Annotated in this window: 112 protein-coding genes and 3 pseudogenes; 52 read left to right on the top strand and 63 right to left on the bottom strand. The window is 36.7% G+C overall.

What is annotated here, in order from left to right; all coding sequences use genetic code 11:
* Positions 1–7: 7 nt before the first annotated feature.
* Positions 8–511, bottom strand: coding sequence for a pentapeptide repeat-containing protein (locus tag IQ237_RS07865; protein ID WP_194053875.1), 504 nt, complete (start codon positions 509–511; stop codon positions 8–10).
* A 24-nt stretch (positions 512–535) separates the two neighbouring features.
* On the opposite strand from IQ237_RS07865, the gene IQ237_RS07860 reads away from it, so the two are divergent.
* Complete coding sequence (locus tag IQ237_RS07860) at positions 536–1045, top strand: YraN family protein (protein ID WP_194053873.1); 510 nt, start codon at positions 536–538, stop codon at positions 1043–1045.
* 119 nt (positions 1046–1164) lie between these two features.
* Here IQ237_RS07860 and IQ237_RS07855 read toward each other — a convergent pair whose 3' ends face one another.
* Positions 1165–1554, bottom strand: a complete 390-nt coding sequence (locus IQ237_RS07855) for a hypothetical protein (protein ID WP_194053871.1) — start codon at positions 1552–1554, stop codon at positions 1165–1167.
* A 275-nt stretch (positions 1555–1829) separates the two neighbouring features.
* Here IQ237_RS07855 and queA point away from each other — a divergent pair, with 275 nt between their 5' ends.
* The gene (queA, locus tag IQ237_RS07850; protein WP_194053948.1) at positions 1830–2954 is read left to right on the top strand and encodes a tRNA preQ1(34) S-adenosylmethionine ribosyltransferase-isomerase QueA; all 1125 of its coding nucleotides are present in this window, start codon (positions 1830–1832) and stop codon (positions 2952–2954) included.
* Between the two features lie 182 nt (positions 2955–3136).
* Positions 3137–4288, top strand: a complete 1152-nt coding sequence (locus IQ237_RS07845) for a tetratricopeptide repeat protein (RefSeq protein ID WP_194053869.1) — start codon at positions 3137–3139, stop codon at positions 4286–4288.
* Between the two features lie 138 nt (positions 4289–4426).
* Here IQ237_RS07845 and IQ237_RS07840 read toward each other — a convergent pair whose 3' ends face one another.
* Together IQ237_RS07840 and IQ237_RS07835 are read right to left on the bottom strand one after the other, a co-directional pair.
* Positions 4427–5122 carry a TrkA family potassium uptake protein gene (locus IQ237_RS07840; RefSeq protein WP_194053867.1) on the bottom strand — a complete coding sequence of 232 codons (696 nt, stop codon included), beginning with the start codon at positions 5120–5122 and terminating at the stop codon, positions 4427–4429.
* Between the two features lie 156 nt (positions 5123–5278).
* On the bottom strand, positions 5279–6613 hold the full coding sequence (locus tag IQ237_RS07835; protein ID WP_194053866.1) for a TrkH family potassium uptake protein: 1335 nt from the start codon (positions 6611–6613) through the stop codon (positions 5279–5281).
* A gap of 286 nt (positions 6614–6899) precedes the next feature.
* Between IQ237_RS07835 and IQ237_RS07830 the strand changes: the two genes are divergently transcribed.
* The 5 genes and pseudogenes from IQ237_RS07830 (at position 6900) to coaE (ending at position 11879) form a co-directional block, all read left to right on the top strand.
* Positions 6900–7742: a methyltransferase domain-containing protein gene (locus IQ237_RS07830; RefSeq protein ID WP_194053865.1), complete on the top strand. Its 843-nt coding sequence runs from the start codon at positions 6900–6902 to the stop codon at positions 7740–7742.
* 92 nt (positions 7743–7834) lie between these two features.
* Entirely contained in the window at positions 7835–8776 is a 942-nt protein-coding gene (locus IQ237_RS07825) for a homogentisate phytyltransferase (protein WP_194053863.1), read from the top strand.
* Between the two features lie 21 nt (positions 8777–8797).
* Entirely contained in the window at positions 8798–9259 is a 462-nt protein-coding gene (locus IQ237_RS07820) for a M48 family metallopeptidase (protein WP_194053946.1), read from the top strand.
* 128 nt (positions 9260–9387) lie between these two features.
* Positions 9388–10976, top strand: a pseudogene (gene cobA / locus IQ237_RS27010) (uroporphyrinogen-III C-methyltransferase); the annotation flags it as partial.
* A 318-nt stretch (positions 10977–11294) separates the two neighbouring features.
* Positions 11295–11879, top strand: coding sequence for a dephospho-CoA kinase (coaE, locus tag IQ237_RS07805; RefSeq protein WP_194053859.1), 585 nt, complete (start codon positions 11295–11297; stop codon positions 11877–11879).
* A gap of 261 nt (positions 11880–12140) precedes the next feature.
* Here the strand turns inward: coaE and IQ237_RS07800 are convergent, their stop codons facing one another.
* The 6 genes from IQ237_RS07800 to IQ237_RS07775 all read right to left on the bottom strand — a co-directional run bounded on the left by IQ237_RS07800 (position 12141) and on the right by IQ237_RS07775 (position 17078).
* The gene (locus IQ237_RS07800) at positions 12141–13535 is read right to left on the bottom strand and encodes a TldD/PmbA family protein (RefSeq protein WP_194053857.1); all 1395 of its coding nucleotides are present in this window, start codon (positions 13533–13535) and stop codon (positions 12141–12143) included.
* A gap of 166 nt (positions 13536–13701) precedes the next feature.
* Positions 13702–14115 carry a hypothetical protein gene (locus IQ237_RS07795; RefSeq protein ID WP_194053855.1) on the bottom strand — a complete coding sequence of 138 codons (414 nt, stop codon included), beginning with the start codon at positions 14113–14115 and terminating at the stop codon, positions 13702–13704.
* Between the two features lies 1 nt (position 14116).
* Entirely contained in the window at positions 14117–14701 is a 585-nt protein-coding gene (locus IQ237_RS07790) for a protein kinase (protein WP_228019845.1), read from the bottom strand.
* A 594-nt stretch (positions 14702–15295) separates the two neighbouring features.
* A complete protein-coding gene (locus IQ237_RS07785) occupies positions 15296–15715 on the bottom strand; it encodes a type II toxin-antitoxin system VapC family toxin (RefSeq protein WP_194053853.1) in 420 nt (139 codons plus the stop codon).
* Positions 15696–15959, bottom strand: a complete 264-nt coding sequence (locus tag IQ237_RS07780) for a hypothetical protein (RefSeq protein WP_194053851.1) — start codon at positions 15957–15959, stop codon at positions 15696–15698. The genes IQ237_RS07785 and IQ237_RS07780 overlap by 20 nt, the downstream gene beginning before the upstream one ends.
* A gap of 279 nt (positions 15960–16238) precedes the next feature.
* Positions 16239–17078 (bottom strand): FAD-binding domain-containing protein, encoded by an 840-nt coding sequence (locus IQ237_RS07775; protein WP_194053849.1) that lies wholly within the window; start codon positions 17076–17078, stop codon positions 16239–16241.
* A 105-nt stretch (positions 17079–17183) separates the two neighbouring features.
* Between IQ237_RS07775 and IQ237_RS07770 the strand changes: the two genes are divergently transcribed.
* The 4 genes from IQ237_RS07770 to IQ237_RS07755 all read left to right on the top strand — a co-directional run bounded on the left by IQ237_RS07770 (position 17184) and on the right by IQ237_RS07755 (position 21662).
* On the top strand, positions 17184–19106 hold the full coding sequence (locus IQ237_RS07770) for a lipoxygenase family protein (protein WP_194053848.1): 1923 nt from the start codon (positions 17184–17186) through the stop codon (positions 19104–19106).
* 142 nt (positions 19107–19248) lie between these two features.
* Positions 19249–19725: a thioredoxin-dependent thiol peroxidase gene (bcp, locus tag IQ237_RS07765; protein WP_194053847.1), complete on the top strand. Its 477-nt coding sequence runs from the start codon at positions 19249–19251 to the stop codon at positions 19723–19725.
* A 92-nt stretch (positions 19726–19817) separates the two neighbouring features.
* Positions 19818–20474 (top strand): type I restriction endonuclease, encoded by a 657-nt coding sequence (locus IQ237_RS07760; RefSeq protein WP_194053846.1) that lies wholly within the window; start codon positions 19818–19820, stop codon positions 20472–20474.
* Positions 20475–20489: 15 nt separating this feature from the next.
* On the top strand, positions 20490–21662 hold the full coding sequence (locus tag IQ237_RS07755; protein WP_194053845.1) for an IscS subfamily cysteine desulfurase: 1173 nt from the start codon (positions 20490–20492) through the stop codon (positions 21660–21662).
* 184 nt (positions 21663–21846) lie between these two features.
* Here IQ237_RS07755 and IQ237_RS07750 read toward each other — a convergent pair whose 3' ends face one another.
* The 3 genes from IQ237_RS07750 to lepA form a co-directional block, all read right to left on the bottom strand.
* Positions 21847–22905 (bottom strand): cyanophycinase, encoded by a 1059-nt coding sequence (locus tag IQ237_RS07750; RefSeq protein ID WP_194053943.1) that lies wholly within the window; start codon positions 22903–22905, stop codon positions 21847–21849.
* A 164-nt stretch (positions 22906–23069) separates the two neighbouring features.
* Positions 23070–24257, bottom strand: a complete 1188-nt coding sequence (locus IQ237_RS07745; RefSeq protein ID WP_194053844.1) for a glycosyltransferase family 4 protein — start codon at positions 24255–24257, stop codon at positions 23070–23072.
* 439 nt (positions 24258–24696) lie between these two features.
* A complete protein-coding gene (gene lepA / locus IQ237_RS07740) occupies positions 24697–26508 on the bottom strand; it encodes a translation elongation factor 4 (protein WP_194053843.1) in 1812 nt (603 codons plus the stop codon).
* Between the two features lie 345 nt (positions 26509–26853).
* On the opposite strand from lepA, the gene IQ237_RS07735 reads away from it, so the two are divergent.
* From IQ237_RS07735 to IQ237_RS07725, 3 genes are all read left to right on the top strand, one after another.
* Positions 26854–27090, top strand: coding sequence for a hypothetical protein (locus tag IQ237_RS07735; RefSeq protein WP_194053842.1), 237 nt, complete (start codon positions 26854–26856; stop codon positions 27088–27090).
* 204 nt (positions 27091–27294) lie between these two features.
* Positions 27295–27525 carry a NifU family protein gene (locus IQ237_RS07730; protein WP_194053840.1) on the top strand — a complete coding sequence of 77 codons (231 nt, stop codon included), beginning with the start codon at positions 27295–27297 and terminating at the stop codon, positions 27523–27525.
* 171 nt (positions 27526–27696) lie between these two features.
* Positions 27697–29910: a glycoside hydrolase gene (locus IQ237_RS07725; RefSeq protein WP_194053838.1), complete on the top strand. Its 2214-nt coding sequence runs from the start codon at positions 27697–27699 to the stop codon at positions 29908–29910.
* A gap of 154 nt (positions 29911–30064) precedes the next feature.
* Here the strand turns inward: IQ237_RS07725 and IQ237_RS07720 are convergent, their stop codons facing one another.
* From IQ237_RS07720 to IQ237_RS07695, 6 genes are all read right to left on the bottom strand, one after another.
* A complete protein-coding gene (locus IQ237_RS07720; RefSeq protein WP_194053836.1) occupies positions 30065–30640 on the bottom strand; it encodes a Uma2 family endonuclease in 576 nt (191 codons plus the stop codon).
* A gap of 370 nt (positions 30641–31010) precedes the next feature.
* On the bottom strand, positions 31011–32531 hold the full coding sequence (locus tag IQ237_RS07715) for an NAD(P)/FAD-dependent oxidoreductase (RefSeq protein ID WP_194053834.1): 1521 nt from the start codon (positions 32529–32531) through the stop codon (positions 31011–31013).
* A gap of 146 nt (positions 32532–32677) precedes the next feature.
* Positions 32678–33754 (bottom strand): threonine-phosphate decarboxylase CobD, encoded by a 1077-nt coding sequence (gene cobD, locus IQ237_RS07710; protein WP_194053832.1) that lies wholly within the window; start codon positions 33752–33754, stop codon positions 32678–32680.
* Between the two features lie 26 nt (positions 33755–33780).
* Entirely contained in the window at positions 33781–34065 is a 285-nt protein-coding gene (locus tag IQ237_RS07705) for an HU family DNA-binding protein (RefSeq protein WP_096572272.1), read from the bottom strand.
* A 395-nt stretch (positions 34066–34460) separates the two neighbouring features.
* On the bottom strand, positions 34461–34961 hold the full coding sequence (locus tag IQ237_RS07700) for a GNAT family N-acetyltransferase (protein ID WP_194053830.1): 501 nt from the start codon (positions 34959–34961) through the stop codon (positions 34461–34463).
* 2 nt (positions 34962–34963) lie between these two features.
* Positions 34964–35254 (bottom strand): DUF1778 domain-containing protein, encoded by a 291-nt coding sequence (locus IQ237_RS07695; RefSeq protein ID WP_222620581.1) that lies wholly within the window; start codon positions 35252–35254, stop codon positions 34964–34966.
* 201 nt (positions 35255–35455) lie between these two features.
* On the opposite strand from IQ237_RS07695, the gene IQ237_RS07690 reads away from it, so the two are divergent.
* Entirely contained in the window at positions 35456–35713 is a 258-nt protein-coding gene (locus IQ237_RS07690; protein ID WP_194053942.1) for a DUF2281 domain-containing protein, read from the top strand.
* Between the two features lie 40 nt (positions 35714–35753).
* Positions 35754–36041 carry a type II toxin-antitoxin system VapC family toxin gene (locus IQ237_RS07685; RefSeq protein WP_194053950.1) on the top strand — a complete coding sequence of 96 codons (288 nt, stop codon included), beginning with the start codon at positions 35754–35756 and terminating at the stop codon, positions 36039–36041.
* Here IQ237_RS07685 and tnpA read toward each other — a convergent pair.
* A complete protein-coding gene (tnpA, locus tag IQ237_RS07680; RefSeq protein ID WP_194053828.1) occupies positions 35954–36373 on the bottom strand; it encodes an IS200/IS605 family transposase in 420 nt (139 codons plus the stop codon). The genes IQ237_RS07685 and tnpA overlap by 88 nt on opposite strands.
* A 76-nt stretch (positions 36374–36449) precedes the next feature.
* Between tnpA and IQ237_RS07675 the strand changes: the two genes are divergently transcribed.
* A complete protein-coding gene (locus tag IQ237_RS07675) occupies positions 36450–37625 on the top strand; it encodes an RNA-guided endonuclease TnpB family protein (protein ID WP_194053940.1) in 1176 nt (391 codons plus the stop codon).
* 48 nt (positions 37626–37673) lie between these two features.
* Positions 37674–37967, top strand: a complete 294-nt coding sequence (locus tag IQ237_RS07670) for a XisI protein (protein WP_194053826.1) — start codon at positions 37674–37676, stop codon at positions 37965–37967.
* Between the two features lie 110 nt (positions 37968–38077).
* Here IQ237_RS07670 and IQ237_RS07665 read toward each other — a convergent pair whose 3' ends face one another.
* The 4 genes from IQ237_RS07665 to IQ237_RS07650 all read right to left on the bottom strand — a co-directional run bounded on the left by IQ237_RS07665 (position 38078) and on the right by IQ237_RS07650 (position 43089).
* A complete protein-coding gene (locus IQ237_RS07665; protein ID WP_194053824.1) occupies positions 38078–40303 on the bottom strand; it encodes a type IV pilus secretin family protein in 2226 nt (741 codons plus the stop codon).
* 126 nt (positions 40304–40429) lie between these two features.
* Complete coding sequence (locus IQ237_RS07660; protein WP_194053822.1) at positions 40430–41203, bottom strand: pilus assembly protein PilO; 774 nt, start codon at positions 41201–41203, stop codon at positions 40430–40432.
* Positions 41200–41979, bottom strand: coding sequence for a PilN domain-containing protein (locus IQ237_RS07655; protein ID WP_194053820.1), 780 nt, complete (start codon positions 41977–41979; stop codon positions 41200–41202). Before IQ237_RS07655 ends, IQ237_RS07660 begins: the two co-directional genes overlap by 4 nt.
* A 3-nt stretch (positions 41980–41982) precedes the next feature.
* Positions 41983–43089, bottom strand: coding sequence for a pilus assembly protein PilM (locus IQ237_RS07650; RefSeq protein WP_309225715.1), 1107 nt, complete (start codon positions 43087–43089; stop codon positions 41983–41985).
* 270 nt (positions 43090–43359) lie between these two features.
* Between IQ237_RS07650 and IQ237_RS07645 the strand changes: the two genes are divergently transcribed.
* Entirely contained in the window at positions 43360–44658 is a 1299-nt protein-coding gene (locus IQ237_RS07645) for a sugar ABC transporter substrate-binding protein (protein ID WP_194053817.1), read from the top strand.
* Between the two features lie 28 nt (positions 44659–44686).
* Here IQ237_RS07645 and IQ237_RS07640 read toward each other — a convergent pair whose 3' ends face one another.
* The 3 genes from IQ237_RS07640 to IQ237_RS07630 form a co-directional block, all read right to left on the bottom strand.
* Complete coding sequence (locus IQ237_RS07640) at positions 44687–46009, bottom strand: folylpolyglutamate synthase/dihydrofolate synthase family protein (protein ID WP_194053816.1); 1323 nt, start codon at positions 46007–46009, stop codon at positions 44687–44689.
* 97 nt (positions 46010–46106) lie between these two features.
* Positions 46107–46232: a photosystem II protein Y gene (locus IQ237_RS07635; protein WP_194053814.1), complete on the bottom strand. Its 126-nt coding sequence runs from the start codon at positions 46230–46232 to the stop codon at positions 46107–46109.
* Positions 46233–46443: 211 nt separating this feature from the next.
* Complete coding sequence (locus tag IQ237_RS07630; protein ID WP_194053812.1) at positions 46444–46959, bottom strand: gamma carbonic anhydrase family protein; 516 nt, start codon at positions 46957–46959, stop codon at positions 46444–46446.
* A gap of 338 nt (positions 46960–47297) precedes the next feature.
* Here IQ237_RS07630 and IQ237_RS07625 point away from each other — a divergent pair, with 338 nt between their 5' ends.
* The 6 genes from IQ237_RS07625 (at position 47298) to IQ237_RS07600 (ending at position 55055) form a co-directional block, all read left to right on the top strand.
* Complete coding sequence (locus IQ237_RS07625) at positions 47298–47810, top strand: TIGR02652 family protein (RefSeq protein ID WP_194053810.1); 513 nt, start codon at positions 47298–47300, stop codon at positions 47808–47810.
* A gap of 204 nt (positions 47811–48014) precedes the next feature.
* Positions 48015–48527: a VOC family protein gene (locus tag IQ237_RS07620; RefSeq protein WP_194053808.1), complete on the top strand. Its 513-nt coding sequence runs from the start codon at positions 48015–48017 to the stop codon at positions 48525–48527.
* Positions 48528–48798: 271 nt separating this feature from the next.
* Entirely contained in the window at positions 48799–51609 is a 2811-nt protein-coding gene (locus IQ237_RS07615; RefSeq protein ID WP_194053806.1) for a pitrilysin family protein, read from the top strand.
* 117 nt (positions 51610–51726) lie between these two features.
* Positions 51727–52230 carry a cupredoxin domain-containing protein gene (locus tag IQ237_RS07610; protein ID WP_194053804.1) on the top strand — a complete coding sequence of 168 codons (504 nt, stop codon included), beginning with the start codon at positions 51727–51729 and terminating at the stop codon, positions 52228–52230.
* A 513-nt stretch (positions 52231–52743) separates the two neighbouring features.
* Positions 52744–53574, top strand: coding sequence for a type I methionyl aminopeptidase (map, locus tag IQ237_RS07605; protein WP_194053802.1), 831 nt, complete (start codon positions 52744–52746; stop codon positions 53572–53574).
* A 233-nt stretch (positions 53575–53807) separates the two neighbouring features.
* On the top strand, positions 53808–55055 hold the full coding sequence (locus tag IQ237_RS07600) for a ribulose bisphosphate carboxylase small subunit (RefSeq protein WP_194053800.1): 1248 nt from the start codon (positions 53808–53810) through the stop codon (positions 55053–55055).
* A gap of 411 nt (positions 55056–55466) precedes the next feature.
* Here the strand turns inward: IQ237_RS07600 and IQ237_RS07595 are convergent, their stop codons facing one another.
* The 6 genes and pseudogenes from IQ237_RS07595 to IQ237_RS07575 form a co-directional block, all read right to left on the bottom strand.
* Positions 55467–56615, bottom strand: a complete 1149-nt coding sequence (locus tag IQ237_RS07595) for a glycosyltransferase family 4 protein (RefSeq protein ID WP_194053798.1) — start codon at positions 56613–56615, stop codon at positions 55467–55469.
* Between the two features lie 327 nt (positions 56616–56942).
* Positions 56943–58604: an MFS transporter gene (locus IQ237_RS07590; RefSeq protein WP_194053797.1), complete on the bottom strand. Its 1662-nt coding sequence runs from the start codon at positions 58602–58604 to the stop codon at positions 56943–56945.
* Positions 58588–58839 (bottom strand): annotated as a pseudogene (locus tag IQ237_RS27005) (DNA repair protein RecO); the annotation flags it as partial. The pseudogene IQ237_RS27005 and the gene IQ237_RS07590, both read right to left, overlap by 17 nt.
* Positions 58840–58925: 86 nt before the next feature.
* Positions 58926–59541: pseudogene (gene recO, locus IQ237_RS27000) on the bottom strand (DNA repair protein RecO); the annotation flags it as partial.
* Between the two features lie 218 nt (positions 59542–59759).
* Positions 59760–60449: a deoxyribose-phosphate aldolase gene (deoC, locus tag IQ237_RS07580; protein WP_194053795.1), complete on the bottom strand. Its 690-nt coding sequence runs from the start codon at positions 60447–60449 to the stop codon at positions 59760–59762.
* A gap of 81 nt (positions 60450–60530) precedes the next feature.
* The gene (locus IQ237_RS07575) at positions 60531–61661 is read right to left on the bottom strand and encodes a DNA cytosine methyltransferase (protein WP_194053794.1); all 1131 of its coding nucleotides are present in this window, start codon (positions 61659–61661) and stop codon (positions 60531–60533) included.
* A 298-nt stretch (positions 61662–61959) separates the two neighbouring features.
* Between IQ237_RS07575 and IQ237_RS26190 the strand changes: the two genes are divergently transcribed.
* The gene (locus tag IQ237_RS26190; protein WP_228019839.1) at positions 61960–62214 is read left to right on the top strand and encodes a hypothetical protein; all 255 of its coding nucleotides are present in this window, start codon (positions 61960–61962) and stop codon (positions 62212–62214) included.
* 40 nt (positions 62215–62254) lie between these two features.
* Here IQ237_RS26190 and IQ237_RS07565 read toward each other — a convergent pair whose 3' ends face one another.
* Positions 62255–63472, bottom strand: a complete 1218-nt coding sequence (locus IQ237_RS07565) for a type IV toxin-antitoxin system AbiEi family antitoxin (protein ID WP_194053793.1) — start codon at positions 63470–63472, stop codon at positions 62255–62257.
* 92 nt (positions 63473–63564) lie between these two features.
* Between IQ237_RS07565 and IQ237_RS07560 the strand changes: the two genes are divergently transcribed.
* Complete coding sequence (locus IQ237_RS07560; protein WP_228019837.1) at positions 63565–64044, top strand: hypothetical protein; 480 nt, start codon at positions 63565–63567, stop codon at positions 64042–64044.
* A 106-nt stretch (positions 64045–64150) separates the two neighbouring features.
* Here IQ237_RS07560 and IQ237_RS07555 read toward each other — a convergent pair whose 3' ends face one another.
* On the bottom strand, positions 64151–64357 hold the full coding sequence (locus tag IQ237_RS07555) for a hypothetical protein (protein WP_096572883.1): 207 nt from the start codon (positions 64355–64357) through the stop codon (positions 64151–64153).
* A gap of 211 nt (positions 64358–64568) precedes the next feature.
* Positions 64569–65945: a DUF697 domain-containing protein gene (locus IQ237_RS07550; RefSeq protein WP_194053937.1), complete on the bottom strand. Its 1377-nt coding sequence runs from the start codon at positions 65943–65945 to the stop codon at positions 64569–64571.
* 210 nt (positions 65946–66155) lie between these two features.
* Between IQ237_RS07550 and IQ237_RS07545 the strand changes: the two genes are divergently transcribed.
* A complete protein-coding gene (locus IQ237_RS07545; RefSeq protein ID WP_194053791.1) occupies positions 66156–66668 on the top strand; it encodes a DUF29 family protein in 513 nt (170 codons plus the stop codon).
* Positions 66669–66738: 70 nt separating this feature from the next.
* Here IQ237_RS07545 and lpxD read toward each other — a convergent pair whose 3' ends face one another.
* The 4 genes from lpxD to IQ237_RS07525 all read right to left on the bottom strand — a co-directional run bounded on the left by lpxD (position 66739) and on the right by IQ237_RS07525 (position 69616).
* Positions 66739–67785, bottom strand: a complete 1047-nt coding sequence (gene lpxD, locus IQ237_RS07540; RefSeq protein WP_194053789.1) for a UDP-3-O-(3-hydroxymyristoyl)glucosamine N-acyltransferase — start codon at positions 67783–67785, stop codon at positions 66739–66741.
* 69 nt (positions 67786–67854) lie between these two features.
* Positions 67855–69117: an NAD(P)/FAD-dependent oxidoreductase gene (locus IQ237_RS07535; RefSeq protein ID WP_194053787.1), complete on the bottom strand. Its 1263-nt coding sequence runs from the start codon at positions 69115–69117 to the stop codon at positions 67855–67857.
* Between the two features lie 27 nt (positions 69118–69144).
* The gene (gene rd / locus IQ237_RS07530) at positions 69145–69309 is read right to left on the bottom strand and encodes a rubredoxin (RefSeq protein WP_194053785.1); all 165 of its coding nucleotides are present in this window, start codon (positions 69307–69309) and stop codon (positions 69145–69147) included.
* Positions 69310–69421: 112 nt separating this feature from the next.
* On the bottom strand, positions 69422–69616 hold the full coding sequence (locus tag IQ237_RS07525; RefSeq protein ID WP_096572303.1) for a hypothetical protein: 195 nt from the start codon (positions 69614–69616) through the stop codon (positions 69422–69424).
* A 365-nt stretch (positions 69617–69981) separates the two neighbouring features.
* Between IQ237_RS07525 and IQ237_RS07520 the strand changes: the two genes are divergently transcribed.
* Complete coding sequence (locus tag IQ237_RS07520; RefSeq protein WP_194053784.1) at positions 69982–70545, top strand: SRPBCC family protein; 564 nt, start codon at positions 69982–69984, stop codon at positions 70543–70545.
* 425 nt (positions 70546–70970) lie between these two features.
* On the opposite strand, the gene IQ237_RS07515 is transcribed toward IQ237_RS07520, so the two are convergent.
* Complete coding sequence (locus IQ237_RS07515; protein ID WP_194053783.1) at positions 70971–71189, bottom strand: hypothetical protein; 219 nt, start codon at positions 71187–71189, stop codon at positions 70971–70973.
* 298 nt (positions 71190–71487) lie between these two features.
* On the bottom strand, positions 71488–74106 hold the full coding sequence (gene clpB / locus IQ237_RS07510; protein WP_194053782.1) for an ATP-dependent chaperone ClpB: 2619 nt from the start codon (positions 74104–74106) through the stop codon (positions 71488–71490).
* A 591-nt stretch (positions 74107–74697) separates the two neighbouring features.
* Between clpB and IQ237_RS07505 the strand changes: the two genes are divergently transcribed.
* The 10 genes from IQ237_RS07505 (at position 74698) to IQ237_RS07460 (ending at position 81191) form a co-directional block, all read left to right on the top strand.
* On the top strand, positions 74698–74958 hold the full coding sequence (locus IQ237_RS07505) for a TIGR02450 family Trp-rich protein (protein WP_194053781.1): 261 nt from the start codon (positions 74698–74700) through the stop codon (positions 74956–74958).
* 592 nt (positions 74959–75550) lie between these two features.
* Positions 75551–76417 carry a ferredoxin:protochlorophyllide reductase (ATP-dependent) iron-sulfur ATP-binding protein gene (gene bchL / locus IQ237_RS07500; protein ID WP_096572308.1) on the top strand — a complete coding sequence of 289 codons (867 nt, stop codon included), beginning with the start codon at positions 75551–75553 and terminating at the stop codon, positions 76415–76417.
* Between the two features lie 31 nt (positions 76418–76448).
* Complete coding sequence (locus IQ237_RS07495) at positions 76449–77279, top strand: DUF5331 domain-containing protein (RefSeq protein WP_194053780.1); 831 nt, start codon at positions 76449–76451, stop codon at positions 77277–77279.
* Between the two features lie 175 nt (positions 77280–77454).
* Positions 77455–78858, top strand: coding sequence for a ferredoxin:protochlorophyllide reductase (ATP-dependent) subunit N (locus tag IQ237_RS07490; protein WP_194053779.1), 1404 nt, complete (start codon positions 77455–77457; stop codon positions 78856–78858).
* 150 nt (positions 78859–79008) lie between these two features.
* Positions 79009–79230: a hypothetical protein gene (locus tag IQ237_RS07485; protein WP_194053778.1), complete on the top strand. Its 222-nt coding sequence runs from the start codon at positions 79009–79011 to the stop codon at positions 79228–79230.
* A complete protein-coding gene (locus tag IQ237_RS07480) occupies positions 79227–79511 on the top strand; it encodes a type II toxin-antitoxin system mRNA interferase toxin, RelE/StbE family (RefSeq protein WP_194053777.1) in 285 nt (94 codons plus the stop codon). Before IQ237_RS07485 ends, IQ237_RS07480 begins: the two co-directional genes overlap by 4 nt.
* Positions 79512–79533: 22 nt before the next feature.
* The gene (locus IQ237_RS07475) at positions 79534–79824 is read left to right on the top strand and encodes a DUF2442 domain-containing protein (protein WP_194053776.1); all 291 of its coding nucleotides are present in this window, start codon (positions 79534–79536) and stop codon (positions 79822–79824) included.
* Positions 79805–79996 (top strand): hypothetical protein, encoded by a 192-nt coding sequence (locus IQ237_RS07470; protein ID WP_375539900.1) that lies wholly within the window; start codon positions 79805–79807, stop codon positions 79994–79996. The genes IQ237_RS07475 and IQ237_RS07470 overlap by 20 nt, the downstream gene beginning before the upstream one ends.
* 64 nt (positions 79997–80060) lie before the next feature.
* Complete coding sequence (locus IQ237_RS07465; RefSeq protein WP_194053775.1) at positions 80061–80366, top strand: SH3 domain-containing protein; 306 nt, start codon at positions 80061–80063, stop codon at positions 80364–80366.
* Between the two features lie 6 nt (positions 80367–80372).
* The gene (locus IQ237_RS07460) at positions 80373–81191 is read left to right on the top strand and encodes a hypothetical protein (protein ID WP_194053773.1); all 819 of its coding nucleotides are present in this window, start codon (positions 80373–80375) and stop codon (positions 81189–81191) included.
* A gap of 73 nt (positions 81192–81264) precedes the next feature.
* Here the strand turns inward: IQ237_RS07460 and IQ237_RS07455 are convergent, their stop codons facing one another.
* From IQ237_RS07455 to IQ237_RS07440, 3 genes are all read right to left on the bottom strand, one after another.
* A complete protein-coding gene (locus tag IQ237_RS07455; protein WP_194053771.1) occupies positions 81265–81705 on the bottom strand; it encodes a hypothetical protein in 441 nt (146 codons plus the stop codon).
* 5 nt (positions 81706–81710) lie between these two features.
* Positions 81711–83021, bottom strand: a complete 1311-nt coding sequence (locus tag IQ237_RS07450) for an ATP-binding protein (RefSeq protein ID WP_194053769.1) — start codon at positions 83019–83021, stop codon at positions 81711–81713.
* A gap of 366 nt (positions 83022–83387) precedes the next feature.
* Positions 83388–84659, bottom strand: a complete 1272-nt coding sequence (locus tag IQ237_RS07440; protein WP_228019836.1) for a hypothetical protein — start codon at positions 84657–84659, stop codon at positions 83388–83390.
* Positions 84660–85097: 438 nt separating this feature from the next.
* On the opposite strand from IQ237_RS07440, the gene IQ237_RS07435 reads away from it, so the two are divergent.
* From IQ237_RS07435 to IQ237_RS07420, 4 genes are all read left to right on the top strand, one after another.
* Positions 85098–86741: a serine/threonine-protein kinase gene (locus IQ237_RS07435; RefSeq protein ID WP_194053767.1), complete on the top strand. Its 1644-nt coding sequence runs from the start codon at positions 85098–85100 to the stop codon at positions 86739–86741.
* A 228-nt stretch (positions 86742–86969) separates the two neighbouring features.
* Positions 86970–87413: a DUF2267 domain-containing protein gene (locus tag IQ237_RS07430; protein WP_194053765.1), complete on the top strand. Its 444-nt coding sequence runs from the start codon at positions 86970–86972 to the stop codon at positions 87411–87413.
* A gap of 271 nt (positions 87414–87684) precedes the next feature.
* Positions 87685–88566, top strand: a complete 882-nt coding sequence (locus IQ237_RS07425; RefSeq protein WP_194053763.1) for a DUF4922 domain-containing protein — start codon at positions 87685–87687, stop codon at positions 88564–88566.
* Between the two features lie 151 nt (positions 88567–88717).
* Complete coding sequence (locus IQ237_RS07420) at positions 88718–90070, top strand: cysteine desulfurase-like protein (RefSeq protein WP_194053762.1); 1353 nt, start codon at positions 88718–88720, stop codon at positions 90068–90070.
* Between the two features lie 40 nt (positions 90071–90110).
* On the opposite strand, the gene recN is transcribed toward IQ237_RS07420, so the two are convergent.
* From recN to IQ237_RS07390, 6 genes are all read right to left on the bottom strand, one after another.
* Positions 90111–91841 carry a DNA repair protein RecN gene (recN, locus tag IQ237_RS07415; protein ID WP_194053761.1) on the bottom strand — a complete coding sequence of 577 codons (1731 nt, stop codon included), beginning with the start codon at positions 91839–91841 and terminating at the stop codon, positions 90111–90113.
* Positions 91842–92059: 218 nt separating this feature from the next.
* The gene (locus tag IQ237_RS07410) at positions 92060–92494 is read right to left on the bottom strand and encodes a DUF29 domain-containing protein (RefSeq protein ID WP_194053760.1); all 435 of its coding nucleotides are present in this window, start codon (positions 92492–92494) and stop codon (positions 92060–92062) included.
* A 206-nt stretch (positions 92495–92700) separates the two neighbouring features.
* Positions 92701–94557: an alkaline phosphatase family protein gene (locus IQ237_RS07405; RefSeq protein ID WP_228019835.1), complete on the bottom strand. Its 1857-nt coding sequence runs from the start codon at positions 94555–94557 to the stop codon at positions 92701–92703.
* A 302-nt stretch (positions 94558–94859) separates the two neighbouring features.
* Positions 94860–95936: a magnesium-protoporphyrin IX monomethyl ester (oxidative) cyclase gene (acsF, locus tag IQ237_RS07400; protein ID WP_194053759.1), complete on the bottom strand. Its 1077-nt coding sequence runs from the start codon at positions 95934–95936 to the stop codon at positions 94860–94862.
* Positions 95937–96087: 151 nt separating this feature from the next.
* The gene (locus IQ237_RS07395) at positions 96088–96531 is read right to left on the bottom strand and encodes an HNH endonuclease (RefSeq protein WP_194053758.1); all 444 of its coding nucleotides are present in this window, start codon (positions 96529–96531) and stop codon (positions 96088–96090) included.
* Between the two features lies 1 nt (position 96532).
* A complete protein-coding gene (locus IQ237_RS07390; protein WP_194053757.1) occupies positions 96533–96793 on the bottom strand; it encodes a hypothetical protein in 261 nt (86 codons plus the stop codon).
* Between the two features lie 389 nt (positions 96794–97182).
* On the opposite strand from IQ237_RS07390, the gene IQ237_RS07385 reads away from it, so the two are divergent.
* The 5 genes from IQ237_RS07385 (at position 97183) to IQ237_RS07370 (ending at position 100907) form a co-directional block, all read left to right on the top strand.
* Positions 97183–97857 (top strand): heme oxygenase (biliverdin-producing), encoded by a 675-nt coding sequence (locus tag IQ237_RS07385; protein ID WP_194053756.1) that lies wholly within the window; start codon positions 97183–97185, stop codon positions 97855–97857.
* 233 nt (positions 97858–98090) lie between these two features.
* Positions 98091–98222 carry a hypothetical protein gene (locus IQ237_RS26655; RefSeq protein WP_255512631.1) on the top strand — a complete coding sequence of 44 codons (132 nt, stop codon included), beginning with the start codon at positions 98091–98093 and terminating at the stop codon, positions 98220–98222.
* The gene (gene hemN, locus IQ237_RS07380) at positions 98222–99604 is read left to right on the top strand and encodes an oxygen-independent coproporphyrinogen III oxidase (RefSeq protein ID WP_194053755.1); all 1383 of its coding nucleotides are present in this window, start codon (positions 98222–98224) and stop codon (positions 99602–99604) included. The genes IQ237_RS26655 and hemN overlap by 1 nt, the downstream gene beginning before the upstream one ends.
* Before the next feature lie 220 nt (positions 99605–99824).
* Positions 99825–100097, top strand: coding sequence for a GlsB/YeaQ/YmgE family stress response membrane protein (locus IQ237_RS07375; RefSeq protein WP_194053928.1), 273 nt, complete (start codon positions 99825–99827; stop codon positions 100095–100097).
* 117 nt (positions 100098–100214) lie between these two features.
* On the top strand, positions 100215–100907 hold the full coding sequence (locus tag IQ237_RS07370; RefSeq protein WP_194053753.1) for a manganese catalase family protein: 693 nt from the start codon (positions 100215–100217) through the stop codon (positions 100905–100907).
* A 142-nt stretch (positions 100908–101049) separates the two neighbouring features.
* On the opposite strand, the gene IQ237_RS07365 is transcribed toward IQ237_RS07370, so the two are convergent.
* Together IQ237_RS07365 and psaK are read right to left on the bottom strand one after the other, a co-directional pair.
* Positions 101050–102267, bottom strand: a complete 1218-nt coding sequence (locus IQ237_RS07365) for a site-2 protease family protein (protein WP_194053751.1) — start codon at positions 102265–102267, stop codon at positions 101050–101052.
* 308 nt (positions 102268–102575) lie between these two features.
* Positions 102576–102827, bottom strand: coding sequence for a photosystem I reaction center subunit PsaK (gene psaK, locus IQ237_RS07360; protein WP_096572347.1), 252 nt, complete (start codon positions 102825–102827; stop codon positions 102576–102578).
* A gap of 149 nt (positions 102828–102976) precedes the next feature.
* Here psaK and IQ237_RS07355 point away from each other — a divergent pair, with 149 nt between their 5' ends.
* The 3 genes from IQ237_RS07355 to IQ237_RS07345 all read left to right on the top strand — a co-directional run bounded on the left by IQ237_RS07355 (position 102977) and on the right by IQ237_RS07345 (position 104441).
* Complete coding sequence (locus tag IQ237_RS07355) at positions 102977–103612, top strand: phosphoribosylanthranilate isomerase (RefSeq protein ID WP_194053749.1); 636 nt, start codon at positions 102977–102979, stop codon at positions 103610–103612.
* Positions 103613–103782: 170 nt separating this feature from the next.
* Complete coding sequence (locus tag IQ237_RS07350; RefSeq protein ID WP_194053747.1) at positions 103783–104010, top strand: hypothetical protein; 228 nt, start codon at positions 103783–103785, stop codon at positions 104008–104010.
* Positions 104007–104441, top strand: coding sequence for a putative toxin-antitoxin system toxin component, PIN family (locus tag IQ237_RS07345; RefSeq protein ID WP_194053745.1), 435 nt, complete (start codon positions 104007–104009; stop codon positions 104439–104441). Before IQ237_RS07350 ends, IQ237_RS07345 begins: the two co-directional genes overlap by 4 nt.
* A 256-nt stretch (positions 104442–104697) precedes the next feature.
* Here the strand turns inward: IQ237_RS07345 and IQ237_RS07340 are convergent, their stop codons facing one another.
* The 10 genes from IQ237_RS07340 to IQ237_RS26185 all read right to left on the bottom strand — a co-directional run.
* A complete protein-coding gene (locus IQ237_RS07340) occupies positions 104698–106041 on the bottom strand; it encodes a restriction endonuclease subunit S (protein ID WP_194053743.1) in 1344 nt (447 codons plus the stop codon).
* Positions 106034–107488: a class I SAM-dependent DNA methyltransferase gene (locus IQ237_RS07335; RefSeq protein ID WP_194053741.1), complete on the bottom strand. Its 1455-nt coding sequence runs from the start codon at positions 107486–107488 to the stop codon at positions 106034–106036. The genes IQ237_RS07340 and IQ237_RS07335 overlap by 8 nt, the downstream gene beginning before the upstream one ends.
* Positions 107489–107592: 104 nt before the next feature.
* Positions 107593–107892 carry a type II toxin-antitoxin system RelE/ParE family toxin gene (locus IQ237_RS07330; protein ID WP_194053739.1) on the bottom strand — a complete coding sequence of 100 codons (300 nt, stop codon included), beginning with the start codon at positions 107890–107892 and terminating at the stop codon, positions 107593–107595.
* A complete protein-coding gene (locus IQ237_RS07325; RefSeq protein WP_194053737.1) occupies positions 107892–108158 on the bottom strand; it encodes a type II toxin-antitoxin system ParD family antitoxin in 267 nt (88 codons plus the stop codon). Before IQ237_RS07325 ends, IQ237_RS07330 begins: the two co-directional genes overlap by 1 nt.
* Positions 108159–108325: 167 nt before the next feature.
* Positions 108326–110737 (bottom strand): EcoAI/FtnUII family type I restriction enzme subunit R, encoded by a 2412-nt coding sequence (gene hsdR, locus IQ237_RS07320; RefSeq protein WP_194053736.1) that lies wholly within the window; start codon positions 110735–110737, stop codon positions 108326–108328.
* Between the two features lie 341 nt (positions 110738–111078).
* The gene (gene folE, locus IQ237_RS07315) at positions 111079–111786 is read right to left on the bottom strand and encodes a GTP cyclohydrolase I FolE (protein ID WP_194053926.1); all 708 of its coding nucleotides are present in this window, start codon (positions 111784–111786) and stop codon (positions 111079–111081) included.
* Between the two features lie 207 nt (positions 111787–111993).
* Positions 111994–112719, bottom strand: a complete 726-nt coding sequence (locus IQ237_RS07305; protein WP_194053924.1) for an SDR family oxidoreductase — start codon at positions 112717–112719, stop codon at positions 111994–111996.
* Between the two features lie 301 nt (positions 112720–113020).
* Entirely contained in the window at positions 113021–114001 is a 981-nt protein-coding gene (locus IQ237_RS07300; RefSeq protein ID WP_096567293.1) for an acetyl-CoA carboxylase carboxyltransferase subunit alpha, read from the bottom strand.
* 123 nt (positions 114002–114124) lie between these two features.
* Positions 114125–115144 carry a long-chain acyl-[acyl-carrier-protein] reductase gene (locus tag IQ237_RS07295; protein ID WP_194053735.1) on the bottom strand — a complete coding sequence of 340 codons (1020 nt, stop codon included), beginning with the start codon at positions 115142–115144 and terminating at the stop codon, positions 114125–114127.
* Positions 115144–115343: hypothetical protein (locus IQ237_RS26185; protein WP_228019833.1), on the bottom strand; the 200-nt coding region annotated here is incomplete at its 5' end. The genes IQ237_RS07295 and IQ237_RS26185, both read right to left, overlap by 1 nt.

Raw genomic sequence — 115343 nt, 5'->3', positions numbered from 1 at the left:
GTGGTAACTACGGGCAAAATAAAGTATCTCGTGTATCCCTACCCGTTACAGGATTAGTACCTTGAGCCAACTTGCATAATTTTTTTTGCTCATCTGAACGCAGCAGCACATCAGTAAAATCAGCACCATCAATTATTGCACCATCAAATTTGGCACTAGCCGCAAATGCACCTTCTAAAACAGCATTAGTTAAATTAGCTTTAATCAAACGTGCAGAATCTAAGGTAGCATTAGTTAAATCAGCCCCCGTTAAATTTGCTGACTCTAAGTTTGCAGCAAAAAAGCTGACACCACGCAAGTTCGCACCACTAAAATTACTCTGACGAAGGTTAGCCTTAGTGAAGCTAGAATCTGTTAAATCACGTCCAGAAAAATCTGCTTCTATCAAAATTTCTTTGTTGTATTCTAGTGCTAAAGCCGTGGATGCTAAACCCAATAATGCTGTTATGGGAATGATCGCCCAAAGCAGTAAACTGAGGATAAGTGACAAAAAACGATACTGAATATTCATGGTATTTTTTTAGATTATTAATTCATGCCTAAATCTCCTCCATCTAATTATGCTGATATTGGTGACACAGGAGAAGACCTAGTAGCACAGTGGTTAAAATCTACAGGTTGGGAAATTCTGCACCGTCGCTTTTCTTGTCGCTGGGGAGAAATTGATATTATTGCCCAGTACCACGATACAAAAGAAACAGCAAACAAGCAAACCACCAATCATCAAAACTCAATACTGGCATTTGTAGAGGTAAAAACCCGCAGTTCTGGTAGTTGGGATGCTGGAGGTAGAAACGCTATCACCCCACAAAAACAAGCAAAACTCTGTCACACAGCAGGAATATTTTTAGCTCAGTATCCTGAAAAAGCTGATTATTCTTGTCGTTTTGATGTCGCTATTGTCTTTTGTCAACGCTTGCCCAAAAATGTTGTCAAGGATATAGTTACCCCCCAAACCTTAGCTAGTTTATCAATACCTGGTTATGAGTTTAAGCTGCTCGAATACATTCCAGCAGCCTTTGATCTATCAACCATAAATTGGTAATTAGTCATTAGTCATTAGTTATTAGTTATTAGTTATTAGTCATTAGTTATTGGGCATGGGGCTAGTCATCCTCCCAGTCACCAGTCACCAATCACCAATCACCAATCACCTACCTATTTTCAAGCCAAAGTTTCTGGACAATAGCCTAAACCTCGGACAAATTGTTGTCGGAATGCTTCAATTTCCTCTTTTTCTGGACTACCATGCGATACGATAGCTACTTGGTAGCGACGCATTACATCCACCGGATACTGTCCCGTCTCCAAGCTCCAAAGTGCCATTTGTATCCTCATGGGTGGCTCATAACTAATTCCTAATTCATTGAAGAAAGCCCGAAAATCACCATCTTCTTGGGCTGAGATCGCTTCTCTAAGTTTAATCCTCACTACCCAACCATCAATTTGATGAATTACGGTGATAAAAGAAACAGGAGTTTGGGGTCTGTTGTGCAGGTGTTGAACGACCCTGAGCGTTAGACTAGCATTTGCCAGGTAATATAAATATTCCATTATGGTGTTTGGGATCAAATCCAATCCTACATCTATATCTTCCTGGATCAAGGATAGTTCCTGCTAGGGTAAAAGTCCCCGTTTTTATATGGGGAGATTTACCCAATTTTGGTGATTGGTGATTGGTGATTGGTGATTGGTGATTGGTGATTGGTGATTGGGAAAGATGAATAAATAACCCAATGCCCATTACCCATTACCAATTACCCATTACCAATTACCCATTACCAATTACCAATTACCCATTACCTATTACCCGTTTACCTTTTAGAAAAATGTCTAACTTAGAAAATCAAGGTGTGGATTTAGACCGTTCTTTATCTGGCTATGATTATGAACTACCGACGGAATTAATTGCCCAAAACCCGGCTGTTCCTAGAGATAGTTCTCGTTTGTTGGTGATAGATTCCCTGAGTACGGGAGTTGAAAAACCAGCACTTGATTACATTTTCCGAGATTTAGTGGAAATCCTCAAACCAGGGGATTTGTTAGTGATGAATAATACGAAAGTTATTCCAGCCAGGTTATATGGCCGCAAATCTACGGGTGCTGAGGTGGAGGTTTTGCTGTTGGAAGAACGACAGCATAACTGTTGGTTGGCTTTGGTGAAGCCGGGAAAATACTTTAAACCAGGAACTCAGATTATTTTTGATGGGCAAAAATTAGCTGCGGGTAATGAACTAACAGCGACAGTTGTAGCAAGAGATGAAGCTACTGGGGGGCGGTTATTGCAGTTTGATTTACCGGAAAATGTCCCTTTGGTGCAAGTATTGGAGAAGTTCGGGGAAATTCCTTTACCTCCTTATATTAATGCTTCTACTGCGGCTGATGAACAATATCAAACAGTATATGCTCAAGAACAGGGGGCGATCGCCGCACCAACGGCAGGGTTACACTTTACACCAGAACTTTTACAAAAATTGCGCGATATTGGTATTAATCAAGCTTTTTTAACTTTGCACGTAGGAGTCGGTACTTTTCGTCCTGTCGAAGTAGAAGATGTGACAACTCACCAAATGCACGAAGAATGGATTGAGGTGAGCGAAGCTACAGTAGAACAAATTCAGGCTACTAAGGCTGCTGGAGGGCGAATTATTGCTGTTGGTACTACAGTAGTCCGGGCGTTAGAAGGTGCGGCACAATCAGGGGATTTACAACCTTATGTGGGCAAGGTAAATTTATTTATTTATCCTGGTTATCAATGGCGAGTGGTACAAGGTTTAATTACGAATTTTCACTTACCCCGATCTAGTTTATTGATGTTGGTAAGTGCGTTGATTGATAGAGAAAGATTGTTAAAAATTTATGAACAAGCGATCGCATCTCGATATCGTTTTTATTCCTTTGGTGATGCCATGCTGATCTTACCTCAAGCAACTATTAATGCTGGTGATTGGTGATTGGTGATTGGTGATTGGTGATTGGTGATTGGTGATTGGTGATTGGTGATTGGTGACTGGTGATTGGTGATTGGGAATAATATTACCCATTACCTATTTAAGAATTAAATTGTGAATTTTTGATGTAGTTATGGGTACTCTGATTGTGTGAGGATATCAACTATAAATACAAGGCTGGTAAAATGTCTAAAATAATGCAATTAAATCAATGCTTACACAGGCAATTGAAAGGAACATTTGACAAAATTTCTGTCAAGGGATGGGGACTGCTGTTTGCTTCCTCAGCATTTTTAGTAGTGGGTTTACCGACAATTATAGATTTACCAGGTAGTAAGCTGTTGGCGCAGAATGTGGTTTCTCAAGATTTGGATGCAGCTATGTTGTACCAAATGGGAGTGACACGCTATAACCGCAAAGACTTTCAGGGTGCAGAATCAGCTTTTCGTCAAGCTTTGCAGCGAGATCCTAATATTGGGTTAGCGCGGAATTATTTAGGCAATATTTTCATGCAGCAAAATCGCCTAGAGTTGGCGGTACAAGAATATGGGGAAGCGGTAAGACTGATTCCTAATTTTGGCGATGCTTATTACAATTTGGGGTTAGCTTTGCAAAGACAAGGACAAAACGAAGCGGCGATCACTGCTTATCGTCAAGCGTTGGTAGTTAGTCCCACAATGGCCAATGCTCATTATAATCTAGGCTTGGTTTTGTATGAACAGGAACTGCGCCAGGAAGCGATCGCAGCTTACGAACAAGCTATTAATTTAGATAGCAGTAAAGTGGATGCTTATTTAAATTTAGCGATCGCTCTTCAACAAGAAGGTCAGATAGAACAAGCAATTTCTAATTATCGTCAAATTTTAAAGTTAGATCCTCAAAACAACATAGCATACAATAATTTGGGTGCTTTGTTAGTTATTCAAGGTCAACCTTTAGAAGCTATTGCTGTTTACCAACAAGCTATTCGTCAAAATCCCAAAAATGCTGTAGCTTACTATAACTTAGGAGTAACTTTATATAATCAGGGCAATCTCAAAGCAGCTAATCAAGCATTAAAACGCGCCCGTAAAGAATATGTTGAACAGGGTAATACTGAACAAGCTGCAAAAATTGATGAGATGACACAGAAACTTACCGCCTATTTAACACCCAAAAAACCAGAAGTTAATCAAACCACAACTACAACACCCACTCCTGAAAGTGATAATAACGCTGATATTATATTGCCACCACCTGAGCAAGTTGTACCAGTTAATCCCACAGATCAACCTAACATCTTTGAACTACAGTTACCACAGCCAGAACAATTGCCAACAAATTCTCCATCAAATTAGAAGTAATGGGTAATTGGGAATTGGTAATTCAATTTTGGATTTTAGATTTTGGATTTTGGATGGTTTTTGTCAATTCCAATCTAAAATCTAAAATCTAAAATCTAAAATTTTCTTCCCCAGTCACCAGTCCCCAGTCACCTAAATTGGTAAACGATTAATATCTTTATTACAACCAATTACCACCATAGCCGAACCACGTTCTAAACGCTTAGTGGGGTCAGGATTAATCTTAAATTTACCATCCTGACTTACTGCTAACAAATTTAAACCATAACGGTTTCTCAGTTGAATTTCTGCAACAGTTTTACCGTGAAATTCATCAGGGACAATTACTTCAACAATGCTATTATCTGGATCGAGATCAAAGCGATCTAAAATTGATGGTTTAGTTAATGTCCTTGCTAAAGCACAACCAGCTTCATATTCTGGGAAAACTACATGATCTGCTCCCACTCTTTTTAATAGCTTGCGGTGAACTTCACTAGAAGCTTTAGCAACTACATGAGGTACACCAGCTTCTTTGACATTGAGAGTGGTGATAATACTTTCTTGAATATAGTTACCAATAGCTACAATTACTGTATCAAATTCAAAAATACCAGCTTCTTTGAGTGCAGCAGGTTCTGTTGAGTCTAGTTGTACAGCATGACTGACTATTTCATCAGTTAAAGCTTCAGAAACTCGCTTTTCATCAACATCTGTAGCTAGAACTTGATAACCTAAACTGTGCAGTGTTGCACAAACAGAACGACCAAAACGACCTAATCCAATTACAGCAAATTGGTGGTTATCTTGTCGTAAACTGCGAAAAAATTTTAATGATGAAAGGTTCATGGTTTGCTAGGGAATAGGGAATAGGGAATAGGGAACAGAAGGCAAAAGGCAAAAGGCAAAAGTAGGGAATATGGCATAAAAAATAGTGTTTACCGATAATTAACAATTACCAATTACCCAATCACCAATCACCAATCACCAATCACCAATCACCCATTAACCAACAAGTAAATTTTCTTCAGGATAGTGAACTCTACTAGGACGAGGATCACCTAACATAGCTGACATTAATAATAAAACACCGACTCTACCAATATACATTGTGATAATTAAAATTATTTTGGCTGCCATAGAAACAGTACCAGTAATACCTGTAGATAAACCAACTGTAGCAAAAGCTGATACCACTTCAAAAAGAATTTGAATAAACTCTAATTTTGGGTCTGTAATACTAATTAAAATTGTTCCAGCAATCACTGTAGCGAGAGAACCGAAAACTACACCTATAGCTTTTAAAATCAGTGATATTGCTATCTTACGGTCATATAGCAAAACTTCCTCTTTCCCTTGGAGGATTGCTCTTGTACAACTGGTGAGAACTCTTAAAGTCGTGGTTTTTATACCTCCTCCTGTACCACCAGGACTAGCACCAATAAACATCATGGCAATAGTTATAAACAAGCCTGCATCAGTCATTTGTCCAATATCAATGCTGTTAAATCCAGCAGTTCTAGTAGTTACCGATTGAAACCAAGCTAATAATAAATCGTCAGGTAAATTAAAATTACCAAATGTGTTAGTATTTCTGATTTCTATACAGAAAAATGCTATTGTTCCTAAGATTAAAAGAATCAAAGTTGTGCTAGTAGCCACTTTAAAATCAAGAGAAAACACCAAAGCATTTGTTTTTCGTAATAATCTATTACGCAACCAAATATATATATCTAAAATTACTTGATAACCAATGCCGCCAAAAATAATTAATCCGCTGATAGTAAAAACTACTAAACCAGAATTTTGATATCCCATTAAACTATCTTTGAACAAACTAAATCCAGCATTATTCCAAGCACTGATACTATGAAAAATAGCTAACCAAATTCCTTGATTCCAGCCAAAATCTTTAACAAAAGCTGGCAGTAATAAAAATATGCCAGTGATTTCAAAAATCAAGGTGGTAGCAATAATTGAACGGATAATTTGACTACTACCACTCATTCCAGGGCGGTCTAAAGCTTGTTGAATTGCTACTTTGTGCCGCAAGTCAAATCTTCTACCAATTAACAAAATCAAAAAGGTAGTAGTGGTCATATACCCTAAACCACCAATTTGGGCCAACATAAGAATAAATAATTGACCCCAAAAAGAAAAATCAGTACCAGTATCAACCACAGCTAAACCTGTCACACAAACTGCGGATGTTGACGTGAATAGTGCTACAATGGGGTCATTCCAAGTACCATTGCTAGTTGAGAAAGGCATCATTAGTAGGATGGTTCCTGCCAGTATGACAGTCAGAAATCCTAAGCAGATTGTCCGAGCAGCAGTCATAACTAATTTACAATTTTCCTATAAAAGCAAAATCGCCTGATCTAATTAAATACACAGATGGTAGCCTAAAAATATATTTTTTGTCAGAAGTTAGGAGTCAGTCGTAGGGGCAACCCCTTGTGGTTGCCCTCTTGAGTCAAGAGTCAGAATTTTTAATGAGACCGTAGAATATCACTGGCGTGATTTTTGGCGTAACCTTTAAAAAGCTAACAAACTGATTGCTGAACACTGATAGCTGAATGCTGACTATTTTTTTAACTTCGGCTTGGTCTTTATCTGTGGATTCATGAGTACAACACTTTATCAGCAAATTAAAGAATTTTATGATGCTTCCTCTGGTTTGTGGGAGCAAATTTGGGGAGAACATATGCACCACGGCTATTATGGTGCAGATGGTAAGCAGCAAAAAGAACGTCGTCAGGCACAAATTGATTTAATCGAAGAAGTGCTGAACTGGTCAGGGGTCAAGGATGCAGAAAATATCCTCGATGTGGGTTGTGGTATTGGTGGCAGTTCTTTATACCTTGCTCAAAAGTTTAATGCTCAGTCTACAGGCATCACACTTAGCCCTGTACAAGCTGCTAGAGCCAAGGAAAGAGCCTTGGAGGCTAATTTGGGTTCTAGGAGTAATTTTCTGGTTGCCAATGCCCAAGAAATGCCTTTTGCTGATGCTTCTTTTGACCTGGTGTGGTCTTTAGAAAGTGGCGAACATATGCCAGATAAAACCAAGTTTTTGCAAGAGTGTTACCGAGTTTTAAAGCCTGGTGGTACTTTGATTATGGTTACATGGTGTCATCGTCCTACGGATGTTTCACCTTTGACTGTGGATGAGCAAAAGCATTTACAGGACATTTATCGGGTTTATTGTTTACCCTATGTGATTTCCTTGCCAGAGTATGAGGCGATCGCTCTTCAATTACCATTAAATAACATTCGCACCGCTGATTGGTCCACTGCTGTTGCTCCTTTTTGGAATTTTGTGATTGACTCGGCTTTTACTCCTCAAGCATTTTTGGGTTTACTGTTTTCGGGTTGGAGTACAATTCAAGGGGCGCTTTCTTTGGGGTTGATGAGTCGTGGTTATGAACGGGGTTTGATTCGGTTTGGGTTGTTGTGTGGGAAGAAATAATTGATAATTGACAATTGACAATTGATAATTTGTTATTAGCCTATGGATTTATGCCTAGGTTCAATCTAAAATCTAAAATCTAAAATCGAGTAATGAATCAGTTTTTTCAACAAAATTCACCTATTTTTCCGGGAAGTTGGCTTTATGCTTTTTGGAAGTTTTCCCGCCCACATACTATTATTGGCACAAGTTTAAGTGTTTTGGGTTTATATTTACTAACGCTTGGTGTCACTTCCACAAATTTTACTCTAGCGCATTTAGGTCAAATTTTCGGAACTTGGTTAGCTTGTATCTGTGGCAATATCTATATTGTTGGTTTGAACCAATTACAAGATGTAGATATTGACAAAATTAATAAACCTCATTTACCTCTAGCTTCAGGAGAATTTTCTAGAGAACAAGGAACTTTAATAGTTGTTATTACTGGTATTTTAGCTTTGGTTGTCGCTTGGCTAAATGGTCCTTATTTATTAGGAATGGTGGGGATAAGTTTATTAATTGGTACTGCTTATTCTTTACCACCTATTCGTTTAAAACAATTTCCTTTTTGGGCAGCTTTGTGTATTTTTTCCGTGCGGGGAACGATTGTTAATTTAGGACTGTTTTTACATTTTAGTTGGTTGTTACAAAGAAGCCAAGGTATACCTGCTGCTGTTTGGGTTTTGACAGCTTTTATTTTGGTGTTTACATTTGCGATCGCTATCTTTAAAGATATCCCTGATTTGGAAGGAGACAAACTTTATAATATTACCACTTTTACTATACAATTAGGACAAAGAAAAGTATTTAAACTCGCCCTTTGGGTATTAACAGTTTGTTATCTAGGGATGATGTTTGTGGGTATATTCAGATTGGCTGAAGTGAATCCTATCTTTCTCTTTATTAGTCATCTTATACCCTTAGTTTTAATCTGGAGAAAAAGTCAAAAAGTGGACTTGCAAAACAAAAGCGAAATTGCTCAATTTTATCAGTTTATCTGGAAACTGTTTTTTATAGAATATCTGATTTTTCCTATTGCTGCTATTTTAGCTTAGTTCTACCAGGGATTTACAATGATGTTAGAAAATTCACAACTGAGTAATATAATTGCCATTTCTTTAGTCACTGTTAGTATCAGCTTTTTGATTTATTTTGCCGTTAAAACATTAATAACCTCAAATTTATTTCAAAAAGGAGTTAATCTTTTTCAAGCAAAAGACTATGCAGGTGCAGAACAAGCTTTTCGGCAAGTAATAGCAATAAATTCTACTAATGATGTAGTGAGGTTGTTATTAGGTGATTTGTTAAACAAACAAGGTAAAATTGAAGAAGCTAAGGAAGTATTTAGTGATGTAATTACTCGCAGTCCCAAAAATCCCGATGCTTATTTAAGGTTAGCTAATATTCAACTTTTGCAAGACGAAAAAGCAGAAGCACTCCAAAATTTACAAACATCAAAAGCTTTATTTCAGAAACAACGTCAACCGCAAAAAGCAGCAACTATCGAGAAAATTCTTAAAGAGATAGGGAAGAGGTGACTGGGGACTGGGGACTGGGGACTGGTGATTGGTGATTGGGTAAATACAAATTAATAACTAATGACTAATAACTAATAACTAATAACTAATAACTAATAACTAATAACTAATAACTAATGACCAAAAAGAAAGTTTACATCGTTGGTGCAGGACCTGGAGACGTGGCATATTTAACAGTTAAAGCTTATCGTCTCTTGGCATCTGCTGAAGTTTTAATTTATGATGCTTTAGTAGATAAGGAATTATTAGAATGTGTACCACCAAATTGTTTAAAATTAGATGTGGGTAAACGTGGAGGTAAACCCAGCACACCCCAAGGAGAAATTAACAGTTTATTGGTGAAGTATTGCCGGGAAGGTCAACAAGTTGTTAGACTTAAATCAGGTGATCCGTTTATTTTTGGACGTTGTATTTCAGAAATAGAAGCGTTAAAAGCAGCGGGTTGTGAGTATGAAGTCATACTAGGAATTTCTTCAGCTTTAGCAGCACCTTTATTAGCAGGAATACCCCTCACAGATACCGTACTCAGTCGCTGTTTTGCAGTATTAACAGCACACGAACCAGAGGTTTTAGACTGGGAAGCATTATCAAGATTAGAAACTTTAGTAATTTTGATGGGGGGAAAACATCTAGCGGAGATTGTCCATCAACTGCTAAGATATGGGAAATCCCAATCTACACCTATTGCTATCATCCGTTGGGCAGGAACTCCCAGTCAAGAAGTGTGGATAAGTGAACTTGGTAATATTTTGACAAAAACTACGGGTTTATATTTATCCCCATCTGTAATTGTTATTGGTGAAGTTGTAGGATTACGGAAGTTCCTGTAATATGAAAAAATATACAATATTATAAATTGCTAAATTGTTCCTCTTACAACTATAAAATCGTGCATAGTAATATACCTATCTCCCCATCCCCCCATCCTCCTACTTTTCCCCTCGCAGGTAAAACCATTCTCGTTACCCGTTCTGTGGGACAGTCTAGCCAATTTAGCGATCGCTTGACTGCCGAAGGTGCTACAGTAATTGAACTACCAGCTTTGGAAATTGGACCTCCTACCAGTTGGCAACTTTTAGATCAAGCAATATCCAATTTATCAACTTTTGACTGGTTAATTCTCACTTCTACTAACGGTGTAGATTACTTTTTTGAGAGACTTCAAGCTAAAGGTAAAGATAAAAGCGCCTTAGCTAAGGTAAAAATTGCGGTTGTGGGTCAAAAAACCGCCCAAAGTCTGGCAAAACACGATATTCAACCAGATTTTATTCCTCCTCACTTTATTGCTGACTCTTTAGTTATCAACTTTCCTGAAAATTTATCAGGTAAAAAGATTTTATTTCCCAGAGTGGAAAGCGGTGGAAGACAAGTTTTAGTCCAAGAATTAACGTCTCAGGGTGCGGAAGTCAGAGAAGTTCCCGCTTATGAATCTTTCTGTCCCCAAACTATTCCCCCAGCAGCAGAAAAAGCTTTGCAAAACCACTCTTTAGATTTAATTACCTTTGCTAGTTCTAAAACTGTACAATTTTTCTGTCTATTAACAGCAACAAAATTTCCAGAAGGAATTACACATTATCTAGACAAAACTTGCATAGCTTCCATCGGTCCCCAAACTTCTAAAACTTGTTTTGATTTATTCGGTAGAGTCGATTTAGAAGCAGAAGAATACACTGTTGAAGGATTAATAAAAGCAATTATTCAATGGGCAAATAAGTGATAGTTGATAGTTGATAGTTGATAGTTGATAGGTGATTGGGTAAATATAATAAATTAATAACTAACTAATACAGCATTTCCCGGTGTAATGAGGTACACTTGATTTTAAGACACAAGGTAAAATTCAAGAAACAAGAAGATTAGACTGTACCTCATAACAAAGGAATCTGCTGTAACTAATGACTAATAACTAATAACTAATGACTAATAACTAATAACTAATAACTAATAACTAATAACTAATAACTAATAACTAATAACTAATGACTAATAACTAATGACTAATAACTAATAACTAATAACTAATAACTAATAACTAATGAATAAAAGACTAATTGGTTTAACAGGTGGTATTGCTACAGGTAAAAGTACAGTGGCTAATTATTTAGCTACTGCTTATAACTTACCAATTTTAGATGCAGATATTTATGCTAGAGATGCTGTATCTGTGGGTTCTCCCATTCTCTTAAAAATTGCCGAACGTTACGGTAAAGAAACAATTTTATTAGCAGATGGTAATTTAAATCGTGCTAAATTGGGAGAAATAATTTTCAATCAACCAGCGGAAAGGGTTTGGGTAGAAAATGTTATTCATCCCTATGTGAGAAATTGGTTTTTAAAAACTATTCATGAATCATCTGCACCTACTTTAGTATTAGTTATTCCTCTATTATTTGAAGCTGGTTTAGAAAATTTAGTGAGTGAAATTTGGGTTGTTTCTTGTTCAGAAGTACAGCAAAAACAAAGATTAATTCAAAGGAATAATTTAACAGATGAACAAGCAGCAGCAAGAATTAATAGTCAATTACCATTATCAGAAAAAATTGCCCGTGCGGATGTGGTTTTAGATAATTCTTCTACTTTAGAATCACTTTTACAACAGATAGATAAAGTGATAAAATAATAATACAGCAGTTTCGAGGTAAATGAGGTACAAGGTTAACAGGCAGGATGCCTGTTCCACAAGGGTTTTATGATTTGAGTTTGTACCTCACTGGTATGAAATATGCTGTATCATGAATATGATTCAATAATGGACAATTACCTCTCTTTGAAAGTCAGAGTCTTGAAAAAGCGGAATTTTTGGCTTTTCTCCCCTGGAAAGGGGAGATTTTAAACATGGAATTAAACAATTATCAATTGTCAATTGTCAATTATCAATTAGTTAGCTTTCTCCCCCCACAACCACATCTCGAATACGCAAAGAAGGACCACCGCAACCTACAGGTAAACCGTTTTGTCCACCTTTACCACATCCACCGGACTCATCCCAGTAAAAATCATCACCTATCGCTTCAATATCTGCAAGGGTTTGAAAAACATTGCCAGAAAGTGTAACATCTTTTACAGGTTCAGCTATTTCGCCATTTCTAATCATCCACGCTTCACCCGCGCTAAAAGTGAACATTTCCCCGTTTGTCATCCCTCCTAACCAGTTACGTGCATATACTCCTTCTTTGATATCTGTGAATAAATCTGCTACTGGGGTTTTGCCTCTTTCTATCCAGGTATTTGTCATCCGTACAATGGGGGAGTAGTGATAATCGAGACAACGGGTGTTCCCTGTGGGCGCTTCGTCTAATTTACCCGCAGTTTCACGAGAATGCAAACGTCCGACTAATACCCCATCTTTAATTAATTGTGTAGTTGTGGCAGGTGTACCTTCATCATCGTAAAAATAACTACCTCTATGACCTTGGGGTGCAGCACCATCAAAAATTTGCAGTTCTTCTGAACCAAAACGCCTTCCCAGGGTCATAACTTCGAGTAAATCAGGGTTTTCATAGGCCATATCTGCTTCGGAAAGATGTCCAAAAGCTTCATGAACAAATAAACCTGTAAGTATGGGGTCAATGACGACGGTATAAGTATTACCTTTAACTGATGGTAAGGATAAAGCTGTTACTGCTCTTTCCGCTGCGCTTTTAACTTGAGTATCTAAATTGACTAAATCTTCAAAAGCTTTGCGTGATCCTGTGGTTTCTCTCCCTGTTTGTACAGTGTCACCATTCCTTGCTGTAGCTGCAAAGCGCATTTCCATGTCTACCCAAGATTGATCTATTAATGTTCCTTCAGATGTAGCAATAATTACTCTTTGGGAGCTGTCACCATAGCGGACTGAGGTAGTGGTGATGCGAGAATCAACGCTTTTTAATAATTCTGTGTAGCGATCGCACAGTTCTTTTTTTTGTTTCAGGGAAACTGTACGGGGATCAATACCTGTGAGGGGTAAATTACATAATGCTTGGATGGGATCAATGGGTGCGAGGATGGTTTCTTCATCTCCCACTATCCTAGCAGCAGCGATCGCTTCTTCTATTCGTTCTTCGATAGTAGCTAACTGGTTGAAACTACTGAAACCCCAGCCACCTTTATGACAAGCGCGAACATGGCCACCGATAGAAATACCTTCGCTGAGGGTTTCTACCTTTTCACCACGCAATAAAATATCTGTTCCTTCAGCTTCTTCTAAGCGAATCATGAGATAATCGACACGGGAGGAATAGCGAGTGATTAAATCAGAGAGTAAATTTTGGATGTCAGCAAGGAGTTTAGGCATTCTGGTTAGTGAGGATTATAAAATATACTTAGTTCCTAACTATTTATTCCAATTTTACTATTAATGGCACAATATATGGGAATATAATAATTAAACGCAGATGAACGCAGATGAACGCAGATGATTTACAGTTTTATAATCAAGTTTGTATCATGTATTTTGTTCATCAAAAAACATATTTTTCAGCTACTTTCCAATAACGGGAAAACCGTTTTAAATCAATAAAACCATCATAATCAAAAAACGGTTCAACTTCAAATATTTCTAATTTCAATTTCTTTTCAATCTGATCACAAATATCATCAAATCTGGGACTGGGACTATCCGTAGTTACCACCAATTTAGCATCATTTTCTTGAGCAAATTTAATAATTTCCTCGGCTACATTTCCCCGACGAATTTCTACAGGTAATTCTAGCAAACACTCATATATAAAAGTTATCCTTTTTAAACTTAATTGCCACTCTTCTATTAAAGCATCATCCCAAACCCAAATTGCTGGGGTGTTAGGATATTCTTGTAAAGTTGGGTTTTGAGGACTTAAACAATCTCCATTTATCCAAATAATTGGTTTATTCATATCAGATATATTTTAACAAAGCTTCTTTAAATTCTATCACACTTTGAAAATAAATTTGCGGTTTTTCGGTTAAAGCTAAATCTATCACTTCTGCTAATTTTTCAGGAATACTATGATCACGTTGACGAATGGGTACAGGATGATTATTCAAAATACTACTCCAAGGATCACCATCAAAATCACGGGGAAATTTCCCTGTTAACATATTATATAAACAAGCTGCACTTGCCCAAACATCAACTTCTGGTAAGGAATGTTTAAAATCTAATACTTGTTGACGGCACATAAATACAGGAGTTCCCATTTTTGTACCTGTGAAAGTTTGTCCACTTAAACCAGCTAAATCAAAAGCTTTTGCTAAACCATAATCTCCGATTTTCACCACCATTTTACCATTATTTTTAGTAATAAAAATATTGTTGGGTTTTAAATCTCGATGAACTAAACCTTTACCTTTTCCGAGTCTTCCATCTGCTAATCTCACATAAGAAACTTCGACGTTATGGGCATAATTTAAACCATCGAGAACTTGGACAATAATATCAATAGCAAGATTAACTTTGCGGTTGTTTGTTTTGGGGTTCAATCAATATTATATTCGGTTGGTGTTTTTTTTATCACGCAGAGTCGCAGAGTCGCAGAGAGAATATGAGTTATTTGTATCTGATTTGAGAAAAAAGTTTTTCTTGCAATAAAGGGGGGTCTATTCTCATTATTATTGAAAATGGTGTCAATAAATCAACGATTTTTGGTGATTTCAGCTTGGGGGGTTGACAGTGTTCTGAGTTTTGGGTATGCTTATGTTATGTCTAGAAATCTGTTTGCGCCATATATAACAGGTTTTGAATTTTTTGGGTTTAGTCTCACGCAAAGACGCAGAGACGCAAAGAAGAAATTGTCTGAATCAGGATAACCAGGATTTAAGGATTTACAGGATATTATTGGATGATTGATAGTTAATACCAGTATGTAGGTTGGGTTGAACGAAGTAAAACTCAAAACTTACATTTTACAAAGTTTTCAGGTGTTGTGTCCCAATTCAGAGAAGTTAGAGTAAAAAATCAAAAACTAAAATCGTTAATTCTGTAACTCGTTTCAACACCAAATAAATCATCTAAAAATTACCATGTCGCGTATTTAATTCACCTGAACCGAACAACCCAACGTACATATATATTGTTTAGATATTGAAAAATTCTTGACTCCAATCTTGAATTTCTAAACCTTCTATTTTCTCAAAATGTTTCAGATTATTAGTAACAATAACTAAATTATTTGCTATGGCAATTCCAGCTATGAGAATATCAATATCATCAACTGGCGTACCTTTACTTCGTAAATTGGCATAAATATCAGCAGCGATTGTTGTAGAATTTGTAGTTAGAGGTAAAATCCTATGGTATGAGATAAATTCTGAGAAAGATGTTAGTTGTTTTTGTGCGTCACGATGTTTTAACCCACTGAGAATTTCATAATAAGTGATAATGCTAATATTAAGTTGATGATGCTCTTGGAGATATGTTTCAAATTGTTGAACAACCAGTCTGTGATTGCGGAAAAAAAACGATAAAATATTGGTATCAATCAAAGCTGGTTTCATCACTTCTTCTCTCGAAAAATGCTTGCTGACGACGAGTTTCTATTTCTTCATTAAAACTAGCAAATGTTTCATCTGACATATCATTCCAACAACCAGCAAACCGCATAGTTTTTTCTAGTGAACCTGGAGATAATTCTGCATTTAATCGAAAATAATGAATAAAGTGATATAGTTCTTCTAATTTATCTTCTGGGATGAGATTGATTTCTGTAATCACTTTTGTACGTGGGTTAAATGTATCCATATAGCAAATTAATGTAGATGAACTAACAGATGTATTAATTATATTATAACTACTAATATTCAGATTTTCAAGTTGGGGATTTTTTTGTCTGAATCAGGATGTCCAGGATTTGAGGATGTACAGGATGTGATTGAATGATTGTTTTTGGGAAGTTGGGGATTTTTCAGGATGTTTTTGAATGATTATTTTTGAATAATTTAAACCATCTAAAAATTACCATCCTGTACATCCTTTAATCCTGGATATCCTGATTCAGACAAATGTAAAATTAAGAAAATTTTACCTTCCTTTTTTCCCCTTCTGCCAACTTTGACTATTAGGTTTTTTACTAAACTCACCCTTGGGAAAAAGTCGCGCTTCCAACTCCTCATAACTACCTTCAAAATCACACTTACCATAAAGCGGACATTGACGACAATAAACCCCTTTTGTATAACGTTCTAAATTTTCCCGATTGAAAAAATAAGGTTTATGACTAAAGGTACTCGCTACCCATTGCCATGACATATTATTACTCGCAGGATCACCATCTAACAAATGTTGTAAAAACCATTTTGCACCTGCTTGCCATTGAATACGTCGCCAATGGATAATATAAGCTGCTAACCACATTCTAATATGGTTGTGTAAATAGCCAGTTTCCCGTAATTCTTGACTAAAATTATCAATACAAACCAGTCCCGTTTTACCTTCCGTAATATCTGACGGTAACTTTACTGCGTAATCTGCTACTTTATAACCAGTTTTGTATTCTTCTTGATTTTCCCAAATACCTTTTTCCAGCTTACTATATAACCTTTGCCAATAATCACGCCATCCTAATTCATTAATTAATTTACTTGCATCCTCTGGATTTTGTACCCGTTCTAAAATATCATTTCTAATTTCTCGTAAACTTAAAACACCATGACGAATATAAGGTGATAATCTAGTAACTGCACCAGTTAAAGAATTGCGTGTTTTTGCGTAGGCGATCGCATCTACTTGTTTTAGCTTTTCCTCTGCTGCTTTCCTACCTCCCACAGTTTCGCTGATGTGATCATCTCGTTCTGCGGCTTGGGGAAATTGTTCCCGTATGTAATCTATTAACTCATCTCGGTTAGTAAAATCACGTAACATAGTTTTCTTGCTTGAGAATTAAATATAATCAAAATTGGAAATAGTGGCAATTTAAATATAACTGTATTATCCTCTACATTATATCAAGTTTTACCTCCAAAAACCATGACAAAACACCCATCTTTGCAAGAACAACAAGGTTACTATCGCTATGACCCTAGTATATTGGATCAAAAAGGATATGCAAGGTTATTTCCTTACACTGGGGAAGATGGCGTTATCCGTTATATTTTAACCAAACTCAGCGAAAATTTGGTAGAACAGGGGAAACTCTCAGAACCTTGGACTTTATTACTGAGTCAGTTAGATCAAAAAGTTGCAGAATTAGAGGAAAATTGGTTAAACCTGACAACTTTATTGGTAGACTGTAAAGTTTTTCAATCAGGTTGGTTTAATTTGGATTTACCGCCCAATGAACAATTTAATAGTAGCTATATACAAGAAAGAAAAAAATTAATTCAAACAATTTCTGCTATTAAAAAAGCCGTCGAAAATGTAGATAGAAATTTACCTCCCCTCACAAAAAACGCAGAACAAAGAAATTTATTTTACCAAGTATTAGCGAAAAAAGCAGATGTTAAACCTCCTGTTATGAGTATAATTCATGAACGAGATGGAGGTTTGAGCGATAGAGAATTTGTCCGTCAACGTTTAGCTGGTGCTAACCCGACAATTATCCGCAGAGTGCAAACAAATGATCAAAGTTTGATTCAAACTTTAGCTACTCAACCTTACAAATTAGCTAATAACGGTACTGTTGATTTAATCAAATCTGCCAGTGAAAATCAGTTGTTTATTGCTGACTATCCAATTTTTAAAGATTTGAAAATTACAGACTTACAAACTGGTAAATATGTAGGTAGTCCAGTAGCTTTATTTCACAATACAGAAAAAGGTTTAGAACCTATACTAATTCAATTAGAAAAATGTCGAGTAGTCACACCAGGAATTACAGGAGAACCAGCAGATGATTGGATGAGAGCAAAGTTATATTTTCAAACTGCGGATGCTACCCATCATGAATTAATTGCCCATTTAGCTTATACTCATTTAGCAATGGAATCTTTGTCTATTGCTACTTCTAGACAAATACCAACTAATCACCCAGTTTATCAATTATTATCTCCCCATTTTAAATTTTTAATTGCCATTAATAACCGGGGAAATAGTATATTGTTAGCAGAAGGAGCAGCAATTGATAATTTAATGGCTCCTACTATCAAAACTTCTGGTAACTTGATGAATAAAGCCTATCGAGAAAAGTCTTTTTGGTATTATTCTCTGTTGAATGATATTGAAGTCAGAGGAATAGAACCGAAATTATTACCAGACTTTCCTTATCGGGATGATGCGTTGCTATTATGGGAGGCGATCGCCAAATACACAACTCGCTATTTACAACGTTACTACCCAGACGACAAAGCAGTACAACAAGACATTTACTTACAAAATTGGGCTGAAGAACTAAGCGCACCTTTAAACACCCGCCCTAAGTCAGACTTTCCCCAAGCACCCGCATGGTTGCCTAAAGAAATGGTAGCAGCATCAGGAATAGAACCCCAAGAAATTCCTTCCTATCCCCGCGTACCAGGGTTTACAAAAATCGGTAGTTTGCAACAATTAATAGACATTGCCACCATCGTTATTTTTACCTGTGGACCCCAACACGCAGCTTTGAATTTTAGTCAATACGATTATTTTGGTTATGTTCCTAACGCACCCTTAGCAAATTATATTCGTCCTGGTACACCAGCCAGTTTAGAGGAAATTTTACCATCAACAGCAAGAGATTTAGAGCAAATGCAATTAACCTTTGCATTAAGTGGAATTAACTGGAGTAAATTAGGAAGTTCTGATGTCATTCAATTTGCAGATAAAATTGATCGGCAAATTCTCGCCCATTTTCAAAGTGATTTGTTAGAGATTGAAAGTAAAATTAAATCCCGAAATCAACAACGCTTCCTAGAAACAGGTGTGGAATATCCCTATCTTTTACCTTCTCGAATACCCAACAGTATTAATATTTGAGGAGAAAAGATTTATAATTAACCGCAGATGGACGCAGATGAACACAGATAAATTGATAATTCATGATTTTATGATCATCTTACTATCTGCGCTTATCCGCGTTTATCTGCGTTAAAAATTATTTATTTTTCATCATTCCATCATGACCAACATTCCCGAAATTGGACAACCCGCACCTGATTTTTCTACCCCAGATCAAAATGATCAACTTGTTAAACTATCTGAATTAAATCAGTGGATAGTCCTTTATTTCTACCCCAAAGATGACACCCCCGGATGTACCACAGAAGCCAAAGATTTCACCGATTTAGCCGCAGAATTTACCGCTTTAGGTGCTACAATCATCGGTGTAAGTCCAGATCCAAGTAAATCCCATTGCAAATTTATCGCCAAACATAACTTATCAATTACCCTATTAACTGACCCCGAACATCAATTAATAGAAACTTACGGTGGATGGCGTTTAAAGAAATTTATGGGTAAAGAATATATGGGTGTTGCGCGTTCAACATTTTTAATTTCACCTGATAAAATCATTGCCTATTCTTGGCCAAACGTCAAAACAAAAGGTCATGCACAAGCAGTCTTGAAAAAACTCCAAGAATTAACCACCAAATAACAGTTTGTAGTGAGCGATTTATCGCTCTCTCCTTAAAATAATCATCCAGGCTTTATAATGAAAATAGACCTCTATTTAATTTTTGGATAAATATGGTTCAGATTATCCAAGCACAGAATATTACCCTTGCGGAATTAAAACAAAAATTTGCCCTGCACAAATCTAAAGACGAACTTTTTTTTACAGAATGGCAAACAGATTTACCTAACATTTCAGAACTAGAACAACAATTTTTAGACCGAGTAAAAAAGAATTATCTGAACTTGGTAGAAAAATCTAGTCCTTTAGAAGATGCTGTTAAATTAGTGGTATTATCTCCCTTACTAGATTTAGCTGGTTTCTATGAATCTCCTTTTTATATTGCCACAGAAGAACCTATAGAAATTAGTGAAACAATCTTCACAGATGATGAAGAAACAGGAGAAGAAATTACAGAGATGATTAAAGGTAAAATAGATGTTTTAGTTCTTCAACAGCAGTTATGGTTATTGGTGATTGAAGCTAAAAGGGCTAATTTTTCTCTAGCTAAAGCCATACCCCAAGCACTTACTTATATGTTAGCCAATCCTCACCCGAATTATCCTCTATATTCCTTAGTAATTAATGGTGAAGATTTCCAATTTATCAAACTCATCCAAAGTGATAAACCTTGTTATGCTTTGTCTGATAGGTTCACTTTATATAGAAGGGAAAACGAACTTTATCAGATTTTGAAAATCCTCAAAAAAATAGGTAAAATATTAACTTAATTGTTGAGTTTAGTTATGTCTAATCGTCCCATCTACCTCGATAATCACGCTACCACCCCCGTAGATGAAAGGGTACTCAATGCCATGATACCTTACTTTACAGAAAAGTTTGGAAATCCTGCTAGTATTAGTCATGTTTACGGTTGGGAAGGTGAAGCAGCAGTTAAACAAACTAGGGAAATTTTAGCAAATGCTATTAACGCTAACCCGGAAGAAATTGTTTTTACCAGTGGTGCAACGGAAGCGAATAATTTAGCTATTAAAGGTGTTGCAGAAGCTTATTTTTCCAAAGGTCAACATATTGTTACTTTAGCAACGGAACATAAAGCAGTTTTAGACCCTTGTGAATATTTACAAAACATGGGTTTTGAAATTACAATTCTCCCAGTCAAAAAAGATGGATTAATTGATTTAGAACAATTAGAAAAAGCCTTGCGTGATGATACAATTTTAGTATCTGTCATGGCTGCAAATAATGAAATTGGTGTTTTACAACCTTTAGCAGAAATCGGTAAAATATGCCGAGAAAAAAACATTATATTTCATACAGATGCAGCGCAAGCTATTGGTAAAATACCTTTAGATGTGCAAGAATTAAACATTGATTTAATGTCTTTAACCGCCCATAAAGTTTATGGTCCTAAAGGTATTGGTGCTTTATATGTTCGTAGACGTAACCCCAGAGTGAAATTAGCAGCACAACAACATGGGGGAGGACATGAAAGAGGGATGCGTTCTGGAACTTTATACACACCGCAAATTGTAGGTTTTGGTAAAGCGGTGGAAATTGCTTTAACAGAACAAGAAACGGAAAATTTGAGGTTAAAAGAATTAAGAGAAAGACTGTGGAAACAGTTATCAACTTTAGAGGGAATTTATCTCAATGGACATTCCCAAAAAAGGTTAGCGGGAAACTTAAATATTAGTGTGGATGGTGTGGATGGTGCAGCACTTTCTTTAGGTTTACAACCAATAGTAGCAGTATCTTCCGGTTCTGCTTGTTCCTCAAATAATGTTGCACCTTCCTATGTTTTAACAGCTTTAGGACATTCGGAAAAATTAGCTTATGCTTCTGTAAGATTTGGTATTGGGCGATTTAATACTGTTGAGGAAATTGATCAAGTTGCAGAACATTTAATTACTACCGTGAAAAGTTTAAGAAATTCCTCATTACTTCCTTCCCGCTAAACCTTCTCTTCCTTTGCGTACTTTGCGTACTTTGCGGTTCATTCATTTTGTCTCGTTCCCAGTCTCTGACTGGGAATGCATGAATAGAGTCTCTGACTCCAATAAAACAGAAGCCAGAGTCTTCCTTTATTCATTTCCATACAGAGCATGGAAACGAGAAATCCAAAATCCAAAATCCCATGACTCAATAAGGATCGGAATCAAATCTTCCCCGCTTCACACTTCTGAGATAATATCCTTTCGATGGGAGATTATTTAAATCAAAAGTTTCACCTCTAGGAACTCGCCAAATTTTATAGTCATAATATGTCAGAGGTTGTCCCGGTTCACAAACTTCTGGGGGATGATCTCCAAGAACAAAATAAACTGAACCCCTCCCCATAACTTTGGCAATTCCATATTTATCTACAAGTAAAGATGTTTCTTCACTAATAGCTATTCCTAATGCAGTATCAGACACACCATCTTGAATTTGTCGGGCAATAAATACCATAATTCTCCCCATTCTTTTGCGTTCATCAAAATGGGTGTCAATAATCGTTTTTCGCAAATACTTCCACTGGAAAAAGTTATAGGTAAAGGTAATATTCCTATAGGGGTCTTCCAGTGCTTCGTTAGTTTCAATACTATCTTCACAAGCGCAAGAATCATAAACAAATTCACTTTGAATCATTGCCCCTGCACTCGTGCCACCAATCGCCCCACCTTTATCATAAACTGATTTGATGGCAGCTTCTAATTTCGTGTTTTTCCAGTTGCGAATATATTCACATTGATCACCACCAGCAAAGAAAATTACACCAGCATTTCTGACTTTATCAAAAATATCCGTTTTATTTGCTTCTTGTCTGTTTCTGATGATCAAAGTTTCTACATAATTCACCCCTCTCATGTTATAAATTAGCTGATTATAATCATCGTTACCAGCAGCACGAATGACAATAACATTAACTTTTTTGTCTGAATTAGCACCTCCCCTAACTTGATTTATCATCCATTGAATTGCATCATCAATATCAGGACCACCCCCACCCAAATTATGTACAGGTCCAACTAAGATGGGTCTTTTATAATTGGGTCTATAATTGGGGGTTGGTAACGGTGGACTAACATCGCGGCTAATTTTTTCAAAGTAGCGGTCTAAGTTTGCTGTAAAGTGGGATATGAGGAAGGTTCCCATCTTCAACAACATAGTTTTTGCTTTTCTCAAGCACTTGGCTATATTTGGGAATGCCTTGGTCATATTCAGAAATGTGAAGCAAACAGCCATCATTTCTAACTCTCGCACTCCCAAGGGGTAAATTCCCAGCGTACAACCTTTGTACTGTTTTTTCACGCCAAAAAACGCAGAGTAATTAATATTATCTCCACTACCCTGCGAAAACCTCAGTTTTACTTTGTATTTAATTACCAATCAACTTGCGATCGCTCTTTCACCACTTTCTCATATACAGCTTCCGTTTCTTTTGCTAATTGTGTCCAGCGAAATCTTCGTTCTAAATCTTCATAAGCGTTATCTATCAACCATTGTCGATAACCTGGATTTTTCAAAACTTCTAAAATTCCCCATGCTAAAGAATCTGGATTATTTACTTTAGTTACAATTCCAGTTTTCGTATGTTGTACTACTTCAGGAAAACCACCCGTATCTGAAACCACAACCGGAACTCTAGAAGCAAAACTTTCTAAAGCTACAATACCAAAAGGTTCATAAAGACTAGGAAAAACTGCACAGTCAGCTAAGGTTTGAAATTTATCCAAGTAGTCATCAGAAAGAAAACCAGTAAAATAGCATTTATCCCAAATTCCTAAATCCCAAGCTTGCCTTTTTAAATGGTCAGTATTACCACCACCAACTATCACAAATTTAACGTAACCGCCCATTTCCCACAGCACCTTGGGAGCAGCATTCAGTAATACAGGTATACCTTTTTCATAAGTCATCCTGCCCAAGTAATAAACAATTTTTTCATGATCTGCGGCAAATTGACGACGAAAATCTTGAGCATGAAAATCTCGGTGATGCTGCTTTTTTTCAGGACGAATCCCATTAAAAATCACGTCGATTTTATCACCATGACTATTTAATGCTCTGACTACTTCTCCTCTCATATATTCAGTACAAACAATGATGCGCCAAGCGTTATAAGCCAACGAATTTTCTTTATTACAAATGTAGCTTTGGATATCATTATGAATCCCGTTACATCGTCCATATTCTGTGGCGTGAATGGTAGCAATGAGAGGAACTTTAAAGGTATGCTTGAGAGCGATCGCTGCATCTCCAACTAACCAATCATGGGCATGAATAATATCAAATGGTCCTTCCTCTAACATCAATTTACCACCGTGATGTCCCATACTCTCATTTAAATTTACTACCCAGTGAAAAAAATCATGACTATGGGCTACTGGTACTCGATGTACATAAATACCCTCAACTACTTCATACAGTGATGCTTGTTTTACTTCTGGCGTAATCAGGTGAATCTCATGCCCTAACTTGACCAATTCCGGGTATAATTCTGCTACATGACGGGCAATTCCTCCCACTAACCTTGGTGGAAATTCCCAACTTAGTACCAGTATCTTCATTGATTCTACTCCCCGAACATTTACAAAAATTTAAAAAACTAAAAAAAACTACATTTATGTCAAAATACAAAGTGTGACAATAGCTGCGACTATTACCAGTGCAAGGAAGCAGAAAGTTTTACCAGCTTTTTAAACTTTTTTTAACTAGATACTTATTTTCGCCATCCTAGACCAGTAAAATTTTTCGTTTTTTTTAATAAATAGTTTTTTGATAAAGCTTATCACATAAATTTGCGATTTATAAATACAAAAAAAACCCGATTTCATCAGAAAACCAGGTTGATAAAGCTTTTAAATTTGAAATAATCTCTAGGTGAGAGGGAACAGGGAACAGGGAACAGGGAACAGGGAACAGGGAACAGGGAACAGGGAACAGGGAGTAGGTAAAGAGATTTCTCCCCATCTCCCCATCTCTGCTGTCACCTGTCACCTCATAACATTAACTTTGGTCTAACTTCAACACCGCCATAAACGCTTCCTGGGGTACATCCACCGTACCCACAGCTTTCATCCGTTTTTTACCCTTGGCTTGTTTCTGCAAAAGTTTCTTCTTCCGGCTGATGTCACCACCGTAGCACTTAGCTAAAACGTCTTTCCGCATAGCCGGGATATGTTCACTGGCAATAACTTTACTACCAATAGCTGCCTGAATGGGAACTTTAAATTGATGACGTGGTATAAGTTCTTTGAGCTTTTCAGCCATTGCTCTGCCAACATTGTAGGCTTTATCTCTATGCACAATCATCGCTAAAGAATCTACCGGATCACCATTAATCATGATATCCAACTTCACCAAATGATTCTCACGGTAGCCAATCATATGATATTCCATACTGGCATAACCACGCGATCGCGATTTCATTTGGTCAAAAAAGTCTGTCACAACTTCTGCCAAAGGTAACTCATAAGTCAGTGTAGTCCGTCCTTGGGTGAGATATTTCATATCTTTGAAAATACCCCGACGGTTTTGTGATAACTCCATTAAAGTACCAACATAAGTTTCGGGAGTAATCATTTCTACCTGTACATAAGGTTCTTCAATTCTTTCCCGGTCATTAGGTGTAGGTAAATGGCTAGGATTATCAATATACAGTTCCTCACCCTTGATCGTTATCACCTTATAAACCACAGATGGGGCTGTAATAATTAAATCCAGGTTATACTCTCGCTCTAACCGTTCTTGGACAATTTCCATGTGTAGCAAACCCAAGAACCCACAACGGAAACCAAACCCCATTGCGCTAGAAGTTTCCGGTTCATATTGCAAAGCTGCATCATTCAATCTCAGTTTTTCCAAAGCTTCCCGCAAATCTTCAAATTGATCTGCATCTATGGGAAACATCCCACAAAATACCATTGGGTTAGCTTCAGTGTAACCGGGTAAAGGTTCTGTGGCTTTAGCCTTAGACAAGGTGATAGTGTCACCTACCCGTGCATCAGCCACAGCTTTAATAGAGGCGGCTAAATAACCTACTTCTCCTGCATGGAGTTCTTCAACTTGTTTTTGGGTGGGAGAAAGGACACCTAACTCATCAATTTCATATTCCTTACCCGATGCCATCAAATAGATGCGATCGCCCTTTTTCACCGTCCCATCCATCACCCGGAAATAAACAATTACACCCCGGTAGCTATCGTAGTAACTATCAAAAATCAGCGCCCTTAAAGGCTCATCAACCGTATTAGCTGCTGGGGGTACACGCTCCACAATCGCCTCTAAAATCTCAGGAATACCGATTCCCTCCTTAGCAGAAGCTAAAATTGCCCCACTGCAATCTAAACCAATAATTTCTTCAATTTCACTAACTACTCTATCTGGTTCTGCTCCTGGTAAATCAATTTTATTTAAAACCGGGATAATTTCTAAATTATGCTCCAGTGCTAAATACACATTTGCTAAAGTTTGCGCTTCTACCCCTTGGGAGGCATCCACAACCAATAAAGCACCCTCACAAGCAGCCAGAGAACGGGAAACCTCATAGGAAAAGTCAACGTGACCAGGAGTATCAATTAAGTTTAAAACGTACTGCTGACCATCCTTAGCTGTGTAATTCATCCGGGCAGCTTGCAGCTTAATTGTAATGCCGCGCTCCCGTTCCAGATCCATGTTATCGAGGAACTGCTCCTTCATTTGTCTGTCTTCTACAGTGCCAGTTGCTTGGAGTAAGCGATCGGCTAAAGTAGATTTACCGTGATCAATATGAGCAATAATACAGAAATTGCGAATGCGAACTGCGGGAACGTCAGTCATATACCATCTTTGCTTTAGCAGCAATCAAAAGTTAAATCTATTTACTTAATGTATTTTAAGGCTTTATTGGGTAAAGGGAACAGGAGTCAGGAGTTCTAGGAGTCAGGAGTTCAGGAGTTCAGGAGGTAGGAGTTTTTTATTTTGGATTTTGGATGTAAGGATTTTGGATTGTTTTTGTTAACTCCAATCACCAGTCCCCAATCACCAATCACCAATCACCAATCACCAATCACCAGTCCCCAGACAGGTGAATTATTTTTCAGGATATGATGACACTGTATATTAAAACTGACACTGACAAACTGGCCATCTGAGTTTGGTAATTTTTTGGGAAAGTATAAACCTATGAATATGCAAGATAAACCTAACGACGCGGAAAATATACACGCTGCTAAGGTAGAAATAGCGGTACGCCTAGACTCTGAATTAATAGCTCAAATTCACCATCTTACCAATGATCCCAGTAAGGTGATAGAAGTCGCCATCCGCCAATGGTTACGCGGCGACATACCTAGAGATGATGAACTAACTCGCACACCAATACGCACACCTATCCCCCCTAGAGGAGAATGGAATGATTGAAATTTGGGGACTGGGGATAAAATTTTGGATTTTGGATTTTGGATTTTGGATTGTATTTCATGAATCCAATCTAAAATCTAAAATTCTCCTGACTCCTTGAACTCCTGACTCCTGACTCTTGACTCCTGTTATATTTTGGGAAATGGGTGGATAATCTTCAAATCCCATTTTCAAAGCCGTCCTTAACTGAACAGGTCTAAAACTATGGAATTGACACTTGAAAACGTTGAAACTGTATTAGATGAAATGCGCCCTTATCTGATGTCTGATGGGGGTAATGTGGAACTGGTAGAACTCGATGGACCTATTGTGAAACTACGGTTACAAGGTGCTTGCGGTTCTTGTCCCAGTTCACAAATGACTTTGAGAATGGGTATTGAACGCCGTCTCAAGGAACTGATTCCAGAAATTGCAGAAATTGAACAAGTCCTCTAGGGATAGGTGATTGGTGATTGGTGATTGGTTATTGGTTATTGGGAAGTGGGTAATCAATTTTATGTTTCCCTATCAACTATCAACTATCAACTATCACCAATTACCCATTACCCATTACCATTATTGATAATTGAAAATTATTAGTAAATCCTGAAAAGCATATTATTGATCATGTCTCATCCCCTTTACGTCGCGTTTATTTGGCATCAACATCAACCGCTGTACAAGTCTCCTGTCAGTCAGCAGTATCGCTTACCTTGGGTGAGGTTACATGGTACTAAGGATTATTTAGATTTAATATTGTTGCTGGAAAAATACCCGAACTTACACCAAACGGTGAATTTAGTACCGTCGTTAATTTTACAGTTAGAAGATTATATTGCTGGCAATGCTTTTGACCCTTATTTAACTGCCAGTTTAACACCTGTTGAACAGTTAACCACAGAACAAAAAGAGTTTATAGTTCAACATTTTTTTGATGCTAACCATCATACTTTAATTGACCCACATCCCCGTTATGCCCAATTGTATTATCAAAGACAGGACAAGGGTCAAGGTTGGTGTTTAGCAAATTGGCAAGCTGTAGATTATAGTGTTTTATTAGCTTGGCATAATTTAGCGTGGATTGATCCTTTATTTTGGGATGATCCAGAAATTGCAGCTTGGTTAAAACAAGGACGTAATTTTACTTTAGGCGATCGCCAACGCATCTATTCTAAACAAAAACAAATCCTCAGTCGCATTATTCCCCAACACCGGAAAATGCAGGAAACTGGCCAGCTAGAAGTTACCACCACCCCCTACACTCACCCCATTTTACCCCTGTTAGCTGATACCAACTCTGGACGGGTGGCAGTGCCACAAATGACATTGCCTAACCAGCGTTTCCACTGGGCGGAAGATATTCCCCGCCATTTACAAAAAGCCTGGGATTTATATAAAGATAGGTTTGGACAAGTTCCCAGGGGTTTATGGCCTTCGGAACAATCTGTCAGTCCAGAAATTTTACCGTATATTATCAAACAAGGGTTTAAGTGGATTTGCTCAGATGAAGCGGTTTTAGGTTGGACATTGCAACATTTCTTTCATCGGGATGGGGCGGGAAATGTACAACAACCAGAATTATTATACCGTCCCTATCGTTTGCAAACTCCCGCAGGTGAGGTTTCCATTGTATTTCGGGATCATAGATTATCAGATTTAGTTGGTTTTACTTATGGTGCAATGCAGCCAAAACAAGCGGTCGCAGACTTAGTAGGACATTTACAGGCGATCGCTAGAAAACAAAGAGAAAACCCAACTTCACAACCTTGGTTAGTTACCATTGCTTTGGATGGGGAAAATTGCTGGGAATTTTATCCCCAAGACGGTAAAATTTTCCTAGAAACATTGTATGAAAACCTGAGTAATCAAGAAAATATCAAACTGGTTACTGTTTCCGAATTTCTAGAAAAATACCCCGCTACAGCAACTATAAATGGTGAAAAATTACATAGCGGTTCATGGGTAGATGGCAGTTTTACAACTTGGATCGGTGATCCTGTAAAAAACCGCGCTTGGGACTATTTAACCCATGCTAGAGAAACCTTAGCAAAACATCCCGAAGCAACCGAAGAAAATAACCCTGCTGCGTGGGAAGCATTATATGCTGCTGAAGGTTCTGATTGGTTTTGGTGGTTTGGAGAAGGACATTCATCAAATCAAGATGCCATATTTGATCAACTATTTAGAGAACATTTATATGGCATTTATAAAGCATTAAATGAACCCATACCAGCCTATTTAACCCAACCATTAGAAGTACACGAAGCCAAATTAGATCATCGTCCAGAAAGTTTTATTCATCCCATACTTGACGGTAAAGGAGATGAACAAGACTGGGATAAAGCCGGCAGAATAGAAGTAGGTGGTTCACGGGGAACAATGCACCAAAGTAGTTTAGTCCAGCGTATTTTTTACGGTGTTGATCACCTAAATTTCTATGTGCGAGTAGACTTTAAAAGCGGTGTCACACCAGGAAAAGAACTACCCAAAGAATTAAATTTATTGTGGTATTATCCCGATAGACCAATGATCAATAGTCCTGCACCTTTAGCAGAAGTTCCTGATCTTGCACCCGTTAATTATTTCTTTCACCATCACTTAGAAATTAACCTACTTTCCCAAACAATTAATTTTCGAGAAGCAGGAGAACATTATCAATGGTATCCCCGCGCAACTCGCGCCCAAGTGGCGTTAAATAATTGTTTAGAAATAGCAGTACCTTGGGCAGATTTGCAAGTTCCTCCTGACTATCCTGTAAGGTTGGTTTTGGTTTTAGCTGATGATGGTTGTTATCACAGTTATTTACCGGAAAATTCTTTGATTCCCATTGAAGTACCATAGAAAGGAGATCAAGGAGTAGGTTGGGTTGACAAAAGGAAACCCAACATCTTTTTTATCTCACGCAAAGACGCAAAGACGCAAAGGTAGATGAAGTTCCGTAGTGAGGACTTCAGTCCTCAAGTAAGGAATAAATTCCTGACTACGAACCTTGCGTTTAAAAAATAGGTGTTAAATCTAAAATAAAACCTGGTAAAACATCTTCTCCTGATAAACTTTGCGGATTTTCTAATATTTCTACTTCTTGATTTTGACGATATATTTCTACTTGTTGATCTTTGGGATTTAATAACCAACCTAAACGCAAACCATTATCAATATATTCGCGCATTTTGGCTTGGGTATCTGCTAAATCATCACTTTCGGAAACTAATTCTATTACAAAATCAGGAGATAAAGGTAAAAACTTTTTTCTTTGTTCTGGTGTGAGTGCATTCCATCTTTCTATTTTTATCCAAGAGACATCGGGGGAACGAGTACCACCAAGAGGTAATTTAAAACCGGTGGAAGAATCAAATGCTTTTCCTAATTTATTTTTTCTGTTCCAAAACCAAACTTGTCCGCTTAATTCTAAGTTTCTTTCTCCTGTTTCTCCTCCGGTTGGTGACATAACAATTAATTCCCCTTGATGTGATAATTCTAAGCGTATATCTTTGTTAGCTGCAACTATTTCTACAAATTCATCATCTGTGAATTTTAATGATTTTGGGATTTGTAAGGTTACAGAAGTCATGATTCTTACCTGTTGAATATTAGATATTATATCTCAGTAGGTTGGCTTGACGAAAGGAAACCCAACAATCAGATCATCTGCATTTACAGCAGTTTCGAGGTAAATGAGGTACAAGGTTAACAGGCAAGATGCCTGTTCCACAAGGGTTTTATGATTTGAGTTTATACCTCACTGGTATGAAATATGCTGTATCTGTTTGCTTCTGGGTTTAATTTTTGTATAAAACAATTATCAATTATCAATTATCAATTGATAAAATCATCCGCGTTTATTTGCGTTTATCTGCGTTTGCAAAATGGGTATTAAATCTCAAATAAAACCTTTTGAAAGGGAATTTTGAATTTTCTATTGTTGAATATTTTGTTGAATATTATAAATTCCAATCTCTGCGAAAATGCAAGAAACTTTGCAAAAACTCTTGCAAAATATGGTTCTTATTTAACTTTTGTTTATTCCATTCTCTTGCGGTTTGTTGTAATATTTCTGAAAAGCTAGGATAAACAACAGCTAAATTTTCTAAGTTCTCAATTTTCAGATTTTTTGACATTGCTAAAGCTACTAAGTTTATTAATTCTTCCGCTTCTGCACCAAATATAGAACATCCTAATATTTGACCATTTTCTAAAACAATTAGTTTACAAATACCTGTAATTTCATTTTTAATTTGTGCTGCTGTTAAGGTTTTGAAATAGTTTTTAAAAACTAAAACTTTATTTTTACCATATCTTCTTTTGGCTTGTAATTCTGTTAACCCTATTTGCGCTACCATTGGTTGAGAAGATATTATCCAAGGAATACAACGATAATTAACTTCAAGTCTGGGAAAAAATAGAGCATTTTTCACAGCAATTTTAGCTTCATAATTGGCAATGTTGGCAATATCATAACCACCCAGAATATCACCACAAGCGTAAATGCGATGATTTGTAGTTTGGAGTTTTTTGTTCACAACTAAACGCCTTGGATGCCATTTGACTCCTGCTGCTGCTAAATTTAAATTTTCTATGTTTGGTTGTTGTCCGGTTGCAATTAAAATTTCATCAGTTTCAATGGCTTGATCTCCAGCTTGCACCCATTTTTTATCTTCAATTTTTCGTATTTGGGTGACTCTTGTTTGGTTAAAAATACGCACACCATCAGCTTCTAATTGTGCTATCAATAATTGTCTTATTTCTGGTTCAAGATAGGAAAAAACACTGGAGTGATTTAATATTAAATTGATGTTGCAACCCCAATTAGCTAAAGTTTGGGCAATTTCAATACTTTGGGGTAAACCACCAATAATTACCCAATTTTTTGGAGGGTTTGGTGTTTCTAAATATTGCCAAATATTCGCTAAGGTGAGATAACCTATAGTGTTTAAACCTTCAATATCGGGAATTTTTGGATGTGAACCGCAAGCGAGTAAATAGGTACGGGCGCTTAAAATTCTGTCATTCACTGGAAAACTCAGCTTGGGAGAAGTTTGAAATTTCCCATTACCAATAATTACATCAACACCTTGGGCAGACAAATTAGCAAGAGAATTAATTTGGTTTATATGTGCTGCAATACTTTGATGATACAACATCGCTTGCTGGTAAGAATAGCTGCAAGTCGGTTGCAAGATGGAAATTTGCGATTTTTCTGATACTCCAGTATTGCTAATTGGTTTGTTCAGGTGAAAATCTGATTTGATGTTTTTACTCTCGGTAATAATGCCAAGAGTTGCCATATCAACGCACTGCTGAGAGATTTTACTTAGTTCGCTGAGTGGGTAATGATAATTTAATTCATAGTGGACTTGAGGCTGTACCAAGGCAACTTTCGCTTGTAGTTGGGTTGCAGTTAAGGCAGCTTGGTATCCGGTAATACTACCACCAATAATTACAATATCGTAGTCAATTTTCATTAGTCATAGGGAACAGGGAACAGGGAACGGGGAACAGGGAATTGGGAATTGGGAATTGGGAATTGGGAATTGGGAATTGGGAATTGGGAATTGGGAATTGGGAATTGGGAATAAATAATTATCTATTCACTGTCACCTGTCCCCAGTCACCTGATAACTGATTTAAGGGCTGTTAATAAGCGTTGGTTATCAGATTGGAAACGGACAGCGACACGGAAAAAGCGATCGCCCAACTCTTTAAAACTCCGACAGTCACGAATTAAAATTTGGTGCTGTCGCAGTAATTTTTCTTGTAACTCAGAGGTGGAATATTGAGACTCTACCAAGAGGTAGTTAACAGTGCCTTCTAGGGGTGTTAATCCGTTAATTGCCGATAAACCCTGAAAAAGTTGATTTCGTGCCTGTGGCAGCCATTTCCAGGTCTGTTGTTGAAAGTCTGTATCTTGGAGTGCAGCGATCGCAGCAGCAGCAGCTAGGGTATTCACAGGCCAGGGATCTCGCCATGATTGCCATTTTTTCAGCAAGTCCGGGTGAGCGATCGCATATCCTAACCTTAACCCAGGTAGACTGTAAAACTTGGTGAGCGATCGCAATATTACCAAATTCTCATATTCCTGTACCCATCCAATCAAACTTTGTTCCTGATCAGGAGGCAGAAAATCCATAAACGCCTCATCCACCACCACCAAAGCAAAATCTTTCAAGTAGGGCAAAATCTCATCCCGTAAAAATAGCTTACCCGTTGGGTTGTGGGGATTATTTAGCAATAAACCACAATTTTTAGACGGGGTATCTGAGGAAAATGCGGAATAAATCTTTCCCAGTCCCCAATCCCCAGTCCCCAAAATAGGAAACTCTAGCACTTTAGCATTATCAGCCGCTAGGGTGCGGTAATAATCGCCAAAGGCTGGAGTTATTAATATTGTAGCCGCTAATTGTCCTAATTCCCTACCTAACAAAGTCAGTAATTCTGCCGAACCATTGCCTGGCAAAATCCACTCCGGTGGTAGTTGATGGAAATGACCCAGAGCGTGTTTGAGTTCGCTGTAATCTGGGTCTGGGTAGTGTCTTAGATTACCAAATTGGGAGGCGATCGCAGCAATAACGCTGTCTGGTGGTCCCAACGGGCTGATGCTGGCAGAAAAATCGACAATAGCATCCGGGGAACAGCCGGCTAACGCCGCTGCCCAAGCTAAATTTCCCCCGTGTGCCTGTTGTCGCATCAAAAATAGACTTCCTAGAACAGAACCTACTCTTTTGGGGGTGCTACTCTTTCTCTAAAGAGCTTCCCAGCAGAGAAAGCAGGAACTTTGGTAGCTGGGATTTCCATTTTTTCATTGGTTTTGGGGTTGCGGCCTTCGCGGGCTTTGCGTTCCCGTGATTCAAAAGAACCAAATCCTACCAGGGTGACTTTATCGCCAGAAGCCACAGCCTCAATAATTGTCTCAATAGCAGCAGTTAACACCGCATCCGCTTGTTTCTTTGTCACACTGGCTTTTTCTGCCACTGCATCAACTAATTCGCCTTTGTTCATATCAAACTCCTTGAGGTTTACTTGAGATTTAGTCAAGATGTACTTTGTCGGATCTTTACGGAAATCTCTGTTGGCCGCATTACAAAAATCGTCCTTTAAGAGTATTTACACTCAAAACCCCTGTAAATCAGATTGGCTCGACTTTTCAATGAATCATTCTAAGGTGTTGTAGCCAGAAGTGCATAGGTGAAAGCATTAATTTATATAGATTTCAGAATTTATTGTGTTTTTTGCTGCATAGTTGCCCTGGAAACACCGAATTTTTAGGAATAAATGCTTACTGGGGATTGGTGATTGGTGATTGGTGATTGGTGATTGGGTAAAGATCAGGTCAATGAACCACAAAACAAAGTTTAAAAGCCTTGTAAAGACGTTGCAAAAAACGTTTATACTTCTTAAAGGTTCGCAACAATATCTTTTAAAGGCAATATTAATGTTAAAGGTTCTATCAGTGAGGGCTTAAACTTATGTTTTAGATAAAATTGTTTAGCTTCTTCATCTTTCGCATGAACTAAAATACATCGTATTCCGACAATTTTGGATGCTTGTAAAACCCGAAAAATTGCATCTCTTAATAAACCAGATCCTATACCTTGACCTTCCCATTGTTCATCAACAGCTAACCTACCAATGATCATACAAGGCACTGGATCTGGTGCATTTTGCTTGACCTTTCTCATAGCCACTGAGTGATATACACCAGAAGTTGCCAAACAGTAATAACCGATTACTTTGTTTTCACAAATTACAACATAAGTTCTAGCAGTATCACCCTCATTTTTAAATGCTTTTTCCCTTAACCAATTATTTAAAGTTTCTAACCTTGATTTGAATTGTAATATATCATGGCTAGAATTAATTGGTTGAGGAGCTTCTATAATTTTCCTCTGCACCATTCTTAATCCCAAGGTGATTTAGCAGCTAAAAACTTACGTAGTTCCTCATCTGCTTGAGGTGGTGCATCTAAAATATCAATAAATTCTTGATATTTTTTTTCATCTAAAGCAAAAAAAGTTTGATCACAAATTACTTTTTCTGCTTCTCTACAAGCGACATCTAACATGAAATCAGAACGAGTTTTACCAAGAATTGATGCAGCATAATCAATTAAATTACGCTGTTTTTCTTGAACTCTAATATTAATCACCTGATTGCGTCCAGGATTATCCATTTCAAAGGAAGCTACCATTTTAGTTTCCTGAATTTTAATAACTCCATTACTCCTACTATAAATAATCGTGTACACAATGTCAATACATTGTTATTAGGACTTACGCAAGATTAGACTAAAAACCTGATTCTTGCGTAGGATTTGTTAAAGTTTAATCTTCCCAACGCTGCTGCTCACATATCTTCTGCTATATTTACTTATAAAAGCATAGAATACTAAATTATGACTAAAGAATTATTAGTGCAAGAAATCGAGTCCTTACCACCAGAATTGTTAACTGAGGCATTAGATTTTATTCGCTTTATAAAAGCCAGTCATTCACAAAGGCAGTTGAACAAGGAAACCAATTTAAGCGCAGACACATTGAAGGGTTCAACAGCCGAAGATTTACTTGAGTTTGCAGGTTCTTGGTCAGGAGACGATCTTCGAGAATGTCTGCAACTTGTCCATGATAACCGTATGCCGTTGCAAATATAAGTATATTCAAATAAATATATTCAAATAAATATATTCAAATATGTATTTGCTCGATACCAATCACTGTTCTTTCTTAATTGAAGGTGAACCAAAAGTTGTTAATCACTTCCGGCAAATAGGTAAAGCTATCATCGCTACCAACGCTGTAGTTGTGGGTGAACTAAGATTCATGGCGCAAAACTCTCAGCAGAAAACAGCCAATCTTTTGAAAATTCAGGCTTTTCTGCAAAGGATAGATGTTTATAAGAAAATCAAGCGAGCCAAAACCACGCCCGATAAAGTATCGGAGCTTGACATAGTTACCCCGCCACAACTAGCAACAAAATAAGACCCGTTCCAAAAAATATCTTTCCAGTAAATTTTGGCTAAATGTTCTGAAAATTCTTGGCGTAATTTCCTAGAAGAAACTGATTTAAGATTATTTATCAATTTGCTTAATTCTAAGTCCGGGTGGTATTGGAACAAGCAATGGATATAATCTTCTTCTCCGTTAAACTCCACAAGTTTGCAATCCCATTTAACTAATAGTTCTTCTAATATGACGTGCAGTCGCTGTAACATCTCTCCAGTAAAGGCTTTACGTCTATATTTTGTCGTTAAAACTAGATGTACTTTTAAATCACTGACCGACCTTCCCTTCGATACAAAATCATTTTTCATAAGCCTCTTGCCATATCTCTCATAATTGGTGTATACTAAAATAGTGACACCAAAGTCAGAAAAAGGCAATAATCAGGTGCGGATATCCTATCAATACAAAATTAAACCTACAAAAGAACAAGCAGAAAAGATTGATGAAACGCTAGAAATGTTGCGATATCAATACAATTATTTGCTGGCTCAACGGTTTAATTGGTATCAACATAACCGTTCTCCAATTGATAGATGTTCCCTTGTTATTTGCCATTTACCAGAACTCAAGGATAAACCGGATTATTACACCCAAAAAGCATCATTAACTCAACTTAAAAAAGACCGTCCTTGGTACAAAAAGATTTATTCTCAAGTGCTACAAGAAGTCCCTAAAAAAGTCGAGATAGCTTTTGCTCGATGGTTAAAAGGCGATGTTAATGGTAAAAAGTCGGGTAGACCTAGATTTAAAGGTGTGGGGCAATATAAAACATTTACGTTTCCTCAATTCCAGCGACATCATTTTAATGGCAACAAGATTACGCTATCAAAAATAGGTGATATTCAAGTAATTGTTCATCGTCCAATACCCGATGGTTTTGATATTAAAACTGTGTCTGTCACTAAAAAAGCAGACGGGTATTATGTAACTCTAAGCCTTGACGACAAAACAGTTCCAACTATTAAACCTGATTTTAATGCTAATAATATTGTTGGTATTGATGTCGGATTAATTGATTTTATTGTCACCTCAGAAGATGAAAGAATTGCCGCCCCTAAGTTTTTACGTAAAGCTGAACGCAAATTAAAATCTGCACAGCGTCGAGTGTCTCGCAGAAAAAAGGGATCTAACCGCCGTAAAAAAGCAATTAAAAAACTAGGGATTCAACACAAGAAAGTATCAGATACCCGCAAAGATTTTCACTTTAAAACAGCAAATACTCTACTCAAAAAATATGATGTTATTGCTGTTGAAAAGCTGAATATAAAAGGACTCGCTAGAACATGGCTGGCAAAAAGTATCAATGATGTTGGTTGGGGACAATTCATTTCTATTCTTTCAAGCAAAGCCGAAAATGCTGGTTTAAAGGTAATAGCTGTGAACTCAAACGGTACAAGTCAAGAATGTTCTAGTTGTGGCCACAAAGTTAAAAAGCCATTATCCCAAAGAATGCACAATTGCCCTGTCTGTCATGCGAGTTTGTGCAGGGATCTAAATGCCGCTATAAATATCAAGAACCGTGGGACACACGGTCTTAAAGCTCAGTCAATGTCTTCATAGAAGAGTCGCTGAGAAGCCCACACTCATCCGAAGGGGAGTGTGTGGAGTATGTCACAAAAAGCTCAAAGACGATTTACACCGGAAGAAATCGAAGCACAAGCGGTTATAGATACCCAAAACGACCACTATCTTCTCTTACATACTGGTTGGCGTGGGAATAATCGCACTCATGGTTGTAGTATCCATATTGACATTAAAAACGGCAAAATTTGGATACAACATGATGGAACTGAAGTCGGAATTGCTACACTTCTACTCGAAAAAGGCGTACCAAAAGACGATATAGTATTAGCTTTTCATTCTCCTGATATGCGCGAATTTACAGAATTTGCTACCCATTAGACATCGCCGAAAATTACATAAGCGTAACCTGAAACTTTTGGTAGGGATAATTCATGAATTGCCCCTACATCTTTTTCACCAGAGGTCTAATGATTCAGGATCTGCACAGTCTACCTGCTACCAGGAACTCTCAACCCCCGACGCTCAAGCATCTCCCGCACCTGTGGACTAGGATTGTAGTTATAACCATAGCTAGAACGCTCTGAGTCATCCATAATTTGAGGTGTGACTAACACAATTACCTCTCTACGTTCATTCTGTCTATTGGTCTTTCTAAATAGCGCACCAATTAGAGGAATATCACCTAAGATTGGTAATTTGGTTACAGTTGCACGATCTTGATCTTGAATAATACCAGAAAGAATCAGCGTTTGACCATCTCGCAGACGAATTGTACCAGAAGTAACGGCGCGAGTAGAAACTAAAATGATTTGTCCATTACCTGTATCTACTGTACCAGCAGGAGATTTAACCTGGGGAGCAACTTGTAGAGAAACAAAACCATTATCGTCAATTCTATCCACTACAACAGCAAGCTTAAGCCCTACAGGTTCTTTTGATATCTTTCTCTCTTCCCTAGAGCCTCCAGGAGTGTCAGTTATAGTTCTTGTTATATCTCCTATAACGTCCTGTGTTAGTTGTACGTCAGCAGTTTGGCCTTCTTGAACAATGAGGGTCGGATCAGTCAAAATTTTAGCATTGCCACTTTGTACTTGAGCTTGCAAACTAGCAAGCAAGCGTTTAGGGAATCGAAAACTGTTAGCAGTACCAGGTGGATTTGTAGCTATAGGTGTTTCAGTTAAACTGCTTGATACTTCACTTCCTGTCGCTGGTCGAGAACCACCAAAATTGAAAGTTGCAGCACCACCATCACTGGTAAAATAGTTATTACCAAGACCAAAAGAAAAACTAGAATTGGACTCTTGAATACCCAAAAGGTTAACATCAATAATCTTGACGTTAATTACCACTTGACGACGGCGTATATCAAGCGGAACAACTTGAGACGTAGCCATTTCAACTAATTTAGGAGTCCCAATCAAGGTAATAGTATTAGTTCTTTCGTCCCCTGATACTTGTAAACCTCTAAGTAAAGGAACTGAGTCAGTAAATTTAATCCGTTGAGCTACAAGAGTAGTGTCTTCAGCTGTCTGTGATTTCCTTCCTTCTTCTTTCCCAATTACGTCTGTCGTGACCCTAGTTGTTTTAGCTTCAGCATTAACAGCACTTTCTGCACCCAAATTCACTAAAACTCTTAAAACCTCTTTTACCTTTGCTTGGTTCAGTCTTAAGTTACGCATGACAATATCACGAGTAGTATTAGGCAATTTAGTTCCCACAAAAATAGTGCGTCCACTGCGATTCGCCTCTAAACCACTTAGACGTAAGACATAATTAAATACATCTTGCACTGATTCATTCTCTATATCTATGGATATTTTTTCGTATGTAATTGGTTTGTCAGTATCACCAACGTTTTCAGTTGAAGTTGATGTACTAGATGCTTGGTCATCCCCTCCTTTCCCAACATAAGCCAAATTCAGCCCCGCAGCACGAGCCAAAAGTGATAAAACTTCCCTCACAGGTGCATCTCGCAACACCAAACGCGGTACTCGTTCCTGTGTTCCTAAATCAATACTTGTAGGAGATGTATCAATGTTAGATTGAGTAATATCACCTACTGGTGGGGCAACTGCTCTAGGTAAAAAAGGAGGCGCTAGGTTATAAGGTTGATTTGGTCCTGCTGGTTGTGCTTTTTTACCATCAATTGTTATTTCTGGGTTAGGTACTAACACATCAGGCTGTTTACTAAACTCTACAGCATCACCAGGGGGAGTTGGAGGTGCTGATGCTGTGGTATTTGTATTCGGTGTGGTTGGGGTTGTGTTTGTTGTGTTTGGTGCTGTGGGTGCTGCTGCTGTTGTTTCTCCTGTGGTAGTAAAACCAAGAGTTAGATTGTTATTTTCACGGATTACAGGTTTACCAGCAGGAGCGTTATCCATACCCATGACAGTAACACGCACACTATTGGCATCTAACTGATTAACTTCAACAGATGCTATTCCCGGTGCTGGGTTTTCTTGACGGAAACTCTTACCTTGGGGTAAACGCAATTGAGTATTAATAATATCTGCAACTAAGGCTTTATCTCTTTTTGTCGTGAAAATCTGGGGTTTATTTCCAGAAGATGTCTTTAAAATTACACTAATTCCCCCATCAACGGGATTTAGTTTCACTTCTGTAATTTGAGTTGTCTGTGCCAAAACGGGCTGTGCTGCTAAAAGTACACAAGCTGCCGCACTAGAAATTAAAACATTACTATGAACCTGTTTCACAGTTCATTCCTCACATTTAATAAAAACCAGTCTGTATATCTACTTATTAAGCCAAAATCTAATAGTCATCCATTGTACATGGAATTTGCATTTGAGTTACAAATCAGCACTCAGGATTTTTGCAGGTTATTTCGGCGGTGGTGCGGCTTTTGCTGCTGCTTTTGCCTGTTCTTCCGCAGTTAATGGCATTAATGCTACTAAGTCAAAGGAAGTAGAAATTTTGCCCACTCCTGTACGCGCTCCTTTTTGCTTATCATCTGTATCTTCTTTTTCTGGTGGCATTAATTTTGAATCATAATTTTGCACCAGTAATAAAGGCTGTAATCGCTCAATATTACGCATAATTGCCTGAGTTTGTTCAAAATTGCCTTCTATTTCTACTTTGATAACTTGGCGTTTGAGTTTGTTGTTAACTTTGTCTCCTAGACTACCATCATTAATAATTTCTGGTTTATCTCCTGCTGGTGCAAACTTTTTCAGTTGGGCTTTAATGGAACTACTGCCCATAGCTGTAGCATTACTGGAATCTACTAAATAACTGGTATCAATTAGTAATGTATCCAAACTCTTTTCATTAGCAAATAAAGCTAAAACTTGGGTTTGTTGTTGCTTAGACTGAGCTAATTCTCCTAGTAACTTATCAGCTTGTTTAGCTTGGAGATTTTTTTGATCAACTTGTCCTTGTAAATCCTTACTTTTGGTTTGCAAGTCATTGAAATTGGTAAACTCTGGCATCACCATGTTGACTATCATATAAACAGCGCCTAGCACGCCTATAGCACCAACCACCCCACCAGTTACTTTGGGTGTAAAAGTAACACCAAAGGCAACAGGATAGGAAGATCCAACGTCATCAAAATTGGTGCTTTTAGAAAAATTTAAATCATCACTGACTGTCATTTGGCAATAGCTCCTGTTTTTTGCAAGTTACGGATTCTTTCAACTAATCCGACTGTACCTTTTTGTTCTAAATCACGGATTAATTGTGATGCAGGTACAGGACTTAAACTAGCTTTAATAGTGTATTTAACTACTTGAGGAGGTTTAAATTTCACTTCAGTTTTCGTCTCAGGTGGAACAGCACCAGTGATCTCAGGTGCATCAACTAATTCCGCTGTACTAATTTTGCTTTTTTCGGGGTTAAATAACTTGGATTTGCCCATAATTAACAGAAAGTCATTGACATCAGCAAAAGAACGGGCATAACCTGTAATTTCTAATTCTCCGGCATTGTTACTGTCGTCTTCAGTGTTATTGGCTTTGATCACAGGTGGCATTTGTTTAATGGTTTCCAACTGTACATTTGCAGGAATGCGATCGCGCAAATCCTGTAACATTGCTGACCAAGGACGAATTTGATCAAACACTGTGACTAAAGCTTGTGTTTGCTCTTTAATGCCGGTGGTTTCATCCTTAATTTTCTTAATATCGGCTAATTTTACATCTAGGTTTTTGTTTTCCTCCTCTAGTTTGGCAATTTGTTGTCCTAATCCTGCATTTTGGGCTTGTAAAAACAACAACACACCAAACACTAAAGCTGGAATAGACAAACCCACACCGACTCCCAATAAAGCTGGTGTATATTCGGTAATATCAGCTTTTGGTCTAACAGGTTTATTCTCATTCAACTCAGCAGGTGATCGGTCTTTGAGAAAATTAATATCTAAACTGTACATTTTTTATGCCTCCCGCATTCCTAAACCAAGAACTATCCCCAAACCAGGGCGTTGCACTGGGGGATATTTATCTTCTTCTACTTGCAAAGACAAATCTCTGATCGGATCTATTTGAGTAGTAGGAAAACCTAATCTTTGAGTAAAAAATTCATCCAGTTGTTGCAATCCTCCTCCCATACCAGCTAGTAAAATCTGTGCGACTTCTAAACCCTCACTCTGATTGATATAAAAATCAATAGAACGACGTAATTCATCAGCTAATTCTCCTAGTATTTTTAACATCGGACTCATACCAGGATTAGCACCAGTCAGCCCGGTTCTAGCTACATCCAAAGGATTTGCGGGAATAGTCATATCCATCAACATATCCATCTCCCGTGATATGGGCAAATTCATAGCCCTAGATAAAGCTGCTTGCAGTTGATATGTACCTATAGGCACAGTACGAGAAAATTGTGGTACTCCATTGATAATGATGGCAATTTCCGTACTATCAAATTCAATATCAACCAAAACTGCTGCTTCTTGGGGTCCGAATAGTCGCAACTGATCCCGAATAGTTCTAATCAGAGCAAAACTGTTGATTTCTAAAATATCAACTGCTAATCCAGCTTCGGCAAAAGTATTAATATAGGTATCTGTCACTTCCTTACGAGTGGCAACTAAAAGCACTTGTACTTTTTCAATGCCATCCTCGTCTACAAAATACCCCAATTTTTGATAATCTACATCAGCTTCTTCTCGTGGATAGGGTAAATACAATGCGGCTTCGTGGTTTAGCACCATGTCCCGCAATTCTTTATCATCCAACTCTGATGGTACAGGAATCACACGGACAATAGCATCTCTTCCGGGAATACAAGTAGCAACACGGGAAGCTTTAATGTTGCTTTCAACCATTCCCTGTTGGATAATTTCTGCCATCCGGGGAGAATCGTTAATCTTACCATCTATAATTATTCCCTCTGGAACTGGGAATGTTGTCAAAGATTCTATTTTTAAACCTTGGCGCTGCTTACGCAGTTGAACTATGTTCATTCGATCTGGTGCTAATTCAATACCAACACCTTTGTTGGGTTTACCAAGGAGATTACCAAGATTACTGAAGATGCTAACCACAGTTTTACCTGCTAGATTGCTAGATGGAAAATTTATGAGAAGGAGTTCTAGGAGTCAGGAGTTCTAGGAGTCAGGAGTTCTAGGAGTCAGGAGTCAGGAGTCAGGAGTCAGGAGTTCTAGGAGTCAGGAGTCAGGGAGAAATTATTTGTATTTTCCCAATCACCAATCACCAATCACCAATTACCAATCACCAATCACCAATCACCAATTACCAATCACCAATCACCAATCACCCCCGTTAATCGTAAAAATATTACCACAATGATTAGAACGCAAAAATTCAAACATTTAACTGTTTGGGCGCTGCTTGGCTTATTAGCTAGTTGGGTTGTCAGTTGCAGCACAGGTAATGTTGATACAACCACAAAACCTGCTGCTTCAGGAGTCGCAACCATTGAGTTTTGGACTATGCAACTCCAACCCCAATTTACCAACTACTTCCAAAGTCTGATTTCGACTTTTGAATCCCAAAACCCCAGTATCAAAGTCAAATGGGTGGATGTGCCTTGGGCTGCAATGGAGAATAAGATTTTAACATCTGTCTCCGCAAAAACGCCCCCAGATGTTGTTAACCTTAACCCAGATTTTGCTTCCCAACTAGCAGGAAGAAATGCCTGGTTAGATTTGGATGCAAAGGTCCCTAGTGAAGTTCGTTCTTCCTATTTGCCCAATATTTGGCAAGCTAGTACCCTCAATGGTAAGAGTTTTGGTATTCCCTGGTATCTGACTACGAGGCTAACTATTTATAACACTGATTTGCTCAAACAAGCAGGTATCACAAAACCACCTGCAACTTATACAGAATTAGCACAAGCGGCGCAACAAATTAAAGATAAAACTGGTAAATACGCCTTTTTTGCTACTTTTGTGCCTCAAGATTCTGGTGAGGTTTTGGAATCTTTTGTGCAAATGGGTGTTACTTTGGTAAATGCTGAGGGTAAGGCGGCTTTTAACACTCCACAAGGAAAAGCTGCTTTTCAGTATTGGGTAGATTTATATCAGAAAGGATTACTACCTAAAGAATCATTGACTCAAGGTCATCGTCATGCTATTGATTTATACCAATCTGGAGAAACGGCGTTTTTAGCTTCTGGTCCTGAGTTTTTGAAGACTATTTCTAATAATGCCCCAGAAATAGCTAAAGCTTCGGCGATCGCACCCCAAATAACTGGTGATACGGGTAAGAAAAATGTGGCTGTAATGAATATTGTCATCCCCCGTGCTACTAAAAATCCTGATGCTGCTGTTAAGTTTGCTTTATTTGTTACCAATGACGAAAATCAATTAGCTTTTGCTAAAGCTGCCAATGTTTTACCTTCGACGGTGAAAGCTTTATCAGATAGTTATTTTAAGGAAGTTCCTGCTAATGCTTCTACTGTGGAAAAAGGCAGAATTATCAGTGCTGAACAAATGCAAAAAGCAGAAGTTTTAACTCCCAAAATGAAGGATTTTAAATTGTTGCAAAGGGCAATTTATGAAAATCTCCAAGCGGCAATGTTAAAACAAAAAACAGTAGATCAAGCTGTAAATGATGCAGCACAACAATGGGATAACAGGTAATTGACAATTGACAATTGACAATTGATAATTATGAATTACCTAGAAAATAGCCGATGAGATAAAGAGAACCGCATAATACTACTAGGTTATCTTTATTTTCCCCATTTTCTGAAGAGGTGAAAGCAGCATCTAAGGCAGAAAATACATCTTCATAGGTGCTGCAAAAACCTAAAGCTGGGCAAATTTCTAAAGCCAATTTTTTTAAATCTGCTAAATTTGCATAATTACTATCAGGCACAGGTACTAAATATAATTTATCTCCTGTTTTTAACAACTCCTGAAAAATATCACCGTGATCTTTTGTGGCTAACATCCCCATTACCCAAGTTACAGAATTATACTCCCCTCCCTGCTTGCGGGGAGGGGTTGGGGGTGGGGTAAGACTATCTACATAATTTCTCAAAACTGCTGCTGATGCTGGGTTATGTGCGCCATCTATTAATAATTGATAATCGTGATTATTTTGTTTATTCTTCCAGGTAAACCATTGCATTCTTCCTGGCCACTTGGTTTTTTCTATTCCTTGAATAATCGCTTGTTCAGAAATCTCCCATCCTTGTTGTTGTAATATTTCTAAAGTGGCTAATGCTAAGGCAGAATTTGTTAATTGAATTTGCCCTTTTAATGGTAATTTATATTTAATTGATCCTGAATTTTCAATTGTCTGATATTCTGCCCATCCATGACTAATTTCGGTTGCTGGTTGGGGGGTAAAAATCGGACTTTGTAATTTTAAACTTTTGGATATTACTACTTTTTCGGCATCTTCTGGTAAAGGTCCCATAATTACAGGACATCCAGCTTTAATTATACCCGCTTTCTCTTTGGCAATATCGCTGATTGTCGGTCCTAACTGTTGCCAATGTTCTCTACTAATAGAAGTTATTACTGTTACTAAAGGCTTTTCGCAAACGTTAGTCGCATCTAAACGACCACCTAAACCCACCTCAATCACGGCTATATCAACTTTTTGCTGTGCAAAATATAACCAAGCGGCTGCGGTAATTACTTCAAACTGGGTCGGTGATTCTTCGTTTTTATCTATAGCTGCTTGAACTTGCTGTATTAATTGAAACAAATTTTCTGAATTGATTGGCTGTTCATTCATACAAATGCGCTCATGCCAGTCTATTAAATGAGGTGATGTGTATCTTCCTGTACGATAACCAGCTTCAGTGAGTACAGAAGAAAGATAAGCACATACAGAACCTTTACCATTAGTTCCAGCAACATGAATCACTGGTACTTTTTGATGAGGATTGTCAAGATTTGCTAATAATTTGACAATGCGGGAGAGTCCCAGGTTAACGCCAAAGTGTTGAAAGGGTTGCAGTAAGGAGTCGATGTTCATGGGTATTGGTGATTGGTAATTGGTGATTGGTAATTGGTAATTGGATAAAAATATTACCAATTACCCATTACCTATTACCCATTACCCATTACCTAAATTATGCTTCTTTATTTAAAAAGTTTTGCACTTGTCTGATTGCAGCAGCACCGATATTAAAAGCAGCCCAACCTGCTGCAATGGCTAATGGTGCTAAAACGACGACTACACGGGTATCAATGTCCATATTTAGAAACCTCTGTTATCTAGAAATTAAAGTTTTGTCAACAGATATCAATTTTTATTTTTATCTGAAGTCGGTTATTTTTCCAAGGGGTAGTGTAAAGAATAATGAAGTTGGTGATTGGTGATTGGTGATTGGTGATTGGTGATTGGGAAAAATAACTAATTACCCATTACCCATCACCCATTACCCATTACCCATTACCAATTACCCATTACCTAAAACCAATATCTATCCCCTTGCCGGCGTGAACGAGGGCTAATTTGTGGTACTTTTGAGCGTGTTCAATAAGTTCGGCGGCTTCGGTTTCTGTGAGTTGACGGACAACTTTGGCGGGGATGCCAATGACTAGGGAAAATGGGGGTATGTCTTTGGTAACAACTGCACCTGCGCCAATGATGCTACTATGACCTATTCGGACTCCATTTAAAATTATTGCGCCGATGCCAATTAAACTCCCCCGTTCAATATGAGCAGAATGTACCACGGCACGATGTCCTATAGTAACATGATCTTCTAAGATGGTGGGCAGACCAGGATCACCATGTAAAATGGCTCCATCCTGTATGTTTGTGCATTCGCCGATTTCAATGCGTTCTACATCCCCCCTCACTACTGCACTATACCAGATGCTTACCCCTGCTGCGATCTTGACTGATCCGACAACAACGGCGTTGGTTGCGATAAACGCAGCTTGAGAAAAATCGGGAGCTTGTCCTAAGTTGACCATTTTATAGACAAAAATATACTTATGTTAACAAAAATGGACATAAGTTAGCTCAGAAAAATGCCAACTTGATATATAATCTTGTCTAGGTTTTATATAGCAGATGTCCAATAGGAAACAGTAGACACGATAAAATATTGATATGGTACCCAGGAACACTGGAAAAATTCCAACCTTTGAGGCTGGTTGCACAACCAGGATACCACAGCCGTTTGGTCTGTACGCTAAGGAAAAACTGCTGAGATTTGCTTTTGCGGCAACTTACTCAAAGTAGTAGAGCCGAAGTGTTAAATCCAACCTATTGGTGCTGGTAAAAAGAAAACTATGCTTGTACACACTTCATGATGAATCCAGGCTTACAGTACCCAATATTTGGACCTGAAATACAGTGTCCACACTGTCGCCAGACTATTCCGGCGCTAACGTTGACTGATACTTATTTATGTACGCGACATGGCGCTTTTGAAGCGAACCCGAAAACGGAAGAGTTGGTACATCTCCAGTCGGGTCGTCATTGGCGGAGGTGGAATAATGAATGGTATCGTCAACATACACATCCTGATGGCATTCGCTTTGAAATTCACGAGGCTCTGGATAAGCTGTATACTCAAGGTTATCGGGCTACAAGGGTAATTATTGCCCGTCGCTATCAAGAGTTAATGAGTGGTTATTTAGAACGCAGCAGTCCTTGGCGTTCTGGACAACCGGAAGCTGGTGCTGCTCGTTTATATGGTTTACCAGTGGAGTTTGGACCTGATCCCGCTGAAGATCCATCTTGGGATGTGATTAATTTTGATCTGGATAAAGAACCTGGTGTGCCTGTGCGCTATCCTTATTTCCGTTTGTTTGAGTAGATATTAGTGGTAATTGGTAATTGGTAATTGGTAATTGGTAATTGGTAATTGGTAATTGGTAAGCATATTTATCTTCTTATTATCTCTTGCCTTTTGCCTTTTGCCCTTTGCTTTGCTACTAAGCTTTTACCAGCAGATTTATTTATTTTTATATAAAATCTAAAATCTAAAATCTAAAATCTAAAATCTAAAATCTAAAATTCTATGCACCATGCGTCTATTAGAACTGCGAATATTCACCGGGCGATCGCATTTTATGAACAGTTAGGATTTACGGTTGTCGATCGCTTTACTACCGGTTATACTTTAGCTTGCTGGATGGAAGGATTAGATAGCCGCATCGAACTAATCCAGATCCCTCAGCCGAAACCCGCACCTGATGCTTTTGCAGATGAGCATTATGTCGGGTATTATCATCTTTCTTTTGATTTAACTGCAACTGTACCAGATTTATATATTTGGTTGTCAGACTTAAAAGCGAAAGTCTCTGCTGTATCTGAGTTGTCACCTCTCCAAGTTCTTTTAGAACCAACTCAGCAGCAAATAGGCGATCGCATTTTAGAAGTCGCTTTCATCGCTGACGCTGATGGTTTACCTTTGGAGTTTATTCGTTTTTTAGGGAACAGGGAACAGGGAACAGGGAACAGGGAACAGGGAACAGGGAACAGGGAACAGGGAACAGGGAACAGGGAACAGGGAACAGGGAGTAGGGAATAGGGAAGAAATTTATTCTTATTATCCTAAACTCCTGAACTCTTGAAAAATGAACCACGTTCGCGAAGCGTGCCGAAGGCATAGACACGAAGGACACGTTCACCGAAGGTGTTCCCGAAGGGTAGGAAAGAGAGTTTTAGAGATATTTTGCGTCAGTCCTGTCCTACCTCCTGACTCCTGACTCCTGACTCCTTCTAATAATTTTCCAGAAAAGTAAAACTACAGATGTATAGGTAAAAAGATGTAGTCTTATTTACTTATATTCAAGAAATCTATGTTTGTAATTTCTAGCTTCCATCGTTATCGTGTACCTCTACTATTATTCCTTTTATCTTTGATATCAGCTTTTTTCCTGAGATACCTATTTTCTGGACATCTCAATTTTCTTCAACTCAACTGGGAACATGATCAGCAAATATCCGTAGACGCAAACAAAAATAATCTTACAGTGACAAACAATGTTCAAAAGACTGTTCTGGATAATGGTTTAACTGTCCTGACTAAAGAAGTTCATAATGCACCAGTTATAACGGTGCAAATGTGGTATAATATTGGTTCGGCTCAAGAAACTCCAGGCATTAATGGTATTGCTCACCAGTTAGAACATATAATGTTTAAAGGCACAAAAAACCGTCCGGTGCAGTTTGCACAGTTGTTTAGTGCTTTGGGTAGTGACTCTAATGCTTTTACCAGTTTTGAGCAAACCGCATATTACCATACTGCGGAACGCGATAAGCTCAAAGCACTGCTGGAACTGGAAGCAGACAGAATGCAAAATTTACTCATTGATAACCAACACCTGGAAAGTGAAAAGCGGGTTGTCGTTTCTGAGTTACAAGGTTATGAAAATAGTCCGAAATACCGCCTCAAGCTTGCTGTGATGCGATCGCTTTTTCCTGATCATGGTTATGGTTTACCTCCTGCGGGTACTGTGGCTGATGTGGAACGGTTGACAGTTGAGCAGGTTAGGGATTATTATAATAAATACTATCATCCAAATAATGCTATCTTGGTGATTGTGGGCGATTTCCCAACTGCAACAAGTTTGGAAACAGTTAATGAAATATTTGGGAAAATTCCCAAAAGTCAACAAATTCCTGAAGTTCCCAACTCACCAACTCCCCAAATACCAGTTTCACCTATAGTTTTACGAGAACCTGGTGCGGGAAAGTTTTTACAGGTAATTTATCCACTTCCCAATTTAAATCATCCTGATATTCCAGTTTTGGGAGTGACGGATTATATTTTGACAGGGGGAAAAAATTCTTATTTGTATCAGGCTTTGGTAAAATCTGGTTTAGCAACTGATATTTCTGCTCATGTTGCCAGTTTGCGAGCAATTGGTTGGTATGATTTATCTGTTACTGCTGCACCTAATCAAGATTTACAGAAAATAGATGCAGTCTATAAAAATGCTATAACGAAACTTGTCAAAACAGAAGTTACATTAGAGGAAGTTGAACGCGCTAAGAACCAACTTATAGCATCTGTAATTTTAAACAGGCGCGATATCACCAGTCAAGGAAAGCAGTTTGCTAATGATCAGCTAATTGCAGATGATTATAGATATACAGAACGATATTTAGAAAATGTCCGCAAAGTGAAACCAGCGGATGTAGTTGCTGTCATCAATAAATATCTGAAACCAGAAGCAGCAGCGGTTGGTTTTTTTGCACCTGTGCAAAATGCACAAGATGAAAATTATCAAACTTCTGAATTTTCCACCGCAGAAAATTTAACTGCTGGTGTGAAAATGACTGCATCTGAGGTGACGAAGTATTTACCAGCTACAGATGAAAAGATTGATTATTTTGATCATTCAATTCCACAAATACCACAACGCTTAACTTTTGTCAATGGGTTGCGGGTGTTGTTATTACCAGACAAAAGTAGTCCGACGGTGACGTTAGGTGGATATATTAAAGCAGGAAAGGAATTTGACAAAGCTGATCAAGCCGGTTTAGCGTCTTTGGTGGCGGATAATTTGTTAAATGGGACGAAAACCAAAGATACATTAACTATTGCAGATACTTTAGATCGTAGGGGAGCGAGTTTAGATTTTACCGCATTGCGGGAAGGTGTGCGGATTCAGGGTAAAAGTTTACAGGAAGACTTACCTGTTTTGCTGGAGACTTTAGCTGATGTTGTTAAAAATAGCACTTTTCCTGAGAAAGAGTTAGAAATTAGTCGTCAACAAGCTGTAAATAACTTAAAGTTAGAACTGGATGATGCTGATGAAGTAGCAAACCGGAAATTTATGCAAGCGTTATATCCGCAAAATCATCCATTACACATTTTCCCAACCTTAGAAAGTATACAGAAAATTTCACGGAAAGATGTGATGGCGTTTCGACAAAAACATTATCGCCCAGATACGATGATTTTAGTATTGGTGGGTGATTTTGAAATTGAAAAAGTGCGATCGCTCTTAGAAACTCAATTTGGTAATTGGCGAGTTCAGGGAAAACCACCGATGGTAGAATATCCCCAGGTGGTAAAAACAGAACGTGGTTTACAAATTAATTCGGTGTTACCCGGAAAGTCGCAAACTATCACCTATATGGGTGATCTGGGTGTCAAACGTCAAGATCCGAGATTTTATTCAGCTTTGGTTTTGAATGAAATTTTGGCAGGAGACAGCGTATCTGGTAGACTTGGTTCAGAAGTACGCGATCGCTTAGGTTTGACTTATGGAATTTATAGCAACTTCCAAGGGGGAAAGAATATTGGCACATTTTTAATTGAAATGCAAACCAGTCCTGAAGATGCAAATAAGGCGATCGCAACTACCCGCAAAATCTTACAACAAATACATCAACAAGGTGTCACCCCAGAAGAAGTAGAAACCGCAAAACGCACTTTGATTAGTAACTATAATATTTCTCTATCTAAACCAGAGGAATTAACCGCTAGAATTTTAATGAACGAGGTTTTTGGACTTTATGAACTAGAATTGCAAGGTTTTGCTGAAAAAATCCAAAAAGTCACCAAAAACGAAGTTAATAAATTTGCGCGTCAGCAACTCGATTCTGATAAATTGGTAGTAGTTACCGCTGGACCTGCTATCATGGCAGAATCTAGGTGATTGGTGATTGGTGATTGGTGATTGGTGATTGGTGATTGGGGAAGAGATGAGTAAAAATAAACTCAGATCATAGATAATAGTGTCAGGTGTGATTTACTTCAGATCAATAAGATAAAAATGTACAGTCATCTAATCAACATTTCCCAACATCTATATAAATGTCTGTATAAATCTCTGTTGTTATTGATATTTCTGGTTTGTCTTGGTTTCATAGATGGAACTTGTGCGATCGCAGAAAACTTAAACAATTCCTCTGGTGATATAATCAAACAACCACCAACAGAAATTACCGTCAGTTTGGGAACTGCTGCGGGTGAATTGAAATTTGAACCTAATTTTTTAGAATTTCAATCAGGGAAACGGTACAAGCTAGTTTTAACTAATCCCAGTCCTGTAAAGCATTATTTTACCAGTAAAGATTTCGCTGATGCTATTTGGACGCAAAAGGTAGAAGCGGGAAATGTGGAAATTAAAGGAATGATTCACGAATTAGAACTCAAACCCGGTGCAGAAGCAGAATGGGTGTTTGTTCCTCTCAAAACAGGAAAATATAATTTACGTTGTACCATCCCCGGACATTCTGAAGCTGGGATGAAGGGAGAGATCATAATTAAATCGTAATCTATCTTTGTCAAAATCAGGATTTCAGTATGTACAGGATTTTTGGTTGTGAGTTTTTACCAGAAAAATTTGCCAAATAGAGGGGTTAGACTGTTGACAACGACCATAGAACCTGATATACTAGATTTTGATGAGGAAGAACTATTTTGTAATAATTATAGAATTATCTATTAATCTCATGTATTTTACTATATAGTACCATAAAAAAGTGAGTAAGTAAATATCAATCGCTGAAAAAACCAAAACTCGTAAAATTATTGATAATATTCGCAATAATCTTGAGAATAGAGAGTAGTTATTGCGAAAAAAAGTAAGTTGAACAAATTTGGCAAAATTGAGATTGAAAAAACTTATTAAATATGGGATGCAAAATTACCCATTACCCATTACCCATTACCAATTTTCTAAATAACGCAAAATAAGTTAACGTAAGTAAGGATAGATATTTTTTGCAATAAATCTCAACAACCTCAAATCTAAGCCGTAAAATCGCGGAAATTACTAAATTACATGATGAACATTCTCAGCAACCTAATTTCTGAACCAGTTAAAACCAAACCCGCAGCACCCAGACAACGCAGGGGTATAGAAATTAAATCTCCCCGCGAAATCGAAATCATGCGACAATCGGCGAAGATTGTGGCCACGGTTCTCAAAGAAATTTCTGAGTTAGTAGAACCAGGAATGACAACTGCTGACTTAGATGCACACGCAGAAAAACGTATCCGGGAAATGGGTGCAACTCCCAGTTTTAAAGGATATCACGGTTTTCCGGCTTCGATTTGTTCTAGTATAAATAATGAAGTTGTACATGGTATTCCTAGTCCGAAAAAAGTGATTCGCTCCGGTGATGTATTAAAAGTTGATACAGGTGCTTATTACCAGGGATTTCACGGTGATTCTTGTATAACAATTGCCGTGGGGAATGTCACCCCAGAAGCAGCTAGATTAATAAAAATAGCGGAAGAGGCTTTATATAAAGGAATTGAACAAGTTAAAGCCGGCGCTCACCTTGCGGATATTGCTGGTGCGATTGAAGACCATGTAAAAATAAATAAATTTAGTGTAGTGGAACAATTTACAGGTCATGGAGTGGGTAGAAATTTACACGAAGAACCTGCGGTTTTTAACTATAGAACTCGTGAGATTCCCAATGTGAAATTACGTGCTGGTATGACTTTAGCCATTGAACCAATTTTAAATGCAGGTTCAAAAAATACCAGAATTTTAGCTGATAGATGGACTGCGGTTACAGTTGATAATGCTTTATCTGCTCAGTTTGAACATACTGTGTTAGTGAAAGAAGATGGTTATGAGATTTTAACTGATAGATCACTGGTTTAAGTAGGTAGGCGTTAAAATTTATCGTTATGGCAAGGCAAAAGGCAAGAGGCAAAAAGCAAAAGGGAAGAGACTTTCAGAGATTTTACTTTTTGTAACATACCTTGGTTTTTTCAAGCCCACTTACTTAATAATGTACAATCACTGGGGGAGAAATCCCCCAAATAGTTTGTAGATTTTAATTTTGGTTTTCAGTCAAAAGTCAAAACTTTGATAATAACTTTTATAATAAAATTATGAGTTACTACATTTCTCCTCGGTTTCTGGATAAAATTGCTGTTCACATCACCAAAAACTTTTTAAATATTCCTGGTGTGAGAGTTCCCTTAATTTTAGGGATTCATGGAAAAAAAGGTGAAGGTAAATCTTTTCAATGTGAATTAGCATTTGCAAAAATGGGAATAGAAGTCACCCTCATTTCTGGAGGAGAATTAGAAAGTCCAGATGCAGGAGATCCAGCACGGTTAATTCGTTTGCGTTATCGAGAAACCGCAGAATTAGTTAAAGTTCGCGGTAAAATGTGCGTTTTGATGATTAATGATTTAGATGCTGGTGCAGGAAGATTTGACGAAGGTACTCAATACACAGTTAATACTCAGTTGGTAAATGCAACATTAATGAATATTGCAGATAATCCCACTGATGTACAATTACCAGGAAGTTATGATGCTAACCCTATTCGTCGTGTTCCCATTATTGTTACAGGAAATGATTTTTCTACTCTCTATGCACCATTAATTAGAGATGGAAGAATGGAGAAATTTTACTGGGAACCCAACCACGATGATAAGGTAGGAATTGTAGGGGGAATTTTTGGGGAAGATGGACTTTCAGCAAGAGAACTTGCACAGTTAGTAGATACTTTCTCTCATCAGTCTATTGACTTTTTTAGTGCGTTGCGTTCTCGCATTTATGATGAACAAATTCGTGATTTTATTCATCAGATAGGTTATGAAAAAATCTCGATGCGAGTGGTTAATAGTGTAGAACCACCACCAGAATTTAAGAAACCTGATTTTAGTTTATCCCATTTAATTGAATCTGGTAATTTAATGGTAGGTGAACAAAAATGGGTGGAAACTTCCCATTTGGTTGATGAATATAATAGACTAAATCGGGGTAGACTTTATAAATCTCAAGTTGGTGTGAAAGAAACACCTATTAGTCAACCTGTAACTAATGGAAATGGAAATAATAGCAGTAAAAATCAAAGTCATTTAAGTTTAGAAACACAGGAACAAGTCCGGCAAATTTTATCTCAAGGTTATAAAATTGGTGTAGAACACGTTGATGAAAGACGTTTTCGCACTGGTTCTTGGCAAAGTTGCGGTAATTTACAGATAGACGGTGAATCTGATGCAATTTCAACTTTAGAATCTTGTTTAGCTGAATATAGTGGTGAGTATGTGCGGTTGGTAGGTGTTGATCCGAAAGCAAAACGTCGGGTGATGGAAACTATTATTCAGCGTCCAAATAATAGATAAAAACTCAGATCCCCGACTTCTTTTATGATCTTGTAAATAAATTGATAATTGATCATAGAAGTCGGGGATATAAAAATCTGTGTTCATCTGCTTTTAAAGGTAGAAACCAACAAAGTGCAAGGTTTTCCTACTCATAGTTTCCAAAACCTTGCACCTATTTTCTTTGTTATCACCCTCAAACTCTTTATTCATCGTGGTTTTCAGTTTATTCATCAAGCCCTATTTATTATAAAAATCCTCCCACAAAATCAGAATATTTTCATGAACAATTGACAATTACCTCTCCCTTAAAATCAGAGGATTGAAAAAGCAGAATTTTCTGCTTTTTTCCCCTTGAAGGGGGAGGTTTTAAACCCTGAATGAAACAATTATCAATTGTCAATTGTCAATTGTCAATTATCAATTGATAACTTAAACACCCCAACCTGATGTTACAGGATGCTTTGCTAAAACTTCAGTATAAAGTTCTGCTAAGGAACTGATATTATCACTCAGGGTATAGCGTTCTAAAACTCGCTTCCTTGCTTTTTGCCCCAACATGGTTGTTAACTCTGGATGATCTTGGAATAGTGGTAAAAGGGTTTTGAGTTGCGATCGCACAGTTTTGGAATTAATTACTACCCCAGCACCTTTTTCCAATACCTCCCCATCTGCACCGACATCAGTAGCTAAACAAGCTAAACCACAAGACATTGCTTCTAATAAAGACAGGGATAAACCCTCTACCAAAGAAGGTAAAATAAATACATCTGATCCCCGTAAAATTTCTATACGGCGTTCTTCATTAGCGACAAAACCTAACCAGATAATGCCATATTCTGAGCCATAAAACGGTTCTAAAGATGATTTCAATGGACCATCACCTACTATTAAAAGCTTGCTACCAGCAGCCATATCTGACTGTTTCCAAGCTCGTAATAGGGATTCTACATTTTTTTCCGGTGCAAGACGGCCTTGATAAACAAACAAACGTTCAGCATTAAATTCTTTTTTGATATGGGAAACCCCAGGGGAATATTTAACAGTATCAACACCGTTAGGAATAACTGCGATTTTTTCTTCCCTGACTCCCATTTTCGCTAATAATTCTCTTTGAATTTGGGAAAATACAATTACCCGATCATAATTATCTAAAAAAGGTGCGTATAGCTGATAAGCTAAAAGTTGCGTACCAGAAATTAATTTTGCTCCTTTACCAGCAAAGGGAGTGTGAAAAGTAGCAATCAGGGGTAAATTTAATTCTTTGCAAATTTCTGGTAAAACAAAGTCCAGAGTGGATAAAGTCAAGGAAGCATGGACTATTTGTGGTTGTATTTCCCGCAATGCGTCTTTTAAAACCTTAGTGGCATTAAAAGCGGGAAGTGTGTAAACTTGGGACTTATAAATAAAAGGTAGGGGAACTTCTTTAAAATTTGGCCAGTTATCTGGTTCAGAGTCGTCTTGAGCAAAGTGAAGAAAACTTACATCATGTCCCCTATCTAATAATCCATTTGTAATTTCCCGACTATAGGTGACATTACCGCAAAAGGGTGATTTTTTTCCAATCCAGGCTATACGCATTCTTTAATTAGCTGTTGATAAAATCGGTTTGAAATGATTGGGGTTTTATACTTAGCTGTGTTTATCCCGTGATACTTGCTGCTTTTTGTGCATCAATAAATTAATGCCATATCTTTATTAAATATCTCAGCTATTAGCCAAGTCAAATAGCAAATTTATGGCTTTATTTGTGGTGTTTTTAAGGTGGGAATTAATCAACTTGATCACCAATTAATTAGGATCAGGTTTCATTAATCCTCAGCAAGTATGTCCTGAATTTTCGCTGGATTAAGTTTAGCACGAAAACCAGTGATTTTATTAACTTTTTGATGATTGACTAACTGATAACTAGGTACGGGAATTATACCAGGTGAAGATACCTCCGAAAAAGACGATCACAGCCAAGGACAAAAAGACTGATTTTAAGCCAATGAAAGTTTCCGCTACACCTGCTAAGGCTAAAGGTAGAGTCAGGGCAATATTAACCACATTATTTTGCAGTCCAAACACTTTACCGCGCATTTCTGGGGGTGTTTCGGTTTGGATAGCGGTTTGCATGGGAATACCTACTAAAGCCCCAAATACACCTAATAAAGTTATGAAAAGCAGCACTAGCCATAGCTGGGTTGTGAAGAGTGAAAGACCAACTAAAGATACAGCCATACCCAGACAACCCCAGAGGCTAAGTTGTCGATAGGAAAAACGTTGACCAAATTGGCCGAGAATTGTCGCGCCTCCTGCAATACCAACACCACCCGCTGCAAGTAAAAAACCGAATTGGGAAGCTTTTAAATTAGGGATAATTTCTGCCATGCGAACAGCGAGAACGGTTAAAGCTGCAAACACAGAAAATAGGATAGTTAATTGCAAAAGAGCATTGCGGACACGGTGATTTTCTTTGAGGTAACGTAAACCGTCGCGCAGGTCTTCAAAAACGTGAGGAAATTCTGTTTCTGGGGGGTGAGGTTTTTCGTGAGTTTTCAGGAGTAATAAAATCATGCCAGCGATCGCATAACTACCACCAACTAAAATTTCTTTACCTAGTCCCCCACTACCGCCAAATTTTGCCCAAATACTATCAGCTAAAACTAACACTGGTTCGCCCACAGCAAAACCAACAATTACCGATGCCATCATCGTTGTTGTGTACAGGGAATTAGCAGAAAGTAAATGTTGTTCTTCCACCACTAAAGGAATAGCTGCTTGTTCTGCTGGTGCGAAAAACTGTGTTAATGTGGAAACCAAAAAAGTCACCAGTAAGATCATTAAAAAACCCACTGGCAAAACTCCCACTGGTTGCCAATCATGGGTTAACCACAGTAAAAAAGGAATTACTAAAACAAGGATACCGCGCCAAATATTTGATGCTACCAATACAGCTTTTTTTGACCAGCGATCCACAAACACACCAGCTACTGAACCAAACAAAACTGCGGGAATGGTAAAGATCATCATTAACGCTGACACCCAAGCACTGATACTTTGACCACCTTGTTGAAACTCGCTGTTAATCAAAGCAATCATCAATACTAGATATACTTTATCAGCCAGTTGACAAAAAACTTGTCCTCCCCACAGTGCTAGGAAATTCGGGTTTTTTAATACAGGAAAAAATCCCTTTTCTTCCACATCACTTGATGCTGAATTTCCACCTGAACCAGAACCGTTTAATGGTAATGTTTCTGTTTCTAGGGGTGATGTTACTTGTAAACTTTTTTCCGTAGTATTAATCTTAGTATTAACCTTACCATTTTCACCATTAATTGTTCCTGAAATTGGTGAATCTATATCTGATGGTTGAGGTATATTCACATTAAGTTCTGATGTCAAATTTTTCTCATCAGCAACTTCTTTGAGAGACATTTCTGGGCTATGAATTTTGCCAGAATTTAGGGGTGAAACAGAACTTAAATGATTAGGTCTTGAAGATTCTGATACCCTATTCTTGTTGTTAGCTTGGCTAGGTGATAAAGGCTGAATTTTTCGATCCAAATCAGACGATTGCATCATGGTTGGCGGCAAAATAAGAATCTATCAATGTGGCAGAGCGAATAGGGCGACCAAGGTGATACTGGGTGTATTGGCGCAAAATCTGCTCAACAGATAACCAGCCATCATCTGCGGCTGCATCTATTTGCATTATCCCTGGTTCGGACAAATATTGGAGCATACCCAATTCTTTTGCACCCAGACGACGGGAAATTTTTGGTAGGTCTTGGTGATGGAAAACTTTTTGATAACCAGGTTTGGGGGCATTATTGGCCGATGGAGAAATTTCTGCTTCCTGTTTTTTTTCTTCCTGTTTTTTTTCTTCCTGTTTCTGCCGTTCCCTTTGTTTTCTTAACTGTTCCCACGCTTGTAAGCAAACTGTTCCTCCCGCAGCAATGCTAAAACCTGCTTGCCAGTTGGGATTGGTCAGGTCTGGAATTAGGGGACGCTGTGTTAAACAACAAAATTGCACTTGTGGGGTTAATCCTGCTAAAGCCAAGAGGTGAAATACTCCCTGTGCCAAATATGCTACTACATCTTGTCCTTGATTTTTTGGTAAAGCTTCTAAACGCTGGAGATGTTCGTTAAGTACCTCATAAAGTTCTTCTTGGGGATGTTCGCTTAAAGCTTGACACAGAACTATTTCCGCTAAATATTGACTAGCAGCTAATTTTCCCAAGTCTTTGGTTAGACCTGGGTAGGTTTTAATAGTTTCAGCTTGAGTAATTCTATTGAGGGTTGATGTAGCTGGTTGTGATGATCGCCCTTGAGAAATGAGCAGTTGATTAACTACAAACATTCCACTTCTCCCACCCAGACTGGAATTATGTTTTCGTGAACCAGGAGCGATCGCCCGAATCAATCCAAATTCTTTGGTTAAAATTGTCACTATTTTATCTGACTCTCCTAATGCCTGGGTTTTAAGATTAATACCAGTTGCTTGATATGTTTTAGTCATTGGTGATTGGTAATTGGTAATTGGTGATTGGTGATTGGTAATTGGTGATTGGTGATTGGTAATTGGTGATTGGTGATTGGTAATTGGTGATTGGTGATTGGTAATTGGTAATTGGTAATTGGGTTATTTATCTTTTTCCTGTCACCTGTCACCTGTCACCTGTCACCTGTCACCTGTCACCTGTCACCTGTCACCTGTCACCTGTCACCTGTCACCTGTCACCTGTCACCTGTCACCTCTTCTTGGCGATCGCGTTGACGCAGTAACTCCATACCGCGAGATGTTCCTAATCTGGTAGCACCAGCCATAATTAAATCTAAAGCGTCGTTATGGGTGCGAATCCCTCCTGATGCTTTAATTCCCACCCTGTCCTGTGCTATTTCTTTTAATAGGCGTACATCTGCTAAAGTTGCTCCTCCATTCCAACCTGTACTGGTTTTTAAGAATGCAGCACCCGCATCCATAGCTAGTTCGGCTGCAAGTTTTTTTTCTGCATCCGTGAGTAAACTGGTTTCTAAAATTACCTTCACAGGTTTTCCAGTTTCTTCACAAATTGTAGCAATTTCCCGGTGAACTTCTTCAGTTTTACCAGCCTTCAACCAGCCTAAATTCATGACTAAATCTAACTCTGTCGCCCCATTTTCTACTGCTTCTTGCGCTTCATATAACTTAACAGATGAAGTTGTCAAGCCAGTAGGAAAACCGATCACAGTACAAATTTGCGGGTTCTTGTTGTGCAGCAGTTCCGCAGCTTGTTTGACATAACAGGGCTGAATACAAACTGCTGCAAAATTAAATCTATATGCTTCTTCACACCATCTTTCAATCTGCTCTGGGGTAGTAGTTGGTAAAAGCAGGGAATGATCGATAAATGGCGCAATATCAATGTTGGGGTAGTCTGCTGCCATTGTTAATTCTGCCAGTTAGGAATTATTAAAGTTAATGAAAAAATAAAACATTTCTTATCTATTAAATCATATTTGGAGGAGTCAGGAGTCAGAAAACTTTTTAATATACAAAAAATCAAGTATACTTTGGGCTAATGCTTTCCCTGCTAAGTACGGAACACCATTACCCACGGTTTTAAACATATTCGTAAGTGACATATTTTCTGGTAGAGAAAAATTAGCGGGTAAAGATTGAATAGCTAAAGCTTCAGCTACAGAAATACGTCGCACTTTGTAAGGATGTAAATGTACTTCGTTATTTCCATAACAAGCTGTGGGAGAATATCGCCATCGGTGTAAACGTTTAAATGACTTTTTTGAATCATCCCCTTCAGCAATAGTTAAAAATTTAGTGATACCTGCTCGTGGTTGAAAATAATGTTTTGAATTAGGATGATTAAGCACATTATTTTTTAAAAACCAATATTCAACAGTTAATTCTTGAGGAATATTATCAGGACAATAGGTGATATAATCTTCTTTAAATGGCTCGGTTTTACTCCAAGGATATGTAAACACTTGATTTCGAGGATATAAAATATATTCTTCCCAGGGAAAGGTAAAATCATCAATTTCCATATCATTGAGAAGATTATTTTTAAAACCTATTAAAATAATTCTATCTCTATCTTGAGCTACACCATATTCAATAGCATTTATTAAACGTTCTGTTAAAATATAACCTGCTTCTTGTAATTTAATTTTCAAAGATTCATAAAACAAACGATGTTTTTTAGTTTTCCATAAACCCTTAACATTTTCAAACAAAAAGAAATCAGGTGAATTTTGACAAATCAACTCAATATAAGAAGCTGATAATTTACCATTATCGCCTAAATGCCCTTTATTTTTACCACCAATAGAAAAATCAGGACAAGGTGGACCACCAATAAAGCCAATTATATTATTTAATTTCCGGGAATCTTTGACTAATTCATTTAATTTTTGTGCTTGTGTTCCTTCTGTTAATTTACTTACGTCTGCTGTTTCACCTTCATGATATCCATATTCAGGAGATGGGAGTTTAAGAATTTCCCGTGAATAGCGATAAGCAGATATGAAAGGGGGGAATATTTCGTTAACGTAGGCGATTTTATAACCTGTAGTTTCAAATCCTAAATCGAGGAAACCTGAACCGGAGAAAAAGGAGAAGATAGTGGGAATTTTACTCATGAAAACAACCCTAAGTTTTTTTGATAAGCGTAAATAAAAACATAAATAGTTTTTTATTCACATCTTCTAATTATCCCACAATCCGCCAGGGAATGAATTCCCTGTCTCATAGATCAAGTCTACTAAAGTAGACTAAAGATTGCTTTTCAGTCCACTTTAGTGGACTTTGGCTATTAGACTACGATTGAAATCGTAGGCGGGTTAGTTGGAAAATGCAAAATTTAACTCTTTGCGTCTTTGCGCCTTTGCGTGAGATGATTCAACTATACTAAAATTGGTGGATTACTAAAATATAATCATGTACGAAGAATTTATAGATTTTGAAGGTATTTTCAATCTCGCACTGCAACATACCGAAGAATTAGTAAATCTGGGGATTGATATTAGTGATCCTTCTGGTGTGACAGAACTTGAATGGATAGCAAATAAATATCCAGAAATTGCGGAACGTTGTAATGAAGCTTTGCTAGAACTCATTAAAAAGCAAGCTAATACTACTCCTCCTGCTGTTGTTGGTACTGGATATTCAGATCAGGATTTACCTAGTTTTTGATTAATTAGCGCCTTAAAAAAGTTTAACTCACAACAATAAATCATTCAGAAAAATTAGTGAACCCATATTGCAATGCTGCAAAACGTTTCACTATTTTATCAAAAGTTTCATCCCATTCTTGATCATCTAAAGTTTTAGGTATACATTCAGAAATATATTTTTCATACAAACGTTTAGCTGTTTCTTTGAGTCTTGTATCTGGATTTAAAGACAATTCTGCATGAATAAGTAACGGGTCTGCAACAGGTTCGGACAAGTGATATTTAGGTTGATTTTTATTACCAAATTGCTTCAAAATGATAATATTACCCTTGGGGTCTGGTTTGAGACGCAACATGGTTGTTATCACGCGATAATTGTATTCTTCAGGAATATGAATAGTCATGCTGATAGGTTTTAAATACCCTGTGAGTATTGCAGCACCTAATTCTCCTCCAATTATAATTTTTTGATTTTGGGCTATTTCTAGTATTTGGTTTGATATATCGTTAAAATCTATATTGATATTTTCTCTAGGGGTAAATGTTCCTATCAAAAGTTCTGGACGCAAATTTTCTATATACCCCATTTCCCATCTTTCTAAGAGTTTTGTGTAATTTTCAATTCGATATGTTCCACTGCGTTGACGCTGTAAATAATTCAGTTGATACAAAGTTTCGAGACTGCGTTTTACTGTTTTAGTATCAACTCCCGCAGCATTCGCTATCAGTTCTAAAAGACTGAGTTTCACAGTCGTAGAATCAACAACTGCTACGTTGACAATTTGTTCTAAATTATGATATTGTAAAACACTTGGATCTTGAAGTAGAGCATAAGCAATTTTTAGGGTGCTGGTAGTAATTTTAGGAGCAGAGAGTAATTTTTTGCTCTGTTGTGAACTACTTCTAACTAAAATATATAGTGCTGAATTGTTGAGGTAAATATTACCTGTAGTGTCAATAAATTCTATATTGTTTTCTAGTAATGAATCTACAACAGCATCAGAAAGTGTGTCTGTAATTAGCAATGTTCTCTTATCACTGCTCAGTTTTTGCTTCAGATGATTGATATAATTAATATTTGCATCAACTGTATCTAAAGTGATGGATGCTTTAATTTCAACTAAATATTTAACTTGGTTATGAGGCGTATATATTGTTAACAACCCATCCGCTAAAGTGTTTTCTAAGAAAGGTTCTATAGTTGTTGTTGTCTCTATTTGAGGTAATTCTTCCAACTTTTGTATACATTTTTGTAACCAAGGATGTTTAGGTTGCATAGGATATTACAAGTATTCTTGAATTAAAATGTTTTATAATCTCAATTATAACAACCAGGGGTAAAAAAATGCTGAAAATCCAAAGAATATTCATGACTTTGATATTAATCGCACTACAACTAATATACCCAATCACTAAATTATTCACCGAAGTCAAATATTTTTTCCAAAAACGTAAAACATTAAAAAAACATCAAGAAATTATCACTTGGGTAAAGACTCAAAACCTCCCCTTAGACACCAGCGCAGATTTTAAATTACCTACTCGTTTACTTGGTATTACTCATAATGACTTAGTTCAAGTGCTGCATTCTGCTGATGATAAATACTATGTAGCAATCATAATTAATCATAGCTTAAGTATCATAGGTACAACATACACAGCTAGAGGTTTATTTGTTTGTGATTCACCTTTAAACAACAAATATTTAACCAAAATTCCTGGTGTTTGTCACAAGATAAATATTTTAGGAGAATATCAAAACCCTTATCCAGTCGCTTGGGCGTTTACCAATCTTGAGGTTGAACACAAATATAATGATTATTTATTTGCTGTTTATCGTCAGCTTTAAGGAATTTGTGAATTGATAAATCAGGTATTTAGGAGAGTTTAACCAAAAAATATAATTACTTGATAGGTACAAAAAAATCATACCTATTAAGTATTATTTTCAATCATTAATTTGCTTTTTCAGCTAATGCTTCTAAATGAAAAGCAAGGTTATTGAGTGCAAATTGAATTTCCATACTGTAAGCTAAACTTTTCCATCTGGGGGTGGTTGCATGATCTAATGCTGTTGTGTCTAGATATCTTGCAAAAACAACGAGTTTTTCTGAGTCTGTTTTTGCTGTAGCTAAATTATCCAAAAATTCTTGAGGTGTCATAAATTTACTAATAGTGTCAACATCTGAGAAAATCACAGATATTATCATAAACCCTACAAAAAAATAAATATGTTCAAAATCGCATGAAATTTGAGTGCTTTAAAAAATATTTTGACTTCTGAATTCTGACTGCTAAATTCTGACAATAAAACCCGCTTTTTATTTGGGAATAACTCCACTGCAAGCGGGTTTGTAATTTCTGTGTACAAAATTATCCCAATACTTCAACTGGTTTTGTTTCTGGTAATAACCGTTTCACACCTTGTTTCACAAATGCTTCCAAAACAGCAATTTTTTGATTTTGCTGGAATACATTTTGCAAAACTTGGCGTAATTTTTCCAGGTTTAAACCAGTTCCTGTTTCTAATGCTATTTCTTGCTGTTCAAAATATTCAACCAAACTTAAACCAGCAACTTTGGTTAAATAAGCAGCACTCACACCTTCAACTACCCCCCCTGCAACGAAGGTGACAGCATTAGTTTTAAGAATACCTGTTACTGCTCTAGTAGATAATTCTACTAATCCTAATTTCAACATTAAGCTTCCCATTGTTACCGCTACTTGTTGCGCCTGTTCTAAGGAAATTTTTTGTTGATAAATACTACCTAAGTCCATTACCATTTGCGCGTTAATGGCCGCAGTTGCTAATATGTCTAATGCGGGAACTGGGTTAGCAAAAGCAGCAGCAGCAGCTATCCACTGATTTTGTTCTATGATGGGTGTTGAGCGATCGCGTCTGATGCTATTTAAACAATTTTTTGCTTCCGCTTTGAGTAACAGCACTTTCCGCATTGTTGTTGTACAAACTAACTGCTGTTTTTGTTGGGTTAAAACTTCAACTAATTTTTCTGTTAATTCTTGAATGTTTGGTGTTGGTTTTTCCATCCATTCTTGTACAGAACCATCAGCTTCATGTTTTCTCACTTTTACAGGTAAGGGTGAAGCGGAAGTTGCAACTACATTACCAGAAACTCTTTGTTTCAAGGATTGCAAAATTGTCGGGCGTTCATCTACTATATACTGGTCTTGTTTATTAAAAACCAGCAATACTGATTGTTTTACAGCTTTTAATTGTTGCAAAACTTGAAATTCTGAATCTGTCAAATCTCCATTGGTGAGAAATAAAACAAAATCAGATTTTTGCAGTTCTGATAATGTGACTGCATCAGAATTTCCATTCATTCCTGTAAATAAAGGTGCTGTTTCTGTATATTGTAGAGACGTTTCATGCAACGTCTCTACATTTTTGAGAGTTTGAATAATTGTACTTTTACCTACAGACTTACCACCTGTAACAGCAATTTGAATTTCTCGTCTATCCAACTCTAAAAGTAATTGTTCCAGTTGTTCACGTAAAGTTGTTAAGCTGGGATGGTTGACTGCTTCTTGTGCGAGTTGGTTGATGATAGCTTGGGTTTTATTGACTGCATTTTCTACAGATGACCTATCTATAACCATATTATCTAGCTGTTCACCAATCTGGGGGCGGTTTTTCTGCAACAACCACAAACCCCCACCCACTGCTAAAGCACTCAACAGGCCAAACTCTCCTACCTGTACTATTGAATCATGCCAGGTGTCTAACATCCACAGGGAAAAGGACAAACCTAGTCCTCCCACTAATATTGGTTTATGTAACTTCACAATTCTGGTTCTCCGCGCTTTTGATGGTGTCATCTCCAGAATATATCAAAACCTGCTGATTCAAGTTAGACAAATGAACAAATTTAACTATAAAATATAATTAAGCATTGTCTGAATAAATATTCTTTTATTTATAGTTTGAGGTGAATACAGATGACACAGGAATTAATTGACCTCAGAAATAGCATTTTAGCAGGACGTTACACAGATGCTCTGGCAATTGTTGATGAATTAGAGGGAATGAGTAAACAAGCAATTATACGTAATATCCAGGCTTTTTTAAAAATTCTGTTGATTCATTTAATTAAAAATCAAATTGAGCAGAGATTAACAAATTCTTGGGCTGCTTCTATTCGTAATTCATTGATAGAAATCAAAAAAATCAATCTAAAAGATAATAAAAAATCTCATTATATCAATGAAGATGAATGGCAAATTTACCTCGAAGATGAACTGACACCAGCAATAGCGGATGCTAGTTTAGAGGTTTTGAACGGTACTTTAAAACGAAAACAAATTTCCCAAATGTTAAATAAACCACAGTTGATATTAAATGCAACTCAGTTATTAGGAATGACATATAGGTATACCAATAGGGAATTACCTGATGTTGTGGATGATTATTTTGCTCAATTACCAGGGGGTGAAGATTGGTTCAATAGCTAAAATTATCAAAAATAGTAAAATATTATCAATTCAAAACAGGCAAGATGCCTGTTCCACAAAAAAATTCAGATTAATTTTTCCGTAGTTGACGTTGTAGTTGTTTGAAAGTTTGATATATATCTGGGAGACGACTATAAACAGCAGATACTTTCAGGTATAATTTGTGTGGTATGGCAGGAGAACCAGAGACAATTTCCCCTGGTGCAACATCGCTGTGAATACCTGTTTGAGCAGAGGCGATCGCCCCATCTCCAATTGTTACTTGGTTTGCTATTCCGCTTTGTCCGGCTAAAATGACTCGGTTTCCTACTTTCACACCTCCAGCCATCCCCGCTTGTCCAGCTATAGCACAACCTGAGCCGATTTGGCAACCGTGACCGATTTGTACTAAGTTGTCAATTTTAGTATTTTTGCCAATGCGGGTTTCACCGACTGCGGGACGATCAACTGCACTGTTACAACCTATTTCTACCCCATCTTCTAAAACTGTATAACCAGATTGTTCCATTTTTAACCAACCTGTGCGAGTGGGAACAAAACCAAAACCTTCTGCACCGATGACAGCACCGCTATGAATTACGCAGTCTGCACCGATTTGGGTACGTTCATGGATGGTACAGTTAGCGTGTAAGGTGGTGCGATCGCCAATTTTGGCATCAGGATAAATCACGACGTTGGGGTGAATAATTACACCATTGCCAATTTCTGCACCTGGAGAAATGACAACATGAGCGCCAATATAAACATCATTACCGATTTTGGCGGTAGGGTCAATAACGGCACTGGGATGAATTTCTGGGGTAGGTTGATAAGGTTGATAAAAAAGAGCGATCGCTTGAGCAAACAATAACCGGGGTTCGGGAGTTGCTAACCAAGCAATACCCCTTTCTGTAGCTTGAGTGTGTAATTTTTCATCCAGGGGTAAAATTAAGGCACTAGCATCAGTAGAATTAACTAAAGAGGCAAATTTAGCCCCTTCCACATAAGTAATAGTACCGTTTGTCGCTTCATCTATAGCTGCAACTCCGGTAATTTCTGGGTTTACTTCCGGGTTAGGGGTGAGACTGTGAGCTTGAATATTGTCACTTAATTTACTAACAATTTCGCTGAATAACATGATTTAATTTTGAGTATCTGAGGTTTCTGATCATCATCATGCCTTAATTCTGATCTTGTTTGGTGACAGTTAGGAATTACTCGTTTGAGTCATTGACTGTCCAGCTAAATATGCAGTTGTCCAAGCACTTTGGAAGTTAAAACCGCCAGTTATACCATCAATATCCAATATTTCCCCAGCAAAGTATAAACCCGGAACTAGCTTACTTTCCATTGTTTTAAAGTTAACCTCCTTGATGTTGACACCCCCACAGGTGACAAATTCTTCTTTGAAAACTCCTTTACCACTAATTAAGTATTCTCCCTGAGATATTTCTTGAACTAACTGATTTAAGGTTTTGTTAGATATTTCTGCCCAGCGGTCTTCAGTAGTAATACTTATACGGCTAATTAGATATTGCCACAGTCGATGGGGTAAGTCAACACCACGATGGAGAGCGATCGCTTTTTTGCCCCATTCCTGTTTTACCGCTAAAAGCCTTTGTCTCACTTCCTCTTGTGGCAAGTTGGGCAACCAATTAATGTATAATTTGCATTGATAGCGGTTTTCATGGAGTATTCTTGCACCCCAAGCGGAAAGCTTCAGTACCGCAGGTCCACTGACACCCCAATGAGTGATTAATAAAGGTCCTGTTTGTTGTAAAGGTTTTTTATCTGCAATTGATAAACTCAAACTTACAGGATTAACGCCAATTCCTGCCAATGCTCGTAATTTTGGATCAGCAATGTTAAAAGTAAATAAAGAGGGAACAGGGGTTTCGATGTGATGACCTAACTCTCTAGCGATTTTATAACCTATTAAACTGCTACCTGTAGCTAAAATTAGGCGATCTGCTTGCAGCAGCGCTTCGCTATCGCAATATTTCGTTTCTCCCGACTTGAAAATAACTTCAAAACCCTCGTTTTGGCGTTTTACAGAAATTACAGGAGTACCAATACTCAGTTTTAGCCCAGCATTAAAAGCAGCTTTAATCAAACATTCTACAATGGTTTCCGAACGATCTGTAATGGGAAACATCCGTCCATCAGCTTCAGTTTTCAAATTTACACCATGAGCCGCAAACCAAGCTACAGTGTCAAGAGGTTGGAAACGAGTAAAAGCACCCCGCAAAGCTTTACCACCTCTAGGGTAATTTTGCACCAACTCTTCAGGAGAAAAACAAGCGTGAGTGACGTTGCACCTTCCCCCACCAGAAATGAGAACTTTAGCCAGGGGTTTACGACTGGCTTCAATTAAAGTAACTTGGGCTTGGGGGTTAGCTTCAGCACAGGCGATCGCACCAAAAAAACCCGCCGCCCCACCACCAATAACTACAATTTGCAAGGGTAACAACTTTAAAAATCTTTCAATAATCTTACTTTACTCTTCAAAAAGTGTAAAATCCTCTTTTGCAGCACCGCAAACAGGACAAAACCAGTCTTCTGGGATATCTTCAAAAACTGTTCCTGGTTCTATCCCACCATCAGGATCACCAACTTCAGGATCATAGATATAGCCACAGACAGTACATATATATTTTTGCATGGATTTTGCGCCCTAAAACTAATTAGTTCAGCTTTCCACTATTCCATAGTATTCCATATATTTATATTTTGATATCAATCTATATGTACTTGCTTATTGCCGAGGACGGATCTTAAAAACGCCATAATCTGCGTTGAAAATAACTGAAAATGCCTAACCCCAACGCCCCAAACAACAATAACCAAATCACACCACCAGGAATAAAAGTGAGAATACCCAAACCTCTGAGTATCCATAAGGCTATTCCCATACCAAGAAGGATACCTAAAATTTGAGTTAATTTGCGATTTAATGAAGATTGATTCATTGGATTTTCCTTGCAATTTCAGCAAAACTTACAGTTTAACTTAAAATTATATCATGTCCACTTGTTGCAGGTTCATATCTATTTGGGCAGGAAATAGAAAATGGGAAAGACGGAAAAAATGATACTGTCAGTCATTTCTGCCAAACAGGTAGATTTAAATACAGGGTGTAAGAGTTTGTAGATAGAATCAACTTCCATAAAATTATATCCAGAAAATCAACAAAATGAACTGTAATTAAAATTGAGTGGGTTTAAATCCTGAAATTTCTTGGTTGAAACTTTCAAACTCTGGTTTTTTAGAAGATTTAAATTTTTGATTCAGTTTTTGGTTAATAAATATTGTTTGAGGGGTAGAGAAAAACACTATGTCTGTATCTGATATCTCATCAACTATTCAAAGTTCTAAAGGGTTAGATATGTTGTGGAGTCAAGACAAACAAAAGTCACTGATCCAAGGTGAAATTTTGCTACAAACAAGATCGCATACTCTCTGGGGTGGTGCTGTCACAGCTTGGATGTACTTACCCTTAGTTCGCTCCGACGTTTGGCAGCAGATTACAGATTATCCCCGTTGGGTGCAATATTTCCCTGATGTCACAAGAAGCGAGATCATAACCAAAGGTGATGTCAAGCGCCTATATCAAACAGCACAAAAAGCATTTTTATTTTTCACTGCCCAAGTAGAAATTTATCTCAGCGTTGTTGAAGTCTTAGGACAGCAAATACAATTTCGCATGGAAAAAGGGACATTTGAAGATTTCCATGCCAACTTAGAACTTAAAGACATGGGAAATGGAACTTTGTTAGCCTATACAGTGCAAGCAACGCCGAATATTCCCATCCCCTCAATTTTTATTCAACAAGCAATGAACTTGGAATTACCAGAAAATATGCGGAAAATGCGACAAGTGCTGATGTTAAGTCAATAACAGTAATGTCACAGGCAAAAGCTATTTTGGAATTTTGGTTGTTGGGGACTGGTGACTAGGGACTGGGGAAGAAACTGGGGAGCAGAGGAAATTATTTGTATTTTCCCAATCACCAATCACCAATCACCTATTTACGACTTACTCTGCGATATAAAACCTAGACAAAGCTAGACTTTACTTTCTACTTCAACGGGAGCATGGGAGCGGTTATCCCTCTGTAGACTTTCACGCTGTAGCCCAACGCGATTGTGTTCCAATTAAGTTTCTGAAAAAGACTACCACCATCATTGCTTGGTTTTCGCGTCGGCAATAGTCTCAATTCAATACTTGATATCACCGTATTATATATCAAGTAGTTGATTTTTTCCGGAAAATATATTGATTTTTGTCAATATAAGTAGGGTTTTGTCTATGAAATTGTCAACTTAGGACAAGCTCACAGGTTCAGTTGCAAACCAAAAGTCCTCTAATTCTTCTTCGGTAAAAATATAGCCAAAAGTAGCAGCGAAATTAACTATTTTTTTTGTTTCCCAGTGAGAATTATCAAAAACTCCGGGTTGACGGCAATTTTTATAATATAATTCATATACACCAGGTTCTAAATTCAACATTTCATAAAAACTTTCAACCTGTTCTAAAGACATAGATTACACTCCTAGTATATGGTTTATTTTGATGATTTATAACTCAAAACCCCAACTTTTTGAAAAGTCGGGGAACTAATTTCTAGCCTTTAAAAGTTTTTAAAAACTAGGTTTTTCAATTTTTCTCCACAGTTTAATTATCAGTATTTAGTATTCAGAAGTCAGTAGGTTTTTAGCAGTGCTAAACCCGTACAGGAGTCAGAATATTTGATAACTTCGTATCTTATCAATTGGTGATTTTTGCATAACCTGTAAATAACGGACTGCTGAATACTGATAGCTAAATACTAACATTAAACTAACTGCTAAACACTTCCACTGGTAAACGACTAAAAGCTAGACGTTCATTTTGCACATCAACAAAAATTGTATCACCGTCATTAAATTCACCCCGCAAAATAGCTTTAGCAATTTGGGTTTCTAACTCTCTTTGAATGGCACGTTTTAATGGTCTCGCACCAAATACAGGATCATAACCAACTTCTGCTAAAAAGTCTAGTGCAGATCCAGCAAGTCGCAGGGACATTTTTTTATCAGTTAATCTTTGTCTGAGTCTATCTACTTGCAGTTGCACAATTTCCCGCAGTTCTGATTTTTGTAAACCGTGGAAGATGATAATTTCATCAATGCGGTTCAAGAACTCAGGACGGAAACTATTCCGCATTGTTTCCATAACTCGATGACGCATTTCATCATACCGTGAATCATCCCCAGCAACATCGAGAATATATTGAGAACCGATGTTACTAGTCATGATGATAATGGTATTTTTGAAGTCTACCGTTCTTCCTTGGGAGTCGGTAACGCGACCATCATCTAAAATTTGCAGGAAAATGTTAAATACATCGGGGTGCGCTTTTTCAATTTCGTCGAATAAAATTACTGCGTAAGGACGACGACGAATAGCTTCTGTTAATTGTCCACCTTCTTCATAACCAACATAACCTGGAGGCGCACCAATTAACCGAGAAACGGCGTGTTTCTCCATGTATTCTGACATATCAATTCTGACTAAAGCTTCTTCTGTATCAAACATATAAGCAGCTAAAGCTTTAGCTAATTCTGTTTTACCAACTCCCGTTGGTCCAAGGAAAATAAAACTAGCAATGGGGCGGTTAGGATCAGCAAGTCCAGCGCGAGAACGTTGAATAGCGTCAGCTACAGCAGTGACAGCTTCACTTTGTCCAATTACTCGCTGATGTAATTCATCTTCTAAATGCAGTAATTTTTCTTTTTCTGATTCCACTAATTTACTAATGGGAATACCTGTCCATTTGGAAATAATTTCGGCAATGTCCGCTTCGGTGACTTCTTCTCTTAATAATGATTTTCCTGTTCCTTGGGCGTTAGCTAGTTCCCTTTCTACGGTTTCTAATTGTCGGTGTAATTCTGTGAGTTTACCATATTTCAATTCAGCAGCACGGTTAAGATCATAGTTTCTTTCTGCTTGTTGAATTTCTAAGTTAACTCGATCAATTTCTTCTTTGATAGATTGAATTTTGGTGATAATATCTTTTTCTGATTGCCATTGGGCGCTGAGTGCGCGTTGTTCTTCTTTAAAGTCGGCAAGTTCTTTTTCTAGTCTTTCCAAACGTTCACGGGAAGCTAAATCACTTTCTTTTTGTAAGGACAATTTCTCCATTTCTAATTGGAGAATTTTCCGATCAATTTCGTCTAGTTCTTCTGGTTTGGATGTAATTTCCATCTTCAACCTAGCAGCAGCTTCATCTACCAAGTCAATAGCTTTATCTGGCAGGAAGCGATCGCTAATATATCTACTCGATAAAGTCGCAGCAGCAACTAAGGAACTATCGGAAATTTTTACCCCGTGATGCACTTCATACCGTTCTTTTAAACCCCGCAAAATAGAAATCGTATCTTGTACATCTGGTTGGTCTACATAAACTTGTTGGAAACGTCTTTCTAAAGCAGCATCTTTTTCCAGATATTTGCGATATTCATCTAAAGTTGTCGCCCCAATACAACGCAGTTCACCCCGTGCTAACATGGGTTTTAATAAGTTACCTGCATCCATCGCCCCTTGGGTTGCACCTGCACCTACAACGGTATGAATTTCATCTATAAATAATACAATATTTCCGCCAGATTCGGTAACCTCTTTTAATACTGCTTTCAGTCTTTCTTCAAATTCTCCCCTAAATTTTGCCCCGGCAATTAACGCCCCCATATCTAAAGCAATTAGTTTTCTATCTTTCAAAGATTGGGGAACGTCACCCGCAACTATTCGCTGTGCTAAACCTTCCGCAATGGCGGTTTTTCCAACTCCAGGTTCACCAATTAATACAGGATTATTTTTTGTTCTCCGAGAAAGAATTTGAATGGTTCTTCTAATTTCATCATCCCGACCAATTACCGGATCTAATTTTCCTTGACGTGCTGCTTCTGTTAAGTCACGTCCGTATTTTTCTAAAGATTGATATTTTCCTTCTGGACTTTGATCTGTCACTTTCTGACTCCCACGAATTTGTTTAATAGTATTCTTTAATTTGCCTTCGTCTAAACCAATTTCTTGCAGTAGACTTTTACCAAGTCTGTCATCTTTAGCATATCCTAATAATATATGTTCTACGGAAATATATTCATCTTTAAATTCTTGGCGATATTTTTCCGATCTGTCTAATAATGTATCTAAACTTTTACCCAAATATACAGATGTGCTACTTCCTGATACTTTGGGTTGACGGGAAATAAATTGTTCTGTGTAATCTCTGATTTTGGGGATGTTTGCACCGGCTTTAGTAAAAATAGCGTTAGCAAGTCCATCCTGCTCCAGCAGTGCTTTCATTAAATGTTCGCTTTCTAGTTGCTGCTGCTGGTATTGTTTAGCAATCTCTGGTGTTTGCGCGATCGCTTCCCAGGCTTTTTCTGTAAATTGGTTCGGATTAGTCGGTTGCATAGTTTTTTTGATATTTGACTTTCATATCGTCATTGTAAAAATACCCTAGCCTTTTTCTGGATCGGTCTTCACATCCTCATGATGTAGTATTATCCCAAGTCATCAGTTATTTAGTTTAAGCTGGTCATGAGTAATTGATAATTAATTATTTACTGTCACCTGTCAACTGTAACCTCAATAATATATAAGTTTTTTAAATCTCTGATCTGGAAAAAAAGTGTGCGCTGTGGTTTATTGAGAATTAACCCCCTTTATTCTCAATAATTTTGAGAATCTATGTCAATTCCTAACGAGTTTCCGTCGTTTCAGGATTGATATTGACACACAAGATTTTTGTGGTATGATATATGTAAAATCCAAGGGTGAATTATGAGTTAAAAAATAAGTAAAACCTTGGTGAAAGTTTTTCTTTTTTGTCTAATTTTGTTTAATGCTTTTTGTTTCACGCAGAGGCGCAGAGTCGCAGAGAAGAGAGTCTATAAATACAAGTATGTGTTTACCATATTATTGGTATGATGTTTGGGGTTCGAGAAATTATATTAATTTTTTAAATTTTTACCAATCACCAATCACCAAATTACCAATAAATAAATGCCCAAAAAACAAAAGTTTCCTCATTTACTGGGTTCTAAGTGGACAGCACAGCAAAAAGTTGATGGTTGGCGACATTTTCAAGTTGTTAACCGTAAAAATCAGGGTAAATGGGTCTATGCGGAAATGGTAGCTGCTTGTGACCCTAATGTGCGTTTTTGGATCAATGCCAAATTATTACAGGATAACTCTCAATGGCACGCAGGCTGGCAATCTTTACAGGAAATTAATGATATGGAAAAAATTAATAATAGTACATGATCATACATAAAATTTAACTATGTCATGATTTGATTAACTTTTCTCAGATCTTTGAATATTTAATATTAATTAACAACAATGATCGCAGATACTCAGAGATCAAAGATAGATGCAGATTACTTTTGTGTTCCTCCAGTCCCAAAAACCCTAAATTTACCCTAAATTTATATCCTCTCTCAAATCTCAAGTCTATTCTCCTGGTATGCACTGACGATAGTTATGCTCATCATTAATAACATCTTATTTGCTGCTTAATAAACTTGATCCATGATTGAATAATTCTATGGAAACCATTAATAAAATAGTATTTTATCTAATTTGTCTTTTATAACTATTTTTATATAAAAAATTTAAAAATATCAATAAATCAATTTTTTAAGATTTTTTAGAGATTTTATAGTTAATTTTAGAATTAAAAATCAAAATATCGTTGTAATAAATCAATTATCTTTGATTTTATGATTTTTAGACCCTTTGCTTTTCTAGGAATTTGCACAATAATGGCACTCACAGACCTCACACATCTCCATAACTGGTTAAGTGCTGGGTAAAGGTACGAGCTAAGAAAATAAACTATTAGAGGTAAAAAAAAATGAAATTAGCAGTGTATGGAAAAGGCGGTATCGGTAAATCTACAACCAGTTGTAATATATCCGTAGCCCTAGCTAAACGGGGTAAAAAAGTGCTGCAAATTGGTTGTGACCCCAAACACGACAGTACCTTTACCCTAACCGGGTTTTTGATTCCTACCATCATCGACACCCTACAAGAGAAAGACTATCACTACGAAGATGTTTGGCCAGAGGATGTGATTTATAAAGGTTATGGTGGAGTTGATTGTGTTGAAGCTGGTGGTCCTCCAGCCGGTGCGGGGTGTGGTGGTTATGTGGTAGGTGAAACAGTCAAACTCTTAAAAGAACTTAACGCTTTTGATGAATATGACGTAATTTTATTTGACGTTCTCGGTGATGTGGTTTGTGGTGGTTTTGCAGCACCTTTGAACTATGCCGACTACTGTATGATCGTTACAGACAACGGTTTTGATGCCTTATTTGCTGCTAACCGCATCGCTGCTTCCGTCCGTGAAAAAGCCAGAACTCACCCCCTGAGACTAGCGGGGTTAATCGGTAATCGTACTGCTAAACGTGACTTAATTGAGAAATACGTGGAAGCCGTACCAATGCCAGTTTTAGAAGTATTGCCTTTAATAGAAGATATCCGTGTTTCCCGAGTTAAAGGAAAAACGCTGTTTGAGATGGCAGAGTCAGATCCTTCCCTGAGATACGTTTGCGACTATTATTTAAGTATAGCTGATCAGATATTAGCGCGTCCTGAAGGTGTCGTTCCGAACGATGCCCCTGATCGTGAACTTTTTTCACTTTTGTCAGATTTTTATTTAAATCCGAGTAAACCACAGGTAACAAATCCGGAAGAGGAATTAGACTTGATGATTGTATAAAACAATTTACCTCTTCAGGATGGGGGAGATTATGGCCTTCTTTGATAGTTTTACGGATTCAATCAAACAAAAGTGGTTACAGTTCTTTCAAATCAACCGTGACTGGATTACCTTGCAAATGGCAGTGGAATCGGTTTATACCCCCGATGGCGGGAAGCGTCCTTCCTCTTACCTCATTCTGGGAGTAGTAAATGCCCTAGAACCTAAATTAGCCCAGTTGATGTTTCCTTTTGCCAAATTAAATCCTGATGCTGATACTCTAATTGACGTGCTAGGGCTACATTTTGACCCAGATATTGTCCTTGGTAATCGGTTGAGTCCTACCCAAGAACCAAAAATGTATGCTCATGCTTCCCAAGAGGTTACGGAAGACATTTCTGAAAACATTTCTGAAGATGAACCATCAGCAGTCGATGATTTCAGCGTTGTTGAGGAAGAAGACTCTGTTCAAGAGTTAACAATGGATGTCAGTGAACATAAATGGCAAGAAGAAGATTCACTGGTAAGTGACAATGCGTTTGATTCGATTTCTTTATCTGAAGAAAGCATCACAGATGAGTTTCAATCAACACCTGATTTAGAAACAGAAGACGGCTTTAGCGGGATGTCCTTTGAGACTGTCAATTTAACAGAAGATAACGAACATCAAGCTTTAGATGATTTCAATCTGTCTGATGAAAATGGATTTGATGATTTAAATCAACCAGATGAAAGTGAATTTCGTGATGTGATTTCTGATGTTTGGGGAGATGATTCATCTCTTCTTGAAGAGGGTGAAGAAAATAATAACCTTTTAGGTGAAGAATTACCATCTGAGGTTTTTGATGAGTCAGAAATGGCTCGTCTCTTCCCCAACAATTAAATCAGTGAATAGGTGACTGGGGACTGGGGACTGGGGACTGGGGAAGAAAATTTTAGATTTTAGATTTTAGATTTTAGATTGGAGATAACAAAAACAATCCAAAATCCAAAATCCAAAATCCAAAATAAAAAGCTCCTGACTTGTAAGCCTTAAAAATTAAGGGGAGAATATGACAATGACTATCGCTACAGAAAATACCGCTTTAAATTTTGAATGTGAAACTGGTAATTATCATACTTTTTGTCCTATTAGTTGTGTGGCTTGGTTATATCAAAAAATTGAAGATAGTTTCTTTTTAGTTATTGGTACAAAAACCTGCGGTTATTTTCTACAAAATGCGATGGGGGTGATGATTTTTGCTGAACCCCGTTATGCAATGGCTGAGTTAGAGGAAGGTGATATTTCGGCTCAGTTAAATGATTATAATGAATTGAAAAGATTGTGTGAGCAAATTAAACGCGATCGCAATCCTAGTGTTATCGTTTGGATTGGTACTTGTACCACGGAAATTATTAAAATGGACTTGGAAGGTTTAGCCCCCAAGTTAGAAGCGGAAATTGGTATTCCGATTGTTGTCGCTCGCGCTAATGGTTTGGATTATGCTTTTACTCAGGGAGAAGATACGGTGTTAGCTGCAATGGCTAATCGTTGTCCTGATAAAGCACCAGTTTCAGAAACAGAAAAAGGCGAACGAAATGCAATTCAAAAGTTACTACATTTTGGGAAGAAAAAAGAAGATGTAGCCCAAGAAGAAGCAGAATATGTAGACCATCCACCTTTGGTTTTATTCGGTTCTTTACCTGACCCGGTAGTAACTCAATTAACCTTAGAATTGAAGAAACAAGGTATTAAAGTTTCTGGTTGGCTACCTGCAAAAAGATTTACAGAATTACCTGTTTTAGAAGAAGGTTATTATGTTGCTGGTGTGAATCCTTTTCTGAGTCGTACTGCAACAACTTTAATGAGACGCAGGAAATGTAAATTAATAGGCGCACCATTTCCCATTGGTCCAGATGGAACTCGTGCATGGGTAGAAAAAATCTGTTCTGTTTTTGGCATTACACCCAAAGGTTTAGATGAAAGAGAAGCGCAGATTTGGGAAAATTTAGAAGATTACGTGAAATTAATTCGCGGTAAATCTGTGTTTTTCATGGGTGATAATTTGTTGGAAATTTCTTTAGCTCGGTTTTTGGTTCGTTGTGGAATGACTGTTCCAGAAATCGGTATTCCTTACATGGATAAACGCTATCAAGCTGCGGAGTTAGCTTTGTTAGAAAAGACTTGTCAGGAAATGAATGTTCCTTTACCAAGGATTGTGGAAAAGCCGGATAATTACAATCAGGTGCAAAGAATTTATGAGTTAAAACCTGATTTGGTAATTACTGGGATGTCTCATGCAAATCCTTTGGAAGCGCGGGGTATTAATACTAAATGGTCTGTGGAGTTTACGTTTGCACAGATTCATGGTTTTGGTAATGCGCGGGATATTTTGGAGTTGGTAACTCGTCCTTTAAGAAGGAATAATAATTTGAAGGATTTGGGTTGGGATAAGTTGGTAAGGGAGGAAGCTAAGGTTTAAAGTTTTGCGTGTTCTTTGGCAATTTTGGGCGAATCTTTTGGGTTCGTCCTTTTTTTTGTTTTCTCACGCAGAGGCGCAGAGGTCGCCGAGGAAGAGAATATGTTAGAATTTTGGTAAGTTGTTTTTTATTTGTAGTGGTTAGGGTTGGTTATGAATAAAACTATATCTTTTCAAGAGGTAATTGAATATGTGGAAAATCTTTCTCAAGAGGATCAGGATTTTTTAGTAGAATTAATTAAGAAAAGAAGAATTGAAAAACGTCGTTTAGAAATAGCTAAGAATGCAGAGCAAACTTTAGCTGCTTTGTCAGCAGGTACGGCTAAAAAAGGCACTGTTACAGATTTATTAGCTGATATTATGGAAGAAAAATGAAAACTTTAGTTTGGGATAGTAGTTTTAAAAGATCATTCAAACGAATTATTAGAAAAAATCCTCAATTACAGGATAAAATCTCTGAAGTATTAGAATTACTAGCATCTGATTATCTAAATCCTGTTTTAAAGTCTCATAAATTAAGTGGTCAGCTAGACGGTTTATGGTCTTGTTCTGTAGCTTATGATTGTCGAATTATCTATACATTAAAACAAGATTCAGATACACAAGAGGAAATGATTGTGCTAGTTGATATTGGTAGTCATGATGAGGTTTATTAAAAAGATTTATTTAGAGTAAATTATGCTACAAGACATTATAGAAGTCGTTCCTCAAGATAAATATCAACTCTATCTGAAATTTGAAGATGGAAAAGAAGGTATTATTGATGTTAGTCAATTAATTGAATTTACTGGTGTTTTTCAACCTTTACGGGATATAGAATATTTTAAAACCGTGAAAGTTAACCCTGAATGGGGAACAATTTCTTGGGATAATGGCGCAGATTTAGATCCTGATGTCCTTTATTCTGTAATTACTGGTGAGTCTATTTCTAGCTATCATGGAAATCAATATGTCGAAATTTCTCACTAAGTTAGAATTTATGACAACAAAACCAGCTTTATTAAAACCTAAAAAGCCTTTTCCAGTAACTAAATTGGAGGATGTAGCAGGTTGTTTGAAATATGATGGTAAACCTGCAACGCTGGAAGATATGGAAGATGCTATTTGTCAAGGTGTTGAGGAAATTTTTACTAATCCATAAAATAATGTTGCGGTTTGATTAACTGATGAAATACAATAGTTTTTAAAAGTAAGGAAAAATTTTTATGAAAGTGTGGTCTTATTTGGTTGTTTCTTTAGTTTTGTTTGGTGGTGTTAATGCTGTAATTTCACCTGCAAAAGCTGAGGAAGTTTGTAAAGTCACTGATCCTACAGGTACTCCTTTAAATGTAAGAGATGTCCCCAATGGTCGAATTATAAATCAATTGAAAAATGACAAGGAAGTTTACATTTTGGAAATTGCCTATGATAATAAAGAAAGACCTTGGGCGAAAATCTCTGGTTATCACAATGGTAAATACAGGGTTTGGGGTTGGGTATTTAGAGAATTTATCAGTTGCTACAATCGCTAATTAAATATGAAGCTAAATCTCAATTACAAAGAAATGCCATTCTTACCATATCATCAACGTAAGGATTTACCTGCACAACCAGGTATTTATTATGTTGGTAATGGTGATTCTCCCGTTATGTATATAGGACTTTCTCATAATTTGAGAAATCGCCACCTAAATCATCATCGTCAATCAGAATTTACAGAAATAAAAAATGCTGTTATACGCTATCGAGTTGTCACCGAAGATTTATTAAATAACATTGCCAATCTTGCAGAAAATCTCAGGAGATTAGAAAAGCAAGCCATTAATTATTATCAACCAGAACTCAACAGAAAAGCTGTAAAAATTCAGCCTAAATTATCACTTGGAGGAGTTTATATTCAAACTCATCAAGTCGCAACAGCAGGATATTGTCCACATTTTGATGCAGAAGATGGGGAAGAATTATCAATTAATACAAGTGTAAGTAAGATAAATTTAATAAATAAAGCTATTGAAAATCAACGTCCTATTTTTTTAATAGCTTCTGGCAATTATGAAGATTATAAAAGAGAAGATTATGATAATTTGTCTGAGTTGATTATGTTCAAACATGAAAAAATCTATATATTGATAAGCTGTTTTATTCCTTATGGTTGCGAACTTAATCACAATTATATGCAAGATCATATAGTATATGGAGGCAATTCTAAAATATTTATTGAACCTTACATTATTCTTAACAATCAACCTGGATTTAAGGAATTTAAAAAAAGTTATTTGACAGTAGGATTTACTAACTGTGAAAAATCTCCATTTGCTCAAATTTTGTTAAACTTAGGAGGTTTCCAATTAATTTAAACTATACTCAAAATGATGAATTACAGTTTCAAATTCAAAAAAGTAGTAAAATTTTAGAAAATGAAAATGTTGATTAGGTTGACTCAGAAATTAAGGTATTAATATTTTCATTAGATCCTGTTTTTTTAATTTTTAGAACTGCATTATATTTACTTTTAAAGGATTTTGCTTTAATCTGAATTTGTGTAGAGTTAAGAGGGCATCTAGTGGTAATTATATAGCAATATTTACGCACATTTTTATAATCTTGAGATATAAGTTTAATTGTATTTTCAATTTGTGTAAATGCGTGTTCTACATCAGAACCTTTTAACTCTATGTATATTTCAATATAAGGTTCATCAACAATTAATAACCAATCACATTTAACACCTTGAATATCTAAACATCCATCTACTTGAATCTTGGTAACTTCTATTAAGTTTTCATTACTAAAAAGTATTTTACTACTTTTCTTTTCTTCTATTAAAATATTTTTATGGTTAACTTTTTCAGAACATTGATCTAAATCCACTGCTTTTATTCTCCAAATTCCAGGTCTATTAATTTTTCAAAAACCATACTAAATTCATTGGATACATCATCAATGATATTTGTATCAATTAAGTGGTTTTCTTCATTAATTAAACTTTCAATCATGCCATTTTTGATAGTGTAAGCAGCAATATCATTAATATCTAACATTTGATTTTCTGGAACTATTTTAAATAATTCTCTGATTAAATCATCTTGTTCAGATTTTTCTTTTAATGCTTTCAGAGTGTTTCCTGCTTGAATGAGGTTATTAAAAGCTGTTAATATATAAGGACTGTGGGTAGTAATAATAAATTTATGTTTTCTTTCAGTTGTATTGAAAACTTGACTAATTAAACTAATAATATGTTTTTGTGATATAGGAAATAAATGTGCTTCAGGTTCTTCAATGATAAAGACGCGATGAGATGAAGTGAAAAAAGGTAAAATTGCTAATATAAGTGCCATAGGTAAAGCCTCTTGTTGTCCAGATGAAGAATGAGACAAATTTATTTTCCTGTCATCGTTAGTGTATATCCAGTCTTCTCCTTTTTCACGAATATATTTTCCAACAATTATTTTGTTTACTAATTCATCAATATCATCTTTATATTCTAATAAATTGATATCTTGTCTGGCTTGATACAAGTTTTTAGCTCTTTCATAGGCTGAACCAAATTCTTTAAGAAAATACTCAATGGTAATATTTTCTGATAAAAAAGAAAACACATTACTTTGTAAAACTGCAAAAAATGATCTACCTGCGGGAATAAAAGTTAATAAATCAAGATTGCTGATATTTTTTCCTGAGAGAATGTATTTTGAAAATATCTCATCTATAAATTCTCCTATATTTAATTTGCTAATACTGGAGGAATTATTTTGAGTTTTATCTCTATCATCAATAATTGTTTTTGTATATTCAGAAAGTAATTTTCTACGAATATTAATTAGATATTCTGAATATTCTAAAATTAGAGTATATTTGTTTTTGGTGGATTGTTTGGTATACAAGCGAATATAATAATTTTGAGACTCGTAATTTATTTGATATATGATATCAAATTGTTGAAAATTCCAAGAATATTCAGGAAATATTTCTTTGAAATTTTTAATAATGCTTTTATCAAATTCACTTTTTTTGCGGGTTTTAAAAATGGAATTTCTATATTCAATTAAGAAGGTTTTAAAAAAATAAACTAATTTGGCAATTACGCTTTTACCACTGGCTTCTTGTCCAATAATAATATTGATCTTGGATAAATTAAATTCAACATCATTGATGTTAAGAAAGTTTTTAATTGTTAATTTTTCCATGTGTAAAATTGAATAATCACTAAGTCGTTTGTATTATTAAGATATAAATTCACAATATATAGCGTTTCCTAATCTGGTGAAGTACAAAATCATCTGCGTCTATTTGTATTTAATTGTTACTACTTGTACATCACTTGAATGCTTATCTCTATATTGTACATTATATTTTGCAAATTTAAAATTCGCAAAGATATCATTTTTTAATGTATCATCAAATGATACAAGCAGGTATCATTCTTAATCATGAAAGCCTTTTGTAGTAACTAAGTTGGAGGATGTCGCAGGTTGTTTGAAATATCATGGTGAACCTGCAACGCTGGAAGATATGGAAGATGCTATTCGTCAAGGTGTTGAGGAAATACAGTTTTAACCAGGTAATTCTAAAGGTTGAGAAGGAATAATAAACATTAATTCTGCACCTTCTGGTTTTGGTTCTGTAGATGGTTTTAATTGCAGCCATTCATGAAAACTAATTCCTAGTTTAGATATTGCTTGTATTTCTGTTTGGTAAGATTCAAATCTGTTGTTGGTTTCAATCATTGATTCCATGACTGCAAATACTTGGGGAAGTCTTGTAAAAGCTTCTTTTTCAAATCTACCTGTTAATGGTGTGGGATTTCCTCCAAATAAACCCCAGCGTATCTCATTACGATCTACAATAGATGATGGTAAGGAAGACAACCATTCATTATTATTTTGTGCTAACTTAAATAGATTCTCACGTAGTAGTTCAAAGACAGCATTTTCATCTAAATTAGCGTTAATCCATTTGTAAATTTTGGTTAATCTAGACAAATCAATTTGTCCTTTAAATTGCGGGTGTAAATATGCCGATGGATTAGAAGTAAGCATAATCTCAACATACTGATTAATCAGTAACCTGATAACTTTTGATCCTTCTTGAAAACGTCGAATTGCTGTATCATGTTCTTCTAGTTCTAAATAACAACGAGCTTCGGCAATATAAGCTAAAGATAATGTTAGTATATATTTATCAATTATTTGGCTTTTTTGGGAAAGTTCATTAACGGTGTAATCTTTGTAAATATGTTCTGCTTCTAAAAAACGATTAATAGCTTGTAATGCGCTACTTCTCCGGTTTTCATTTTTAGTCATTGTAAAGGCATTAATCGCTAATTCGATTCCAGCACGGAAGTTAGCATAAAAACTCATGTCTATTTTGCGATTCATTTTATTTAACAATTCTTCCGTTTGTTTTAGTTGGTTTTCTATCTCATTGAGACGCTGGGATATAACAGCAAAACCCATTACAGAAACACCAAGATTGAGAATACTAGCAGCAGTAGATACTTGTAAAATACCTTGAGTAAATTGTAAACTTTGCCCAATTGATGCTATTTGATTTTCAATACCATCTAAACGCTGATTTACATCTGAAAAACCTTTGGCTGAAATTGCTACATTTGCACCTGAAGCAATTAAGTTAAGTACACCAGTAACAGGATTAGCTGCAACGGAGATTACTGAAGGCGCAACTGAATTAGTGTCTCGCAACCAAGTTACAATTTTCTTACTTGCTACATCGACAATTACACCCCCAACTCTTTCAAACGTTCCATCTTGTAAGCCTTTAGCAACCCAACTTGCTAATGCAAAGGTAACTTGAATTGGTATCATAATTTTTTCCTAGCTGTAAAAACTTCAGCAGCATTATGTATAACAATAAAATTGTATATTATTTTATATTGCAACACATAACCATGCTTAGTTAATTATCCTGATTTTGTTGTATCTTGACAATATAGTGAAATGTTTTTTAACGTTTGCGTGATGTGTTGGATAAATACAGCAAAGGACATAAAAAGAGCGATCCTAAATATTCCATTTTCTATTTTTAATAATGATATTCATAAATCAAGACTAACAGCATAATTATATAAAACAAGTGCGTTTGTACCAACACACACTGCAAAACTATCAGCTAATTCATCTAGACTCCCCCTCTACTATCCCAGAAACAACTTCTCAACTCGAACCCCAGAAAAAGTTTTAGACTGATAAAGACACAAGCTTTAATGGGAGTGTCAACTGCTCAATTAGGACTCAAGAATCCCGATGTTAACAGGTACAATTTTGCAGAGTGGAAAATATACCATTATCCAAGAAATAGGGAGAGGTGGATTTGGTATTACTTTCAAAGCTACGCATCATTACTTAGGTCAAGAAGTAGTGATGAAAACTATTAACGAACGGCTCAGGCAACATCCTGATTTTCCTAAATTCGAGCGTCAATTTCAAGATGAAGCTAGAAGATTAGCCGCTTGTGTCCATCCCAATATAGTCCGAGTCAGTGACTTTTTTGAGGAAAATGGTTTACCTTACATGGTGATGGAATATATTCCGGGGGAAAATTTAGGCCAAGCTTTTGTGTCACCAGGAATACCTTTATCAGAAGAAACCGCAATTCATTATATTCGCCAAATTGGGGCAGCATTACAGGTGGTACATAATAACGGTTTGCTGCACCGAGATATTAAACCTGATAATATTATTCTCCGTCAAGGCACTCAGGAAGTTATACTGATTGATTTTGGCATAGCACGAGAATTTCATAGCGGTGTTAAACAAACTCATACTGGTTTGGTAAGTGAAGGGTATGCACCTATTGAACAGTATTTAACCCAAGCACCACGCACCCCAGCTACCGATGTTTATGGTTTAGCAGCAACTTTATATGCACTGTTAACCGGACAAGTTCCCACACCGGCATTATTACGAGATAGACAACCAATGCCTTCTCCTCGTGAACTGCAACCCTACCTGAGTGCAGCTATTAATCAAGCAGTTATGCGCGGTATGGCTGTGGAGTCTCGGTTTCGTCCGGCGACAGTAGCAGAATGGTTACAATTATTACCTGGAAGTCGCTTGGAGATGACACCGCAATTACTCACTCAACCCGCACCAACAATTGATTTATCAGCACTAGAAGCAGAAAATCAGCAAAAACAACCAGCACCTATTCCTGCTGCTACACCATCACCAGTAGGTAAAGTTACAGTATTACCAAAAAAAATCTTTTCATCTAAGGCATTTGTGAGCGTGAGTGTAGCTTTGGTAGCTATGACAGCAGGGTTTACTGTGACAAGAATGTTACCAAAATCTCAATCACAAGCCCCCAAGCCACTTTTTGAACAACCTCTTCAAGAACCTGCTACACCACAACCTGTAGTTGAAACTACACCTTCACCGGAAAGTCAAGATAATCAAAATCAATCTTCTAGTGAGTCGGCATCATTTTCTACTTCAGAACGACGCAAGCGCAAACGTAATTTTTCCCCTGAACCAACTCCCACTAACGAAAGTGTTTCTCCAGAAATTTCGCCTGAACAAGAAAACTCTTCAGAACTTACACCCGGCAAAAATCAGCAAACTACATCTACACCTGTGGTTACTCCCACACCTTCATTAGTGGAGAAGATCAGGGAAGCTAAATCATCTCCTCAACCTACCCCACCCCCAGAAAAAGAAAAAGAAAATATCTCACCTCCTGCTATTGAAAATAACAACTCTGCTCAACCGGAAAAACCAGAAGAACCTGTAGTTATACCAACAGCAGCACCTCAACCGAAAAATTCTGTGGTTGTACCCACAACACCACCTAAGCAATCTGAGAGTAAAGATTCTTCTGCTGTGGTTGTACCAACACAAGAAACAAATTCAAAAGAAAAAAATGCAAATGCACCTGCTAATAATAATTAGGGAATGCTATTGAAAGTCTTCTCGTGGAGGCAGGTAAGAGTTTGGTTGATCTGTTGGTAACAAAATTTTTTCATCTTTCCTAATCTCCTAGCAGATAGAGGAGTATATAAAAAATTATGCTCCATTAGCTAGAAGTTAGAAAATATTCAGGTTTTTATAATTTGAAGTCATTACGTAGTCTGCTTAAAAAACGTCATACACTCATCCTCTTAAATAGGAGAAATAATTATGACAATGACAGGATTAGATACTTTTGATGCTACTGTACAGAAAACAATTCCTTGGATTAATGAGTTAGGAAAAGAGTTAGGTTGGGAAAATAAACACCAAGTTTTTCAAGGTTTGCGAGCTACATTACACGCATTGCGCGATCGCTTGACTGTGGAAGAAGCTGCCCATTTAGGAGCGCAATTACCCATTCTTTTAGGTGGATTTTATTACGAAAATTGGCGACCAGGTGCAAAACAAACTAAAGATAGAACAAAGGAAGAATTTTTACAGCATATTCGGGATTATTTCCGCAATGTTAATGCTGATATTGATCCAGAAACTTTGGTGCGTGCAGTTTTTAAGGTTATGGCTCAAAGAGTTTCCCAAGGAGAAATTGAAGATGTTATTCACATGATGCCCCCTGCTTTGCGAGAACTTTGGCCGGAAGCTGTGCGTACTTAATTCTTTAATTAAAATGGGGCATTTTCATCTTTGTTGAGTTGCCCCAAAATACATTTCAATTGTGACAAATAAATAATTCTATACTGAGCTAGTTTCTACGTTTCTTATGAATTAACCGCAAAGTACGCAAAGTACACAAAGGAAGATAAGGAAGAGAATTAGTAATCTTTTGGGGGAAAGGGAGTAAAATAAATATTTTTAGGGTATTTTGTTATTTACGAGTGACTGAGAATTAATATATAATATTTTCGCACCTTTATCAGAAAAACAAATGACACAGGGGAAAATATTACTCGAACCAGGGACTTTATGGAAGAGGGTAAAACAAACTACAGCAAACGCTTTAGAATGTGAAGCTTTAAAATCTATTCCCACAGAATTTGAATTTGTGGAACAAGATGGGGTTAAATTCTTAGTGAGAATTTTAGCAAATCTCAACCGTAAAAAAGCCGCTAAGGAACAACAAGAAAAACAAACTGCTAAGACAGGTAAAGAATTTAATCCTTTTTTACCTTATGAACAAGATTTATTTGTAACTGACATTTCAGAAACTCATGTTTGTATTTTAAATAAATTCAATGTTGTTGATTATCACCTATTAATTATTACCCGTGCTTTTGAGGAACAGGAAAGTTTATTAACTCTCGAAGATTTTACGGCAATGTCGGCTTGTTTGGCTGATTTTGATGGGTTAGTATTTTATAATGGTGGTAAAATTGCTGGTGCAAGTCAGCGACATAGACATTTACAAATAGTACCAATTTCTGGAAAAGAAATACCCATTGCACCATTAATAGAAACAGTTAAATTTACAGAAGGTATCATAACTATACCCGGACTGCCTTTTTTACACGCTTTTACAACTTTTGCACCTAATGAAACAGCAGGGGTGACGTTAGCGAAATATTATGCTTTACTAGATATGGTAGGTATTCAGGCAGTTAATAATAATCAACAATCGGGAGCATATAATTTTTTGGCAACGAGAGAATGGATGTTAATTATACCACGTTTGCAGGAGGAATTTGAGTCAATTTCTATTAATTCTTTGGGCTTTGCTGGTGCTTTATTGGTGAGAAATACTGAACAAATGCAGCTAGTTAAAGATATTGGTCCAATGAATATTTTGAAAAACGTTGCTTTGAGAATTTAGATCCCCGACTTCTGAGAGCAATTGATAATTTTATACAGAAGACAAAAAAGAAGTCGGGTATCTGGTATTACAAATCAATAAAAATTATCTGCATTTATCTGCGTTTATCTGCGTTAAAAAATCTGTTTTCTTTCCATGAGGAAATTAATTTATGGAATCTCTAGATATAAAATGGATTAGATCGCAATTTCCCGCATTAAACCAAACCATTAACGGAAAACCGGCGATATTTTTTGATGGACCTGGGGGAACTCAAGTTCCCGGTGCAGTTTTGGATAATATCAGTGATTATTTAGTCAGGTCTAATGCTAACGCTCATGGTTATTTTACTACCAGTGCGCGAACAGATGCGGTAATTAATTCTGCCAGAGCAGCGATCGCTGATTTTTTAGGATGCGATCATGATGAAGTTGTATTTGGTGCAAATATGACTTCTCTCGCTTTTAGTGTCAGTCGTGCGATCGCTAGAGAATTACAACCAGGTGATGAAATTCTTGTCACTAAATTAGATCATGCAGCTAATATTTCTCCTTGGTTTGCTTTAGAAGAAAAAGGTGTAAATGTTCAATTTGTTGATATCAACATCTCAGATTGTACCCTAGATTTAAATGATTTAGAAACCAAAATTAATGAAAAAACAAAATTAGTTGCTGTCACCTATGCTTCTAATGCTGTGGGAACAATTAATGATATTGCAAAAATAGTCAAATTAGCCCATAGTTTTGGGGCTTTAGTTTTCGTTGATGCTGTGCATTATGCGCCCCATGCACCTATTAATGTCCATCATTTAGATTGTGATTTTCTCGCTTGTTCAGCTTATAAATTCTTTGCTCCCCATCTTGGTATTTTATACGCAAAAAGAGAACATTTAACCAGATTTTCTCCTTATAAAGTTAGACCTGCATCTAATGAAGTTCCATCAAGATGGGAAACAGGAACATTAAATCATGAAGGTTTAGCGGGATTAGTAGCAACAATTAATTATTTAGCAAAATTAGGTTGTCACGTTTCTCCAACTTTAGATAATGAATTACTGGAATCTTTAATAGCAGCAGATAGAGAAGGTTTAACTAGTTTTCATTGTCCCCGGTTTTTAACTTCGGAAACACAAGAAAACCATGAATTAACATCTGCTTATCATAGTCGTCGTGCAGCTTTATTAGCAGCAATGACAGCGATTCAACAATATGAAAGAGAGTTAAGTAAAAAATTGATTTCTGGGTTGTTAAAAATTCCTGGAATTAAGGTTTATGGAATTACAGAACCGGAAAAATTTAATTGGAGAACTCCCACAGTTTCCATCACAATTGAGGGGAAAACATCAGCAGAAATAGCGAAGTTTTTAGGAGAACAGGGAATATTTACTTGGCATGGAAATTTCTATGCTATTGAACTTACAGAAAAGTTAGGTGTAGAAACATCAGGAGGGTTATTAAGAATTGGATTAGCACATTATAATACTGTAGATGAAATTGGGGAATTTTTGCAGATTTTAAAACTGTAATTGGTAATGGGTGAGGGATACTATTTTACGGAAAAGTTTCTTATCCTTCCCCATTATTTTGACGGTGGTTTGCAGCTTGCAATAACAAAGATTCAGCAAAAGCGATCGCCTGATTTGCAGATTTTCCCCCTGCTAATTGTGCTAATTCATCTCGACGGGTTTTTAAATTATCTAAACTGGTAACTCTCACGACGGTTCTTTGTTCAGTGTTACCATTTTTATTAATTACTTGTTTATCAACTCGAAAATGTCTATCTGCCATTGCAGCAACTAAAGGTTGATGAGTCACACATAAAACTTGTTGATTTTGACTTAATTGATGTAATTTTTCGGCAATAGCTTGGGCAACTCTACCAGATACACCCACATCAATTTCATCAAAGATCATTGTTTCCGCCCCATCTTGTTGATTAAAACAAGCTTTTAAAGCTAATAAAAATCGGCTCATTTCCCCACCAGAAGCAATTTCTGTTAACGGTTGAATAGGTTCACCAGGGTTAGGACTAAACATAAAAGTAATTTTATCTGCACCCGTTGATGTGGGAGAAGTTGGTGTAATTTCTACTTGAAATTTTACCTTTTCCATTGCTAAAGGTTTCAGTTCAGCTAATAAATGAGATGCTAAATTGGCCGCAGTTTGCTGACGTAGTTGGGTTAATTGTTGACTCATTTGTACAAGATATTGTAAACAAACTTGTTCTTGTTGTTCTAAAGATTCTATAGATTGTTCTTGGTTATTAAGTTCAGCTAATTCTATTTGAATCCGTTGATAATATTCAATAGCTTCTGTGAGAGTTGGTCCATATTTTCGACAAATTTGTTTTAATTCCCGGATGCGTTCTTCTACTTCTTCTAATCTTTGCGGATCAGCTTCTAAACTTTCCCCATAAATGCTAATTTGTCTACCCACTTCCATCACTGTAGCGACTGCATCCCGCACTAATTCTAAAATCGGTTGCAGTTGAGAATCAAACTCAACAATATGATTTAATATAGTTTCACTATCACCTAATAAATCAGCAGCAGTAGGACTTTCTGCATCATTTTGATATAAAGATTGATAAATTTTATAACTCATTTGTTGCAAGTCAACAACATGATTTAGCCTTTCCCTTTCCTGGTTTAATAGTTCCATTTCTTGCGGATCATCGAGATTTGCTGCACTCAATTCCTGAACTTGATAGGTGAGTAAATCGAGTTGTTGTAAACGTTCTCTTTCCGAAGTGCGGCGTTTTTCTAAAGTTTGGTATGCTTGTTGATAAGCACTATAAGCAACAGCTACTTGTTGACGTTTTTGAATTAAATTATCACCACCATATAAATCTAACCAATCTCGCACCTGTGCAGATTGTCCCACTTGTACAGTTTGACCTTGGGCAGTAATTTCTACTAGGCGATCGCGCAAATTTCCCATCATTTGCCGATTTACCAACACCCCATTTACCCGTGATCGACTGCGGATATTATTGTTATTAGCAGTAATTTCTCGACTAATAATTATTGAATTATCATCAATTAAATCAATTTCTTGTTCACTTAACCAAGCCGATAAAATTGCATTAATACTAAAAGTTCCTTCTACTAAAGCGCGACTTGTTCCAGTGCGAATCACACGACTAGAAATTTTACCACCTAAAATCGCATCAATCGCATCTAAAATGATTGACTTTCCTGCGCCGGTTTCACCGGTTAAAACATTCAAACCAGCACCAAATTCTAATTCTAACTGGTCAATGAGGGCAAAATTTTCAATTCTGAGGCACAGCAACATCAGGCCACAATCTCCGTGAAGGTAAATGCCGGATTTTTAGAATACTTCTTAATTTTATCCCTATCCAACCGATAATGTATAGATGGTTATTTTTTGAGTATAAGGTGAAGTAACTAATGTTACTAAGTTAAGCTGAATAGGCTTTACAGGATGAAAGGATGAAAATGATTAAAAATGTACTTACTCTTTATCCTCTAATCATACTGATAAATAACAGTTTAGTTAATAGTTAAGAAACTATCTATATCTGTTGGAAAAGGACAATCTTCTGGGAATTGATTATCATATTCTTTACTCATGTTTTTCACTGCATCTTGATAACATTCATCAACCACCGTTAAATAATAATTACGCAAGCTGGGAGAATCTCTAAAAATCCGTTTTAGTTCCTGTTGGGTACGGCTAATAGTGACATCCCAACCACGATAGCATTCAGGTAAATTTACATAACGTCTTTTTAGTAAATGTTCAAATAAAGTAGTTAATCTACTTTCTAATTCTCTTCTATCTCTTCCACCCAAAGTTTCTATCTCCTCAATTAAATTTTCCCAGTCTACATGACTATAATCTTGAGATTTTAATTTGCTGATTGTGTTTTCAACCCACAAAGCAAAGTCTGTTTGATAAAGATTTTTCACTGATAATTTAGTCATAGTGTTGATTTTGATGATACAGGAATTTTGTGTGTCAAATTTAGGATTTACAGGATTCTCAGATAAACAGGATCAAATTAACATTCCATCAAATCAATTATAACCTAATGCCTTCAATAATAGATAACTTAAATTAAATAATTGTCAATTCTCAATTGTCAATTATCAATTATCAATTATCAATTGATAAATCCTGATTCTGACAACTACAAACCCAAAGTCCTACCCAGAAAACCCGCAACATCAAAGTAACGAGTATCACCCACAGTCTGATATTTCAACACCGTCTTTAATCCATTTTCTGCTAGTGCAGATTCTAAAACATGAGATTGAAAATTTACCTCATTTACACCACCACGTAAAGCTTCACTTAACACTCTTCCCACCAGTTTACCCTGACTAGGCACTTGTAAATTTAGCACATTTGCCAGAGTTACAGCCACATCTGCATTACTCACCGGTGCTTTATCTACATATTGCTTTTTAAAGTCAGGTCCGATGGCAATCATGTTATTAAAAGTATCCGCACGGCTAAAACTTCCGTGCATTCCTTGACCTTGTTGTAAAGTAGTATCAGCTACAACCACACCGCAAGCTGTGGGTACACCACAACCCGTATCAAAAGAACGGAAATTAACAACAATGGATGGTGTAGGAGTGCGTGATTTTCCTTGTAATTTGATTGCACTTAAAGGTAATGTACCAGGAATTTCACCTAAAGTATCATTAACAAACAAACCACTTACATAATCTTGTTTGAGGAGAGAATTAACAATTTTTTGGGCGCAATCTTTTTGATTTTCATTGTTTGGTAAATTAGGTAAATAAATTAAATCAGAACCACCATTCCCAGCAATAAATATCTCTAAATTTTGCGAATCTTTGCCTAAAATACTATGGTTAGAAAATTGTCCTTGTGTCGGTTCAAATTGTGTATTTTCCTGATCTGGATTAAATACATCAAGTTCTAAATCATGTGCTAAATCAATTCCTAAAAAACCAGGAGGTAAAAAACCAGCAGGGACATTTTCATAACTAAGACTTGCTGCATAACTGGTTTTACTTTCTTTACTAATGGTAGAAAAACCATGATCCGCAGTCACAAATATATTTGTTGTTTTTTCTAAACCTAATTTTTTTAAAGTGGCGATAATCTGCGCTAAATTATTATCAACATTGCGTTTTGCAGCTTGAACAGTAGGACCATTGATACCAGGAACAAGTTGATTTAAACTATCACCATGATTGTGTTGTGTTCCATCTGGATCACGGGACCAATAAACCAAAATAAAAGGTTTTTTACGTTGTTTAAAAAGCGGTAAAATTACCTTAGTTGTCGCATCTACAAAATATTGCTGTTGTTTAATATTGGCAACTTTTGCACCAGGATTTTTACTATCACCAGCTTTACCATTTTCACCCCGTGATGGTGTAATTAAAGGTAGGGAATTTTGGGTTAATAATTTGCTAATTTCCTCACTCAAAGGTATTCCTGTTGATGTACCAGTAGCGTCATCAATAATAATTGTTGGTTTACCCGTTTCTTGAGTGACATCTTGAATTAAAACTGGTCCTAATTTCCCCACAGCAGCAGTGCTAAAACCTGATTTTTTCGCTATCGCTAAAAGACTAACTTCGTTAAGAAAATTATTACCAAATTGTTGGTTAACTTCTCTGAGAACTGCGTCATTTTCTAAAAATGGAACTATGGTATTTTTTGCACTTTTAACTGGTTTATTAACTTTAATATTATTGCTAAAATCTCCTGTATCACCTAAATAATGACCTGTCGCAATCACAGAAGCATTAGCTGTGGTAAAAGTAGGAAATAGAGAATGGGAGTTAACAAAATTTACACCCTGTTCTTTAATTGACTGTAAAGTGGGTGTGTCAGTAGCATTTACAGTCATGGGACGTAAACCATCAGTCACAAAAATAACTGCATTATGTGGTTTATTTTCTCCAGCAAAAACCTGAAAACAGGCTAAAATAGCTATTAAAGAAAATAATAAGCTAACTGATAAAATAACCCAGCGATAACCTTGTGTGAAAATCCTCATCATCTTCGTGATTTTTAGGACATGAAGATTTTACAATTTATAGCATCAAATAATACTTAAATTTCTGTAAAGAATCATCAGATTAAGATCCCCCTTAGTCCCCCTAAAAAAGGGGAAAACAATAGGCATTTTTAGCCCCCCTTTTCAAGGGGGATTGGGGGGATTGCCTACGGCACGCTACGCGAACAAAACCTTAAAATAAAAGTATTGATCCTCGACTTCTCAACAAAAGTCGGGGATCTGAGGAATTACGCAAGATTAAAAATTAATAATAAGAAAAAACCGCAAATCACAAGTTTAAAAAATTAACAAACAGTTTGGCGAGTCTTTTCCGCATTGATGGGTTTAAGGAGGTAAAGCTTCAACATATACCATACGATATTTATAATCAATGGTATCTTGTGAAAGAACTTCTCAATCACAGATTTTTTACTGTTTTTGAGATCAATCAATTTCTGATTATTGATTGCACATTGTTCCAAATTCCAGAAGAAATAGGGATGATTTGTATCTAGAATTACAGGAAAAGCCCTAGCTGCGGTTTTGTTGGTTTCTGTGATTACTTGAGTATTGTATTTACGGGGATGAATTCCTAAAATTTCATAAAAATTCGCCCGTTCAAAAACTGTCATTGTATGGGTGACAAACACAGTTAAAAGGAAAAAACGCACCCATAAACGCGCTTTCCAATTATTCCATAACTGGGGTTGAGAACGTAACAAAGCTTTGAAAAAGTCACCATGTCTATTCTCATCTTGACACCAGCTTTCAAACTTCCTAAATAAAGGATAAAATTGAAATTCTGGATTTTGTGCGATATGGCGATATACCAAAATATAACGCCAATAACCGATTTTTTCCGATAGGTAAACTGTATAAATTACCCATTCTGGCGGAAAGAAAGTATAAGTCCGGTTTTTAGTAAGATAACTCAAGTCAAGGGATAAATTAAAATCCGCCATTGACTTGTTTAAAAAACCTGCATGACGGGCTTCATCCCGTGCTAAATATTCAAATGCTTCAGAGAGTAAAGGATTACTGTTTTTAAGACGACGAGATAATTCTTTAAACAGTAAAAACCCGGAAAATTCAGAAGTACAAGACCTTTCTAAAAAGTCAATAAAGGCAAGTCTTTTTTCTCCCTGAATGTGATCCCAAGACTGTTTAAATTCATCATCTCTGATAAAATGATGGCGGTTATAATCTGCCTTGAGTTCATCAACTATAGCTCTGATTTCTTCTTCATGACCAGAGATATCCATTTTCGCCACAGCATCAAAATCTGTGGTATAAAATCGGGGTGTTAATAATGTTTCTTGAACAGGTGCTTTGACACCTGGTTTCAACAACTCAACTGGGGGAGTTTCTAAAGACTTAACCATGATACTCCTTTTGCTATTTTATCCTTGTAGAATTATCTAAGCATAAATAGTAATGAGTAGTCATCAGTTAAATTATTGAAAGTATTTTGTACAAAATCATCTGAGATAATTTAGCAATTACAGAAAAATTTTTAGGGCATTTTTCCTAGATTTACTTACTCATTTTTGCTTTTGCTGCTAGTGATGGATACTTACCAACTTCTATTAAAAATATTCTTTCTTGAATCCGATCATCATTGTTAAAATCAAGAATACGCGCTGTTACTTCACCGATATCTGTTAATGGTTGAATCACAGCTTCATCAAGTCGAAAATGATCACCCCAGAAGTCTCGACGGGGATTAAAAAATCTCACCAGTTCACCATTTCGCCAATTTATTGAACCTAAATCTGTGCCTTTTTGCAAATTACAAAAAACACAAGCATAACAAAGATTATCCTCTGTGCTTGTTCCACCGTGTTTAACGCTAATTATATGATCAACTTGACAACCAGATGATCTATCTATTGCTGAAATAAGACAATATTCACAGATATTACCAGCACGTTCCACAACTAACCGCCTTGTTTCTAAATTAATGTAAGTACGAGACATTTTATTTACCCTCAGTTTTGATATATTTATGAGCCTTAGCTTTTGCTAAAGTAATAATGTGTTCCAGAGTTAAAAAAGTATCTAACTCCCGTTTTTCTTCTTTGGTGAGTTCATTATTTTTAGCTTTATCAATTAAATCTTCTAAACGGTTTTGTGCTGTTTCCGAAAGGTGGAAATTAATTAAACTTTCGGGAGTAGTACCAGCAGCAATAAAATCTATAAATTCATCGTAGACTGTAATGGTTTTTACAGATGTATTCATAGCAGTATCCTTTTTTATTATTTTAACTGTTATTTACAAGTATATACATAAAATTCAGTAATTATTTTCAATCCAAGTAAATTTATTTATCAATACAAAAAATAGAGTAATTTTACTCAATAAAATATCATCAAATCCTGAATATCGTTATATTTAAAAGTCTAAAGAAATATGAATATCTTTATATTTACAAGAAGATTGATAGTTAAATATTTTGTAAGAGATAAAAATTGCCTTGTTCTTTATCAGCGGTGGTATTTGCTGGATAGCTAGGCGTAAAACCCATATCTCTAAAATAACAATTTTTTCATGTTGACATCGACTGTGAACTGGTAAACGAGTCGATGACTATTGAGCAAATTAGGCGCTTGAAAATGAAGGAAGCAACAATGAGTAATAATTTCGCCCTCAAACTGCGTTCTGGTACTCAACAAGCTCATACAGATGCAGAAAATGTCGGTTTTATGAAATGTTTTGTCCAAGGAGTTGTAGACAGAGAATGTTTTAGTAAATTTTTGAGTAATCTGTATTTTGTTTACAGTGAACTAGAAGCAGCAATTGAGAAGCATAAACAACATCCTGTAATTAGTGTAATGTATTTTCCTGAACTAAATCGCCAAGCATCTCTAGAACAAGATATGTTATTTTATCATGGTAATCTCTGGCGAAATTTCATTACACCATCCACAGCAACTCAAAAATACCTGGCGCGTATTCACCAACTTTCTACCCATGAACCTGCTTTATTATTAGGTCATGCTTATACTCGTTATATGGGTGATCTTTCCGGTGGACAAATGCTACAAAAAATCGCTCAGTCAGCTTTGAAATTGTCTGGTTATGAAGGAACTGAGTTTTATAACTTTGCCCAAATTCCCGATAAACAGGCATTCAAAAACAAGTATCGTCAAGCATTGGATAATGTGCCTGTTGATGATGTGATGGCTGATAAAATTGTAGCAGAAGCTAACCATGCTTTCTACTTAAATATGGAGATAATTAAAGAGTTAGAACCAATTTTAATGCAAGCATTAGGTCGAGCTACATACAACGACCTAGTTTGATATTTTCACTCTGTAAATTACCTGCAAACTAAAAAAAACCGCTCCTACTCTTCTTCCTTCGCGTACTTTGCGTACTTTGCGGTTTATTTCCAACAATAGTATTCACCACCCAACAAATTTGTGTATTCGTGAATTCTATACCCCACAAAAGCAGATAGTATTTTAAATCAAAACCGGGTTTCTTGCAGTAATTCCTAGCTATTTAGTTTCATTATTTGAAGCTAAAAATACAAATGTTTTGGCAATTGGTAACAAAAGATAAATATCAACCTATTGCCAATCTACAAATTCAAACCCAACTCAAACCCAATTCCAAATTAGTACAACTACTAGGCATTCAATTAACAGTAACTCGGAGGTTTTGATGGTCTTTCTATTACCTGGTGTCAAATTCGATTTGGATCTGATCAAAAAGTATGACACCCGCGCACCCAGATATACTAGCTACCCACCCGCTACAGAATTAAGTGAAACATTTACCGCGCCAGACTTTGAAAGAGCCATCATTAATTCTAATCAACGTCAAACGCCCCTATCTTTATATTTCCACATTCCTTTTTGCCAGAGTGCTTGTTATTTCTGTGGCTGTAATACGGTGATTTCTGGTAATAAGAACATTGCCAAACCTTATCTCCAAAATTTAGCGCAGGAAATCCAAAATACCAGCGAATTAATAGATACAAGTCGCAAAGTTTTGCAAATTCACTGGGGTGGTGGAACACCAAATTATTTGGAAATAAGTCAAGTTGAATTTTTGTGGAATAAGATTAATCGTTATTTCACTATTGATGAAAATGCAGAAGTTTCTATTGAAATTAACCCCCGTTATATCAGTAGAGAATATATTCGATTTCTCAGAGATATTGGCTTTAATCGCATTAGTTTTGGTATCCAAGACTTTAACCCAGAAGTACAACAAGCAGTCAACCGTATCCAACCAGAAAAAATGCTGTTTGAAGCAATGGGTTGGATTAGAGAGGCTAATTTTGCTAGTGTAAATGTAGATTTAATTTATGGTTTACCCTACCAAAATCTACATACTTTTAGAGAAACTGTCAAAAAGACAATTGCTCTAGATCCTGATCGAGTTGTGGTGTTTAATTTTGCCTATGTACCTTGGATGAAACCTGTACAAAAAAGAATTGATCCGGCTACATTACCGGGCGCTCAGGAAAAGTTAGATATCCTGAAAATGACCATTGAAGAATTAACAAATAATGAGTATTTGTTTATCGGTATGGATCATTTTGCCAAAACTAATAATGAATTGGCGATCGCTCAACAAAATGGTACTCTCAAACGCAACTTCCAAGGTTATACAACTCACGCAGAAACCGAACTTTTTGGTTTTGGTTCTACATCTATTAGTATGTTAGAAGATGCTTATGCTCAAAACCATAAAGGGTTAAAGGACTATTATCAAGCTGTAACAGCAGGTATTCTTCCCACCAGTAAAGGCATTAAATTAACCCAAGATGATATCATCAGACGGGATGTAATTATGTCTATTATGTCTCACTTCCAGTTACATAAATCAGACATTGAAAAGAAATATCACATCAATTTTGATGGATATTTTGCCCAGGAACTAGAAGACTTAAAACCCCTGGAAGATGATGGACTTGTAAATTTATTAGCCGACGAAATCCAAATTACCGATACTGGTAGATTATTGGTGAGAAATATCGCCGTTAACTTCGATACTCATAGCAGAATTAAAGAAACTAAATTCTCTCGTGCTATTTGAGTATGGTAATTGGTAATTGGTGATTGGTTAAATACCCTAATTATCTAATAATTGGGGTATATTTTTATGTTTATGGAATTAACAGGAATTAACAATTATGATAGCCTGAATCCTTTATCTACAACTTTTGATTTAAATAAATATATCAACAGGTAGAAAAATTTATCTTTCAATACTAATAAATTTGATACAGTATAAACTATCGAGGTAATCGGCAATGATTAATATTATTGCTTGGATAATTTTAGGACTATTAGCTGGTGCGCTTGCTAAAGCTGTTTATCCTGGTCATCAAGGCGGTGGCATTCTCTCAACAATAATTTTAGGTATTGTAGGTGCTTTTATCGGTGGAACTTTATTTACACTTCTCCGCACTGGTACTCTACAACTTTCGGCTGCAACTTTAAGTATTCCCGGTCTTTTGGTGGCAATAATTGGCGCAGTAATTGCGATTTATTTATGGATGCTATTCCAAAGAAGTAGCCGAGCATAAATTCAATTTTAGATTTTAGATTTTAGATTTTAGATTTTGGATTTTGGATTTTGGATTTTAGATTCGGGATTTTAGATTTTGGGTTTTGAAGTTGGAAATTTGAATTAATTGTATTGTATGTTTTTTCACAAAAAAGAACCGATTCATTTTGTCAAAGTTGATGAACCTAACCCCCGCTTTGCTCAATTACTTCTAGAGCAATTTGGCGGTGCAACTGGAGAACTCACAGCCGCGTTGCAATATTGGGTGCAATCTTTTCATGTGGAAAATCCTGGTATTCGGGATATGCTCCAAGATATTGCTATTGAAGAATTTGGTCATTTAGAAATGGTTGGTAAACTCATAGAATCTCATACAAAAAATACCGACCAAACCGAAGCTTACAGAAGCACTCTTTTTGCTCTTCGCGGAATCGGACCTCATTTTCTTGATAGTCAAGGTCATGCTTGGACTGCAAATTACTTGAATGAAGGTGGTGATGTAGTTCGAGATTTACGGGCGAATATTGGTGCAGAAGCTGGCGCTCGGCAAACTTATGAGGAGTTAATTAAACTATCCACAGATCAAGGAACTAAAAATACTTTAGTGCATTTGTTAACAAGAGAAATTTCTCATACCCAAATGTTTATGAAAGCTTTGGATTCTTTGGGTAAGTTGACTGATCCTATTTTTGGCAATGTTCAACCAGATGAAACTGTCTCTCTTTATTACAACTTATCAACAAACGGAACTGAGCCAGATCAACGAGGTCCTTGGAATTCTGAACCAACATTTAATTACATTGCCAATCCTTTAGAATCTCGAACTTAATAATTAGTAATAATTAGGGGTTGCTGAGAAAGTCTTTCTGTCAGGGGATAGGAGTCAGAAGTTTTTTATTTTGGATTTTGGATTTTGGATTGTTTTTGTTATCTCCAATCTAAAATCTAAAATCTAAAATTTTCTTCCCCTGTCACCTCTCACCTACTGACTTTGCTATTACCCCTAACTGCAAACCAGGGGGAAAAATCCCTTCTTCTTTAATCCGCTTTATTTCCCCTTCGCTGATTTGCAAATTTAACTTTTGTGCTAAACACTTGACAGTATCTCCCCTATCAATCACACCAGCTACCGCACCTGCGGGAGAAAGTACGGTGATTTGGGGTAGCTGTTCGTTTTCTAGTTTGTTGATAACGTCTGCTAAAGAAGTTGATTCGCTGACAGTGGGTATTGTGTTCAGGGGATGAACAATAGTTTGCAAAGTTTCAGTTTCCCACTGACTTCTTTCGGTTGTCCGCAAATCATCAATTTTCACTAAACCCCGATAACGTCCATCGGATGCAGCAAAATAAGTATGTGCAATGTGTGATGTATGGGGAAAAGATGTATCTAAAAGATATAAGTCCGCAAATTCCCGTAATGTTTTATTTGCGTCAACTACGCGAAAATCACGAGTCATTGCGTCAGATGCTTGGAGTTTAATCAGAGTTTCTTGCAGGGTGGTAACATTGTCATAGGTATTGGCGTTACGAATTGCAAACCATCCTAATAATACAATCCACAAACCTGTTACCAATTCCTGGGTAAAGAAGTCTATAGCAAATCCAAAAGCGATCGCACAATAACCTAAAATTTGTCCAGACTTAGCCGCCCAATGTACTGCTTGAAAGCGATCGCCTGTAATTTTCCACAGTGCTGCTTTTAATACCTGTCCCCCATCCAAAGGTAAACCGGGAATCAAGTTAAATAAAGCCACAACCAAGTTAATTCTTGCTAAATCCCTGACCATAACATTTAATAATGTAGTATCAGGAATCACTTGATAACCTAGAGTTAACAACAAAAACAGGATAATACTTACCGCAGGACCAGCGATCGCCACTTGAAAAGCTTTACCTGGAGTTTTTGACTCTTCCTCTATCGCCGCAATACCACCAAAGAAAAACAGCGTAATGGAATTAACTTTAATTCCTTGGGACTGCGCCACCAAACTATGCCCCAACTCATGCAACAGCACAGAAGTAAATAACAGCAGTGCCATTACCAGTCCCGCACTCCAAGCTGTGACAGTTCCCCATCCTTGGTAAGCAACCCCAAAATTTAAAGTTGCCAACCCAACAATTACAAACCATAGGGAGTCCAAAAACAGAGGAATGCCAAACAAAGATCCAATTTGCCAATTTTTTTGCATTACATCAATTTATTTATATATTTCTTATATTTCTCACCATAGCAGAAGGCAGGGGAAGTAGGAGAGGTAGGGGAGGTAGAAGTTATGAATTACAGCAGCTATCAGCTTGAAAATCCTTTTGGTGTAAGGTTTTGTGATCTAAATTTGTACCTCATTCACGTCGAAACTGCTGTATCAATTATCAATTATCAATTATCAATTTTCCATTAGTTCCCAGTTCCCAGACATAAAAAAGCGGTAAGTAAGTTAATGTTTACCTACCGCCGAATTTTTAAGTTACTCTCTAGTAAAAGAGCATTAAATTAAACTTATAAACGACCGATGTTAGTCAGTCCTAAAACAATACCAATACCAATTACATGACCGAAAGCCATTGCACCGATAAAACCTGCTACACTTACGGGAAGTAAAGGCATTTGGGGTCCTACTTTGGGTGCTTTACTTGCCAAACTGAGTAAAAGTACCACCAAACAACTGGCACTGATAATAATACCAACTGTAGGACTCCACTCAGGTGTAGCGGGTACGGATGCTGCTGCTAATAAAATAGATGATAACAAGATGTATTCTCCTATGATGAAAAATGAATCCAAACCTACAAAATTATAGAATTAGCTAGGACAAAGCAAAAGTTTTTCCTTTAAATTAATGTACTTTTGTAATTATTTTTAATCTCTCACATCATTTATTACACTTATCTTACACTTAAATGCGAGTTAAAATTTGCGGAATTACTCAACCACAGCAGTCTTTAGCTATAGCCAACTTAGGTGCAACTGCACTAGGTTTTATCTGTGCACAAACTTCACCACGCTACGTTAATATAGAGCAAATACGAGCAGCAGTATCACAATTGCCAGATCATATTGATAAAATTGGTGTTTTTGCCAATAGCAGCATTTTACAAATTAGTGAAGTTGTACAAGCATCTAATTTAACGGGTGTACAGTTGCACGGAGATGAAACACCAGAATTTTGTTATCAATTACGTCAGATTTTACCAAACATAGAAATTATTAAAGCTTTGCGAGTGAGAAATTTACAACAATTAGAAACCACAGCTAATTATATTGATTATGTAGATACTTTACTATTAGATGCTTACCATCCCCAACAATTAGGAGGAACAGGAAAAACATTAGATTGGGAAATGTTACAAGCTTATAAACCTAGTCGTCCTTGGTTTTTAGCAGGAGGACTAACACCAGATAATATTTTAACAGCTTTAAATCAAATTCATCCCAATGGAATTGATTTATCTAGTGGTGTAGAACGTTCACCAGGAGATAAAGATTTAGATAAGGTGGCGTTATTATTTGCTAGGTTAAAATCTGTAGATATTTGAATCACGATTTACAGGATTTAAGAATTTTCAGGATGTTCAATTTTTGTCTGAATCAGGATAACCAGGATTTAAGGATGTACAGGATGATATTGGGTAATAATTATTGGCAAAATACTCTAAATAATTTATAATTTAATTGATAAATTTAAACAATGATTGGGGAAAACATGATGATGATATCAGTCCCGATTACTTTAGAACAATTAATTGCAGTTGTACAACAATTACAACCAGCAGAAAGAGCAATTGTAGCTCAAGAATTAATAAAAGTTGATTTAGCTGCTGATTTAAAAGCTCTAATTCAAGAATTGTACAGTCAACCACCTATTGATAATATTACAGATGATGATATTATGGCAGAAATCAAAGCTGTGCGTCAGCAAATCGGTAAAAAATGACATTTCGGGTAGTTATTGACACTAATATTTGGATTCGCATTTTATTAAGAGGGCGAGTCACATTACCAATATTAGCAGCATTTAATGATAATAAATTCCAGTTATTGATGAGTCAACCATTGTTGGATGAATTTCATGATGTTTGGAATCGTCCTCGCTTAAAACAACGAATTAATGAAAATCAAGCTATTAGAATAGAACAACAGTTAAAATACCGTTTAATATGGGTTGAAGTTACAACAATTCCTCCAAACTGTCGAGATACTAAAGATTTACCTGTACTAGCGACAGCGATTGATGGTCAAGCAAATCTAATCGTATCTGGAGATGATGATTTACGTGCTGATGATACACTGAGAAAAGAAATGGAAGCTTTTGGTATCAAGTTGGTAGGTGTTAATTCTTTCTTGGAATTTTTAGAAGATGTTTAAAAATGATGATTTGTGATTTTTGAGGATGATTGATTGATTCTGACAAAATAAAAACGCAGATGAACGCAGATGAACGCGGATATTTAATTTCTCTCATATCCTGTAAATCCTTTAATCCTGGTTATCCTGATTCTGACATTTTAATTAAACGCAGATGAACGCAGATGAACGCGGATATTTAATTTTTAATTTCTCTCCTATCCTGTGAATCCTTTAATCCTGGTTATCCTGATATGGCTTTCGCCACGCTACGCTATCAGACAAACGCTTCCCGTAACACTGTTTGCATCAGTTCTTCTGCTAGTTGTTTCCGGTGTTTTATTTGTGCTTCTAGTTCCTCTATTTGCTTCATTAAATAATCTACTTTTTCTACTATTGCTTTTTGTTCTGTAAGGGGAGGAAGGGGGAAAATAAAACTTCTTAATTTAGTAGCATTAATATTAGATTGTCCTATTGCATCACTCTTTACTGTATTACACCATTCTCTATGAAGTTGAGAGTTCATCACATAATTAGTATAGTAGAAATTTATTTTTCCAATCATCCTATAACGCACTAAATAACCTGCATAAATCATTTTTTCGTTATCAAGAAATAAAGATGTTTTTCCTACTAATTCTCTGCTGTTAGTTCTGTTAAAGAGTAAATCACCATAGGATAATTTATATTGTTCTATTTCTTCCTCATTATCTGTATATACTAAATCTTTTAAATCAATTAATCCATTTTGTAAATTTCCCATCCTTAAAACTGGGACTTTTCCAATTTTAAGTGATTTGGAACTTGTTCCATATTCAAATCCTTCAGCAATCTCTACTAAACGACACCAAACCCAACCATCAGGTAAAGAAAAGGGAACTTCATCACTAGAAATAGGAGGTAAAGGTTTTTCTTTCTTCAGTTTACCCTCAGTAATTAATTGTTGTTTTTCTGCTTTAATTTTAGCCAGAAGTGCAACAGCATCCGTATCAGGAACACCTTTCTGAATCGGGTTTTGTTTACGCCATTCTGCTGTTAATTTACCAGATATCGCTTCTTGTAAAATCGCTTGCTTTAGTTGGGTAATGTATATTTCTTGGTTATTTAATTCATTGTTTAAGATATGGATTAGTTCAGATTTATGATTATTTAAAAATAAAATTTCTAATTGCTCATCAAGGGAAGGAATCAATAGCTCATGATTGAGAAAAATTTGTTCATTTAAATATCTTCTATGAGTAATACCACTACTTGCTCTTTCACAAAGATCATAGAAAGCAGGAGAATTTGTATATTGATTTATCCATTCTGCGGTTGTTAAAGAATGATTAATGTCATAAGCCCAAAAATTACCTGTTATTATTGCACCATTAACATCATCTCCTGCAATTCCAAAAGCTCCATATCTAGCATCAATTTTAGACATTACAAATTGTCCAGATTTGAGAATAAATTGTTTTTTTGTTCCAATTTTTTTACCAATTTCCTTATCTCTTACATACACTCCTTGGTGTTTACTTCTTATAGTTATACGTTTGTATTCTTTGTGTTCTTCTATTTCAATTGGTATTTTTGAGCGAATTAAGAGATCACCAATTTTTACTTTTTGCCATTTACTCATTAGAAATACCTTCTTTTAATAAATCCAAAATTCTATCACTTTCCTTTAAAGAATCATGCAACATCTCCAACAAATCCACAGAACTATAACCCCTTTTCACTTCCTGAACATGAGGATTTTTCACATCCAAATTAAAACCATTCTTCTCTAACTCCTCAAAACTTACCCGCCATGCTTGCTCATTTTCCTCTCTTTTATCCCACCATTTCTTTAAATCCTGAAACTCATTTTTATTTATCGGTTTCGTCTTAGAATACGCCTTCACACCTTCCGGTAATTGATGTTCCCAATACCAAATTTCCTTAGTCGGTTCACCCTTGGTAAAAAATAACAAATTAGTCGCCACCGAAGCATAAGGTTGAAACACAGAATTAGGTAAACGGACAATAGTATGCAAATTACAAGACTCTAATAAATGCTGACGAATCCGCGCTTTTACCCCATCCCCCGTTAACGAACCATCAGGTAAAATAATACCAGCCCGTCCCCCATCATGTAAATACCTCACTATTAATAATAAAAACAAATCTGCACTTTCTGTAGTGCGATAATTCATGGGAAAATTATCTTCTACTCCATCTGTTACCGAAGCACCAAAAGGAGGGTTAGCTAAAATCACATCTACCCGATCTTTACTATTAATAGAAGTATATTCTCGATTTAAACTATCTGTATATTCAATATTCGGAACTTCAATTTCATGTAAAAATAAATTTGTCACCGCTAACATAAAGGGTAAAGGTTTAAATTCCATACCCTTAATCGTTTTTTCTAAAGTTTGCAAATCTCGGACATTATCAACACCTTGCAAACGTAAATGATTAATTGCACAAGTTAAAAAACCACCCGTACCACAAGCAGGATCGAGAACAATTTCCCCTAACATCGGGTTAACCATTTCTGTCATAAATTCAGTTAAAGCGCGGGGTGTGTAAAATTCCCCATAAGCGCCCGCAGTTTGTAATTCTCGCAAAATCGTTTCATAAATATCACCGAACAAATGACGATCTTCCGAACTTTCAAAATCAATTTCATTGAGACTATTTAACACCTGACGGATAATAGTCCCATTTTTCATATAATTATTAGTACCTTGAAAAATCTCTTTAATAATTACTGCGCGTTTATTCCCGGTGCTAGTATCTAAATTTCGCAAAGCGGGGAATAATTCTTTATCAATAAAATCCCGTAACTCATCACCAGTTAATGATTTTTTCCCATTAGTCATTCCCTGTTGAGAAACCGCCCAGTTACACCAGCGTAAATGTTCAGGAATAGGAGAAATAAAATCATCTTTGATTAATTCTAACTCATGATCACTTGCATCTAAAATTTTCAGAAACAATAACCAACCTAACTGTTCAATTCTTTGTCCATCACCGGAAACGCCTGGATCTTTCCGCATGAAATTACGTAAACTTTTAATACTACCGCCGAGATTTTTCATAGTTGATGATTATGTGAGAGCAAAATAAAAATGTATAATTTAAGAGAATACCATAAAATAGTAGGGTGGGTTATGGATTTCATCCTAACGCATCCTAAGAATACTTATTTATCTGGTTCTAAAAACAAAGATTCTAAATCTCGATAACCACTAACAACCCTCACAATAACAATACTATTTTCAAAGACCCGATAAAAAATAATATATCCATCAATAGGAATACCCCTTAAAAGAGAGTCTATATTTCCATAACTACGCCCAATTTTAGGAAACCTCGCTATATTACTACATTTATTATTAAATTCTTGAATAAACCTTTCCCCAGCATCAATATTACGCTGGAGAAAATAATCTAAAATATCTTCTAAATCCTTAGTTGCCTCTACAGATAAAACATATTCCATTATTTTTTACTCTCACGGGCTTGTCTAATTTTCTCATGTAATCTTGCCATAACAATATTACTATCAATTACCTCACCTCTTTCAATTTGGGCAAGTCCTACACCCAACTTTTCCTGTGTTTCCTGTTCCCATTGTTGATAACCTTTCTCCCATTCTGACAATAATTTAAGTGCTTTACTGATCACTTCATCAGCATTATTGTAGTGACCTGTAGCAATATAAGCCTGTATCAATTCCTGAGTTTCTGGTTTAACTTGAATATTCATAATGTTCAATAATTAGTTTTCAATGTGTATAAAATTCCATAAAAGCGATCGCAGTTTGTAATTCTCCCAAAATCCTTTCATATATATTACCAGTCAAGTTTCCCCAGTTTAAACATTTTCACCGTATTATAACACAGACTTGAACACAATTTTTAATCAATTACTAATCATGCTGCTATTTTATACAACTCAGAAGTTAACTCTCGTAAAGCGGAAATATATTGAGACTTACCACCAAAAATTTTCACAATTTCTGGAGGAGAACCAAATTGTTTTAAAGGTTCTAATTTCAGTACAGATAAATCTTCAATATTTTCAATTCCCTCATTCGCGTATTTTTCCAAAAGTGCATTTAAAACGTCCCTTGCTTTTTCACCATATTTAGTAAAATAATCTCGTTTTTTTACATTTTCTGCTCTTTGTTTACGAGTTAAAGGTGGACGATTCCAAGCAACATAACAAATTAAATCAAACAAATCTAAATCTTTTTTAATTTCCTGTTCTAACTCCTCAGCAATAATATCATGGTTTCGTAATTCTGCAATCAAAGCAGCTTTTTTATCAGCTTCATTCCAGCGGGTTAAAAAATTATCCAAACTGCTAAACTCTTGCAATAAATTTTGTTTAGTATAATCGCGTAAACTGGTAGTAACTAATTCTCCTGCTTCATTCAAATATTGCACTCTTTCATTGAGAATCGCAATAGAAACTCCTGTAATATAAATCTTATCACGTTTTTCCGAAACAATATTACCACCTTGAATAATTTTCGGTTTAGTATCAATAAAATTCTCAGCACTGTCACTAAAATCAATTACTTCCCCAGTATCTTGATCAATAATAGATTCTGTTAAATTGCCATTAATATCTTCTATAGTTAACGGTTGATTTTTACCGAGTTCTTTAATCATAATGGGATGATGATTAAAATTCGGATCAGCAAATTGATCTGTAACATTTCTAAAATCCATGATTGTGAAAAACTGCTTATCAAATTGTTCATTAATTCTCGTACCTCTACCAATAATTTGTTTAAATTCCGTAGGGGATTCAATATTAGTATCAAGCACAATTAATTTACAAGTTTGTGCATCAACTCCCGTCGTCATTAATTTAGAAGTTGTTGCAATTACAGGATAACGTTCTTCGGGATTAATAAAATTATCAAGTTCCTGTTTTCCTTCCTTATCTTCTCCAGTAATACGCATTACATACTTATGATTTTTTAAAGCTAAATTACCCGCTTCATTGATAATCGCTTGACGCATCCTTGCCGCGTGTTCTGTATCTGTACAGAAAATAATTGTCTTTGCATAAACATCGGTTTTTCTTAAATATTCCATTACCCTTTTAGCGACTGTTTTGGTTCTTTCATCAATTACTAAATGTCTATCAAAATCTTTAAGATTGTAGATTTTATCTTCCACAAAATAACCTGATTTATCTCGTTTTCCCCTTTCAGGACGATAACCTTCTAAATCTACATTTAAACCTATCCGAATCACTTTATAAGGTGCAAGAAAACCATCATCAATTCCCTGTTTCAGAGAATAAATATAAATCGGTTCACCGAAATATTCAGTATTAGAAATTTCCTTTGTTTCCTTGGGAGTTGCAGTTAAACCGATTTGGGTAGCACCACTAAAATATTCTAAAATTTCTCGCCATTTACTATCAGCAGCAGCACTACCACGATGACATTCATCAACTATAATTAAATCAAAAAAATCAGGACTAAATTGTTTATAAGCATCCAAAATATCATCATCATAATTAACCAATCCTTGATATAATGCCAAATAGATTTCAAAAGCATCATTAATGTTTTTATTTTTAATCACCGTCATTTTATCTTGAAAATGTCTAAAATCACCCCTTCTTGTTTGACTAATTAAAGCATGACGATCTGCTAAAAATAAGACTCTTTGCTTAATACCATTTTTCCACAACCGATAAATAATTTGAAAAGCGGTGTAAGTTTTCCCTGCACCAGTGGCCATGACTAAAAGTAACCGATTTTGACCTTTAGCAATTGCTTCTACTGTACGATTAATAGCAATTTGTTGATAATATCGTGGTTGACGACCTTGAGTATCAAAAAAGTAATCAAAACTAGCTATTTTTTCCGCTTCTGGTGTTTCTATTCCTTTATATTTTTTATATTTCTGCCAAAGTTGCTCAGGAGTGGGGAAATTATCAAGACTTAATTCTTGTTCAATTAAATTAGAAAAACCCGATCTATCATGTTCTAAAAAACCATCACCATTGGAACTGAAAGCTACAGGTAAATCTAATATTTCTGCATAATTTAAAGCTTGTTGCATTCCTGCACCAAGAGGGTAAATATTTTTTTTAGCTTCAATTACAGCAATGGGAATATTCGGTTTATAGTAAAGAATATAATCAGCTTTTTTAGCTTTTCCACGTTTAGCTTGATTACCTTTAACATAAATTCGACCATCGGTAAAATATACCTGTTCTCGTACTTGTTTGGTAATATCCCAACCGGCACGAACCAAGGCAGGTAAAATATACTTTGTACAAATATCCTGTTCTGACAGTTCCTGTTTATCAGTCATATGTACAATCACTTATATGATTAAGGATTTATTAGATAATTATATAATAGGTGACAGGTGCTACGCCACGGTGACAGGTGACAGTAGAGATTGGGAGAAAATTTTTAGATTTGAGACTTGATATTTTAGACTGGAAGTGAAACAAACAATCCAAAATCCAAAATCCAAAATCCAAAATTGAATCACCAATTACCAAAAAAATATCACTCACCCCCTAACACATTTTGAGAATGAGCGATATTGCTAATAATTAAAAAGAGACGGAGTTAATAAAAGGAATTTACAGCCTATTTATTGATGGTTTTCAGATTTTTTCTGATAGCTGACGGCTGAATACTTACCTAAAAGAAAGCAGCTTGATGACGAATCAAATTCAAAAATTCTTCACGGGTTTTTTGCTCATCTTGGAATACACCAACCATAGAACTGGTAACAGTCCAAGAACCAGGTTTTTGTACACCACGCATCACCATACACATATGGGTAGCTTCCATCACTACAGCTACACCTTTTGGCTCAAGAATAGTTTGAACTGCTTCGGCAATTTGGCGAGTTAGTCTTTCTTGAACTTGTAAACGACGAGCATACATTTCTACAATTCGCGCCAATTTACTTAAACCGACAACTTTTTGATTGGGAATATAAGCAACGTGCGCTCTACCCATAAATGGCAACATATGATGTTCACAAAGACTGAAGAAATTTATATCTCGCACTAACACCATTTCTTCATGGCCTTCATCAAAAATCGCCCCATTCACCAGTTCTTCTAAGGATTGGTTATAACCACTGGTGAGAAATTTCATAGCTTCAGCTACGCGCTTTGGTGTTTTCAGTAGTCCTTCCCGTTCTGGATCTTCTCCAACACCTATAAGCATTGTCCGCACGGCTTCCATCATTTGCTCCATACTTTCCTCTGAGGGTGGGTGCAAATCTGCCTGTTTACCATTATGGGTATTGCGGTCAGGTCTGCTACTGATAGCTTGCGCTAAATCAGGAATCAGAGGAGATTGTGAGCGATTAGAACCGTTAGAACTAGCAATAGTCATGGTATTAGTCTTGGTAATTGATAATTGATAATTGATAATTGACAATTGATAATTGACAATTGGTAATTGGTAATTGGTAATTGGTAATTGGTGATTGGTGATTGGTGATTGGTAATTGGGAAGAATAAACTCTTGCATGAGTGCCTTTTGCCTCTTGCCTTTTTACTGTCACCTGTCACCTGTCACCTGTCACCTGTCACCTAACAATTAAAGAACACCAGCATTAGACATCAATGTTAATTCTTCAATGACTGCTTCTTGTGGTAATAAAACAGTGTGCAGAATTGTCTGAGCTACTATTTCTGGAGTTAACATTTTGGTACGGTCAAAGTTAACATTAACTGTTTCCGTATCCCAAATTTCAGTATTGACAGCACCTGGACAAATTGCTGTTACACGAATGCCGTGGACTCGTTCTTCTTGTGCCAATGTTTCAGAAAGGGCGAGTAAACCAGCTTTGCTGACGCAGTAAGCCCCCCAACCAGCAAAAGCTTGTTTGGCAGCTATTGAGGCAATGTTAATAATTGTCCCTTTACCTCGTTGCCTCATTCCTGGCACAATTGCCATCATGCACTGGAAGACGCTGGTAATATTTAAATCAATTACCCGCTGCCAGTCTTCTAAGGGAGTATCGCTTAAATTGGCAGTGTATCCTATACCGGCATTATTTACCAAAATGTCTATTTCGCCAAATTCATCGGCGATCGCCTGAATTTTGGTTTTTACTTGGGCAACACTACCCAGATCAACGGTGAAAGCTTTTGCTTCTACTCCTATTTCTTTTGCTACTGCTGCTACCCCTTCTAACTTCTCCTGAGAACGGCTGACTAAAGCAACATCTATTCCCGCCTTGGCAAAGGCTAAAGCCGTTGCTTTACCTATTCCACTGCTTGCACCAGTAATTAAAGCGCGTCTTTTCTGCTCAAAACTCATGGTATCTCCAATTTTTTTGGCAGTTTTGCTATTCACTACCTACCCAATCAGTTAAATAATTCTTAAAATCAGTTGATTTTATGCTCAATATTGCTAGAACCGTTTATCAATATGGGTATATTGCCTGTTATCAGCCTTACCTGTCAGATCCGAAAGTCTTGACGTGAATAATTAGGCTTTTATATCAAGCTTTTTCATGAATACACAACAAAATGCCTATAGCTGCTCAGATTGTTAAGAATCTTTAAGCTATAGGCAATTATAGCATTGTTGAAGTGCTAATCAGATATAGTTATTATTTTTATTGAGCAATTTCGGTAAACACACCAATTTTTCTAAATTTCTCATAGCGCAGTTGACGGCGCTCGGCTGGTGTTAAGCGGTTAAGTTCATCCAAATTATCTAACAAAGCTTGTTTGAGGGTGGTAGCTGTGGTTAAGGGGTCAGAATGAGCGCCACCGATAGGTTCTGGTAAAATCTGATCAATAATACCCAAGTTTTTCAAGTCGTGGGAAACGATTTTTAATGCTACTGCGGCTTGGGGTGCTTTAGCTGCATCTTTCCACAAAATAGCAGCGCAAGCTTCTGGGGTAGCAACGGTATAAACAGAGTGTTCAAACATCAACAGGCGATCGCCCACACCAATACCCAAAGCACCACCAGAACCACCTTCACCAATGACGGTACAGAGAATTGGTACATCAAAACAAAACATTTGCCGTAAATTATAGGCGATCGCTTCACCTTGTCCTTGATGTTCTGCTTCTATACCCGCCCAAGCTCCGGGGGTATCAATAAAGGTAATAATGGGCATCCCAAATTTATTGGCGTGTTCCATTAACCGCAGTGCTTTACGATATCCTCCAGGTGCAGCCATGCCAAAATTCCGGGCGACATTATCTTTAGTATCCCGGCCTTTTTGATGACCCAACATGACCACAGGTTGTCCACCCAAACGACCCACACCACCGACTAAAGCCGGATCATCACCACCACAGCGATCGCCATGTAACTCCATCCATTCATCACTAATCGCCTGGATGTAATCTAAGGTACTAGGGCGGCGTGGGTGTCTTGCCACTTGCAGTCTTTGAGAAGGTGTCAAACTGCTAAAAATTTCTTCCCGCAGTTGCATCGCTCTGGTTTCCAGTTGGCGAATTTGCCCGGAAACATCCACACCATTTTCATCTGCTAGTTGCCGAATTTGATCAATGCGGGTAGCCAGTTCTGCTAAAGGCTTTTCAAAATCCAATAGTAGGGGTTTGCGTTCAGTAGTTGCCATAGTTAAAAATTAGGTGACAGGTGACAGGTGACAGGTGACAGAGAAGAAGCAGGGGAGCAGAGATCAGGGTGAAATTATTTGTATTTTCCCAGTCCCCAATCCCCAGTCCCCAATCACCAGCCCCTAAACTAATAATGGTCTAAAACCATGTTTAAGCGATAGTTGACCAATATATTCCATTTTGTCTACGGTAATCTGATTGCGCCCCCAAGAAAAGTTAGTGTATAACTTCTCAAATTCCAATAACATTGATTCCGCAAAACAAGCAAACAATTGCCGTTCTGGAACTTCCATATTGACGATTTTCATAATTTTCCAGTCAATATCCAGGGAATGTTCTACAATTCCACCATTTAACACATACACACCTGGATGCTGAATTTTTGTCCCTAAGTTTTTAGGATAGCCACCATCAATCAATAAACATGGTTGCTTTAACACTGTGGGATCTATTTCTACACCTTTGGGCATACTCGCCACCCAAACTACAATATCTGCTTGGGGTAGTGCCTCTTCTAAACCCATAATCTTACCACGTCCCAATTCTGCTTGTAGTGCTTGTAGACGTTCTTGGTTACGGGCGATCAATAGTAGTTCTTGGACATCTGTTTTTTTATCCAGCCAGCGAGTAACTGCACTGCCAATATCACCAGTCGCCCCACACACTGCTACAGTTGCTTTTGAAAGTTCTATTCCTAATTGCTGGGAAGCTGCTTCTACCTGACGGCAGATAATATAAGCTGTATGGGTATTGCCTGTAGTGAAACGTTCAAACTCTAATGTGACATTACGGACTTGTTGAAACTGCTCTAAATTGAAGTTCTCAAAAATAATTGAAGAAAAACCACCCAAAGCTGTGATATTGATATCATGCTTTTGAGCATGAGCCATAGCATTCAATATTTTGCGTGTTGCTGCCTTAATCCGCCGATTTGCCAACATTTCCGGCAAAAAGCACGACTCTACATATTTTCCTTCAATTTTTTGACCTGTTGCGCTGGTAACGGTGATGTGGTCAACTATTTGCGGTGGGGCGCTACACCAAAAGTCTAGCCCTTGATCGGCATATTCTGGGTATCCCAATTCTTGAGCTACAGATTGAGCGTGTTCTAAACTTGTCAGATGTCCAATTAGACCAAACATTATTGATATTTTAGGCGTGTGCTATGAAAAGCGTGGGAATAATAATCTCTATTTCTTAAAAATACTACATTAAGTGTCACAATAATTCGTAATTCTTGAAAGGTGACTGGTGATTGGTGATTGGTGATTTGTGACTGGGAAAATACAAAAAATCTCTCCCTGCCCCCTGCTCCCCTGCTTCTTCTCCAATCCCCAGTCT

Source organism: Sphaerospermopsis sp. LEGE 08334 (assembly GCF_015207205.1).
Classification (GTDB): Bacteria; Cyanobacteriota; Cyanobacteriia; order Cyanobacteriales; family Nostocaceae; genus Sphaerospermopsis.
Note: the sequence above shows the minus strand (reverse complement) of the source record. Positions and strands in the feature narration are given on the sequence as shown.

Coding starts and splice junctions, on each gene's coding strand:
- IQ237_RS07745 (WP_194053844.1), bottom strand. CDS start 24,257: ATGAAGATACTGGTACTAAGTTGGGAATTTCCACCAAGGTTAGTGGGA.
- coaE (WP_194053859.1), top strand. CDS start 11,295: ATGAATAAAAGACTAATTGGTTTAACAGGTGGTATTGCTACAGGTAAA.
- IQ237_RS07560 (WP_228019837.1), top strand. CDS start 63,565: ATGACTTTGATATTAATCGCACTACAACTAATATACCCAATCACTAAA.
- IQ237_RS07720 (WP_194053836.1), bottom strand. CDS start 30,640: ATGACTTCTGTAACCTTACAAATCCCAAAATCATTAAAATTCACAGAT.
- IQ237_RS07865 (WP_194053875.1), bottom strand. CDS start 511: ATGAATATTCAGTATCGTTTTTTGTCACTTATCCTCAGTTTACTGCTT.
- IQ237_RS07760 (WP_194053846.1), top strand. CDS start 19,818: ATGGTTCAGATTATCCAAGCACAGAATATTACCCTTGCGGAATTAAAA.
- IQ237_RS07515 (WP_194053783.1), bottom strand. CDS start 71,189: ATGTCTTTAGAACAGGTTGAAAGTTTTTATGAAATGTTGAATTTAGAA.
- IQ237_RS07695 (WP_222620581.1), bottom strand. CDS start 35,254: ATGGTAGCTTCCTTTGAAATGGATAATCCTGGACGCAATCAGGTGATT.
- IQ237_RS07825 (WP_194053863.1), top strand. CDS start 7,835: ATGAATCAGTTTTTTCAACAAAATTCACCTATTTTTCCGGGAAGTTGG.
- IQ237_RS07295 (WP_194053735.1), bottom strand. CDS start 115,144: ATGTTTGGTCTAATTGGACATCTGACAAGTTTAGAACACGCTCAATCT.
- IQ237_RS07460 (WP_194053773.1), top strand. CDS start 80,373: ATGAAGCTAAATCTCAATTACAAAGAAATGCCATTCTTACCATATCAT.
- IQ237_RS07645 (WP_194053817.1), top strand. CDS start 43,360: ATGATTAGAACGCAAAAATTCAAACATTTAACTGTTTGGGCGCTGCTT.
- IQ237_RS07575 (WP_194053794.1), bottom strand. CDS start 61,661: ATGAGTAAAATTCCCACTATCTTCTCCTTTTTCTCCGGTTCAGGTTTC.
- IQ237_RS07770 (WP_194053848.1), top strand. CDS start 17,184: ATGACAAAACACCCATCTTTGCAAGAACAACAAGGTTACTATCGCTAT.
- IQ237_RS07435 (WP_194053767.1), top strand. CDS start 85,098: ATGTTAACAGGTACAATTTTGCAGAGTGGAAAATATACCATTATCCAA.
- IQ237_RS07365 (WP_194053751.1), bottom strand. CDS start 102,267: ATGCAAAAAAATTGGCAAATTGGATCTTTGTTTGGCATTCCTCTGTTT.
- IQ237_RS07750 (WP_194053943.1), bottom strand. CDS start 22,905: ATGACCAAGGCATTCCCAAATATAGCCAAGTGCTTGAGAAAAGCAAAA.
- lepA (WP_194053843.1), bottom strand. CDS start 26,508: ATGACTGACGTTCCCGCAGTTCGCATTCGCAATTTCTGTATTATTGCT.
- cobD (WP_194053832.1), bottom strand. CDS start 33,754: ATGCGACAACAGGCACACGGGGGAAATTTAGCTTGGGCAGCGGCGTTA.
- IQ237_RS07420 (WP_194053762.1), top strand. CDS start 88,718: ATGGAATCTCTAGATATAAAATGGATTAGATCGCAATTTCCCGCATTA.
- IQ237_RS07615 (WP_194053806.1), top strand. CDS start 48,799: ATGTTTGTAATTTCTAGCTTCCATCGTTATCGTGTACCTCTACTATTA.
- IQ237_RS07505 (WP_194053781.1), top strand. CDS start 74,698: ATGCCCAAAAAACAAAAGTTTCCTCATTTACTGGGTTCTAAGTGGACA.
- IQ237_RS07390 (WP_194053757.1), bottom strand. CDS start 96,793: ATGAATACATCTGTAAAAACCATTACAGTCTACGATGAATTTATAGAT.
- IQ237_RS07520 (WP_194053784.1), top strand. CDS start 69,982: ATGTCTGTATCTGATATCTCATCAACTATTCAAAGTTCTAAAGGGTTA.
- IQ237_RS07670 (WP_194053826.1), top strand. CDS start 37,674: ATGTCACAAAAAGCTCAAAGACGATTTACACCGGAAGAAATCGAAGCA.
- IQ237_RS07405 (WP_228019835.1), bottom strand. CDS start 94,557: ATGATGAGGATTTTCACACAAGGTTATCGCTGGGTTATTTTATCAGTT.
- IQ237_RS07775 (WP_194053849.1), bottom strand. CDS start 17,078: ATGTTACGTGATTTTACTAACCGAGATGAGTTAATAGATTACATACGG.
- IQ237_RS07495 (WP_194053780.1), top strand. CDS start 76,449: ATGGCCTTCTTTGATAGTTTTACGGATTCAATCAAACAAAAGTGGTTA.
- IQ237_RS07545 (WP_194053791.1), top strand. CDS start 66,156: ATGACACAGGAATTAATTGACCTCAGAAATAGCATTTTAGCAGGACGT.
- IQ237_RS07725 (WP_194053838.1), top strand. CDS start 27,697: ATGTCTCATCCCCTTTACGTCGCGTTTATTTGGCATCAACATCAACCG.
- bcp (WP_194053847.1), top strand. CDS start 19,249: ATGACCAACATTCCCGAAATTGGACAACCCGCACCTGATTTTTCTACC.
- IQ237_RS07465 (WP_194053775.1), top strand. CDS start 80,061: ATGAAAGTGTGGTCTTATTTGGTTGTTTCTTTAGTTTTGTTTGGTGGT.
- IQ237_RS07800 (WP_194053857.1), bottom strand. CDS start 13,535: ATGCCTAAACTCCTTGCTGACATCCAAAATTTACTCTCTGATTTAATC.
- IQ237_RS07485 (WP_194053778.1), top strand. CDS start 79,009: ATGAATAAAACTATATCTTTTCAAGAGGTAATTGAATATGTGGAAAAT.
- bchL (WP_096572308.1), top strand. CDS start 75,551: ATGAAATTAGCAGTGTATGGAAAAGGCGGTATCGGTAAATCTACAACC.
- folE (WP_194053926.1), bottom strand. CDS start 111,786: ATGACTATTGCTAGTTCTAACGGTTCTAATCGCTCACAATCTCCTCTG.
- IQ237_RS07635 (WP_194053814.1), bottom strand. CDS start 46,232: ATGGACATTGATACCCGTGTAGTCGTCGTTTTAGCACCATTAGCCATT.
- queA (WP_194053948.1), top strand. CDS start 1,830: ATGTCTAACTTAGAAAATCAAGGTGTGGATTTAGACCGTTCTTTATCT.
- IQ237_RS07700 (WP_194053830.1), bottom strand. CDS start 34,961: ATGGTGCAGAGGAAAATTATAGAAGCTCCTCAACCAATTAATTCTAGC.
- IQ237_RS07600 (WP_194053800.1), top strand. CDS start 53,808: ATGAGTTACTACATTTCTCCTCGGTTTCTGGATAAAATTGCTGTTCAC.
- IQ237_RS07685 (WP_194053950.1), top strand. CDS start 35,754: ATGTATTTGCTCGATACCAATCACTGTTCTTTCTTAATTGAAGGTGAA.
- IQ237_RS07550 (WP_194053937.1), bottom strand. CDS start 65,945: ATGTTAGACACCTGGCATGATTCAATAGTACAGGTAGGAGAGTTTGGC.
- clpB (WP_194053782.1), bottom strand. CDS start 74,106: ATGCAACCGACTAATCCGAACCAATTTACAGAAAAAGCCTGGGAAGCG.
- IQ237_RS07820 (WP_194053946.1), top strand. CDS start 8,798: ATGTTAGAAAATTCACAACTGAGTAATATAATTGCCATTTCTTTAGTC.
- IQ237_RS26655 (WP_255512631.1), top strand. CDS start 98,091: ATGTTTTGGCAATTGGTAACAAAAGATAAATATCAACCTATTGCCAAT.
- IQ237_RS07595 (WP_194053798.1), bottom strand. CDS start 56,615: ATGCGTATAGCCTGGATTGGAAAAAAATCACCCTTTTGCGGTAATGTC.
- IQ237_RS07490 (WP_194053779.1), top strand. CDS start 77,455: ATGACTATCGCTACAGAAAATACCGCTTTAAATTTTGAATGTGAAACT.
- IQ237_RS07480 (WP_194053777.1), top strand. CDS start 79,227: ATGAAAACTTTAGTTTGGGATAGTAGTTTTAAAAGATCATTCAAACGA.
- IQ237_RS07705 (WP_096572272.1), bottom strand. CDS start 34,065: ATGAACAAAGGCGAATTAGTTGATGCAGTGGCAGAAAAAGCCAGTGTG.
- rd (WP_194053785.1), bottom strand. CDS start 69,309: ATGCAAAAATATATATGTACTGTCTGTGGCTATATCTATGATCCTGAA.
- IQ237_RS07565 (WP_194053793.1), bottom strand. CDS start 63,472: ATGCAACCTAAACATCCTTGGTTACAAAAATGTATACAAAAGTTGGAA.
- IQ237_RS07830 (WP_194053865.1), top strand. CDS start 6,900: ATGAGTACAACACTTTATCAGCAAATTAAAGAATTTTATGATGCTTCC.
- IQ237_RS07730 (WP_194053840.1), top strand. CDS start 27,295: ATGGAATTGACACTTGAAAACGTTGAAACTGTATTAGATGAAATGCGC.
- hsdR (WP_194053736.1), bottom strand. CDS start 110,737: ATGACTGATAAACAGGAACTGTCAGAACAGGATATTTGTACAAAGTAT.
- IQ237_RS07340 (WP_194053743.1), bottom strand. CDS start 106,041: ATGAGTAAATGGCAAAAAGTAAAAATTGGTGATCTCTTAATTCGCTCA.
- IQ237_RS07385 (WP_194053756.1), top strand. CDS start 97,183: ATGAGTAATAATTTCGCCCTCAAACTGCGTTCTGGTACTCAACAAGCT.
- tnpA (WP_194053828.1), bottom strand. CDS start 36,373: ATGAAAAATGATTTTGTATCGAAGGGAAGGTCGGTCAGTGATTTAAAA.
- IQ237_RS07785 (WP_194053853.1), bottom strand. CDS start 15,715: ATGAAACCAGCTTTGATTGATACCAATATTTTATCGTTTTTTTTCCGC.
- IQ237_RS07410 (WP_194053760.1), bottom strand. CDS start 92,494: ATGACTAAATTATCAGTGAAAAATCTTTATCAAACAGACTTTGCTTTG.
- IQ237_RS07735 (WP_194053842.1), top strand. CDS start 26,854: ATGAATATGCAAGATAAACCTAACGACGCGGAAAATATACACGCTGCT.
- IQ237_RS07335 (WP_194053741.1), bottom strand. CDS start 107,488: ATGAAAAATCTCGGCGGTAGTATTAAAAGTTTACGTAATTTCATGCGG.
- IQ237_RS07860 (WP_194053873.1), top strand. CDS start 536: ATGCCTAAATCTCCTCCATCTAATTATGCTGATATTGGTGACACAGGA.
- IQ237_RS07355 (WP_194053749.1), top strand. CDS start 102,977: ATGCGAGTTAAAATTTGCGGAATTACTCAACCACAGCAGTCTTTAGCT.
- IQ237_RS07620 (WP_194053808.1), top strand. CDS start 48,015: ATGCACCATGCGTCTATTAGAACTGCGAATATTCACCGGGCGATCGCA.
- IQ237_RS07525 (WP_096572303.1), bottom strand. CDS start 69,616: ATGAATCAATCTTCATTAAATCGCAAATTAACTCAAATTTTAGGTATC.
- IQ237_RS07470 (WP_375539900.1), top strand. CDS start 79,805: ATGTCGAAATTTCTCACTAAGTTAGAATTTATGACAACAAAACCAGCT.
- IQ237_RS07590 (WP_194053797.1), bottom strand. CDS start 58,604: ATGATGCAATCGTCTGATTTGGATCGAAAAATTCAGCCTTTATCACCT.
- IQ237_RS07430 (WP_194053765.1), top strand. CDS start 86,970: ATGACAATGACAGGATTAGATACTTTTGATGCTACTGTACAGAAAACA.
- IQ237_RS07625 (WP_194053810.1), top strand. CDS start 47,298: ATGATGAATCCAGGCTTACAGTACCCAATATTTGGACCTGAAATACAG.
- IQ237_RS07610 (WP_194053804.1), top strand. CDS start 51,727: ATGTACAGTCATCTAATCAACATTTCCCAACATCTATATAAATGTCTG.
- IQ237_RS26190 (WP_228019839.1), top strand. CDS start 61,960: ATGTACGAAGAATTTATAGATTTTGAAGGTATTTTCAATCTCGCACTG.
- IQ237_RS07305 (WP_194053924.1), bottom strand. CDS start 112,719: ATGAGTTTTGAGCAGAAAAGACGCGCTTTAATTACTGGTGCAAGCAGT.
- IQ237_RS07440 (WP_228019836.1), bottom strand. CDS start 84,659: ATGATACCAATTCAAGTTACCTTTGCATTAGCAAGTTGGGTTGCTAAA.
- IQ237_RS07715 (WP_194053834.1), bottom strand. CDS start 32,531: ATGAAAATTGACTACGATATTGTAATTATTGGTGGTAGTATTACCGGA.
- IQ237_RS07660 (WP_194053822.1), bottom strand. CDS start 41,203: ATGACAGTCAGTGATGATTTAAATTTTTCTAAAAGCACCAATTTTGAT.
- map (WP_194053802.1), top strand. CDS start 52,744: ATGAACATTCTCAGCAACCTAATTTCTGAACCAGTTAAAACCAAACCC.
- IQ237_RS07350 (WP_194053747.1), top strand. CDS start 103,783: ATGATGATATCAGTCCCGATTACTTTAGAACAATTAATTGCAGTTGTA.
- IQ237_RS07395 (WP_194053758.1), bottom strand. CDS start 96,531: ATGTCTCGTACTTACATTAATTTAGAAACAAGGCGGTTAGTTGTGGAA.
- IQ237_RS07630 (WP_194053812.1), bottom strand. CDS start 46,959: ATGGTCAACTTAGGACAAGCTCCCGATTTTTCTCAAGCTGCGTTTATC.
- IQ237_RS07325 (WP_194053737.1), bottom strand. CDS start 108,158: ATGAATATTCAAGTTAAACCAGAAACTCAGGAATTGATACAGGCTTAT.
- IQ237_RS07835 (WP_194053866.1), bottom strand. CDS start 6,613: ATGACTGCTGCTCGGACAATCTGCTTAGGATTTCTGACTGTCATACTG.
- IQ237_RS07755 (WP_194053845.1), top strand. CDS start 20,490: ATGTCTAATCGTCCCATCTACCTCGATAATCACGCTACCACCCCCGTA.
- IQ237_RS07425 (WP_194053763.1), top strand. CDS start 87,685: ATGACACAGGGGAAAATATTACTCGAACCAGGGACTTTATGGAAGAGG.
- IQ237_RS07300 (WP_096567293.1), bottom strand. CDS start 114,001: ATGGCAACTACTGAACGCAAACCCCTACTATTGGATTTTGAAAAGCCT.
- hemN (WP_194053755.1), top strand. CDS start 98,222: ATGGTCTTTCTATTACCTGGTGTCAAATTCGATTTGGATCTGATCAAA.
- IQ237_RS07840 (WP_194053867.1), bottom strand. CDS start 5,122: ATGAACCTTTCATCATTAAAATTTTTTCGCAGTTTACGACAAGATAAC.
- IQ237_RS07855 (WP_194053871.1), bottom strand. CDS start 1,554: ATGGAATATTTATATTACCTGGCAAATGCTAGTCTAACGCTCAGGGTC.
- IQ237_RS07780 (WP_194053851.1), bottom strand. CDS start 15,959: ATGGATACATTTAACCCACGTACAAAAGTGATTACAGAAATCAATCTC.
- IQ237_RS07450 (WP_194053769.1), bottom strand. CDS start 83,021: ATGGAAAAATTAACAATTAAAAACTTTCTTAACATCAATGATGTTGAA.
- IQ237_RS07640 (WP_194053816.1), bottom strand. CDS start 46,009: ATGAACATCGACTCCTTACTGCAACCCTTTCAACACTTTGGCGTTAAC.
- deoC (WP_194053795.1), bottom strand. CDS start 60,449: ATGGCAGCAGACTACCCCAACATTGATATTGCGCCATTTATCGATCAT.
- IQ237_RS07475 (WP_194053776.1), top strand. CDS start 79,534: ATGCTACAAGACATTATAGAAGTCGTTCCTCAAGATAAATATCAACTC.
- IQ237_RS07845 (WP_194053869.1), top strand. CDS start 3,137: ATGTCTAAAATAATGCAATTAAATCAATGCTTACACAGGCAATTGAAA.
- IQ237_RS07330 (WP_194053739.1), bottom strand. CDS start 107,892: ATGGAATATGTTTTATCTGTAGAGGCAACTAAGGATTTAGAAGATATT.
- lpxD (WP_194053789.1), bottom strand. CDS start 67,785: ATGTTATTCAGCGAAATTGTTAGTAAATTAAGTGACAATATTCAAGCT.
- IQ237_RS07345 (WP_194053745.1), top strand. CDS start 104,007: ATGACATTTCGGGTAGTTATTGACACTAATATTTGGATTCGCATTTTA.
- IQ237_RS07370 (WP_194053753.1), top strand. CDS start 100,215: ATGTTTTTTCACAAAAAAGAACCGATTCATTTTGTCAAAGTTGATGAA.
- recN (WP_194053761.1), bottom strand. CDS start 91,841: ATGTTGCTGTGCCTCAGAATTGAAAATTTTGCCCTCATTGACCAGTTA.
- acsF (WP_194053759.1), bottom strand. CDS start 95,936: ATGGTTAAGTCTTTAGAAACTCCCCCAGTTGAGTTGTTGAAACCAGGT.
- IQ237_RS07555 (WP_096572883.1), bottom strand. CDS start 64,357: ATGACACCTCAAGAATTTTTGGATAATTTAGCTACAGCAAAAACAGAC.
- IQ237_RS07795 (WP_194053855.1), bottom strand. CDS start 14,115: ATGAATAAACCAATTATTTGGATAAATGGAGATTGTTTAAGTCCTCAA.
- IQ237_RS07655 (WP_194053820.1), bottom strand. CDS start 41,979: ATGTACAGTTTAGATATTAATTTTCTCAAAGACCGATCACCTGCTGAG.